Annotated in this window: 107 protein-coding genes, 1 tRNA gene and 2 pseudogenes (1 of these 110 cut by a window edge); 75 read left to right on the forward strand and 35 right to left on the reverse strand. The window is 59.9% G+C overall.

Annotated elements, in window-relative coordinates; translation table 11 throughout:
* From M5G20_RS15920 to M5G20_RS15965, 10 genes and pseudogenes are all read left to right on the forward strand, one after another.
* Window positions 1-516, forward strand: partial view of a hypothetical protein gene (locus tag M5G20_RS15920; protein WP_273919853.1) — the end only. The gene continues 585 nt to the left of window position 1, outside the view; 516 of the gene's 1,101 nt are visible here — the last part of the coding sequence; its start codon lies off the left edge, out of view; it ends in the stop codon at window positions 514-516.
* A gap of 42 nt (window positions 517-558) precedes the next feature.
* On the forward strand, window positions 559-1,839 hold the full coding sequence (locus M5G20_RS15925; RefSeq protein WP_273919854.1) for an ATP-grasp domain-containing protein: 1,281 nt from the start codon (window positions 559-561) through the stop codon (window positions 1,837-1,839).
* Between the two features lie 61 nt (window positions 1,840-1,900).
* Entirely contained in the window at window positions 1,901-2,395 is a 495-nt protein-coding gene (locus M5G20_RS15930; protein WP_273919855.1) for a RidA family protein, read from the forward strand.
* 82 nt (window positions 2,396-2,477) lie between these two features.
* Window positions 2,478-2,963, forward strand: a complete 486-nt coding sequence (locus M5G20_RS15935; protein ID WP_273919856.1) for a cupin domain-containing protein — start codon at window positions 2,478-2,480, stop codon at window positions 2,961-2,963.
* A gap of 210 nt (window positions 2,964-3,173) precedes the next feature.
* A pseudogene (yfcF, locus tag M5G20_RS15940) lies at window positions 3,174-3,818 on the forward strand (glutathione transferase).
* 32 nt (window positions 3,819-3,850) lie between these two features.
* Entirely contained in the window at window positions 3,851-5,191 is a 1,341-nt protein-coding gene (locus M5G20_RS15945) for a KamA family radical SAM protein (RefSeq protein WP_273919857.1), read from the forward strand.
* Between the two features lie 23 nt (window positions 5,192-5,214).
* Window positions 5,215-6,087 (forward strand): branched-chain amino acid aminotransferase, encoded by an 873-nt coding sequence (locus M5G20_RS15950; protein ID WP_273919858.1) that lies wholly within the window; start codon window positions 5,215-5,217, stop codon window positions 6,085-6,087.
* A 21-nt stretch (window positions 6,088-6,108) separates the two neighbouring features.
* A complete protein-coding gene (locus M5G20_RS15955) occupies window positions 6,109-6,867 on the forward strand; it encodes a TauD/TfdA family dioxygenase (protein WP_273919859.1) in 759 nt (252 codons plus the stop codon).
* A 66-nt stretch (window positions 6,868-6,933) separates the two neighbouring features.
* A complete protein-coding gene (locus M5G20_RS15960; protein WP_273919860.1) occupies window positions 6,934-7,893 on the forward strand; it encodes a diiron oxygenase in 960 nt (319 codons plus the stop codon).
* A gap of 14 nt (window positions 7,894-7,907) precedes the next feature.
* Window positions 7,908-8,708 carry an N-acyl homoserine lactonase family protein gene (locus M5G20_RS15965; RefSeq protein ID WP_212625749.1) on the forward strand — a complete coding sequence of 267 codons (801 nt, stop codon included), beginning with the start codon at window positions 7,908-7,910 and terminating at the stop codon, window positions 8,706-8,708.
* Between the two features lie 39 nt (window positions 8,709-8,747).
* Here M5G20_RS15965 and M5G20_RS15970 read toward each other — a convergent pair whose 3' ends face one another.
* The 4 genes from M5G20_RS15970 to M5G20_RS15985 form a co-directional block, all read right to left on the reverse strand.
* A complete protein-coding gene (locus M5G20_RS15970; protein ID WP_273919862.1) occupies window positions 8,748-10,193 on the reverse strand; it encodes an aminotransferase-like domain-containing protein in 1,446 nt (481 codons plus the stop codon).
* 338 nt (window positions 10,194-10,531) lie between these two features.
* Window positions 10,532-11,236 (reverse strand): hypothetical protein, encoded by a 705-nt coding sequence (locus tag M5G20_RS15975; protein WP_273919863.1) that lies wholly within the window; start codon window positions 11,234-11,236, stop codon window positions 10,532-10,534.
* 222 nt (window positions 11,237-11,458) lie between these two features.
* A complete protein-coding gene (locus tag M5G20_RS15980; RefSeq protein ID WP_273919864.1) occupies window positions 11,459-12,979 on the reverse strand; it encodes a sensor histidine kinase in 1,521 nt (506 codons plus the stop codon).
* Window positions 12,976-13,695 carry a response regulator transcription factor gene (locus M5G20_RS15985; protein WP_273919865.1) on the reverse strand — a complete coding sequence of 240 codons (720 nt, stop codon included), beginning with the start codon at window positions 13,693-13,695 and terminating at the stop codon, window positions 12,976-12,978. Before M5G20_RS15985 ends, M5G20_RS15980 begins: the two co-directional genes overlap by 4 nt.
* A 267-nt stretch (window positions 13,696-13,962) precedes the next feature.
* Between M5G20_RS15985 and msrB the strand changes: the two genes are divergently transcribed.
* Together msrB and msrA are read left to right on the forward strand one after the other, a co-directional pair.
* Complete coding sequence (gene msrB, locus M5G20_RS15990; protein ID WP_273919866.1) at window positions 13,963-14,481, forward strand: peptide-methionine (R)-S-oxide reductase MsrB; 519 nt, start codon at window positions 13,963-13,965, stop codon at window positions 14,479-14,481.
* Between the two features lie 34 nt (window positions 14,482-14,515).
* Entirely contained in the window at window positions 14,516-15,223 is a 708-nt protein-coding gene (gene msrA / locus M5G20_RS15995) for a peptide-methionine (S)-S-oxide reductase MsrA (protein ID WP_273919868.1), read from the forward strand.
* Between the two features lie 4 nt (window positions 15,224-15,227).
* Here the strand turns inward: msrA and M5G20_RS16000 are convergent, their stop codons facing one another.
* Entirely contained in the window at window positions 15,228-16,241 is a 1,014-nt protein-coding gene (locus M5G20_RS16000) for a sensor domain-containing diguanylate cyclase (RefSeq protein WP_273919869.1), read from the reverse strand.
* A gap of 61 nt (window positions 16,242-16,302) precedes the next feature.
* Window positions 16,303-17,208 (reverse strand): LysR family transcriptional regulator, encoded by a 906-nt coding sequence (locus M5G20_RS16005; protein WP_273919871.1) that lies wholly within the window; start codon window positions 17,206-17,208, stop codon window positions 16,303-16,305.
* Window positions 17,209-17,310: 102 nt separating this feature from the next.
* Between M5G20_RS16005 and M5G20_RS16010 the strand changes: the two genes are divergently transcribed.
* The gene (locus M5G20_RS16010; RefSeq protein WP_273919872.1) at window positions 17,311-18,486 is read left to right on the forward strand and encodes an aspartate aminotransferase family protein; all 1,176 of its coding nucleotides are present in this window, start codon (window positions 17,311-17,313) and stop codon (window positions 18,484-18,486) included.
* A gap of 212 nt (window positions 18,487-18,698) precedes the next feature.
* Here M5G20_RS16010 and M5G20_RS16015 read toward each other — a convergent pair whose 3' ends face one another.
* Window positions 18,699-20,615, reverse strand: a complete 1,917-nt coding sequence (locus M5G20_RS16015) for an alkaline phosphatase D family protein (protein WP_273919873.1) — start codon at window positions 20,613-20,615, stop codon at window positions 18,699-18,701.
* A 117-nt stretch (window positions 20,616-20,732) separates the two neighbouring features.
* Here M5G20_RS16015 and M5G20_RS16020 point away from each other — a divergent pair, with 117 nt between their 5' ends.
* The 8 genes from M5G20_RS16020 (at window position 20,733) to M5G20_RS16055 (ending at window position 27,483) form a co-directional block, all read left to right on the forward strand.
* The gene (locus tag M5G20_RS16020; protein ID WP_273919874.1) at window positions 20,733-20,996 is read left to right on the forward strand and encodes a hypothetical protein; all 264 of its coding nucleotides are present in this window, start codon (window positions 20,733-20,735) and stop codon (window positions 20,994-20,996) included.
* 107 nt (window positions 20,997-21,103) lie between these two features.
* Window positions 21,104-22,084, forward strand: a complete 981-nt coding sequence (locus M5G20_RS16025) for a quinone oxidoreductase family protein (RefSeq protein ID WP_212625739.1) — start codon at window positions 21,104-21,106, stop codon at window positions 22,082-22,084.
* 13 nt (window positions 22,085-22,097) lie between these two features.
* Window positions 22,098-22,946 carry a TauD/TfdA dioxygenase family protein gene (locus tag M5G20_RS16030; RefSeq protein ID WP_075946564.1) on the forward strand — a complete coding sequence of 283 codons (849 nt, stop codon included), beginning with the start codon at window positions 22,098-22,100 and terminating at the stop codon, window positions 22,944-22,946.
* An 87-nt stretch (window positions 22,947-23,033) separates the two neighbouring features.
* Complete coding sequence (locus M5G20_RS16035) at window positions 23,034-24,086, forward strand: 3-keto-5-aminohexanoate cleavage protein (RefSeq protein WP_273919875.1); 1,053 nt, start codon at window positions 23,034-23,036, stop codon at window positions 24,084-24,086.
* 91 nt (window positions 24,087-24,177) lie between these two features.
* Window positions 24,178-25,494: an MFS transporter gene (locus M5G20_RS16040; protein ID WP_273919876.1), complete on the forward strand. Its 1,317-nt coding sequence runs from the start codon at window positions 24,178-24,180 to the stop codon at window positions 25,492-25,494.
* Window positions 25,491-26,153 carry a DsbA family oxidoreductase gene (locus M5G20_RS16045; RefSeq protein WP_273919877.1) on the forward strand — a complete coding sequence of 221 codons (663 nt, stop codon included), beginning with the start codon at window positions 25,491-25,493 and terminating at the stop codon, window positions 26,151-26,153. Before M5G20_RS16040 ends, M5G20_RS16045 begins: the two co-directional genes overlap by 4 nt.
* Complete coding sequence (locus M5G20_RS16050) at window positions 26,150-26,476, forward strand: Rieske (2Fe-2S) protein (protein WP_150731920.1); 327 nt, start codon at window positions 26,150-26,152, stop codon at window positions 26,474-26,476. The genes M5G20_RS16045 and M5G20_RS16050 overlap by 4 nt, the downstream gene beginning before the upstream one ends.
* Window positions 26,473-27,483: a YeiH family protein gene (locus M5G20_RS16055; protein ID WP_273919878.1), complete on the forward strand. Its 1,011-nt coding sequence runs from the start codon at window positions 26,473-26,475 to the stop codon at window positions 27,481-27,483. The genes M5G20_RS16050 and M5G20_RS16055 overlap by 4 nt, the downstream gene beginning before the upstream one ends.
* A 173-nt stretch (window positions 27,484-27,656) precedes the next feature.
* Here M5G20_RS16055 and M5G20_RS16060 read toward each other — a convergent pair whose 3' ends face one another.
* Entirely contained in the window at window positions 27,657-28,664 is a 1,008-nt protein-coding gene (locus M5G20_RS16060) for an AraC family transcriptional regulator (RefSeq protein WP_273919880.1), read from the reverse strand.
* A 355-nt stretch (window positions 28,665-29,019) separates the two neighbouring features.
* Between M5G20_RS16060 and M5G20_RS16065 the strand changes: the two genes are divergently transcribed.
* The 7 genes from M5G20_RS16065 to M5G20_RS16095 all read left to right on the forward strand — a co-directional run bounded on the left by M5G20_RS16065 (window position 29,020) and on the right by M5G20_RS16095 (window position 40,349).
* Window positions 29,020-29,586: an RBBP9/YdeN family alpha/beta hydrolase gene (locus tag M5G20_RS16065; protein ID WP_273919881.1), complete on the forward strand. Its 567-nt coding sequence runs from the start codon at window positions 29,020-29,022 to the stop codon at window positions 29,584-29,586.
* Window positions 29,587-29,708: 122 nt separating this feature from the next.
* Window positions 29,709-31,712, forward strand: a complete 2,004-nt coding sequence (locus M5G20_RS16070) for a DUF1302 domain-containing protein (RefSeq protein ID WP_273919882.1) — start codon at window positions 29,709-29,711, stop codon at window positions 31,710-31,712.
* Between the two features lie 41 nt (window positions 31,713-31,753).
* A complete protein-coding gene (locus tag M5G20_RS16075; RefSeq protein WP_212625733.1) occupies window positions 31,754-33,112 on the forward strand; it encodes a DUF1329 domain-containing protein in 1,359 nt (452 codons plus the stop codon).
* 175 nt (window positions 33,113-33,287) lie between these two features.
* Window positions 33,288-34,364: a WD40/YVTN/BNR-like repeat-containing protein gene (locus M5G20_RS16080; RefSeq protein ID WP_273919883.1), complete on the forward strand. Its 1,077-nt coding sequence runs from the start codon at window positions 33,288-33,290 to the stop codon at window positions 34,362-34,364.
* A 16-nt stretch (window positions 34,365-34,380) separates the two neighbouring features.
* Window positions 34,381-36,900 (forward strand): efflux RND transporter permease subunit, encoded by a 2,520-nt coding sequence (locus M5G20_RS16085; RefSeq protein ID WP_273919884.1) that lies wholly within the window; start codon window positions 34,381-34,383, stop codon window positions 36,898-36,900.
* A gap of 7 nt (window positions 36,901-36,907) precedes the next feature.
* Window positions 36,908-38,686 (forward strand): acyl-CoA dehydrogenase C-terminal domain-containing protein, encoded by a 1,779-nt coding sequence (locus tag M5G20_RS16090; RefSeq protein WP_273919886.1) that lies wholly within the window; start codon window positions 36,908-36,910, stop codon window positions 38,684-38,686.
* Window positions 38,687-38,705: 19 nt separating this feature from the next.
* Entirely contained in the window at window positions 38,706-40,349 is a 1,644-nt protein-coding gene (locus tag M5G20_RS16095; protein ID WP_273919887.1) for a fatty acid--CoA ligase, read from the forward strand.
* Between the two features lie 3 nt (window positions 40,350-40,352).
* On the opposite strand, the gene M5G20_RS16100 is transcribed toward M5G20_RS16095, so the two are convergent.
* Window positions 40,353-40,529: a hypothetical protein gene (locus M5G20_RS16100; RefSeq protein ID WP_273919888.1), complete on the reverse strand. Its 177-nt coding sequence runs from the start codon at window positions 40,527-40,529 to the stop codon at window positions 40,353-40,355.
* A 143-nt stretch (window positions 40,530-40,672) separates the two neighbouring features.
* On the opposite strand from M5G20_RS16100, the gene M5G20_RS16105 reads away from it, so the two are divergent.
* A complete protein-coding gene (locus tag M5G20_RS16105; protein WP_150731929.1) occupies window positions 40,673-41,014 on the forward strand; it encodes a potassium channel family protein in 342 nt (113 codons plus the stop codon).
* Between the two features lie 61 nt (window positions 41,015-41,075).
* On the forward strand, window positions 41,076-41,444 hold the full coding sequence (locus tag M5G20_RS16110; RefSeq protein ID WP_075946578.1) for a PH domain-containing protein: 369 nt from the start codon (window positions 41,076-41,078) through the stop codon (window positions 41,442-41,444).
* A 129-nt stretch (window positions 41,445-41,573) separates the two neighbouring features.
* Here M5G20_RS16110 and M5G20_RS16115 read toward each other — a convergent pair whose 3' ends face one another.
* Genes M5G20_RS16115 through M5G20_RS16130 form a run of 4 tightly spaced genes read right to left on the reverse strand, consistent with a single transcriptional unit; the run spans window position 41,574 to window position 46,700 of the window.
* Window positions 41,574-41,789, reverse strand: coding sequence for a formate dehydrogenase subunit delta (locus M5G20_RS16115; protein ID WP_150731930.1), 216 nt, complete (start codon window positions 41,787-41,789; stop codon window positions 41,574-41,576).
* Complete coding sequence (fdhF, locus tag M5G20_RS16120; RefSeq protein ID WP_273919889.1) at window positions 41,786-44,668, reverse strand: formate dehydrogenase subunit alpha; 2,883 nt, start codon at window positions 44,666-44,668, stop codon at window positions 41,786-41,788. The genes M5G20_RS16115 and fdhF overlap by 4 nt, the downstream gene beginning before the upstream one ends.
* Window positions 44,665-46,224, reverse strand: a complete 1,560-nt coding sequence (locus tag M5G20_RS16125; RefSeq protein WP_273919890.1) for a formate dehydrogenase beta subunit — start codon at window positions 46,222-46,224, stop codon at window positions 44,665-44,667. Before M5G20_RS16125 ends, fdhF begins: the two co-directional genes overlap by 4 nt.
* Window positions 46,224-46,700 carry a formate dehydrogenase subunit gamma gene (locus M5G20_RS16130; RefSeq protein ID WP_273919891.1) on the reverse strand — a complete coding sequence of 159 codons (477 nt, stop codon included), beginning with the start codon at window positions 46,698-46,700 and terminating at the stop codon, window positions 46,224-46,226. The genes M5G20_RS16125 and M5G20_RS16130 overlap by 1 nt, the downstream gene beginning before the upstream one ends.
* Before the next feature lie 631 nt (window positions 46,701-47,331).
* Between M5G20_RS16130 and M5G20_RS16135 the strand changes: the two genes are divergently transcribed.
* From M5G20_RS16135 to M5G20_RS16165, 7 genes are all read left to right on the forward strand, one after another.
* Window positions 47,332-47,592 carry a DUF6429 family protein gene (locus tag M5G20_RS16135; RefSeq protein ID WP_273919892.1) on the forward strand — a complete coding sequence of 87 codons (261 nt, stop codon included), beginning with the start codon at window positions 47,332-47,334 and terminating at the stop codon, window positions 47,590-47,592.
* Window positions 47,593-47,982: 390 nt separating this feature from the next.
* Window positions 47,983-48,471 carry an Hcp family type VI secretion system effector gene (locus tag M5G20_RS16140; RefSeq protein WP_150731934.1) on the forward strand — a complete coding sequence of 163 codons (489 nt, stop codon included), beginning with the start codon at window positions 47,983-47,985 and terminating at the stop codon, window positions 48,469-48,471.
* An 11-nt stretch (window positions 48,472-48,482) separates the two neighbouring features.
* Entirely contained in the window at window positions 48,483-49,454 is a 972-nt protein-coding gene (locus tag M5G20_RS16145) for a hypothetical protein (RefSeq protein ID WP_273919893.1), read from the forward strand.
* The gene (locus M5G20_RS16150) at window positions 49,451-49,822 is read left to right on the forward strand and encodes a hypothetical protein (RefSeq protein WP_273919894.1); all 372 of its coding nucleotides are present in this window, start codon (window positions 49,451-49,453) and stop codon (window positions 49,820-49,822) included. The genes M5G20_RS16145 and M5G20_RS16150 overlap by 4 nt, the downstream gene beginning before the upstream one ends.
* Window positions 49,823-50,158: 336 nt before the next feature.
* Window positions 50,159-50,572 (forward strand): hypothetical protein, encoded by a 414-nt coding sequence (locus M5G20_RS16155; protein WP_273919896.1) that lies wholly within the window; start codon window positions 50,159-50,161, stop codon window positions 50,570-50,572.
* A complete protein-coding gene (locus M5G20_RS16160; RefSeq protein ID WP_075946848.1) occupies window positions 50,569-50,943 on the forward strand; it encodes a hypothetical protein in 375 nt (124 codons plus the stop codon). Before M5G20_RS16155 ends, M5G20_RS16160 begins: the two co-directional genes overlap by 4 nt.
* A 481-nt stretch (window positions 50,944-51,424) precedes the next feature.
* Complete coding sequence (locus M5G20_RS16165) at window positions 51,425-52,171, forward strand: hypothetical protein (protein ID WP_273919898.1); 747 nt, start codon at window positions 51,425-51,427, stop codon at window positions 52,169-52,171.
* Between the two features lie 197 nt (window positions 52,172-52,368).
* Here the strand turns inward: M5G20_RS16165 and M5G20_RS16170 are convergent, their stop codons facing one another.
* Window positions 52,369-52,680, reverse strand: a complete 312-nt coding sequence (locus M5G20_RS16170) for a DUF3077 domain-containing protein (RefSeq protein ID WP_273919899.1) — start codon at window positions 52,678-52,680, stop codon at window positions 52,369-52,371.
* A gap of 479 nt (window positions 52,681-53,159) precedes the next feature.
* Between M5G20_RS16170 and M5G20_RS16175 the strand changes: the two genes are divergently transcribed.
* The gene (locus tag M5G20_RS16175) at window positions 53,160-53,630 is read left to right on the forward strand and encodes a hypothetical protein (protein ID WP_273919900.1); all 471 of its coding nucleotides are present in this window, start codon (window positions 53,160-53,162) and stop codon (window positions 53,628-53,630) included.
* Window positions 53,631-53,868: 238 nt separating this feature from the next.
* Here the strand turns inward: M5G20_RS16175 and M5G20_RS16180 are convergent, their stop codons facing one another.
* The 6 genes and pseudogenes from M5G20_RS16180 to M5G20_RS16210 form a co-directional block, all read right to left on the reverse strand.
* Window positions 53,869-54,321, reverse strand: coding sequence for a hypothetical protein (locus tag M5G20_RS16180; protein ID WP_273919901.1), 453 nt, complete (start codon window positions 54,319-54,321; stop codon window positions 53,869-53,871).
* 393 nt (window positions 54,322-54,714) lie between these two features.
* On the reverse strand, window positions 54,715-55,758 hold the full coding sequence (locus tag M5G20_RS16185; RefSeq protein WP_273919902.1) for a GlxA family transcriptional regulator: 1,044 nt from the start codon (window positions 55,756-55,758) through the stop codon (window positions 54,715-54,717).
* Window positions 55,755-56,342 carry an isochorismatase family protein gene (locus M5G20_RS16190; protein WP_273919903.1) on the reverse strand — a complete coding sequence of 196 codons (588 nt, stop codon included), beginning with the start codon at window positions 56,340-56,342 and terminating at the stop codon, window positions 55,755-55,757. The genes M5G20_RS16185 and M5G20_RS16190 overlap by 4 nt, the downstream gene beginning before the upstream one ends.
* 605 nt (window positions 56,343-56,947) lie before the next feature.
* Window positions 56,948-57,205 (reverse strand): annotated as a pseudogene (locus M5G20_RS16200) (histone-like nucleoid-structuring protein, MvaT/MvaU family); the annotation flags it as partial.
* Between the two features lie 92 nt (window positions 57,206-57,297).
* The gene (locus M5G20_RS16205) at window positions 57,298-57,627 is read right to left on the reverse strand and encodes a hypothetical protein (protein WP_273919904.1); all 330 of its coding nucleotides are present in this window, start codon (window positions 57,625-57,627) and stop codon (window positions 57,298-57,300) included.
* Between the two features lie 159 nt (window positions 57,628-57,786).
* Window positions 57,787-57,871: transfer RNA gene (locus tag M5G20_RS16210), tRNA-Leu, on the reverse strand.
* Between the two features lie 107 nt (window positions 57,872-57,978).
* Here M5G20_RS16210 and queA point away from each other — a divergent pair.
* The 6 genes from queA (at window position 57,979) to M5G20_RS16240 (ending at window position 64,080) form a co-directional block, all read left to right on the forward strand.
* Complete coding sequence (queA, locus tag M5G20_RS16215) at window positions 57,979-59,043, forward strand: tRNA preQ1(34) S-adenosylmethionine ribosyltransferase-isomerase QueA (RefSeq protein WP_150731971.1); 1,065 nt, start codon at window positions 57,979-57,981, stop codon at window positions 59,041-59,043.
* Between the two features lie 14 nt (window positions 59,044-59,057).
* Window positions 59,058-60,173 carry a tRNA guanosine(34) transglycosylase Tgt gene (tgt, locus tag M5G20_RS16220; RefSeq protein ID WP_162130301.1) on the forward strand — a complete coding sequence of 372 codons (1,116 nt, stop codon included), beginning with the start codon at window positions 59,058-59,060 and terminating at the stop codon, window positions 60,171-60,173.
* Between the two features lie 43 nt (window positions 60,174-60,216).
* A complete protein-coding gene (gene yajC / locus M5G20_RS16225; RefSeq protein WP_016773317.1) occupies window positions 60,217-60,555 on the forward strand; it encodes a preprotein translocase subunit YajC in 339 nt (112 codons plus the stop codon).
* Between the two features lie 64 nt (window positions 60,556-60,619).
* Entirely contained in the window at window positions 60,620-62,485 is a 1,866-nt protein-coding gene (gene secD / locus M5G20_RS16230; protein WP_273919907.1) for a protein translocase subunit SecD, read from the forward strand.
* A 9-nt stretch (window positions 62,486-62,494) separates the two neighbouring features.
* Window positions 62,495-63,409 carry a protein translocase subunit SecF gene (gene secF / locus M5G20_RS16235; protein ID WP_273919908.1) on the forward strand — a complete coding sequence of 305 codons (915 nt, stop codon included), beginning with the start codon at window positions 62,495-62,497 and terminating at the stop codon, window positions 63,407-63,409.
* Between the two features lie 119 nt (window positions 63,410-63,528).
* Window positions 63,529-64,080 (forward strand): glycine zipper 2TM domain-containing protein, encoded by a 552-nt coding sequence (locus tag M5G20_RS16240; RefSeq protein WP_034150846.1) that lies wholly within the window; start codon window positions 63,529-63,531, stop codon window positions 64,078-64,080.
* Between the two features lie 247 nt (window positions 64,081-64,327).
* Here the strand turns inward: M5G20_RS16240 and suhB are convergent, their stop codons facing one another.
* Complete coding sequence (gene suhB, locus M5G20_RS16245; RefSeq protein WP_034150845.1) at window positions 64,328-65,146, reverse strand: type III secretion system regulator SuhB; 819 nt, start codon at window positions 65,144-65,146, stop codon at window positions 64,328-64,330.
* Window positions 65,147-65,292: 146 nt separating this feature from the next.
* On the opposite strand from suhB, the gene trmJ reads away from it, so the two are divergent.
* The 21 genes from trmJ (at window position 65,293) to M5G20_RS16350 (ending at window position 84,172) form a co-directional block, all read left to right on the forward strand.
* Window positions 65,293-66,063, forward strand: coding sequence for a tRNA (cytosine(32)/uridine(32)-2'-O)-methyltransferase TrmJ (gene trmJ, locus M5G20_RS16250; protein WP_273919909.1), 771 nt, complete (start codon window positions 65,293-65,295; stop codon window positions 66,061-66,063).
* Window positions 66,064-66,065: 2 nt separating this feature from the next.
* Window positions 66,066-66,842 carry a serine O-acetyltransferase gene (gene cysE / locus M5G20_RS16255; protein WP_034150843.1) on the forward strand — a complete coding sequence of 259 codons (777 nt, stop codon included), beginning with the start codon at window positions 66,066-66,068 and terminating at the stop codon, window positions 66,840-66,842.
* Window positions 66,843-67,073: 231 nt separating this feature from the next.
* Complete coding sequence (gene iscR / locus M5G20_RS16260; protein ID WP_003227911.1) at window positions 67,074-67,565, forward strand: Fe-S cluster assembly transcriptional regulator IscR; 492 nt, start codon at window positions 67,074-67,076, stop codon at window positions 67,563-67,565.
* A 51-nt stretch (window positions 67,566-67,616) separates the two neighbouring features.
* Window positions 67,617-68,831 (forward strand): IscS subfamily cysteine desulfurase, encoded by a 1,215-nt coding sequence (locus M5G20_RS16265; RefSeq protein WP_008057730.1) that lies wholly within the window; start codon window positions 67,617-67,619, stop codon window positions 68,829-68,831.
* An 83-nt stretch (window positions 68,832-68,914) separates the two neighbouring features.
* Window positions 68,915-69,301 carry a Fe-S cluster assembly scaffold IscU gene (gene iscU / locus M5G20_RS16270; RefSeq protein WP_056721266.1) on the forward strand — a complete coding sequence of 129 codons (387 nt, stop codon included), beginning with the start codon at window positions 68,915-68,917 and terminating at the stop codon, window positions 69,299-69,301.
* Window positions 69,302-69,335: 34 nt separating this feature from the next.
* Window positions 69,336-69,659, forward strand: a complete 324-nt coding sequence (iscA, locus tag M5G20_RS16275; RefSeq protein ID WP_034150841.1) for an iron-sulfur cluster assembly protein IscA — start codon at window positions 69,336-69,338, stop codon at window positions 69,657-69,659.
* Window positions 69,660-69,667: 8 nt separating this feature from the next.
* The gene (hscB, locus tag M5G20_RS16280; RefSeq protein WP_273919910.1) at window positions 69,668-70,189 is read left to right on the forward strand and encodes a co-chaperone HscB; all 522 of its coding nucleotides are present in this window, start codon (window positions 69,668-69,670) and stop codon (window positions 70,187-70,189) included.
* Window positions 70,190-70,240: 51 nt separating this feature from the next.
* Entirely contained in the window at window positions 70,241-72,103 is a 1,863-nt protein-coding gene (hscA, locus tag M5G20_RS16285) for a Fe-S protein assembly chaperone HscA (RefSeq protein ID WP_273919911.1), read from the forward strand.
* Window positions 72,104-72,105: 2 nt separating this feature from the next.
* Entirely contained in the window at window positions 72,106-72,447 is a 342-nt protein-coding gene (fdx, locus tag M5G20_RS16290; protein WP_020795601.1) for an ISC system 2Fe-2S type ferredoxin, read from the forward strand.
* A 14-nt stretch (window positions 72,448-72,461) separates the two neighbouring features.
* Complete coding sequence (iscX, locus tag M5G20_RS16295; RefSeq protein ID WP_017123703.1) at window positions 72,462-72,662, forward strand: Fe-S cluster assembly protein IscX; 201 nt, start codon at window positions 72,462-72,464, stop codon at window positions 72,660-72,662.
* Window positions 72,663-72,750: 88 nt separating this feature from the next.
* Window positions 72,751-73,176 carry a nucleoside-diphosphate kinase gene (ndk, locus tag M5G20_RS16300; protein ID WP_024014216.1) on the forward strand — a complete coding sequence of 142 codons (426 nt, stop codon included), beginning with the start codon at window positions 72,751-72,753 and terminating at the stop codon, window positions 73,174-73,176.
* A 28-nt stretch (window positions 73,177-73,204) separates the two neighbouring features.
* Window positions 73,205-74,347 (forward strand): 23S rRNA (adenine(2503)-C(2))-methyltransferase RlmN, encoded by a 1,143-nt coding sequence (gene rlmN, locus M5G20_RS16305; RefSeq protein WP_273919912.1) that lies wholly within the window; start codon window positions 73,205-73,207, stop codon window positions 74,345-74,347.
* Window positions 74,348-74,363: 16 nt separating this feature from the next.
* Complete coding sequence (gene pilW, locus M5G20_RS16310; protein ID WP_273919913.1) at window positions 74,364-75,122, forward strand: type IV pilus biogenesis/stability protein PilW; 759 nt, start codon at window positions 74,364-74,366, stop codon at window positions 75,120-75,122.
* Window positions 75,122-76,159, forward strand: a complete 1,038-nt coding sequence (locus M5G20_RS16315) for a RodZ domain-containing protein (protein ID WP_273919914.1) — start codon at window positions 75,122-75,124, stop codon at window positions 76,157-76,159. Before pilW ends, M5G20_RS16315 begins: the two co-directional genes overlap by 1 nt.
* Before the next feature lie 3 nt (window positions 76,160-76,162).
* On the forward strand, window positions 76,163-77,272 hold the full coding sequence (ispG, locus tag M5G20_RS16320) for a flavodoxin-dependent (E)-4-hydroxy-3-methylbut-2-enyl-diphosphate synthase (protein ID WP_003185136.1): 1,110 nt from the start codon (window positions 76,163-76,165) through the stop codon (window positions 77,270-77,272).
* Window positions 77,273-77,309: 37 nt separating this feature from the next.
* The gene (gene hisS / locus M5G20_RS16325; protein ID WP_273919915.1) at window positions 77,310-78,599 is read left to right on the forward strand and encodes a histidine--tRNA ligase; all 1,290 of its coding nucleotides are present in this window, start codon (window positions 77,310-77,312) and stop codon (window positions 78,597-78,599) included.
* A 41-nt stretch (window positions 78,600-78,640) separates the two neighbouring features.
* Window positions 78,641-79,282, forward strand: a complete 642-nt coding sequence (locus M5G20_RS16330) for a tetratricopeptide repeat protein (protein ID WP_273919916.1) — start codon at window positions 78,641-78,643, stop codon at window positions 79,280-79,282.
* Window positions 79,275-80,426 (forward strand): outer membrane protein assembly factor BamB, encoded by a 1,152-nt coding sequence (gene bamB, locus M5G20_RS16335; protein ID WP_273919917.1) that lies wholly within the window; start codon window positions 79,275-79,277, stop codon window positions 80,424-80,426. Before M5G20_RS16330 ends, bamB begins: the two co-directional genes overlap by 8 nt.
* A 139-nt stretch (window positions 80,427-80,565) precedes the next feature.
* Window positions 80,566-82,035, forward strand: coding sequence for a ribosome biogenesis GTPase Der (der, locus tag M5G20_RS16340; RefSeq protein ID WP_150731982.1), 1,470 nt, complete (start codon window positions 80,566-80,568; stop codon window positions 82,033-82,035).
* Window positions 82,036-82,244: 209 nt separating this feature from the next.
* A complete protein-coding gene (locus tag M5G20_RS16345; protein WP_273919918.1) occupies window positions 82,245-83,393 on the forward strand; it encodes a pyridoxal phosphate-dependent aminotransferase in 1,149 nt (382 codons plus the stop codon).
* Window positions 83,381-84,172, forward strand: coding sequence for an amidohydrolase (locus M5G20_RS16350; protein WP_273919919.1), 792 nt, complete (start codon window positions 83,381-83,383; stop codon window positions 84,170-84,172). Before M5G20_RS16345 ends, M5G20_RS16350 begins: the two co-directional genes overlap by 13 nt.
* A 204-nt stretch (window positions 84,173-84,376) precedes the next feature.
* Here the strand turns inward: M5G20_RS16350 and leuA are convergent, their stop codons facing one another.
* From leuA to M5G20_RS16380, 6 genes are all read right to left on the reverse strand, one after another.
* The gene (gene leuA, locus M5G20_RS16355) at window positions 84,377-86,056 is read right to left on the reverse strand and encodes a 2-isopropylmalate synthase (protein WP_273919920.1); all 1,680 of its coding nucleotides are present in this window, start codon (window positions 86,054-86,056) and stop codon (window positions 84,377-84,379) included.
* Between the two features lie 450 nt (window positions 86,057-86,506).
* Window positions 86,507-87,328 carry a peptidoglycan DD-metalloendopeptidase family protein gene (locus M5G20_RS16360; RefSeq protein ID WP_273919921.1) on the reverse strand — a complete coding sequence of 274 codons (822 nt, stop codon included), beginning with the start codon at window positions 87,326-87,328 and terminating at the stop codon, window positions 86,507-86,509.
* A gap of 3 nt (window positions 87,329-87,331) precedes the next feature.
* The gene (gene xseA / locus M5G20_RS16365; protein WP_273919922.1) at window positions 87,332-88,711 is read right to left on the reverse strand and encodes an exodeoxyribonuclease VII large subunit; all 1,380 of its coding nucleotides are present in this window, start codon (window positions 88,709-88,711) and stop codon (window positions 87,332-87,334) included.
* Between the two features lie 177 nt (window positions 88,712-88,888).
* A complete protein-coding gene (locus tag M5G20_RS16370) occupies window positions 88,889-89,281 on the reverse strand; it encodes a DNA polymerase III subunit chi (RefSeq protein WP_273919923.1) in 393 nt (130 codons plus the stop codon).
* A gap of 8 nt (window positions 89,282-89,289) precedes the next feature.
* Entirely contained in the window at window positions 89,290-89,718 is a 429-nt protein-coding gene (locus tag M5G20_RS16375; RefSeq protein WP_273919924.1) for a DNA polymerase III subunit chi, read from the reverse strand.
* A gap of 59 nt (window positions 89,719-89,777) precedes the next feature.
* Window positions 89,778-91,268 carry a leucyl aminopeptidase gene (locus tag M5G20_RS16380; protein WP_273919925.1) on the reverse strand — a complete coding sequence of 497 codons (1,491 nt, stop codon included), beginning with the start codon at window positions 91,266-91,268 and terminating at the stop codon, window positions 89,778-89,780.
* A gap of 310 nt (window positions 91,269-91,578) precedes the next feature.
* Between M5G20_RS16380 and lptF the strand changes: the two genes are divergently transcribed.
* The 8 genes from lptF (at window position 91,579) to pdxJ (ending at window position 100,005) form a co-directional block, all read left to right on the forward strand.
* Window positions 91,579-92,697 (forward strand): LPS export ABC transporter permease LptF, encoded by a 1,119-nt coding sequence (gene lptF, locus M5G20_RS16385; protein WP_273919926.1) that lies wholly within the window; start codon window positions 91,579-91,581, stop codon window positions 92,695-92,697.
* The gene (gene lptG / locus M5G20_RS16390) at window positions 92,690-93,751 is read left to right on the forward strand and encodes an LPS export ABC transporter permease LptG (RefSeq protein WP_273919927.1); all 1,062 of its coding nucleotides are present in this window, start codon (window positions 92,690-92,692) and stop codon (window positions 93,749-93,751) included. Before lptF ends, lptG begins: the two co-directional genes overlap by 8 nt.
* Before the next feature lie 168 nt (window positions 93,752-93,919).
* Entirely contained in the window at window positions 93,920-95,719 is a 1,800-nt protein-coding gene (gene lepA, locus M5G20_RS16395) for a translation elongation factor 4 (RefSeq protein ID WP_034150820.1), read from the forward strand.
* A 5-nt stretch (window positions 95,720-95,724) separates the two neighbouring features.
* Window positions 95,725-96,579, forward strand: a complete 855-nt coding sequence (gene lepB, locus M5G20_RS16400) for a signal peptidase I (RefSeq protein WP_273919928.1) — start codon at window positions 95,725-95,727, stop codon at window positions 96,577-96,579.
* Window positions 96,580-96,763: 184 nt separating this feature from the next.
* A complete protein-coding gene (rnc, locus tag M5G20_RS16405) occupies window positions 96,764-97,453 on the forward strand; it encodes a ribonuclease III (protein ID WP_018927089.1) in 690 nt (229 codons plus the stop codon).
* Entirely contained in the window at window positions 97,446-98,348 is a 903-nt protein-coding gene (gene era / locus M5G20_RS16410) for a GTPase Era (protein ID WP_273919929.1), read from the forward strand. The genes rnc and era overlap by 8 nt, the downstream gene beginning before the upstream one ends.
* A 173-nt stretch (window positions 98,349-98,521) precedes the next feature.
* Entirely contained in the window at window positions 98,522-99,205 is a 684-nt protein-coding gene (gene recO / locus M5G20_RS16415; RefSeq protein WP_273919930.1) for a DNA repair protein RecO, read from the forward strand.
* 53 nt (window positions 99,206-99,258) lie between these two features.
* Window positions 99,259-100,005: a pyridoxine 5'-phosphate synthase gene (gene pdxJ, locus M5G20_RS16420; RefSeq protein ID WP_273919931.1), complete on the forward strand. Its 747-nt coding sequence runs from the start codon at window positions 99,259-99,261 to the stop codon at window positions 100,003-100,005.
* Window positions 100,006-100,105: 100 nt separating this feature from the next.
* On the opposite strand, the gene mltF is transcribed toward pdxJ, so the two are convergent.
* Window positions 100,106-101,566 carry a membrane-bound lytic murein transglycosylase MltF gene (gene mltF / locus M5G20_RS16425; RefSeq protein ID WP_273919932.1) on the reverse strand — a complete coding sequence of 487 codons (1,461 nt, stop codon included), beginning with the start codon at window positions 101,564-101,566 and terminating at the stop codon, window positions 100,106-100,108.
* A gap of 285 nt (window positions 101,567-101,851) precedes the next feature.
* Between mltF and purL the strand changes: the two genes are divergently transcribed.
* Window positions 101,852-105,748 carry a phosphoribosylformylglycinamidine synthase gene (purL, locus tag M5G20_RS16430; RefSeq protein WP_273919933.1) on the forward strand — a complete coding sequence of 1,299 codons (3,897 nt, stop codon included), beginning with the start codon at window positions 101,852-101,854 and terminating at the stop codon, window positions 105,746-105,748.
* 7 nt (window positions 105,749-105,755) lie between these two features.
* A complete protein-coding gene (locus M5G20_RS16435; protein ID WP_214378479.1) occupies window positions 105,756-106,067 on the forward strand; it encodes a Nif3-like dinuclear metal center hexameric protein in 312 nt (103 codons plus the stop codon).
* Window positions 106,068-106,270: 203 nt separating this feature from the next.
* Here the strand turns inward: M5G20_RS16435 and nagE are convergent, their stop codons facing one another.
* The 7 genes from nagE to M5G20_RS16470 form a co-directional block, all read right to left on the reverse strand.
* Window positions 106,271-107,986 carry an N-acetylglucosamine-specific PTS transporter subunit IIBC gene (gene nagE / locus M5G20_RS16440; protein WP_273919935.1) on the reverse strand — a complete coding sequence of 572 codons (1,716 nt, stop codon included), beginning with the start codon at window positions 107,984-107,986 and terminating at the stop codon, window positions 106,271-106,273.
* Window positions 107,987-108,019: 33 nt separating this feature from the next.
* Window positions 108,020-110,536 (reverse strand): phosphoenolpyruvate--protein phosphotransferase, encoded by a 2,517-nt coding sequence (ptsP, locus tag M5G20_RS16445; RefSeq protein WP_273919936.1) that lies wholly within the window; start codon window positions 110,534-110,536, stop codon window positions 108,020-108,022.
* Window positions 110,537-110,594: 58 nt separating this feature from the next.
* Window positions 110,595-111,617 carry an SIS domain-containing protein gene (locus M5G20_RS16450; RefSeq protein ID WP_273919937.1) on the reverse strand — a complete coding sequence of 341 codons (1,023 nt, stop codon included), beginning with the start codon at window positions 111,615-111,617 and terminating at the stop codon, window positions 110,595-110,597.
* Entirely contained in the window at window positions 111,598-112,704 is a 1,107-nt protein-coding gene (gene nagA / locus M5G20_RS16455; RefSeq protein WP_273919938.1) for an N-acetylglucosamine-6-phosphate deacetylase, read from the reverse strand. Before nagA ends, M5G20_RS16450 begins: the two co-directional genes overlap by 20 nt.
* 34 nt (window positions 112,705-112,738) lie before the next feature.
* The gene (locus M5G20_RS16460) at window positions 112,739-113,470 is read right to left on the reverse strand and encodes a GntR family transcriptional regulator (RefSeq protein WP_056855192.1); all 732 of its coding nucleotides are present in this window, start codon (window positions 113,468-113,470) and stop codon (window positions 112,739-112,741) included.
* A 336-nt stretch (window positions 113,471-113,806) separates the two neighbouring features.
* Window positions 113,807-114,310 (reverse strand): L,D-transpeptidase family protein, encoded by a 504-nt coding sequence (locus tag M5G20_RS16465; protein WP_273919939.1) that lies wholly within the window; start codon window positions 114,308-114,310, stop codon window positions 113,807-113,809.
* A gap of 108 nt (window positions 114,311-114,418) precedes the next feature.
* Window positions 114,419-114,970: an NUDIX hydrolase gene (locus tag M5G20_RS16470; protein WP_273919940.1), complete on the reverse strand. Its 552-nt coding sequence runs from the start codon at window positions 114,968-114,970 to the stop codon at window positions 114,419-114,421.
* Window positions 114,971-114,997: the final 27 nt, after the last annotated feature.

A 114,997-nucleotide genomic window follows, 5' to 3' on the forward strand; every position in this document is an offset into this window, starting at 1 on the left:
ATCGCCGGCATCATCATGGGCATCAAGCTGTTCGGTGTGTTCTCGATCCTGCCGCAAGCGATCCTGCTCAAGACCGGCGAACTCCCTGCCTGGTACGGCCTGATGCTGATCCTCAACAGCGCCGTGGTGGTGTTCGCGCAAGTGCCGGTCATGAAGCTGATCGAAAGCACCGGGCGCTTCAAGGTGCTGACTGTGATCGCGATCATCGTCGGCGGTTTTGCCGTGCTGTCTTCGCCTGCGGCATTCCACGTCGAAACCCTGGCCGGCGCACTGGTCTGGGTGGCGCTGCTGTCGATCGCCGAATGCGCGTTCAGTCACCTCGATTACTTCTCGGTCAAGCAGAACAACATGTTCGTCAAGGAAGTGTCCCTGGGCGTCGGCGCGGGTTTGACCGTGTTGATCATGCGGGTCATGCCGCCGCCCTATAACGCCCTGGTGCTGGCTGCCATCGGCGCTGCCGGGATCCTGGTCTGGTACTGGCTCAACCGCAAATCCATTGCGTCGTTGCATGACTGAGTCATCGCCGTTTCGGTTTTCACTTTGCAAGTCGGGGACATTATGAATACGACTTCATGCGTAGTAGTGGTGGGGTACAACGGCAGTCGGGTCCACGATATCCCGAAGTTGCGTGAACTGTGCAAGTCGCTCTACAACGCTCGTTTGATCCTGCTGGTCGAGCAGATCCAGCCGTTCGACGAACAGGTTGCCGATCACGTTTGCAGCACTTCGCTGGCGGAAAAAGACGTCGCGGCTTCGCTGGAGCTGGTGGTCGGTTGCCTGAATGCCGATCGCTGGAAGCTGATCGGCGTGCTGCCGTTTTCCGATCGCGGTGTACTGCTCGGGGCGGCGCTGGCCAGCCATTTCGGCGTGCCCGGCATTACCCCGGCCGAGGCGCGGGCGGGCTTGGACAAACAGATTTTCCGCCAGCTCGAAGCATCCGCCACGGTCGCCCCCGAGGATTACCGGCCGATCGTTTCGACACGCATCGAGAGCCTGCCAGAACTGCGTCAGCGCGTGATCGAACTGGGCGGCAAGGCGTTCATCAAGCCGGCCTGCGAAGGTGCCAGCCGAGGCTGCCGGGTGATCCGTCACCCGTCCGAGTGCGACGAAGCGTGGCTGGCCCTGAAGCCTTATCGCGAGGGCGGCATTGTGCTCGAAGAGCTGATCCAGAACGCTCGGGAATACAGCTGGGATTATGTGGCCGGTAGCACCTGGATCACCGAAAAAACCACCACCGACGGCGCCTACCGCGCCGAGATCCAGCAAGTGGTGCCTGCGCCGTTACCGGCAGATGCCCAGGCCCGGCTGATGGCTGCCGGCCGTCACATGGCGGGGTTGGTTTCGCAGGACAACGGCGCCTGGCACAACGAAGTTTTCCACAGGGCCAATCACCGTACCTCGGCCGTGGAAACCAACATGCGTCCCGGTGGCATGCACATCTGGGACCTTGCGCGTAAGGCGTTCATCGACTTCGACCCGTGGGAGCGCTGGGTTCGCTGGGCGGTGGAAGGTCACGTCGCCAGCGATGATCCCGTGCCGCGCGGCTACTGCGGCATACGCCTGTTGCGGGCGAACAGCGGCGGCATCCTGCGCGATGTTCCGGACATTCAGGCGCTGGCTCGCTCGCTGAACATCGAACTGGTGGAAGCGGTGCTGACCAAGCGCATTGGTGATTCGGTCAGCGCTTTGGTGAAGGACAACTTCTCGTTCATCGGCCACATCGTCTTGTTCAACGAGCAGTACGAGCGCCTCAGCCTTGACCTGTCGCGTCTGGCCGAAGCCATTGAATCAAGGGTCGGGATCACCAGCCTGGCAACACCGGCCAGGGCGGTGGGCTGAGTGGCGGATCAAGCAGTAGCGATCGATGTTTTTTGCAGTATTGATCAAGAGGGTTCGGTAAATGATTGAGCACATGACCTGTGATGAGCGCTTCATCGCTCTGGCGCGGGAATTCGACTATGACATCTACGGCGAGAACACCGCTGGCGGTCATTACGCGCCGTTGATCCGCCATCACGACGAGTTGTACATCAGCGGTCTGGTGCCGCGCATGAACGGCAAAATCCACTACCCGGGTCGGGTCGGGCGTGATCTCGACATGGGGGATGCGCAAGCCGCTGCCAGCATCAGTGCGATGCGCGGCCTGGCGCTGATCGTCGATGCCATTGGTTCGCTGGACAAGATCAAGTCGCTGATTCGGGTAACGGTGTATGTGCGGTGCACGGAAGATTTTGTCGACCTCAGCGAAGTCGCCAACGGTGCGTCAGATGTGTTCAGTCATGTATTGGGCGATGCCGGAAAACATACACGCACCACTGTCGGTGTTTATCAATTGCCGAAAAATGCGGCCATTGAAGTTGATATGATTGTGGCGTTACGACCGTCGGCTTTATAAGTGAAGTTGTTCGGCTTTACACTGTTGAAGCGTTGGCCTAAGGTCTGACAACTAAATTCGGCAGAATAAGTTGGAACGAAAAATGAAGGACGTTCAGGGTGCGTTTTTTTCATATAAAGACTTTCGCCAGAGTCTGAATCGGCAGCCGATAAAACCCCGGGTGTGGAAAGCTGCCGAACTTGGCGACATGCGCCAGACACTTGAGGCCAGCGACATCGATATTGTTGCGCTGGCCCACGAAAATCATCTCGAGGGTTGCCAATTAACACCTGGCATGGCGGTGTCCATGCAGTGGCTGGTGCCGGGCTCCACGCTTGAGGGCCATGCCCACGCCTGGTGGCATCTGTTCATCATCCAGTCCGGCAGCGGCGCATTGTCACTGGGGGAGGCCGATGAAGTCAGTGTCGGCCCCGGCGATGTATTGCTGGTGCCCGCCTGGACCCGCCACGGCTTCGTCAACACCTGCAGCAGCGAGCCGCTGGTCATGCTCAACATCAGCAACATGCCGCAGATGGCGTTGCTGGCCAACCACGTCGACAACGTTGGCCTGATCCCTCGACCGCTGTAATTTCCCGTCTGCTGCACGCCAGGGAGTCCGCTTTTACGGACTCCCTTTTTCGTTTTTGTGCGCCTGCAAAAATGCCGGCTCATCAGTGACGCCTCCCGGATTTCTGTATCGATAGAAACAGGTAATTTCTGTATCTGTTCAGCCGATGAACAAGTTAATACGATCGCTTCGACTGCAACGGATTAATGTGCTTAGTGCAAGGGAGCGTTCATGGAAAGTACAAAGTTAAAACTGTATCTCGGTGCTGACTATGTCAGTGCCTTTGCCATGTCGGCTTATGTCGCATTAAAGGAAAAACAACTTTCCTTTAAACTTGTGACGGTGGATTTGAAAGCGCGTTAAAACTATCTGGACAGTTATCGCGATCTTTCGTTGACCTGCAAAATTCCGGTACTGGTTCACGAAGGTTTTGCGCTCTCGGAATCTTCGGCCATCGCCGAATACCTGGAAGAACTCGCACCCGGTGCAAAAAGCATTTACCCCAAAGACATCCAGCAGCGTGCCCGTGCCCGTCAACTGCAGGCCTGGCTGCGCAGTGATCTGCTGGTGGTGCGCAAGGAGCGTCCGTTTGATCTGGTGTATTTCGGCAAGAAGGACACGCCGCTGTCCGACGAAGCCCGGGCCGCCGCCGAACGCCTGGTGTTCGTGGCCGACCGTTTGCTGGGGGAGGGCGCCGAGCACCTGTTCGGTGACTGGAGCATTGCCGACACCGACCTGGCGATCATGCTCAACCGCCTGGTGGCCAATGGTGACCCGGTGCCTGCGCGATTGGCGGCGTATGTCCGTCGTCAGTGGGATCGCGACAGCGTCCGGGCCTGGATGGACATAGAGCGCACAGCGCCAGCCATCGTGTAGCAACCGTCAGGGCAAACACCAGGAGCGCTGCCATGCAAGGAATGTCGGAGCAGGAAAGATACAAACCCTATAACGCACGCACCATTCGCGACACACCCTACTGGGACAAATTGACCCCGGCATTGCAGGAAGCCATGACCGTCGTGGCCCGGGTCATGCCGTTTCGCACCAACGACTATGTGTTGGGCACGCTGATCGACTGGAACAACATTCCCGACGATCCGATTTTCCGTATGACGTTTCCCCACAAGGACATGTTGCTGGCGGAGGAATACGCCTCGCTCAAGCACCTGATCGAGCTGGACGATTCAGCCGCGATCAAGCGGCGTATCGAAGCCATCTGGTTACGCATGAATCCGCACCCGGCCGGGCAACTGACGCACAACAGCGCGACGCTCGACGGCAAAGTTCTCGCCGGCATTCAGCACAAGTACCGCGAGACGGTGCTGTTTTTCCCCGGGGCCGGCCAGACCTGTCACGCGTACTGCACCTTCTGTTTTCGCTGGGCGCAGTTCATCGGCGAGGAAGAACTCAAGTTCAATGCCCGTGAATCCCAGGAGCTGGTGAACTACCTGCGGGTGCACAGCGAAGTCACCGATGTACTGATCACCGGGGGCGACCCGATGATCATGAACACCCGTTCGCTGGCGGGGTACATCGAGCCGCTGCTGGATTTGCCGCAGCTGAAGAGCATCCGCATCGGCACCAAATCCGTAGCGTACTGGCCGCAGCGCTTTGTCAGCGACAAGGACTCCCCTGAATTGCTGCAACTGTTCCGGCGCATCGTGGCGGCGGGGAAAAACCTGTCGATCATGGGGCACTACAACCACCCGGTGGAGCTCCGCCAGGACATCGCGCGCCAAGCCGTCGAACGCATTCGCGCCACCGGTGCAACGCTGCGCATGCAGGCGCCGGTGATCCGCCACATCAACGAAAACCCGGCCGATTGGGCGGACCTCTGGACCGAAGGTGTGCGGCTCGGGGCGGTGCCGTATTACATGTTCGTCGAACGCGACACCGGCCCCAGCCATTACTTCGCGATGCCGCTGGCCCGGGCGTTCGAAATCTTCCAGGCGGCGTACCGCACGGTGTCCGGGCTGGCGCGCACGGTGCGCGGGCCGTCCATGAGCACCTTCTACGGCAAGGTGTTGATCAACGGTATCGAGACGGTCGCCGGAGAAAAAGTCTTCGTGCTGCAGTTCCTGCAGGCGCGCGATCCGCAGTGGGTGTTGCGCACGTTTTACGCGCGCTTCGATCCCCACGTGACCTGGTTCGATGACCTGCGCCCGGCGTTTGGTGAACGGGCGTTTTTCTTTCAGAGCGAACCCCAGGCAACCCCCGAATTGATACCGGTCCTGCTGCAAACGGCGTAGGACGATTTACAGGAGAGAGGGACATGAGCGGTATCTCGTTTGATCAGCGCGACGGATTGATCTGGCTCGACGGCGAGTTCGTCGAGTGGTCCCAGGCGCGCCTGCATGTACTGACCCACGGCCTGCATTACGCGAGCACGGTGTATGAAGGGGAGCGCGTGTACAACGGCAAGATCTTCAAACTGCGCGAGCACACCGAGCGGCTGTATCGCTCGGCGCAACTGATGGATTTCGCCCTCCCGTTTGAACCCGCCGAACTGGAAGCGGCCAGCCACGAACTGCTGCGGCGCAACGGCGTGGTCGAGGGTTATTTGCGACCCGTAGCGTGGCGCGGCAGCGAGATGATTTCCACCTCGGCGCGTTTCAACCGCGTGCATGTGGCCATCGCTTGCTGGCAATGGCCGAGCTATTTCGACCCGGCGGCACGCATGGCCGGCATTCGCCTGAAAACCGCGACGTGGCGCCGCCCGCCACCCAGCAGCAGCCCCTTCGAAGCCAAGGCTTCCGGGCACTACCAGATCGCCACGCTGAGCAAGCACGATGCCGAGAACACCGGTTACCACGATGCGCTGATGCTCGACTGGCGCGGTCACGTCGCCGAAGCCACCAGTGCCAATGTGTTCTTCGTCAAAGACCGGACGTTGCACACGCCGGTGGCGGATTGTTTCCTCAACGGCATCACCCGCCAGACCGTGATCGAACTGGCGAAGGCGCTGGATTATCAAGTGATCGAACGCACGATTTTGCCGACGGAACTGGGCGATTTCGATGAGTGTTTTCTCACCGGAACCGCCGCCGAAATCACCCCGGTGCAACGCATCGATGAGCAGCTCTACCGACCGGGCCATGCCTGTCGCGATTTGATCGCCGCTTACACCTCAACCGTCAACGCCTGATAAACAGCCAGGAACCTCGCCATGCCAAACCAAGGGATTGTTGCGTCTACACCTTATGTTTCACTGGACCATCGTCATGAACAATTGTCGGCGCAGGGCTGGACGGTGCTTACCCCCGGGGAATTTGCCCACGATGTTGTAGGAACCCTGCAAGCGTTCGGTCCGGTCATTCCGCAGTTCAACGGCCAGGTCGCCTTCGCCATCACCCGCAAGCCAGGGTATGAGGACTTGCCTTACTCCCAGAGCATGAACGGCATTGGCCCGCACACCGAAGCGCCGGTGTATGGTCCGCCACCCCGTTATCTGGCGTTGCATTGCCATAAACAGGCCGCGTGTGGTGGTGGGCACACGGGGCTGGTGGACGGTTATGAATTTTTGAAGTCGCTGGAGCGATCCGAACCGGAACTGCGCGAATGGCTCGACGACACGCCCGTGGAGTTCGTCGCCACCGCCAAGCCAGGCGAGCCGGCGCAGACCCGGGTCAAGGAATACATCCTGACGCCGACCGAAGAAGGCGACATTTTTCGCTTCAGCTACAACCAGTTTCACTATGGTGACGTGAACCCTTCGAAGGACGCGTTGCAGCAATCACAAGTGACCAACAGCACCTCGCCACTGGCCCGGTTTGCGGCGCTGGGTGAAGCCTACTTTATCGAGCACAACACACCGGTGCTGATTCCCGACGGGTGCCTGCTGATTTGGGATAACTGGCGGATGATTCACGCCCGCAGCCGATACACTGACCCGGCGCGCAACCTGACCCGCTACTGGCTGGCCTGATTTTTCCGTCGCCCTTCATTCTTCAGGCGTACCCCTCGCGGGTACGCGTCCTACAGGTATTGCGTCATGCAAACAGCAATCGAGATTGCCGAGGCCGATCATCAACTGATCGTGCGGCTCAACCAGGCCTGGACCAAACGCGCCACGGTGTGTTCGCCGGACAAAGGCCAGATCAACGAAGCGTTCGACCCGGCGCGCCCGGATTACCCGGAGTGCATGGTGCCGTTTTTCCATCACCCGGCATTCCAGGCCTTGAGCGAAGAACTCAAAAGCCGCGTGGTGACCTGGGGCTGGATCGGCTACAACCTGCGTACCGTGACCGCCGAGGAACACGTGGTGAACCCGGCGCTGAGCGTCATCGCCAACCAGTATCTGGGCAAGGACGACTGGCATTTTCGCGAGGCCATGCAACAGACGCTGATCGACGAGCATTACCACACGCTGATGCACCTGCGGGCCATCGAGCGGACCAGGCTTGATCGCGCGCTGGATCAGGATCTGGATTTGCCGCCATCCGTCACTTACCTGCGCCTCAAGGCCCTGCGTGAAGCGTTGCCCGAGCAATGGCAGCGGGATCTGGCGGCAATTACCTTCGCGGTGGTGGCCGAGATCAGCGTCAATGCTTATCTCGATTTGCTGGCGGATGATCAGACCATCCAGCCGCAAAATCGCCGCGTGGCCGAGCTGCACAACCGTGACGAGTATGCCCACAGCAAAGTGCTGGCCGAGGTGGCCAAGGTGATGTACGCCAACATGCAGCCGGTTCAGCGGGAATTTTTCGCACGCAACCTGTCGGTGGCGCTGAGTGCTTTTATCGCCCAGGACTACTCGATGTGGGAGGCGATTCTGACTCAGCTGGGGGTCGAGGATGCGGCGTTGATCATTGCCGACACCCGCGAGAGCAACAAGAACGCGACGATCATGCGCGACTACAGCGGCCTGCATAAACTGGCGAACGACCTGGGCATCAGCGAGCTGATCGACTTCGATTTTCGTCCGACCCTCAAAGCCACTGTGGCGGCCTGAATCCGGAGGTGTGCATGTCCGTTCCTGTGTACGAAGTATTCGCCATCCGCGTCGGCGCCAATGCCCAACGCACCGCCCGGGAGAATTTTCTCTACGACGCCTGCTGTGGTGATCCGAATGCGCCGATGCCGCTGGATTACTATTTCTGGGTCATTCGCAACGCGCAGCAGGTGATCGTGGTCGACACCTGTTTTCAACCGGCCACGGCGGATCGGCGCAATCGCCAGATGTATCGCCTGCCGGAAGAATCCCTGCGGCAACTGGACATCGATCCGGCGCAGGTCGAGCACCTGATCCTTACGCATTTGCACTGGGATCATGCCGGCAATCTGGGGCTGTTTCCCAAGGCCACGGTGCATCTGCAGGAGGCGGAACTGCGCTTCTGCACCGGGCCGAAAATGGCTCATCACACGGTCAACAAAACCTACGAAGTCGAGGACGTGATGTCGGCGCTGCCGCCACTGTTCGAAGGGCGGATGCGTTTGCACAACGGCACGGTGCAAGTGATGCCTGGCGTCACCCTGCATGCGGTGGGCGGTCACACGCCGGGCAGTCAGGTGGTGCGGGTCAACACCGCGCGCGGCTGGATTGTTCTGGCGTCGGACGCCGCGCATTTGTGGGTCAACATTCGCGAACGCAGCCCGTTTCCGATCATCGATGACCTGGCGCAAAGCCTTGAGGCGTTCAGCGAAATCGATCGCCTGGCCGATAGCGAAGACCACGTCATCCCCGGCCACGACCCACTGATCGCCGAGCGTTTCCCGCACTGGAACGACGACCCGCACATCATCAGCCTGCACCAGCCCCCAATCTGAAGATCACCGCAAAACCTGTAAGAGCTGGCAAGCCAGCTCTTACAAGGGTTGAGTTAACCCTGGTTTTTTTAGCAGGCGTCCCAACGTCTGCAATGCTTCATCGATCCTCGGCGAATACGGTGTTCCACAGCCAATGCGCACAAAGTTCTTGAAGCGCTTGGCGTTGGAAAAGATATCCCCAGGTGAAATCTGGATGCCGACGTTCAACGCTTCCTGAAAAAGCGCCATGGATGAATGCTGCACGGGCAATTCCACCCACAGCAACGTGCCGCCTCGCGGGTTGGTCACCCGGGGGCCTTCGGGAAAGTAGCGCAGGATTGCCGCGCTCATGTGCTGGCGCTGTTGGGTCAGGGTTTTCTTCAGGCGCCGCAGGTAGCGCTCGTACGATGGCGTGCCCATGAACGCACTGACCGCCAGTTGCGACAGCTTCTCGCAGCCTCGGGTCTGGGTGTGCTTGAGCATTTCCACGCGGTCGTGCCACTTCCCGGCGCTGATCCAGCCCAGGCGCAGGCCCGGGGCCAGGGTTTTGTTCAGCGAAGCGCAATAGATCACGTTGTCGGTGCGGTCCCAGTGCTTGAGGGTGGACAGCGGTTGCTCGGTGTCCACCAGGTCACCGTAGGTATCGTCCTCGATCAGCACCGTGTCGTGCTCGGCACAGAGCTTCACCAGTCGCGCCTTGTGGGTGTCGGGCATGATGCTGCCCAGCGGATTGTGCAGATTGGGCATGACGATCAGCGCCTTGATCCGCTCCGGCCCTTGCAGCAGGTGTTCCAGGGCCGTCAGGTGAATCCCCGCGTGGGCCGAGGCCGGGACTTCCAGCACCCGCAGGTTCAGGCTGTCGAGAATTTGCAGCAGGCCGTAGAAGGTCGGCGACTCCACGGCCACGGTATCGCCGGGTTGGGTCACGGCACGCAGGGCCAGGTTGATCGCTTCGGTGGCGCCATGGGTGATCACAATGCGATCGGCCGTCAGGTGGGTCTTGGCGGTCAGCATCCGGCGGGCAAGGACGTTGCGTAGCGCACTGTTGCCGCAAGTCGAGCCCGTGGTGTCGTACAGGTGCTGATCCTGGCGCAAGGCCTTGAGCATGTTGTCCTGCAAGACCTTCAACGGATAGAGCGCAGGGGCGCAGTAGGCGCTGGCCAGGTTGACCTTGATCGTCGCCTGCTGACTGGCTTTGAGCACCGCTGACACGTGCTCGTGTATGCCGACATAGACGCCCGTATCCAGCGGTGGCGGCAGGGTGAGCGCAACGGGGCTGGTCGGCGTGTCGGGCTGACGAATGTAATTGCCCGAGCGCGGTCGGGCTTCCAGCACGCCACAGTCTTCAAGCTCGCGGCATACCTGCACGGCGGTCGACAGGCTGACGGCGTGTTTTTCCATCATCAGCCGTATCGAGGGCAGGCGTTCGCCGGTTTTCAGGGTGCCGCTGCGGATTGCGTCCAGGTAATGATTGGCCAGCTGACGGTAGAGCGGGAGCGTGTTCATGATGACCTCGGCAGTCGCACCACTGAGGTCCCTGGCTGGAAAGTGAATTGACGCTCCACGACCGTTTCAGGACCGGCGGACCCGTGGTGCTGATGGGTGAAGGGAAGAGTTGTTCTGCTGTCGATACTGGAAGACTAATCATGGTTTTGCTCGAATCGCGGGCAATAAAAAGCCCCGCACGGTGGCGGGGCTCTAAGTGAGTGCCTGAGGCACCTGTGGCGAGGGGGCTTGTTCGCGCCTGAGTGCGAAGCACTCACAAAAATCGGCAGGTAATGTCAGATGTTTGGGGCCGCTTTACAGCCCAGCGCGAGCAAGCTCGCTCGCCACAACGGGATCGGTTACTGCGCGGCGATGCTGTAGCCGTCGAACGCCGTCTGCTGTTGCAGCGCGGTGATGATGTTCTTGCGGTTGACCGCTTGTTCGGCCCCGGCATTGTCCAGGAACGTCTCGCTTTCCAGCTCCGCGTCGTCGCCTTCGCCAACGAAGGTGAAACCGAGGAACTCCAGGGCTTCACGGTCGACGCTCAGGCGCGAGCGCGGGGTGCGCAGGGGCAGGGTGACGCTGATGCCGTCCTTGCTGATGGTGAACACTTCGACTTCTTTCTTGGCCTTGGCGGCTTTGCTCTTGCCGCCGCTCGGGTTGCTGATGGCCTGGTGGGTCTGGTTCAGCACTTTCAGGGCCAGGCCGTAGACGATCTCCTGGAACGCCGGGTCGTCCTTGAAGCTGGACAGGATGCGGCTGATCGGGAATTTGCTGCTCAGGTCTTCGAGGGCGGCGATGTCGGCGGCCTCGGCGTCCTTGAGCTGCTTGAGCTGGCCCATCAGTTCGTAGGCTTTGTCATCGTCGAAGCTGTCGTGGGCCTGACGGATAGCGGCACGCAGTTCGCGGATCTGGTCGCTTTCGCGGGTCGACTGGAAAGCGTCCAGCACCATCTCGCTGATGGTTTTCGCCTGAGGCACGTGTTGTGAAAGATTGATGGAGTTTTCGTATTCCGCTTTGGACGACAAGGTGACTACGGATTCAGCGGTATTGGAATCGGACATTGAAATTTCACTACTTTTTTCAGCTTGAATTGGGGCGAGAAAGCTTGGGGGCTTTTTCAGGTCGCCTAATCTATTGGACCGGGGCGGCGTTGTCACGACCCAACAGGCCAACGGACAAAATCAAGCGCATCGCTGCCGGCTCCCACAGTGATTCAGGTTGTCCGCCCATCTTGCGTACACTCGCTAACCCTGTGGGAGCTGGCCTGTCAGGCACCACAGTTCTCAAGCCTGCCGCGGTGTATTGAGGTTCATCGACCGCACCGCCAATGCCGTTGCCGTTTCCTCATCAATCGGCAATGAAAACCGAAACGTCGCCCCGCGTCCCGGCATGTCGATCAACTGAATCTCGCGCCCATGCAATTGCAGGATGCGATGCACAATCCGCAGTCCCAACCCGCCATCACGCCGTGCGCCGCCGATATTGAACGGCCGCAGGAACAACCCCTCACGCAGTTGCGGCGCGATGCCCGGCCCACTGTCGCTCACTGTGACTTCGATATACGCACCCTGGGGGCGCAGGCTCAACTCAACCTCGCCACCCGCCGGGGTATGGCGCAACGCGTTATCGAACAGATTGGTCAGCACCCGCTCGATCAGCCCCAGGTCGGCGCAGGCCGCTGAAACGTTCGGCGCGAACGTGGCCTTCAGTTCGATTTGACGCGCTTCGGCAGTGAGCTCGAACTTCTGGAAGATGTCCTGGGCCAGATCGGTCAGGGAAAACCGCTCCAGCACCGGTTGCACAAAACCGTGTTCCAGGCGCACCAGTTCCAGCAACGACTGCGCCAGCCCACCCACTTTGCGGCTTTGATCCAGGGCGATGCCCAAATAGCGACGGCGGTCGGCGGGGGACAGCGTGGCGTCCTTGAGCGACAGGGTTTCCAGATAACCGTGCAGCGAGGCCAGCGGCGTGCGCAGGTCGTGGGAGATGTTCGCCACCAGTTCCCGGCGCTCCTGATCCTGGCGGGTCAACGAGCGCCACTGCTCACCGAGGCGCGCCTGCATCTGCCGGAACGTGGCGTCGAGGATCGCGATTTCATCGTGGCTGGCGGTTTTTTCCACGGTGACGGGCAGGGCGGGGGTGACCGGGACGCCATCAATGTCGAACTGACTGACGGTGTCAGTCAAACGACGCAATGGCCGGGTGATCAAGGCAAACGCGGTGAGACCGGCAATCAGGCACAGCATCGCCACCAGGCCAATCGACAGCAGGGCGGTATTGAGTGCGGCGCTGGTGGCACCGCGTTCGGCCAGTCGATCGTGGTCTTCACCGAGCAGCACCACGTAGAGATAACCGGCTGGTTTGCCATTGACCTTCAGCGGCGCGGCGCTGAACACTTTGCGCGCATCGACACTGCGCGGGTCGTCGCCGAGAATCGGCAGGGCATCGCCACGCAGCAGGCGCTGGACCGGTGCCAGGTCGAGCCGCTCACGGCGGATCCGCCCCTCGGGCGCGGCGCTGCCGACAATTTTGCCCTCGGTGTCCAGCAGGTACACCTCGACGCTCGGGTTGACCTGCATCAGCTTGCTGAACAGGTCGCGCACGGCATTGGGCATCAGGCCCTGGGTGTCCATCAGCACGGTGTCATTGGCGATGTGTTGCGCCAGATCCCGGGACAAGCCTTGCACCACTTCCTGTTCATGCAACTGGTTGGAGCGCACCTGCATCCACGCCGACGTGCCGCAGCACACCAGCAGCAGCACGGCGAACACCAGTGACAGGCGCTGCGTGAGGGTCAGCCTCATGGCTGGAGTTCCTCCCCGGTGGCGAATTTGTAGCCTCGGCCCCACACCGTGAGGATACGCACCGGTTGCGCCGGGTCGGCTTCGATCTTGGCGCGCAGGCGATTGATGTGGGTGTTGACCGTGTGTTCGTAGCCTTCGTGGCTGTAGCCCCACACGGCGTTGAGCAGGTCCATGCGCGAAAACACCTTGCCGGGCTGACGGGCGAAGAAATACAGCAAGTCGAATTCCCGGGGCGTGAGGTCCAGGCGCCGGCCGTCGAGGGCCACCTCGCGGGTGATCGGGTCGATGGTCAGGCCGTCGATGTCCAGGCTGCCGGCGTCCATCTTCAGGTTGCGCGCCATGGCATCGACCCGGCGCAACAGGGCTTTGACCCGCGCCACCAGTTCCAGCATGGAAAACGGCTTGGCCAGGTAATCATCGGCACCCAGTTCGAGGCCGAGAATGCGGTGCACTTCGCTGGAGCGTGCACTGGTGATGATGATCGGCGTGTAGCGGGCCATGGCCCGGGCTCGGCGACAGATCTCCAGACCATCGACGCCGGGCAGCATCAGGTCGAGGACCAGCGCATCCCAGTTGCCTTGTTGCAGCAGGCGCATGCCTTCAGTGCCATCGGCGCTGTGCACCACCTCGAACTGCTCATCTCGCAGGTGCAGGCAGATCAGGTCGGCGATGTGCTGATCGTCCTCGACCACGAGGACGCGTTTGGTCTGTTCCATCCAGCTCAATCCTTCGGCGCAATGAGCGCATTGTGCGAAAACCACGCTGTAGGAGCCGGCTTGCTGGCGATGGAGTATCAGTCGACACCTGGGTACCTGACACAGCATCGCCAGCAAGCCGGCTCCTACATTGAATTGCCCAGTCATTGTGCGGGTTTTTCAGCGCCCGAGTTATCACGAATTGTTTAACTTCCCGTGAGGATTTGGCGATCACCCAAAGCCTAGGCTGTGTTCCATGAAACACCCCTGGTTTTTTGGGAGACGCGCATGTTTTCACGACGGCATTTTCTTGTAGCGAGCGGCGGGCTCGGGGTGGCAGCCCTGGCGATTGGCCTGTTGCCAAAGTTTTCCACAGGCGCGGCATTGATCAGCGAAGCCAGCGCAGCCGAGGCGTTCGAAGTCACCCACAGCGACAGCGAATGGCACGCGATCCTCAGTGACGAGCAATACGAAATCCTGCGCGAAGAAGGTACCGAACGCGCCTACAGCAGCCCGCTGAACAACGAACACCGTGACGGCACGTTCGTCTGCGCCGGTTGCGATCTGCCGCTGTTTTCCTCGGCCACCAAGTTCGACAGCCACACCGGTTGGCCGAGCTTCTGGGCACCGCTGGACAAGGCTGTGGCCACCCGACAGGACCGTGCCTTCGGCATGGTCCGCGAAGAGGTGCACTGCCGACGTTGCGGCGGGCACTTGGGCCATGTCTTCGATGACGGCCCGAAACCCACCGGCCTGCGCTACTGCATGAACGGTCTGGCGATGAAGTTCGAGCCCCGCGCCGTCTGATTTTTATCCCTTGGATTATTCAGGAGTGCCCTGCATGAAAACCCTGTTCACCTGGCGCCGTACGCTGTTGGCAATCGCCACGGTCGGCGTGATTGGCCAATGCTCTGCGTTCTCTTTTGGGGGGGCCGAAGAGGCGGTGATCATTCCGCCGCCGACCCTTGATCAAACCACTCAGGCCCACAGCGAAACGGCGGTGTTTGCCGGCGGTTGTTTCTGGGGCGTGCAAGGGGTGTTTCAGCACGTCAAAGGCGTGAAAGACGCCGTGTCCGGTTACGCCGGTGGTGCCGCCAATACCGCGCAATACGAGCGTGTCAGCAACGGCAATACCGGGCATGCGGAGGCTGTCGAAGTGACGTTCGATCCGACCCAGGTCAGTTACGGCACCTTGCTGCAAATCTACTTCTCGGTGGCGCACAACCCGACCGAACTCAACCGCCAGGGGCCGGATACTGGCACGCAATATCGCTCGGCGATTTTCACCAAAAGCGCTGAGCAGCAAAAAGTCGCCGAGGCCTACATCGCCCAACTCGATGCGGCCAAATCGTTCAGCAAACCAATCGTGACCAAACTGGAAAGCTACAACGGTTTCTATCCGGCGGAGGAAGAGCATCAGGACTTTCTGACCGAGCACCCGACCTATCCGTACATCGTGATCAACGACCTGCCGAAGGTGAAGCAGCTCAAGCAGCTGTTCCCGGATCGCTATCAGGAAAAACCGGTGCTGGTGAAGGACGGGATTTAAGGTTTTATCCCGAGATCACATTCTTGCCGGCGATTTTCGAGCGGTACAGCGCCTGATCGGCGCGCGCCATCAGGCCAGTCTGTTGCTCTTCGTCAAAACGCTGGACTACGCCGAAACTCATGGTCACGTGGAAGTCGCCCACGGGCAGCAATTCCGAGAGGCCATGGCGGATTTTTTCGGCGAGGGTCCGGGCTTCGGCCAATGAGGTGTTGGGCAGCGTCATGATGAATTCGTCGCCGCCCCAGCGAGCCAGCAGGTCACCTTCGCGCACGAAGCGTTTGACGTTCTCGACCACGTGCACCAACGCGGCATCGCCCAAGGCATGGCCGTAGTGATCGTTGATGGTCTTGAAATCGTCGATGTCCATGGCGATGAGCGACAGCGGTTCGCGAAAGCGTTGGGCACGCTCGCAGGCTTGGGGCAGGTGTTGTTCCAGGCAATACCGATTGGCAATGGCGGTCAGCGTGTCGGTTTGCGCCAGTTTGCGGTTTTCTTCCAGTTGCAGCTGCAGCTGTTGATTGACCCGTGACAGTTCGCGGGTGCGTTCTTCAATCAGGGCTTCGAGGGAGTGATTGCGCCGTTCGAGTTCTTCGAACAGGCGGCGCTTGTCTTCGATGCTGCGGTGCGCACCGATCATCCGGGCCACCGAACCGTCGGCATTGCGTGCCAGGATGTGGCCGCGATCTTCGATCCACAGGTAATTGCCATCCTGCATGCGGCAGCGGTATTCAGCCTGGTAGCCGGGGGCGCGCTGGCTCAGGTAATCGTCGAACAGGGCCATGACCCGCGGGTAATCGTCGGGGTGAATGACGTTCTCCCAGGTCAGCACATTGTTGTCCAGGGAGTGCGGCGTGTAGCCGAGCATCTCGTACCAGCGCGCCGTGCGATAGACGAAACCGGTGTTGGCGTTCCAGTCCCAGATGCCATCGCTGACCAGTTCCAGGATGGTGTGCAGCATGTCGTCATTCATGTCTGCCGCGTTGAACTTCAACGGCTCGATATTCGATGCCTCGCCCATCTGCGCTCTCCCTGTCAGTGATCCGTCAGCGCGCAGATTAGTGCATGGCGCATTCGGCCTGCTAGTGCTTGCCCCACTTCTGCACCGCGAATTCGACGAAACGCCGCAATTTCGGCAACCGGTGACGATCCTGTGCGTAGACCAGGTGCATTGGCCGACTCGGCGGGCAGTAATCCGGCATCAGCGCTTGCAGTTTGCCTTCCCGCAGATCCTGTTCGACCAGCGCGTCGGGCATCATCACGATCCCCATGCCAGTCAACGCCGCCTGATGCAGCCCGGCCGAGCTGTTGATCAGCATCGGCCCGCTGACCCCCACGCTGACTTCGCCGTCAGGCCCGGCCAGACGCCACTCCTTTTGCACCGATTGCCAGTCATCCCCGGCCGGATAGGCAAAGGACAGGCAGTCGTGCTGGCGCAGGTCTTCAGGTGTTTGCGGCGTACCGCGACGGGCCAGATACGCCGGTGAGGCGCACATGGTCAGGGTGTAGTCGATCAGCGGCCGGGCGATCAGGTTGGAGGGCTCCAGCGCACCGAGTCGAAACGCCACATCCAGACCGTTTTCCAGCAGATCCGGGCGGCGGTTGGTCAGCACCACATCGAGTTTCACTCGCGGGTTTTGCAGGCTGAACTCACTCAGTGCCGGCGCCAGGCGCTCGGTGCCGAAGGTCAAGGGGGCGGTGATGCGCAAGTTGCCGCTCGGCTCGTCGAGGGCCTGCTCGGCCAGACGTTCGGAATCCGCCACCAGTCCCAGCACTTCGAGGCAACGCTGGTAATAGGCGCTGCCGAACTCCGTCAGACGCTGGCGCCGCGTCGTGCGGTGGAGCAGGCGCACACCCAGGCGCTGCTCCAGTGCCTTGAGGTGATTGCCGACCATGGTCGTGGACATTTCGCACTGAAAAGCGGCGGCCGTCATGCTGCCGGTCTCCACCACTTTGACGTAGACGCTCATTGCCTGAAACAGATCCATTATCAAGCCCGGTTTTTAAATGATTGAAGTTTTTAAGCGTTTATCCAGCTCTGGTGGCTAACCATACTGCAAAAACACCGACCCTTGCTGGAGCTTGATGTCATGACCGCCGCCTGCCTGATGAGCACTTATCAACCCTTGGCCCTGAGTTTCAACAAAGGGCTGGGCACTCGCTTGTGGGATCAGGCCGGCCGCGAATACCTGGACGCGGTGGCCGGCGTGGCGGTGACCAACGTCGGCCATTCCCACCCGAAAATCGTCGCGGCCATTACCGAACAGGCCGGGTTGCTGCTGCACACGTCCAACCTCTACAGCATCGACTGGCAACAGCAATTGGCGCAGAAACTGACGCGGCTGGCGGGCATGGACCGGGCGTTCTTCAACAATTCCGGGGCAGAGGCCAACGAAACGGCGCTGAAAATCGCTCGATTGTACGGCTGGCGCAAGGGGATTGAAGAGCCGCTGGTGGTGGTCATGGAGAACGCTTTCCACGGTCGGACCCTTGGCACCTTGTCCGCCAGCGACGGCCCGGCCGTGCGCCTGGGCTTCAACAAACTGCCGGGGGATTTCGTCAAAGTCCCGTTCGGAGATCTCAAGGCACTGGAGAAACTGCAACAGGCCCATGGCGCTCGGATCGTGGCGATCCTGATGGAGCCGATCCAGGGCGAAAGCGGCGTACAACTGGCGCCGCCTGGTTATCTCAAGGCGCTGCGCGAACTGTGCAACCGGCGTTCGTGGCTGCTGATGCTCGACGAGATCCAGACCGGCATCGGTCGCACCGGCCAGTGGTTTGCGTTCCAGCACGAAGGCATCGTCCCGGACGTCATGACCCTGGCCAAAGGCCTGGGCAACGGCGTGCCCATCGGCGCCTGCCTGGCCCGTGGCAAAGCCGCCGAACTCTTCACCCCGGGCAGCCACGGCAGCACCTTCGGCGGTAATCCGCTGGCTTGCCGGGTCGGTTGCACCGTGCTGGATATCGTTGAAGAGCAGGGCCTGCTGGAAAACGCCCGGCTTCAGGGCGAACGGCTGCTGGACAGATTGCGCATGGAGTTGGCCGACAATCCCAATGTGCTGGCGATCCGCGGTCAGGGCCTGATGATCGGCATCGAACTAAAGCAACCCATCCGCGACCTGAGCCTGATCGCCGCCCGGGATCACGCCTTGCTGATCAACGTGACCCGGGGCCAGACCATTCGGCTGCTACCACCGCTGACGATTGATGAGCGGGAGGTGGAGATGATTGTCAGGGGAGTGAGTCGGGCGATTGTTCAGTGGTGATATCTGAGCAGGTTGATTCGTTTGAGCCCGGCCTTATCGTTTTGCTGAAACCAGATGATCTGAGACTCGTCGAATCCACTTCGGGATGTTTCCATGAGCGACACCGATCAAGTGTGGGAGTGAGCCTGCTCGTGAAGGCGGTGTGACAGTTACCACTTAGGTGACTGATAGATTGCTATCGCGAGCAAGCCCGCTCCCACAGGTTTTAGCGGTCATTCGTCGATTTCGGGAGCCACCATCCGCGTCTTTGGTGCCCCATTCGAGTTGAGCTGGAAAATCTCCTGCGGCTGTCCTTTCTCATTAAAGAACACCTGCCCGATCCCCGCCGAATTCCACAGCCGTTCGCCGGCCTCGGCGTGTTCCGGAACGTGCGGCACGATGCGCATGCGCCGACGTTTGGTCAGCCAGTTGAGTGGCGAACGCGGCGAGTACAGCCAGCGGTTGAGGCGGTCGAACCATTCCAGCAGCGCGGGCGGAAATTCGTTCTTGATGCCGCTGCTGGTGATCTGCCAGATGCGTGGCCCGGCCTTGCGGTGGCGGATCAGCACTTCGTAGACGAAGGAGTAATGCACGTCGCCGGACAACACCACGTAATTACCCGGTGTGCGCGAGTGGCGGAAAATGTTCAGGATCACCTGGGCCGCGCCGCGATGGGCCATCCAGTTTTCCGCGTCCACCAGCAGCGGATAACCGAACCAGCTGAACACCCGTTGCACCGTTTCGATCAGTTTCACCCCGAACACCGGCGCCGGTGAAACGATGATGGCGCTGGGGTGATCCAGCAATTCCTGTTGCAGTTCGCTGAGGGCCTCCCAGTCGAGCAGGCCCGAAGGCTGTTTGAGGTTCATCTCGCTGCGCCAGCGCCGCGTGCGGGTGTCGAGCACCACCATGGCCGGCGTGGTGGGCAGCACGTAATGCCAATGCTGGAAACGCAAAAGTTCGTCGATCAAACCGTCCTGGACGTCGCTGTCCAGATAGCGGTCATGCCCGGTGTCGCTGAAGGCGCGGGCCGCTGCCACGACATCGACAAAAGCATCCGGGTTATTGCCCCAGCCCTGGCACAGCATGTAAGCGATCAACGCATTGCCGATGATGCGTCTGGAGAATGGATGGCCGTAAGCCGTTTCCTCCCATTGCGCGGAAAGATTCCAGTCGTCGGTGATGTCGTGGTCGTCGAAAATCATCAGTGTCGGCACATGCGCCAGCGCTCGCGCGACGTTGCCCAGGCCAGCCTTGAAGCCGTCGATGCGCGTCTGTTCCAGCGCATACCGCTCACGTCGTTCCTTGATCAGTTTTGGCGGCTTTGGGTTTATCAACGTCCAGGGTGTCGGCGACCAGACGAGCAGGTACATGGCCATGACTTCAGCGAAAGTCACCAGATGATTGTCGGCACTGCTGCTGGTGAAAATCGGCTTGCGCGCACCGCCGAAGAAACGATCACGCAGGGTTTCGTTGCTCTTGAGGGCCGGCAGCAAATCGGCGCGGTGGTAGTAGCAGGCAGCGTGGCCGTACAGCGCGGCGCTGTCGCTGACCACGGCACCTTCGAGGTGCTCGCCGAACAGCCCCAACCGCTCGATCAATTCATGAATCGCCCGCAACATCGGCCCGGCAACGTCGTCGGCGTACACCTGATCGCCGCTCATCATCAACAGCGCGGGGCGATCCCCGGCTTGGTGTTCTTGCGCCAGCAAGTTATCGACGCACAGCAAACCGTCGGTCGCCGGGTGATGCGGCTTGCGGCAGGAACCGTGCAACAACTGATCGATGCGCGAACGCAGGACAAAGTCCGGGCAACCGGCCTCGCCGTACAGCAGGTGAGGCGCCCAATCGGCGATGCCTTTCCCGTCTTCCAGTAGCAGGTCGTATGCGATGCGTTCGTCGCAGGGCAGGGCGGCGTCCAGCGACACATCGATCAAATGCACAAAGGCGTGCGTACCCACGGCAATCACCGTGCATTGCCCGTCGTCGAGACGGATATCGGCGACGCCCTGCAGACGCAACGTCAGCTCCAGCGCACGCGACCCCACCAGCCACATCACCAGTCGCGACGGCTCCAGTCGGCGCAACAGCGGGCCGGCGAGTACGGGAGGCAGGGAATGATCATCAGGCAGGGGCAGCGTTGCGGACATCCGGGTTCTAAACTCTTGGGGCGTAGAGGCGGGGATGATAGCGCAGGTGACGACGGGGCAGGCTAAAGTGAGCCAACGATGCGGCTTCATTCCTATGTCGATCGAAGAGAGGAACCCATGAACAAATTCATCTTGCCAGCACTGGCGATTTTGCTGCTGGCCCAATCCCCGGCCCATGCCATCAACGATAAGTACCGCAAGCAACTTGAGAAGTCCGGCTGCACCCAGATGAGTGAGTTGCAGGGCTGTGATATTCACAAGACCAAGGCCGAAAACGCCAAGGCCGGGTTTACCAACCCGGCAGCCCCTGCCGCCGGCGAAAAAACCAGGGAACAGACCCCGGACACCCAGGAGGGAGCCGCCTCGCCTGTCACCAAATGAAAAGCCATTGTCGTCTGATGAGAAGCGTCTCAACAGGCCTCGTCCTACAGTCCAATCAGCGCAATTCGATGCAACACGCCCATATTGCAGATTGGAGAATAAGAAAAATGGCTAAAGCCGTACGCTTTTACGAAACCGGTGGTCCTGAAGTCCTGCGTTATGAGGACGTTGAAGTCGGCGAACCCGGTCCGGGCCAGGTGCGTCTGCGTCATGTGGCGGTCGGCCTTAACTATGCCGACACCTACTTCCGCAATGGCACTTACCCGATCCCGATGCCCAACGGCATGGGCGTCGAGGCGTCCGGCGTGGTCCAGGCTGTCGGCGAAGGGGTGACCAACGTCCAGGTGGGGGATCGCGTCACGTACACCGGTTTCCTCAACACCCTCGGCGCCTACAGCACCGAGCGCCTGATCCCGGCCGCGCCGCTGATCAAGCTGCCGGAAACCATCAGTTTCGAAACCGCCGCCGCCATGACCATGCGCGGCCTGACCTCGTCGTACCTGATGCGCCGCATCTACGACTTCAAGGAAGGCGACACGATTCTGCTGCATGCCGCCGCCGGTGGTGTCGGGCTGATCGTTTCGCAGTGGGCCAAGCTGCTCGGCCTGAACGTGATCGGCACCGTGTCCACCGAGCAGAAGGCTGAGATCGCCAAGGCTCACGGTTGCGACCATACGATCAATTACAGCCACGAAGACGTCGCCGCCCGCGTTCGCGAATTGACCGATGGCGTGGGCGTCAACGTGGTGTTCGACAGCGTTGGCAAGAACACCTTCATGGGTTCGCTGGATTCGTTGAAGCCTCGTGGACTGATGGTCTGCGTGGGTACTGCGTCCGGGCCGATCCCGGCGTTCGACCCGGTGATGCTGGCGATGAAAGGTTCGCTTTACCTGACCCGTCCGGCGCTGGCCAACTACATCAGCGACCCGGCGGAAAAAGCCGAGCTGGCTGGCGAGTTGTTTGACCACGTTGGCAGCGGCCGCATCAAGATCGAGATCAACCAGCACTACGCCTTGCAGGATGCGGTGCAGGCGCACCGGGATCTTGAGTCGCGCAAGACCACTGGCTCGTCGATTTTCGTCATTTAAGGAGCGGCCAGCCATGAAAGTCGAACAATTGACCTGCAGCATTGGCGCCGAACTGATCGGCGTCAACCTGGCCGATGCGGTGCATGACGACGGTCTGTTTGCCGAGATCCGTGCCCAGTTGCTCAAGCACCGCGTGGTGTTCCTGCGCGATCAGGACATCACCCGCGCCGAGCACGTGGCCTTCGCCCGTCGTTTCGGTGAACTGGAAGATCATCCGGTGGCCGGCAGCGATCCGGAACATCCGGGGTTGGTGCAGATCTACAAGCGTCCGGACCAGCCGATGGACCGCTACGAAAACGCCTGGCACACCGACGCCACCTGGCGCGAGGCCCCACCGATGGGCTGCGTGCTGCGCTGCGTCGAGTGCCCGCCGGTGGGCGGCGACACCATGTGGGCCAACATGGTCCTGGCGTACGAGAATTTGCCGGAAGACGTGAAGCTGAAGATCGCCAATCTGCGCGCCCGTCACAGCATCGAGGCCAGCTTCGGTGCGGCCATGCCGATCGAGAAGCGCCTGGGCCTCAAAGCGATGTACCCGGACGCCGAGCACCCGGTGGTGCGCACTCATCCGGATACCGGCGAGAAGGTGCTGTTCGTCAATGCCTTCACCACCCACTTCAGCAACTACCACACCCCTGACCGGGTACGTTTCGGCCAGGACGCCAACCCAGGCGCGAGCGAACTGCTGCGCTACCTGATCAGCCAGGCGTACATCCCCGAGTATCAAGTGCGCTGGCGCTGGAAGCCCAACAGCATCGCCATCTGGGACAACCGCAGTACCCAGCATTACGCGGTCATGGATTACCCGCCGTGCCATCGCAAGATGGAGCGCGCCGGGATCATCGGCGACAAGACTTACTGATCCACCGTTTCTGCATTCGCTCTCGTAAACACGCCTGCCCGGCGCGACCCCGGGTGGGCGGGACAATCATAAGAACTGGAGTAACTCATGCAATTTTTTGACGATTCCCTGCACCCGGAAACGATGGAAAAGGTAGTCATTACCGTGGCCCCGTACGGCCCGGAATGGATGCCGGAAGATTTCCCGGAAGACATCCCGCTGACCATGGATGAGCAGGTCCAGAAGGCAGTCGACTGCTATGAAGCCGGTGCCACCGTGTTGCACTTGCACGTGCGTGAACTGGACGGCAAGGGCTCCAAGCGCCTGTCGAAATTCAACGAGCTGATCGCCGGCGTGCGTGAAGCCGTGCCGGACATGATCATCCAGGTTGGCGGCTCGATTTCCTTCGCTCCGGAAAGCGACGGTGAGGCGGCCAAGTGGCTGTCCGACGACACCCGTCACATGCTGGCCGAACTGACCCCTAAGCCGGATCAGGTCACCGTGGCGATCAACACCACCCAGATGAACATCATGGAGCTGTTGTATCCCGAATACTTGGAAGGCACCTCCCTGGCCAACCCGTTGTACCAGGCTGCCTATAGCGAAATGACCGTGCCGGCAGGCCCGGCCTGGGTGGCCGAGCACCTCAAGCGCCTGATGGACAACGGCATTCAGCCGCACTTCCAGCTGACCGGCATGCACGCCTTGGAAAGCCTGGAGCGCCTGGTACGTCGCGGCGTTTACAAAGGCCCGCTGAACCTGACCTGGATCGGCATCGGTGGCGGTTTCGACGGCCCGAATCCGTTCAACTTCTTCAACTTCATCCACCGCGCGCCGGACGGTTGCACCCTGACTTCCGAGTCGCTGCTCAAGAACGTGATGCCGTTCAACACCATGTCGATGGCCATGGGGCTGCACCCGCGTGTGGGCAATGAAGACACTATCATTGATCACAAGGGTGATCGCTTCGGCTCGGTGGCGCAGATCCAGCAAACCGTGCGCATCGCCCACGAACTGGGTCGCGAAATCGCCACGGGCAAAGAGGCCCGCGAGATTTATCGCATCGGTGTGAAGTACGACAGCATCGAAGAAACCCTGTTGGCCAACGGCATGGCCCCCAACCGCAAGGCTGGACAGAAAGGTGTGCCGCAACGCGGCTGACCGACACGGCGAAGGAGCGGCCGTGACCGCTCGTTCGCCGAACAGCTACACGCTTGATAACAACAATAAAACGAAGCTTTGAGGAGGCTGCATGGCCTTTCACCCAATCGCCGACAACGATGACTCCGGTGGAGTTGTGGTTGCGCGCCAATATGCCTGGATCGTCTTCGCCCTGACGTTTGGCCTGTTGATTTCCGATTACATGTCGCGCCAGGTGTTGAACGCGGTGTTCCCGCTGCTGAAAAGCGAGTGGGCACTGAGCGATGGCCAGCTCGGCCTGCTCAGCGGCATCGTGGCGCTGATGGTCGGGTTGCTGACCTTTCCGCTGTCGCTGATGGCCGACCGCTTCGGCCGGGTCAAGAGCCTGGCGCTGATGGCGATGCTCTGGAGCCTGGCGACCCTTGGCTGCGCACTGGCCCAGGATTACCAGCAGATGTTCATCGCGCGGTTCATGGTTGGCGTGGGTGAGGCGGCCTATGGCAGCGTCGGCATCGCCGTGGTGATTTCGGTGTTTCCGAAACACATGCGCGCCACCCTGGCCAGTGCCTTCATGGCCGGCGGCATGTTCGGTTCGGTGTTGGGCATGGCCTTGGGCGGTGCCATTGCCGCGAAGCTGGGCTGGCGCTGGTCGTTCGCCGGCATGGCGCTGTTCGGCCTGGTGCTGGCGATGCTCTATCCGCTGATCGTCAAGGAAGCACGCATTGCCCCGCAACGCGCCGCCAAGGCGGCCGCAGCGGTCAAGCGACCGCTGCGCACGTTGTGGTCGAGCCGTTCGGTGGTAGCCACCTACGTCGCCAGCGGTTTGCAATTGTTCGTCGGCGGCACGGTGATGGTGTGGATTCCCAGCTACCTCAACCGCTACTACGACATGCCGACAGACAAGGCGGGCGGCATGGCGGCGATCATCGTGTTGTGCAGCGGCGCGGGGATGATCCTGTGCGGCATGCTCAGCGATCGCCTGTGCCGGCACTCGCCGGAGCGCAAAGTCAGTCTGGCCATCGGCTTCTGCCTGGGCAGTTGCCTGCTGCTGTCGGCCGCTTTTGCCTTGCAGGCAGGGCCGTTGCAACTGGCGCTGATCTGCCTGGGCATGTTGATCGCCACCGGCACCACCGGCCCTTGCGGGGCGATGGTCGCCAACCTGACGCATTACTCGGTGCACGGCACGGCGTTCGCCACGCTGACCCTGGCCAACAACATGCTGGGGCTGGCACCGGGGCCGTTCATCACCGGTCGGGTGTCCGATCTCATCGGCTTGCATGCCGCGTTTCAACTGGTGCCACTGGTCAGCCTCGCGGCAGCCGCGGTGTTCTTTTATGCCAAGTGTCACTACCACAAAGATATTGCCCGTCTTCAGGGTCAGAGCGTGCCTGGCCCCGTCCATGAAGCCGGGATAGAGGTGAAGTTGTGAGTCGTCGTTTACGTATTGATGTGTTTTTCGATTTTATCTGCCCGTGGTGCCTGATCGGCAAACGTCAACTTGAGCATGCGCAGGTGCAGTTTCGCAGTCGTCATCCGGACGTGCAGATCACCACGGTGTGGCATGGCGTGCAGTTGCTGCCGCAGTTGCCGGTAGAAGGTGAACCCTTCGCCGATTTCTACCGCAAGCGCCTGGGCAACGCCGACGCCATGACCATGCGTCAGGCCCAGGTGCAGGAGGCGGCCCGTGCGGTTGGACTGACGATTGACCTGAGCCGCATCGCCACAATGCCCAACACCGCTGATGCCCATCGTTTGTTCGAACGTGCCAGCGAGCGGGGCAATGGGGCGCAGCGCGAAATGTTGCTCGAACGACTGTTCGCCGCGTACTTCCAAAGACGCGAAGACCTCGGTTGCCGTGAGACCTTGCTCACCATTGCCCGCTCCTGCGGCATTGCCCCGGACGCGGTGGCCGACTGCCTGAAGGGCGATGCCACGCCCTTTGCCGGAGCCCCCGGCGCCACCAGCGGCGTGCCGAGTTTCCAGTTCGACAACCGCATGACCGTGATCGGTGCGCAGCCTGCCCAGGCGCTGCTCGGGGCCATGCACGAAGCCCTCAAGGAAAGCGAGCGCGAGCGGCAGCCGGCATGACCCGGCGCATTCCCGTACCTGCCGGCAAATACCCGCAGGCCGGAGGTCGTGCGCTGTTCGAATTCGAAGACAAAAGCCTGGCGTTGTTCAACGTCGACGGGCAGCTGTTTGCCATCGATGACAGTTGCCCGCACCAAGGTGCCTCGCTGTGTGGCGGGCGTCTTGAAGGGCGGGTGATTCAGTGCTGCGCCCATGGCCTGCGTTTCGATTTACGCAGCGGTTATCTGCTCAATTCCACGCTGGTCAAAGTCACGAGCTACCCGGTCGAGATCATCGACGACCAGGCGTTCATCGTTATCACTTGCGAGGAGTCCGCGCCATGAGCGCCATCGCTCTCACCCGTATCCACAGTCGCACGCGCGAACTGGCGCCGGGGTTTATCGTCAGCCTGATCGTGGCGGCCGCTGCGTCGTTTTTGTCCGAGCATTACGGTGCGCCGGTCATGCTGTTCGCCTTGCTGCTGGGCATGGCCCTGAATTTTCTCGCCGATGACGGCCCGTGCAAGGCCGGCGTCGAATTCACCGCGCGCACGGTGCTGCGCATCGGCGTGGCGCTGCTGGGGATGCGCATCACCCTGGAGCAGATGGCGGCGCTGGGCTGGAAGCCGATTGCGCTGGTGGTGATTCTGGTGGTGGTGACCATTGGCGTTTCTGTGATCGCGGCCAAGGCCCTGGGATTTCAGCGACTGTTCGGCATGCTGACGGGCGGCGCGACGGCGATTTGTGGTGCTTCGGCGGCGTTGGCGCTGGCGGCGGCGCTGCCGAATCATCCGCAGAAAGAGCGAGCGACGTTGTTCACCGTGATTGGCGTGTCGGCGCTGTCGACCCTGGCGATGATTGTTTATCCAATGATCGCCAACTGGCTGGAGTTGTCGCCGCAGGTGGCAGGCGTGTTCCTCGGCGCGACCATTCACGATGTCGCCCAAGTGGTTGGCGCCGGCTACAGCATGTCCACCGAGACGGGCGACACGGCCACGGTGGTCAAGCTGATGCGTGTCGCCATGCTGCTGCCGGTGATCGTCACCGCCGCGATGATCACCCGCCTGCAGGGCGCCGATCCGACCGGCAAGCGGCCGCCGTTGTTGCCGTGGTTTGCGGTGGGTTTCCTGATACTGGCGTGCATCAACAGCACCGGTTGGGTGGCCCCGGCGGTGCAGGGCTCGGTCAACGAACTGTCGCGCTGGTGCCTGGTGATTTCGATCAGTGCGCTGGGCATGAAAACCCGTTTGAAGGAGCTGGCAGCGGTCGGGATCAAGCCGATTTTGCTGATGGTGGGGGAGACGGTATTCCTCGTCGTGCTGGTGCTGCTCTTGCTGCGCTGGGGGCTCTAGCCATCACACAAAACCTGTGGGAGCTGGCTTGCCAGCGATAGCGGCCTGACATTTGGCATTGATGTCGGCTGACACTCCGTCATCGCGAGCAGGCTCACTCCTACAGGGGGGGCATTACCATTTCGCTCTTTGCGGCGACTGTGCCAGCGGTCGCCGTTTTTTTTGCCGGGCTATCAGGACGGCTTCTGCTTCTGCGCCCGCCACGTCGCCGGTGGCATGCCGAACTGGCTGATAAACCACCGGGTAAACGAACTCGCCATCGAGTAGCCCAGCATGTCGGCGATCCGGCTCAGCGGATAATTCGGGTTATCCAGATATCGCAGCACCAGATCGCGGCGCACGTCGTTGATCACGTCATTGAACGCACAGCCATCGTCTTTCAGGCGACGTTGCAGCGTGCGCACGTTCATGCCCTGGCTCTGGGCGACTTGTTCGATGGTGGCGCGGCCCATGGGCAGCAGCAGGTAGATGGCCTTGCGCACTTCGAACAGCATCGAGGTGCCTTGATTACTCTGCAGCGAGTCGAGGTAACTTTGCGCGTAGCGGGCCATGGCCGGGTCGGCGTTGGGGTTGGTCATGTCGAGGCTGGCGTCGGAGCAGACGATGCCGTTGAACTCGCTGCCGAACTCCAGGGTGCAGCCGAACAGCCGTCGATGCAGATGCAGATTGTCCGGCGCCTGGTGCATGAAGTTGACGCTGTAGGGATGCCAATGCGAGCCGAGCAGCGCCGAGCACAGGCGAAACATCACGCCGATGGCCAGCTCGGTGGCCTGGCGGCTGGGCATCGGCGTTTCGGTGACCACCTCTTCGCGAATGATCACCATCTTGCCGGCCTCTTCGATGAAGATCGCCAGCGAGTCGTTCATCAAATGCCGGTAATGCACCACCACCTGCAAGGCATCGCGCAGGGTGCGCTGATGGCTGAGCAACAGGCTGACCACGCCGAAGTCCGAGAGCTGGCGCGACTCGGCCATGCTCAGGCCGAAAGTCTGACAACCGCTGGCGGCGGCCGAGTCCTCCAGCAACCGCACAGCGGAATCGATGGGAATGCGATGTTCGGGGGCCAGTAATTGAGCCCTGCTCAGGCCAACGGCGGCCAATGCATCGCGCGGGTTGAAGCCCAGATACTGGGTGACCTCCAGGTAGTTGGTCAGTACAGCGGCGCGAACAAGCTTGGGCATGCGTGGGTCTTCCCTGGGCCGATGGCGAATGGCATGAGCGTGGCGACTATATCCAGCGCATCGACTGTTGAACAGTTGTCTTGTCGTCGATGGATTTCACGCTGAGCGCCGTCGAATCAGCGCAGCTGGCGGGAGTAATCCAGCCTCATCCGTTGATTACAGTGACCCTGCGCCAACCTGCGAGGTTTTTCGACCAGCGGTCGAAGCGATAAAGTGTCGGACAATTTGTCATCAAAAGAAAAGTGCCTGACGTCCAATGTAAAGCGCCTCGAGTGGGCGCTCTTTAATGTCGACCCTACAAAAAGCCCCTGGCGAAACAGCCAGTCGAGATATCGAGAAAGCGAAGGTGTTGACCGTGGACAAATTGCAAACTGCCGCCACCGTTCTGATCGTACCGGGCCTGCGCGAGCACGTTGCCGAGCATTGGCAAACGCTGCTGCAAGCGAAGCTCGCCAAGGTGCGCAGCGTCCCGCCGCTGGAGACCGACAAGCTCGACTGCGGTGCCCGCGTACGCGCTATCCAGCATGAACTGGAGCAGATCGACGGGCCGGTGATTCTGGTTGCCCACAGCGCTGGCGTATTGATGGTCGCGCATTGGGCGGCGCAGTTCAGCCGTCCGATCAAGGGCGCGTTGCTGGCCGCACCACCGGACCTCGATGCGGTCTGGCCGGCCAACTATCCGTCTTCCGAAACCCTCAGCAGCCAGGGCTGGAACCCACTGCCACAAGGCCCACTGCCGTTCCGCAGCATCGTGGCCGGCAGCACCAACGATCACCTGGCCAGTTTTTCCGCCGTGTCACGCATGGCTGAAAACTGGGGCGCCGAATTGCTCGATCTGGGCGAAGTCGGCCATCTCAATCCGGCCGCAGGATTTGGCCACTGGGCGCAAGCCGAGGCGCTGATCCTGCAGCTGGATCGCTAATACAGGAACCGGCAGGCATCACGCCAGCCGGCATTTGCCCTCACTCCTGAAACGTTGGCCCGAAGAGGTCCGCGAGAGGGCGGCTGCGCTTAAAACAAATACAAAAAGGCGGAGACAACGCAATGCACAACAACAAGAGTCACGGGTTCACCCCTTCACGCTACAGCTTGCTGGCCTCGGCCATTCTCGCGGCAACGGTGCCGATGGCCCATGCGGCCGAGATCGAGACAGGAAACCCGGACTGGACCGTTCGCCTGGACAACACCGTCAAGTACAACTACGGCGTGCGCACCGAAAGCGCCGACAAACGCCTGTTGGCCACCCCGAACAACAACGACGGCGATTACAACTTCCGCAAGGCCGGCACCAACATCACCAACCGCGTCGACCTGTTGACCGAGATGGACGTGGTCTACCAGAACCGCATGGGCTTTCGCGTCAGCGCCGCCAGCTGGTACGACAAGGCCTACGAGAACGCCGGCTCCAACTCCAACCCGTTCGTCAACGGCAACGGTTCGACCTCGGGCCTGATCGCCAACGACCCGCGTCTGGCAGGCGTCACCAATGACAACGTCGGTACCGGCAGCCCGCACCTGAGCAACTACGCCCAGCGCTACTACACCGGCCCGTCGGGTGAAATCCTCGACGCCTTCGTGTTCTACAGCACCGAAGTCGGTGAGCAATCGCTGCTGAGCGTCAAGGCCGGCCAGCACAACGTGTTCTGGGGCGAGACCCTGCTCAACCCGGTGCACTCGGTCAGCTACGGTCAGTCGGGCCTTGACCTGGCCAAACTCGCCGCATCGCCGGGCACTGAGGCCAAGGAACTGTTCGTCCCGCGCAACCAGCTGTCGATGTCGTTCACCGTCAACCCGGAATTGACCGTCGGCGCCCAGTACTTCCTCGATTGGGACGAAGCGCGACTGCCGGAAGCGGGCACCTATTACGGCGGTTCCGACCTGGTCGGTTTCGGCGCGCAGTCGTTCCTGCTCGGCAACACCAACGCGGTGGTTCCGGGCAGCCCGCTCGGTTGTGGCCTGGCGCCGTGCAATGGCTTGACCAACGTCCGTCGCGGCCATGACCTGACGCCGGACAAGCGCGGCGACTGGGGCGTCATGGCCAAGTGGTCGCCGGCCTGGCTGGATGGCACCCTCGGCGTTTACTACCGCGAGACTTCGGAAATCCTGCCGCAAGCCTGGCTCGATGCCCGTGGCGTGTCCTCGGCCAATGCCAACGGCACCCGCCCGGCCGGGCAAGTGCCTGCGGTGGTCAACACCCTCAACTCGCTGAACACCGCGACCTATCAACTGGCCTACGCCGACAACATCAAGATTGTAGGCCTGAGCTTGTCCAAGGACGTCGGCGGGGTGAGCGTGGGTTCGGACCTGAACATCCGCCACAACATGCCGCTGGCGAGTATTCCGGCGATTGTCAGCACCAACAGCCCGTTGGGCCTGGGCCAGGGTCTTGGCCTGCTGCCGGCGCGTACCGCCGCCACTGGCGTGGTGTACGACACCCCGGAAAAAGGCGACAGCATGGCCGCCACCGGCGACACCCTGCACTGGACGCTCAATGGCCTGATGACCATTGCCGATACGCCGCTGTTCGATTCCGCGACCCTGCTCGGCGAGTTGTACTACAGCAACCTGCTCAAGCTCGATAGCAAGAACGAGGCGCTCTACAAAGGCAAGGACAGCTATCGCGGTATCGACGCGCCGACCCGGGACAACTGGGGCATCGCGGTCAACTTCACACCGACCTGGTACCAGGTGTTCCCCGGCGTCGATCTCAACGCGCCGATGTCGGTCAACCTCGGTCTCGATGGCGTGTCGCCGGTCTCCGGTGGCGGTGCCAAAGACACCGGCAACTACGCCATCGGCCTCGGGGCCGTTGTGTACAACAAATACTTCGTCGACCTGAAGTACGTGGATTCCTTCGGCAAAACCGACAAGTGCAACGTCAGCGGCACCAGCACCGGCCCGACCGGTGGCGACGGCTCCACGCCGAACGCCTTCAGCGGCAACGAAAACTACGCCTGTTACGCCGGTGGCTACTCGGCCTTCTCCGGTGGTGGTGCAACGACTGAGGACCGTGGCGCCGTTTACCTGACGATGAAAACCACTTTTTGATTCACCACTGATTTGCTCAATGCAAGCAGGAGAATAACAACATGAAATTCGCACAAACCGTGTTGGCCGTTTCACTGGCCATGGTCCTTGCCGCCCAGGCACAGGCCGCTGTTTCAACCCAGGAAGCTGCCAAGCTGGGCACCAGTCTGACCTTGGTGGGCGCTGAAAAAGCCGGGAACGCTGATGGTTCCATTCCGGCCTACAACGGTGGCCTGACCACGCCGCCCGCCAGTTTCAAATCCGGCGACAGCATGCGCCCGGACCCGTTTGCCAATGAAAAGCCGTTGCTGGTGATCGACGGCAAAAACGTCGATCAGTACAAAAACATGCTCAGCGCCACCACCGTCGAATTGGCCAAGCGCTTCCCGACGTTCCGGGTCGATGTGTTCCCGACTCACCGTACCGTCTCGCTGCCCCAGGCCATTCTGGATAACGGCGTGAAGAACGCCAGCGGTGCCAAGTCCCTGGAAAACGGGTTGGCCATCGACAACGTGCTGCCGGGCGTACCGTTCCCGATTCCACAGTCGGGCAACGAAGCGATGTGGAACTTCCTGCTGCGTTATCAGGGCGTGAGCATCAACTCCAAGTACGACTCCTGGAACGTTGACTCCGCAGGCGTGCCGAGCCTGGCGACCACCGGGCAGGCGTTCATTTCCTATCCGATCTACGAAAACCTGTCGCAGCCGATCAGCAGCGCCGACGTGTACTACCAGATGAAGCTGTCGTACACCGGCCCTGCGCGCCGGGCCGGCGAAGCGGTCATGCTCAAAGACGCCGCCAACCCGTTGCAGCAACCGCGTCGCGCCTGGCAATACCTGCCGGGGCAGCGTCGGGTCAAACTCGCACCGAACCTGGCCTACGACACGCCTAACCCGGGGACCGCCGGTGCGGGCACCTACGACGACGTGTTCGTGTTCAACGGTGCGCTGGATCGCTACGACTGGAAGTTGGTGGGCAAGCAGGAAATGATCGTGCCCTACAACACCTACAAGCTGACCTACGCCCAGGATCCGAAGTCGCTGACCAGCGCCAACCACCTCGCGCCGGACTTCGTGCGCTGGGAAAAACACCGCGTGTGGGTCGTCGAAGGCACCCTCAAGGCCGGTGCCCGTCATATCTACGCCAAGCGCCGCTTCTACCTCGACGAAGACAGCTGGACCGCTCTGGCCTCGGATCAATATGACGCCCGTGGTCAGCTCTATCGCGGTTCCTTCGCCTTCCTCAGCCAGAGCTACGACAAGCAGGTGCCGGACTCGACGCCTTTCATGATCTACGACCTGGTGGGCGGTTCCTACAACATCAACGGTGTCGTCGGCCCGTATGGCGGCATCAAGTACATCGATCCGCTCTCCAAGGCGCAATGGTCGTCGGAATCCCTGGCCGGCGCCGGCATTCGCTAAGCCACGATCCACTGGGGGAGCGAGCCTGCTCGCGATGGACCCGAGGGCGACGCGGGCATTCAGACAGCACGCGTCATCGTTCACGACCATCGCGAGCAAGCTCGCGCCTGCAGACGGCATGAACGCCAGGCACACGAAAGTGTGTCCCGGCGAGTTTTTCCGAAGAGGACGCGGTATGTGTTCGTATAAAAACTATCTGCAGCTGGCGTTTGGCGTCGTGCTCTGCCTGTCGCAGGGCATCAGCCACGCGGCCGATTACGTCGACGTGCTGGACCTGCCCGCCAGAGTCAGTGCCTTGGCCATCAACAGCCCGTTGTCCGGCATGGCCCGCGCCGGTGAGCGCGTGATCGCCGTCGGCCAGCGCGGCCATATTGTGTTTTCCGACGACGCCGGCAAGCATTGGCAACAGGCCACCGTGCCGGTCAGTGCCGATCTCACGGCCGTGAATTTTCCGACCGCCACCCAGGGTTGGGCGGTGGGCAATGACGGCGTGGTGCTGCACAGCAGCGACGCCGGCGCGACCTGGCATAAACAGCTCGACGGTCTGCAGATCGGCGCTTTGCTGGTCGAACACTATTCGGCATTGGCCAGTGCCGAACCGGGCAACGAGCAATGGCCGTTGCTGGTCGCCGAGGGCCAACGGTTGACTGAGCAGGGTGCGGACAAACCGCTGCTCGATGTCTGGTTCGCCAACGACAAAACCGGCTACGTGGTCGGCGTGTTCAATCTGATCCTGCGCACCGACGACGGCGGCCAGAGCTGGGCGCCATTCCAGGATCGCACCGACAACCCGCAAGGTTTCCATCTCAACGCCATCGCCTCCACCGGCGACGCGCTCTACATCGCCGGCGAACAAGGCCTGTTGCTCAAATGGGATGGCAACGCCCAACGCTTCGCCGCTGTACCGACGCCTTACCAGGGCAGTTTCTTCGGCGTGCTCGGCAAACCGGGCGAAGTGCTCGTCTATGGCCTGCGCGGCAACGTCCTGCGCAGCACCGATGGCGGCCTGAACTGGACCGCACTCGAGACCGGACTGCACGTCAGCATCACCGCTGGCCTGATCGATGCGCATGGCAATTACCGCCTGTTCACCCAGGGCGGGCAGATGCTGGTCAGCCAAGGCACGGGCGCGCAAATGCGCCTGCTGCGCCAACCGGTGTCGACGCCGGTCGCCGGTGCCACCCAGTCCGCCGCTGGTGCGTTGGTGGTCGCGGGCAGCCGTGGCGCCCAGACGCTAGCCCTCGAACCCTAAGAGCGAGAACCCAGACATGGGCAATATCAAACAAGACGCCATGCCGGTGATCCGCGAACTGCGGGATTTCGACCAGCACTCCGGCAACCTCCTCGAACGGTGGGTGTTCAACTATCGGCCGTTGTTCATGCTGCTGATGGCGCTGGCCACCGTGGTGTTGGGTTTCATGGCGGTAACGCGCCTTGAGCTGCGCCCCAGCTTCGAAAAAATGATTCCGCAGAGCCAACCCTACATCCAGAATTTCCTCGAAAACCGCCAGTCGTTGCGTGGCCTCGGCAACTCGGTGCGGGTCGTGGTCGAGAACACCCAAGGCGATATTTTCGACCCCGCGTACCTCGACGTACTCAAGCAGGTCAACGACCAGTTGTTCCTCACCGAAGGCGTCGATCGCGCGTGGATGAAATCCCTGTGGAGCCCGGCGGTGCGCTGGACCGAAGTCACCGAGGACGGTTTCCAGGGTGGCCCGGTAATGCCCGACACCTATTCCGGGCAACCTGAGCAGATCGAACAACTGCGCCAGAACATCTCCCGCGCCGGTCTGGTCGGCAGCCTGGTGGCCAGCGACTTCAAGTCGAGCATGTTGATCGTGCCGCTGCTGGACAAAGCCGCCGCCGGTGGCCAACCCATCAACTATCACGCGTTCTCGCAGATGCTCGAAGAGCAGCTGCGCGACAAGATCGAATACGCCGGCGACAGCGCTGCGCGTCAATCCGGGGAGGAGGGCAAGGGCCAGTACAAGGTCCGGGTGATCGGCTTCGCCAAACTGATGGGCGACCTGATCGACGGCCTGATCCAGGTGATGATGTTTTTCGGCCTGGCCGTGATCACGTCACTGGCAATCATCTACGCCTACACCCGTTGCGTGCGCAGCACTTTGCTGGTGATCGGCTGCTCGCTGATCGCGGTGGTCTGGCAACTGGGCATCGTCGCCTGGCTCGGCTATGCCATTGACCCGTACTCGGTGCTGGTGCCGTTCCTGATCTTCGCCATCGGCGTGTCCCACGCGGCGCAGAAGATGAACGGCATCATGCAGGACATCGCTCGTGGCACCCACAAACTGATCGCCGCGCGCTACACCTTCCGCCGTCTGTTTATCGCGGGTGTCACCGCGCTGCTGGCCGACGCCGTGGGCTTTGCGGTGCTGATGCTGATCGACATTCCGGTGATCCAGGACCTGGCGATCACCGCCAGTATCGGTGTCGCCGTGTTGATCTTCACCTCGCTGCTGCTGATGCCGGTGGCGCTGTCCTATGTCGGCGTCGGTGCCAAGGCGGCCGAACGCGCGCTGAAAATCGACACCCGCGCCGAACACCACAAAGGCTTCGGCAAACTCTGGGACTTGCTCGACCGCTTTACCACGCGCAAGTGGGCCACGGGTGCCGTATTGGTCGCGGTGCTGATGGGCATCGGCGGCTTCATGGTCAGCCTCAACCTGAAAATCGGCGACCTTGAAAGTGGCGCGCCGGAGCTGCGTGCCGACTCGCGCTACAACCGCGACAACGCCTACATCACCCAGCATTACGCGCTGTCCAGCGACCTGTTCGCGGTGATGATCAAGACCGCGCCGGAGGGCTGCCTGAACTACAAGACGTTGGTGCTTGCCGATCGTCTGGCCTGGGAACTGCAGCAGTATCCGGGCGTGCAGGCAACGACTTCGCTGGTCAACGCCGTGCGCCAGATCACGGCCGGCACTTATGAAGGCAACCCCAAGCTCAACAGCATCCAGCGCAACCAGGACGTGCTCAACTACGCCGCGCAGCAAGCCTCGGTCAACTCGCCGGAGCTGTTCAACAACAACTGCTCGCTGATGCCGGTGATCACCTTCCTCAAGGATCACAAGGCTGAAACCCTGGACGCCGTGGTGGCCATCGCTGACAAGTTCGCCAAGGACAACAGCACTGAAGATCGTCAGTTCCTGCTGGCGGCTGGCAGCGCTGGCATCGAAGCGGCGACCAACATCGTCGTGCGCGAAGCCAACCGCACCATGCTGCTGTATGTCTACGCGGCGGTGACGCTGTTCTGCCTGATCACCTTCCGCAGCTGGCGCGCCACGCTGGTGGCGCTGTTGCCACTGGTGCTGACTTCGATCCTCTGTGAAGCGCTGATGGTCGCCATGGGCATTGGCGTGAAAGTCGCGACCCTGCCGGTGATCGCCCTCGGCGTGGGGATCGGCGTCGACTACGCCTTGTACCTGCTCAGCGTGCAATTGCACTTCCAGCGCCAGGGCCTGCCGTTGTCCCAGGCCTACCGCAATGCGGTGTCGTTCACCGGCCGGGTGGTCGGGCTGGTGGGCATCACCCTCGCCGCGGGCGTGGTGTGCTGGGTCTGGTCGCCGATCAAGTTCCAGGCCGACATGGGCATTCTGCTGACCTTCATGTTCCTGTGGAACATGCTCGGCGCGCTGATCCTGATTCCGGCGCTGTCGTACTTCCTGCTGCGTGAACGGGTGCCGCAAACCGCACCCGTCACGCCCGCCGAAACCACCGAATCCACTGAACGTCCGGGCGTGCCTCATGCCCTGACCACTTCCGAGTAAGCCCACAATGTCTGACTACAAAGCTCCTTTGCGCGACATGCGCTTCGTACTCAACGAGGTTTTCCAGGTGTCCCGGCTGTGGGCCAAATTGCCCGGCCTGGCGGACGTGATCGATGAAGAAACCGCCGCCGCGATCCTCGAAGAGGCCGGCAAGATCAGCGCTGAAGTGGTCGCGCCACTGAATCGCGCCAGCGACGAACAGGGCTGCACCTGGAACAACGGCGCGGTCAGCGCCGCGGAGGGTTTCATCGCCGCGTATCAAGCGTTTGCCGAAGGTGGCTGGGTCGGCGTCGGCGGTGATCCGCAGTTCGGCGGCATGGGCATGCCCAAGGCAATTTCGGCGCAGGTTGAAGAGATGGTCAACTCGGCCAGCCTGTCGTTCGGCCTGTACCCGATGCTCACGGCGGGCGCCTGCCTGTCGATCAACGCCCACGCCAGCGAAGAGTTGAAATCCAAGTACCTGCCAAATATGTACGCCGGCACCTGGACCGGCTCGATGTGCCTGACCGAAGCCCATGCCGGCACTGACCTGGGCATGATCCGCACCCGCGCAGAGCCGCAGGCGGACGGCAGCTACAAGGTCAGCGGCAGCAAGATATTCATCACGGGCGGCGAGCACGACCTGACCGAAAACATCATCCACCTGGTGCTGGCGCGTCTTCCCGATGCACCGGCAGGCCCGAAAGGTATCTCACTGTTTTTGGTGCCCAAGGTGCTGGTCAACGACGACGGCTCACTGGGCGAACACAATGCGCTGTCCTGTGGCTCCATCGAACACAAAATGGGCATCAAGGCGTCCGCTACGTGCGTGATGAACTTCGACGGCGCGACGGGCTGGATCATCGACGCCCCGAACAGAGGCCTGGCGGCAATGTTCACCATGATGAATTACGAGCGCCTGGGCGTGGGCATTCAAGGTCTGGCGCAGGGCGAGCGTTCGTATCAGAACGCCGTCGAATATGCCCGTGATCGCCTGCAAAGCCGCGCGCCCACCGGTGCGCAGTTCAAGGAAAAAGCCGCCGACCCGATCATCGTCCACCCCGATGTGCGTCGCATGCTGCTGACCATGAAAGCCCTGAACGAAGGCGGTCGCGCGTTTTCCAGCTACGTGGCCCTGCAACTGGACACCGCCAAGTACAGCGAAGATGAAGTCCGTCGCCACCGCGCCCAGGAGTTGGTAGCGCTGCTGACCCCGGTGGCCAAGGCTTTCCTCACCGACATGGGCCTGGAAACCACCCTGCACGGCCAGATGATTTTCGGTGGCCACGGCTACATCCGCGAGTGGGGCCAGGAGCAACTGGTACGTGACGTGCGCATCACCCAGATCTACGAAGGCACCAACGGCATCCAGTCCCTGGACCTGGTCGGGCGCAAGATCGTCGGCAGCGACGGAGCGCTTTACCGCTTGTTCGCCTCGGAGATCCGCAACTTCACCGCCAATGCCTGCGCTGACCTCGGCGAGTTCACCAGGCCGTTGAACGCCGCCGTCGACACCCTCGACGAACTGACTTCGTGGCTGCTGGACCGCGCCCAAAGCAACCCGAATGAAATCGGCGCGGCTTCGGTCGAGTACCTGCACGTGTTCGGCTACACCGCCTACGCCTACCTGTGGGCACGCATGGCCAAGGCGGCCATGAGCACCCATTCCACGGACGACTTCTACGCCAGCAAACTGGCCACCGCGCGCTTCTACTTCGCCCGCTTGCTGCCGCGTATCCACTCGCTGAGCGCATCGGCCAAGGCGGGCAGCGAATGCCTGTTCGCCCTGCAAGCCGAGCAGTTCTGACCGGACAAGGAACCCCATCATGATGGCGACAAAAATAATTCCACCCGCCGACGGCGCCTATGCCTACCCGCTGCTGATCAAGCAATTGCTGCTGTCCGGCGTGCGCTACGAGCCGGGACGGGAAATCGTCTACGCCGACAAGCTGCGCTACAGCTACCAGACGCTCAACAAACGCATCCGCCGCCTGGCCAACGCGCTGACGGCAGCCGGGGTCAAGGCCGGCGATACCGTGGCCTTGCTCGACTGGGACAGCCACCGCTACCTGGAATGCTTCTTCGCCGTACCGATGATCGGCGCGGTGCTGCACACGGTGAACATTCGCCTGTCGCCGGAGCAGGTGCTCTACACCATGAACCACGCCGAGGATGATCTGGTGCTGGTGCATGATGATTTCCTGCCGCTGGTGGAGCAGATTCACGGGCGGCTGACCACGGTGAAAGGCTTCCTCCAGCTGAGCGACGACACGTCTGCCGCTACGTCTTTGCCGGTGCTGGGCGAGTATGAAAACCTGCTGTCCGAGGCGTCCGACCAGTACGACTTCCCCGACTTTGACGAGCACTCGGTGGCGACCCTGTTCTACACCACCGGCACCACCGGCGACCCCAAAGGCGTGTACTTCACCCATCGCCAATTGGTCCTGCACACCCTGAATGCCGTCGGTACCTTGGGCGTCTATCAAGGCCAGCCGCTGCTGCGTTCCGACGACGTGTACATGCCCATCACGCCGATGTTCCACGTGCATGCGTGGGGCGTGCCGTATGTCGCGACCCTCATGGGCATCAAGCAGGTCTATCCTGGCCGCTACGAACCCAACAGCCTGGTGCGTTTGTATCGCGAAGAGAAGGTCACGTTCTCACACTGCGTGCCGACCATCCTGCAAATGATCCTCAACTGTGAGGAAGGCAAACAGGCGCGTTTCGACGGCTGGAAAATGCTCCTTGGCGGCAGCGCCCTGACGCTCGGCATCGCCAGCGAAGCCAGCGCCAAAGGCATGCTGGTGCACGCCGGTTACGGCATGTCGGAAACCTGCCCGTTGCTGTGCCTGACCTACCTGCGCGACGAAGACCTCGCGCTGCCCCGCGAAGCCCAATTGCCGATCCGCATCAAAACCGGCACGACGGTGCCGATGGTCGACCTGAAAATCATCGACGCCAACGGGGACGACGTCGCCCACGATGGTGAGTCCCTCGGCGAAATCGTGGTGCGCGCACCGTGGCTGACCCAAGGTTATTTGAAAGACAAGGAGAAGGGCGCCGAACTCTGGCACAACGGCTGGCTGCACACCGGCGACATGGCTTCCATCGACGCGCTCGGTGGCGTGGAAATCAAGGACCGCATCAAGGACGTGATCAAGACCGGCGGCGAGTGGATCAGCTCCCTGGAACTGGAGAGCCTGATCAGCGAACACCCGGCGGTGATGTCGGTCGCGGTGGTGGGCATCGTCGACGAACAGTGGGGCGAACGCCCGATGGCGATGGTCGTCAGTGAGCCAGGTCAATTCCTCGATCGCAAGATTCTGGAGACCCACCTGCAAGCCTTCGTCGACGGCGGGCGCATCAACAAATGGGCGATCCCCAAGCAGTTCAAGTTCGTCGCCGAAATCCCCAAGACCAGCGTCGGCAAGATCAACAAAAAACTGATCCGCGAAAGCGAAGCGAACTAGGCGCTACATCCTCGGTCGCGGCAGGGTCGAGGGCATGCGTTGTTGCGGCGGGATGATCCTGCCGCTGTCACTGTTCATGGGCGGCCTCGCCTGGTCGTCCTGGCTGGAATCATGGCAGGACGATCCGCCGAGGGCCACGGCCACGGCGAGCAGGAGCGGCGCGAGCAAGTGCTTGGACATGGGGGATTCTCCGGTGCTTGGTCATTGCAGCTTAATCGCTGTTGCGCCGATGCCACGGTCCGTTGGTCCGGCCATCGTTTTCCAATTCTTGTGCCAAGCTGATGGGATACCTATTCGCCTGCCGCCCACAGGAAACCCATGAAATGAAACTCATCAGAACGTCGCACATCCGTCGTGAATTCTACAAAGCCGTCGGCTACTACCTGGGAGTCGTCTGGCCGATCCTGTCCACCATGCTGGTGGTCATCGTCACCTTCGGCCTGATCATCAGTTACCTGGAAGGCTGGCAGCCTTTCGACGGCATCTACTTCGGCTTCGTTACGGGCCTGACCATCGGCTATGGCGAACTCGTACCAAAGCAGGGGCTGTCGCGATTACTGGCGATATTGCTCGGGTTCAACGGCGTGCTGTTGACCGCGATCTTCGCGGCGATCAGCGTGCGGGCGATCGAGACTGCCGTGCGGGTAACAGGCGCAGACAAGTAAGGCAGGCCGAATGCCACGAAGTCGTGGTTAGATGCGGGTTTTGACCCATAGGGAATGACCCATGATCGACTTCAACAACAAGGGATTTTTCAAGCTCAAGCAAAACGACGAATACGCCGAACGCGTGACCGCCCTATTGCTGGACGGTGAGCACGTCATCGATTCCTACAAATCCATGCGCGACGGTGTGGTGTTCACCAACAAACGCATCATCGCGGTGAACGTGCAGGGCCTCACCGGCAGCAAGAAAGACTTCACCTCGTTGCCCTACAAAAACATCGTGGCGTACTCGGTGGAAACCTCGGGCACGTTCGATCTGGATTCCGAACTGGAAATCTACTTTTCATCGCTGGGCAAAGTGAAATTCGAATTCACCGGCAAGACCTCGATGGTCGAAGTCTCGAAGCTGATCTCTCAACACCTGCTCTGAACCGAACAGGAAACACCCAACCTGTAGGAGCCGGCTTGCTGGCGATAGCGGACACAAGGCCCACACAGATATCGCCTGACAAACCGCCATCGCCAGCAAGCCGGCTCCTACAGTTGTGGTTTTTTGTCGCTACCAACCCGCCCCACTCACCGCCGCCTGCACCAACGGATGCAAATCCGCCCCTTTGTGCTCCACCTGCCACGCCAGCAATTCCTTGCGCATGCTCGGTGCCCAGAACATCTGCAGGTGATTGCGCACGCTGAGCACGGCCTGTTCCTGGTCCGGTTGGGTGGCGAAGTACTGGGCGATCTGGTTGGCCATCTTGATCAGGTTGTCCGTGCTCATCGGCGTACCTCCGCTTTATCGCCACGGGCGTGGCGGCGATCCTTGAGCAAACGGTCCTGTTCGTCGCTGAACGCCTGGAAGCGCTTCTGCCATTCCGAAGGGTGATACACGCGGCTGACTTCCACGGCCGTGACCTTGTACTCCGGACAGTTGGTCGCCCAGTCGGAGTTGTCAGTAGTAATCACATTGGCCCCCGATTCCGGGAAGTGGAACGTGGTGTACACCACGCCTGGTGCGACCCGCTCGGTGATCCGCGCCCGCAGCACAGTCTGTCCGGCGCGGCTGCCGATGCCGACCCAATCACCTTCATTGATGCCACGGCTTTCGGCGTCGGTCGGATGGATTTCCAGCCGGTCTTCATCATGCCAGGCAACGTTCTCGGTGCGCCGTGTCTGCGCCCCCACGTTGTACTGGCTGAGGATGCGCCCAGTGGTCAGCAACAGCGGATAACGACTGTTGACCTTCTCCTCGGTAGGCACATACCCGGTCAGCATGAAACGCCCCTTGCCGCGCACGAACTCCTCGATGTGCATGGTCGGCGTGCCGTCCGGCGCCGCCGCGTTGCACGGCCATTGCAGGCTGCCGTGGCGCTCCAGTTCGGCGTAGCTGACATTGGTGAAGGTCGGCGTCAGGCTGGCGATTTCATCCATGATTTCTGACGGATGCTTGTAGTGCATCGTATAGCCCAGAGCATTGGCCAGCGCCACCGTGCCTTCCCAGTCGGCCTTGCCGCCCAGCGGGTCCATGACCTTGCGCACCCGGGAGATCCGTCGCTCGGCGTTGGTAAACGTCCCGTCCTTCTCCAAAAACGAACTGCCCGGCAAAAACACATGGGCGAACTTGGCGGTTTCGTTGAGGAAAATATCCTGCACCACGATGCATTCCATGGCCGACAGGGCCGCGGTGACGTGCTGGGTATTCGGATCACTCTGGGCGATGTCCTCGCCCTGGCAGTACAGGCCTTTGAAACTGCCGCCCAACGCCGCTTCGAACATGTTGGGAATGCGCAGGCCCGGCTCGGATTGCAGGGTGACGTTCCACGCCTGTTCAAATTGAGTCCGCACCACTTCGTTGGAAATATGCCGGTAGCCAGGCAACTCATGGGGGAAGGAGCCCATGTCACAGGAGCCCTGCACGTTGTTCTGCCCCCGCAGCGGGTTCACGCCCACGCCTTCGCGGCCGATGTTGCCGGTGGCCATGGCCAGGTTGGCAATGCCCATGACGGCGGTGCTGCCCTGACTGTGCTCAGTCACCCCGAGCCCGTAATAAATCGCCGCATTACCGCCAGTGGCATACAAACGCGCAGCGGCACGAATGTCGGCAGCGGGCACGCCGCAGATCGCGCCCAGCACTTCTGGCGAGTTTTCCGGCCGGCTGACGAACTCGCGCCAATTGGCGAAATCACTGCCCTCGCAACGGGCGTCGATAAAGGCCTGATTGAGCAAGCCTTCGGTGACGATCACATGCGCCAAGGCGTTGAGCATGGCGACGTTGGTACCGGGGCGCAGGGCCAGGTGATATTCCGCGCGGGCGTGCACCGAATCCACCAGATCAATGCGTCGCGGATCGATCACAATCAGCCGCGCCCCTTCACGCAGACGGCGCTTGAGCTGAGAGGCAAATACCGGGTGCGCATCGCTGGGGTTGGCGCCCATCACCAGAATCACGTCGGCCTGCATCACCGAATCGAAACTCTGAGTGCCGGCGGATTCGCCCAACGTCTGCTTCAAACCATAACCTGTCGGCGAGTGGCAAACCCGCGCACACGTGTCGACGTTGTTGTTGCCGAACGCCGCGCGCACCAGTTTCTGCACCAGGTAGGTTTCTTCGTTGGTGCAGCGGCTGGAGGTGATCCCGCCAATCGAATCGCGGCCATATTTCTGCTGCAACCGACGGAATTCGCTGGCGGCGTAGGTCACCGCTTCATCCCAGCTGACTTCCTGCCAAGGGTCGTTGATGTGCTTGCGGATCATCGGTTTGGTGATGCGATCCGGGTGCGTGGCGTAGCCCCAGGCGAAGCGGCCTTTGACGCAAGAGTGGCCGTGGTTGGCCTGGCCGTTTTTGTCCGGCACCATGCGCACCAGTTGGTCGCCTTTCATCTCGGCCCGGAACGAGCAGCCCACGCCGCAATAGGCGCACGTGGTGATCACGCTGCGCTCGGGCTGGCCCAGTTCGACCACGCTTTTTTCCATCAGGGTCGCAGTAGGGCAGGCCTGCACACAGGCGCCGCAGGACACGCATTCCGAGTCGAGGAAGTTATCCCCACCGGCCGCCGCCACCCGGGATTCAAAACCGCGCCCGGTGATGGTCAGGGCAAAGGTGCCCTGGGTTTCTTCGCAGGCACGTACGCAGCGGTTGCAGACGATGCACTTGCTCGGGTCGTAGTCGAAATACGGGTTGGAAGTGTCCTTCACATCGGCCAGATGATTGTCGCCTTCATAGCCGTAACGCACCTCCCGCAGGCCGACCTGGCCGGCCACGGTTTGCAGTTCGCAGTTGCCGTTGGCCGAACAGGTCAGGCAGTCCAGCGGGTGGTCGGAGATGTACAACTCCATGACATTGCGCCGCAGGGTCGCGAGCTTCGGTGTCTGGGTGTGCACGGTCATGCCTTCGGTGACCGGCGTGGTGCAGGACGCCGGATAACCGCGCATGCCGTCGATCTCCACCAGGCACATGCGGCAGGAGCCGAAGGCTTCCAGGCTGTCGGTGGCACAGAGTTTGGGAATGGTGGTGCCCAGCAACGCAGCAGCGCGCATCACCGAGGTGCCTTCGGGCACGCTGATGCTGCGGCCATCGATGCTCAGGGTGACTTGCACGTCGCTGTCGCGGGCTGGCGTACCGAGGTCGATATCGGTTTTCGGGTCGAAGAGAGTAATCATTGCTCGGCCTCCGAGGCTTGCAGACCGAAGTCAGCAGGGAAGTACTTGAGGGCGCTGACCACCGGGAAGGGGGCCATGCCGCCCAGCGCGCACAGCGAACCGTATTGCATCGTGTCGCACAGGTCCTTGAGGATGAGCACCTGTTCATCGCGACCACTCTGGTCCGGCGCGGCCAGCATTCGGTCGATCACCTCCACGCCCCGGGTCGAACCGATGCGGCACGGCGTGCACTTGCCACAGGATTCCTCGGCGCAGAACTGCAAGGCGAAGCGCGCCATTTGAGCCATGTCCAGCGTGTCGTCCGCCACCACCACACCACCGTGACCGAGCATCGCGCCAATGCCGGCGAAGGCTTCGTAATCCAGCGGTGTATCGAATTGCGACGGCGGCACCCAGGCGCCGAGCGGGCCACCCACTTGCGCGGCCTTCAGCGGCCGGCCACTGGCGGTCCCGCCGCCGTAGTCTTCCACCAGTTCCCGCAGCGTCAGGCCAAAGGCCCGTTCCACCAGCCCGCCGTGACGAATATTGCCCGCCAACTGGAAAGGCATGGTGCCCAGGGAACGGCCCATGCCGTAGTCGCGATAGAACTGCGCGCCCTTGGCCAGAATCAGCGGCACCGAGGCCAGCGTCAGCACGTTGTGCACAAGCGTTGGCTGACCAAACAAACCCTTCAAGGCAGGAATCGGCGGCTTGGCGCGGACCACCCCGCGCTTGCCTTCCAGCGAATCCAGCAACGCGGTTTCCTCACCGCAGATGTACGCACCGGCACCGACCCGCACTTCCATATCGAAGGCCAGGCCGCTGCCGCCGACGTTGGCGCCGAGGTAACCGTTCGACCGGGCAATCTCTAGCGCGTTGCGCAGGATGACCACGGCATCCGGATATTCCGAGCGCACATAGATGTAGCCGTAAGTGGCGCCGACGGTAATGCCCGCGATGGCCATGCCTTCGATCAGCAGGAAAGGGTCGCCCTCCATCAACATGCGATCGGCGAAAGTGCCGGAGTCGCCTTCGTCGGCGTTGCACACGATGTACTTTTGCGCGGCTTCGGTCGCGCGCACCGTGCGCCATTTGATCCCGGCGGGGAAGGCCGCGCCGCCACGGCCACGCAGGCCCGAATCGAACACCTCAGTCGCAGTCTGTTCGCCACCGATAGCGATGGCTCTTTTCAAACCCTCGAAACCGCCATGATCCTGGTAATCGTCGATGTACAGCGGCTGTGTGATGCCGGCGCGGGCGAACAACAGGCGCTGCTGAGTTTTCAGATAGGGCAACTCTTCCACCAGGCCCAAGGCCAGTGGATGAGAAGACGGGTCGCCTTTGAGCGCTTCGAGCACAGACGGCACATCAGCATCTGTCAGCGGACCGAAGCCGAAACGGCCTTGCGGCGTGTCCACTTCCAGCAGTGGTTCCAGCCAGTAAAGGCCCCGCGAGCTGGTGCGTTTTATCTCCAGCGGCACAACGCGTCCCCGGGCATGGGTGATAAGGGCTACCACAACTTCTTCTGCACCCACGGCACGGGCGACCGAATCACCAGACACATAGAAAGCGGGCATCACGCGTCCTCCCGGCAAGCATCAAGCATCGCATCCAGCCGCTCGGCACTGAGCCGCGCATGCACCCGACCATCCAGCTCCAGCGCTGGCGAACAGGCGCACGCCCCCAGGCAATACACCGGACGCAAACTGATGCTGCCATCGGCGCTGCTGCCGTGATCATCCAGTTGCAGACGCTCGCGCAACTGCGCCGCCAACTGCTCGGCACCACGGCTCTTGCACGACTCAGCCCGGCACAGCCGCAGGATATGCCGCGCGGGCGGTGCGGTACGGAAGTCATGGTAAAAACTGATCACCCCACGAATCTCGGCCTGACTCTGATTGAGGGCGTGGGCAATCTCGGGGACGGCGGTATCGGGGATGTACCCGATGCGCTCCTGAATATCATGAAGAATGGGCAACAGCGCACCCGCAGAGCCTTTGTGGCGCTCCAGCAGGCTGTTGACCACAGACAGGTGCAAACTCTCATCAGGCATTCAGCAATCCTCACGGTCACGGACAAACCAGAAGGTCGTCGGTCGTCCGAAAGTGTCGGCTGCGGCATTCACACCACGTCACGGTATCGTGGCATTGTCAGGCCGATGGCCAGGGCACCCTTGGCGGGCATCTTGTTGTGCCCGACGCGGTCTTCGCCGCGCCTCTACCGGGCATAAAGGGCAGCTTGCCACGCCGCTATTGATCGAACTGCACCAAAACGACGTGTTCGGTTCTGCCTACGACTCTCCATTCAGTCTAGATGAGTGCCGCGTGGGGCGTTCATTCACTGGCCGAATGCCCGGTGGGCGTGTCGAGGGGGATGTATAGCAAGCATTACTGGTGTGAAGAAGCATCAGAACCATGGGCATTCTACGGAGCAGATGCGATGAGGCATTCCCTGTGGGAGCAGCCTGCTCGCGAATGCGCCAGCCCAGACACCATCAGTGCTGAGTCAGTTACCGGGTGATACCGGCTCAGTTGAATAGTTGGCTATAAGCCGTGGGGGGGGACGACTCATCTGCGCCACCAGGTTGAACGCACTATTCTTGTGTTTTGATGAGTGTCAGAGGGGGAATGGAACGCCCATCACAGACCCGACGACAGCTATTGAATATGAGCGGAGCAATGATCATGGAATACGACGACAAACTCATTGAAGACGCCGTGCTTGCCCTTTTGACAACCTTCAGTTTCGACGGCGGCAATGCCTGGAAAGGTTTCGACTTCGAAGTCATGAACCGATTGCATGAACATGGTTTCATCAGTGATCCGGTGAACAGGAACAAGTCAATTTGGTTAACGGAGGAAGGGTTAGAGCGCGGTCGGCGGATTGCCGATCAGTTGTTCGGCGTGAGAACTGAAGTGGAGCATGCATCCAACGCTGATACCTGACGTCAGACTGCGACCACGATGGTTGGATTGATCTCGAAAATAAAACCGTCCCACTCAGTCGGAGTGAAGAAGCATCAGAACCGTGGGCAATTCTACAGAGCAGATCCGCTGATTCATTGCGCCGTAGCCCGAAAGCCCACCGCAGTTCCCTGTGGGAGCTGGCTTGCCAGCGATAGCGTCAGCCCAGCCACCACCCATACTGAAACTGCCCCCCAAACCCAATCCAATGGTTAGTGGGCGGAAACGTCCTACATCCAACTGCCAAAACAGAGTCGGAAACATCTGATTCTGTTTTTTGGCGATGTCTGAATGAGTCAACGCTGATCCCGAATGGCGTAGATTTCCTGCTCCTTTAAAAAGACAAACAACCCACTGCCAAGGAGCGGTTTTATGGCGTTTGACGCTTTTATCAAAATTGAAGGTATTCCGGGCGAAGCGCTGGACGAACAACATAAGGATTGGATAGAAATCACTGGATATAACTTCGGCACTCATCAAAGCGCTTCAGCTACAGCCAGTTCAGCAGGTGGCGCCTCATCGGGGCGCACGACTGTTAGTGACTTCACGTTCACCAAGAATCTGGACAAATCCAGCTGTAAGCTCATAGAGATCAGCTGCGCAGGTGATCATCTCAAGGAAGTTGTATTGACACTGCATCGCGCCGGAGGCGAGAAGCAGAAGTATTTCGAGATCACATTGGAAGAAGTCATCATTTCAAGTTATTCACAACATGCAAATGATGGCGTGCCCATTGAAAGCCTCAGCTTGAACTACGGGCGCATTAAAACAATTTACACCCAGCAAAAACGAACGGATGGTGCCGGCGGAGGTAACGTCGCGGGCGGTTGGGATCGTATCAGCAATAAAAAATACTCCTGAGGTCGCCACTAATGTCAGCGATCTTTATAAATCCAAGAGTGCAGCCTTATTCATATTTGAAATCGATGTTGCAGCTTGGCAAAAACTCAATGTCAAAATTTGATGTATTGAATACGCATGTTATCAATACGGTGGTGCTGCCAGGCGAGCTAATCATTGTAGGTGATAATTCGACGCCGTCCTGTACGGCCGAAGAAGCGTTCTACATGAAGAAAGCCTCTGAAATTCACTCGGCGCTGGTGGTCAATGGAATGCAGGGTGATGGGTTTTTAGTGGAGAATCATGAACTCATAACAAGAGCGCTTGGGTATTCATCTATTGGCGTAGGTAGCGTTGGCGGTGCTTGGAGTAGGCACCTTGATGGTATCAAACAAACTCTCGAAGAAATTGAAGCAACTCATCGTTATCACATCAGAAGCGGGACGGCTCAGGCTCGAAATGATTTCTTAATGAAGCGCGAGTTGTTGTTTAAACAGCTCGATGATCAGCTGAGCGGCTTTGCCAAATATGGCTCAGGCTTACGCAATCAAGGCTCGATAAGAAATATGATTGAGATGTCCAAGCAAAGCTATTTGCATTCAGGGGTAATAGCCGGTTACGCAGAAACTATCAGCGGCGTGGCGAAAGTTTCGAATATCCTGAAAAAAGGTACGTACTTAGGTGTCGGTTTGAGTGTAACTGCTGCTGGGACCTCTATCTACGCTGCATGTACGACTGGGCGCGAAACGCAATGCAGGAAGGCAAAATATGTTGAGGGTGGTAAGTTGTCTGGAAATATTATTCTTGGGTCCTTCGGAGGAACTTTAGCGAGCGGTGCGGCTTCGATGGGGTGTGTTGCTGTACTTGGCTTCGCCACCGGAGGCCCTGGCGCCTTAGCTTGTGCAATTATTGGGGGCGGGTTAGGTGGATGGGGTGGGGGGGAATTTGGTGGTATCGCTGGAGAGCGAATTGGTGAAATATTATATGAGGGCGCTTTACTATGACTGAGGTTGTATTGGCCTACACTGCGTTAGTTGCAATGATATGCTTATTCTTTACGTTATGCTGGATATTTATGTTCTCTTACCTATATACCGGGTTAATTGAAAAATATCTTAGTAAAAGTAAGTTTGTTGCGATTAATCGAGAAGGTTTGTCAGGCTTAGGATTGCTAGGAATAGTTATTAGAAATTGTTCAATTGCTTTAATGTTTTTGATGCCTAAGTTTTGCGAGAGACGAGGTCTTATCGAAGAGAATGAGTTGGAGAATTTACCGCTTGATCTCAAGAGGAAGTTGTTAGCGCCGTGGATCACTGGTGGCGTATTATTTTTTGCGATCTTCCTTTATTCACTTTATGTCATTTGGTCCTAAAGCGTGTTGTTCAAAAAAATTTCCTCTGACTGGTTTTGCTTGGATTATAACAGCAGCAATGGATTTAATGACGAGTCATACATAACGAAGGGCTTGGACGGATGGCTCGTGGAAAATTTAAGTCAAAAGCAAGAAAATGCAGATGCTGTGGCGCACTAAATGAAGCAGGAACAAGAGGAATTAAGATTGGTGTCTGTTATGGATGTAGGAAATCCAGGCATCAATCAAAAGAAAAAACTGTATCGCGGGTGCATAAAAATCGATTAACGATCGTGCTCGGTTTTATTTCCTTTATGTTTTTTGCAATCGCCAAAAAAAGGGGACGGATTTATTTGCTTGAAAATAAATCTGTCCCCATTTTTTCATGCGCAGAAGGTCAGTGGCGTGGCCAGGGCGGCGAAGTTGATCAAGCGGGGAGTCTACATCGGTACGGCGTTGGAGGTTACCTCTGCGGATCTGAAGATCAAACAGGCATGTGCGTTGGGGCGGGAGGATGAGTGTACGAGGGCGAAGTATGTTGAGGGTTCTTCTTTGGCGGTAAGCCTTGTTGGTGGAGCCGTTGGAGGAAACCTTGGGGGGCATGCAACCACTTTTGCGTGCGTATTAGTGTTGGGTATTGCAAGTAGCGGGCCTGGCGCACTCGCGTGCGGCGTAGTTGGCGGTGTATGGGGTGGGGTCGAAGGAGGGAAGATAGGCGAAATGGCAGGTGAGAATATTGGTGAATATCTCTATGGAAAAATAGAGCAATGAATGACGTTCACATCGGTTTGATATTTTTAATAATACTGAGTCCACTTTTGCTTTTGATGGTGTGGTTGATTTATGTTGTGCAAGTTCACACCGAAAAAGCGGAAGCGTTTTTGTGTAATAGTCATTTTGTGAGCGTTAACAAAGCCGCATTTTCTAATATGGGGATTTTTGGGAAGTTTATGCGTAGTGGGGTTCTCACTATGGTTTTGATTATGCCGGGGATTTCCGTGAGGCGAGGTATCGTCAATGCTGCTGAAGTCGAACGATTTCCGAAAGCTTTAAAAAGGATGCTAGTGATCTCGTGGGGGGGGTTCTGGCTATTAAGTATTGCTTTTATTGTGTTTGGGGTCTTTGTGAAGTGTGTTAAGTAGGTTGGGTGGGTGCAAATAGACTACTGGCTAGAAATGACTGAGGATAAAATCCTCTAATGATTATTAATCTCTGTCGTGTCGTATGCAAGGTCGTCGAATAAAATAATTTCTGAAAAAAGGGGAGAAAAAAGGGGACAGAAAAAAGGGGGCGGATTTATTTGCTTGAAAATAAATCTGTCCCCATTTTTTTAGTTGGTACGTTATCTGGTGCTGTAGTCAATCACTATCGTTCTTCTTGCAAACAGCTATTTAGGGACGTAATGAAAGTCAGTCTGTGGGCTGGATTTATTTTGTATTTTGTATCTATTTTCTTTGGCAAAGAACTGCGCTATAGGCTGTTTGATTAGAGTTGGTAATGTTCTGCACCAAACCCCAACCCTTGTACGCAGGAATGGGGCCTGCCCCTTGGGCTGCCAGTGGACAGCAAATTGGCAAAATAGTAGCGTCGCGCCACTGCCTTCAACTCTGTAACGGACTACACATGCTCACTGTCGCTCCAGCCTCGCGTCTGTTCTGCGCAATCACTTTCGCCGTCGTGATGACCCCAGCGTTCGCCGACTGGGAAGAATCCTCGGAGTACGCCTGGAAAACCTACCTCTCCGATTGCCAGCAATTACAGCGGGATGTGACCGATGTACAGAACGGGCGCAAGATGGCCATGGATGTCTTGCCCAACATCCAGGGCTTTCTGCGGACCATTACGGTACACCGCAAGAACCTGGCCCAGCCAAGCCTCAGCTCCCCCGATTACGCCCGTTGTGAAAGCATCGTCTCCCAAGCCAAAGACACAGTGGCCAAGGGCAGTGCTGAAAACGACGAGGCGATGGATCAGCATTTCCGCCAAGCCCAGACCGAGCACCTGAACTCCCCGGAATACAAACGTGCTCGCTCTCTGGGCTTCACCGACGTCGGCGAAATCGGCGAGCTCGACCAGCACGCCGAACTGGATGGCGAAGCAAATCTGAAGACCTTGATGATCACAGTCGATTTTGGCTGCGGTCGCCATTTCCGCGCCGCGCATTACGTCAAACCCTACGTGGTGTACACCGTCCATCGTTCGGACGGCAGCTGCGGCGTCTACAAGCACGTCGCCGTGCTGGGCGGTGAAAAAGTGGAGCGAGGCGACTTTATTGATGAAGAAGGGATTTTTCAGTACGTGGGATGGAAGAAGTTGGCCGGTGCGGATGGCTTTCCCATCGACGTTCGAGTCGTAAAAGCGCTGAAGTAACCCGCTAGTTTTCTCTGGCGCTTGATGGCTGGCGATAACGCCAGCCCAACCACCCACAATGGCGAAAATGCACTGAAAACTCGCTGCCCACCGCAATACCCTGTAGGAGCTGGCTTGCCAGCGATAGCGCCCACTCAGCCAACACAAATACCGAATCAGCCACCACCCTCACAAACCACCCCCACAGGCCTCAACCACTAACCCTCAGCCTTAGCCCCCGCCCGCTTGGACACCGGCACAAAAGCCCGATCCCGCGTCAGCACCTTCACCGCATCATCCACCAACGCCTTACTCATCGAAGTCAGATAATGCGCAGCCCAGGCGTGACGATCAGTGTCCCTGGCATAAGCAGCATCTTCAGTGAGCGTCTTGGCCAGGAATAGAAAATCGGAGGCCATGGACAACGCATCACCAAGAGGAACCCCGCGAGTGACATGAAACAGCGCTTGATCCGCGCAGTAGATCGCAGGCGTCAGGCCAATGGTTTTGAGTTCAATTTGGTCGGTCATTGGCCACCTCCGAGGAGGGAGAGGCAATGGGGGAGGGCGCTGCGTGATTGGGAATGGCGTAGAGGGGAAAGCCAAATTTCAAACGGATTTGTCTTGGTCATGGTCAACATCCTTGATTTGAGGAGCTGCCACGAGCCTTCTCACAGGCTTGGGTGGCAGCCGTGCGCGGGGTGAGAAACCGGCAATCAAGGCAACCGGTAGACCCGAAGGTCTCCCACGCACAGCCGCCATAAAGCCTTATCGCAGACGAAAAAAAACGCCACGACAGGTTTTGGGGCGCTTTGCGCCTTGATTGTTTCGGGCTCTCACACCCGGTCGCTGAATTGGCAGCGACGCGGCGAGATTAACGCGCAGGCCTTGCTACTGCAACCCTTGAAAGCTTCAACTGTAGTCCTGGCCTAGGTTATTGTTTAGGTAAGGTGGGCGCTAGCTACGCGTCTTTTTTTCAGATTATTTTGTGAAAATTGAAAGAGGTCGGAATGGAAGCGGCAATTAGTGTTTATGAGCAATATTGTGAGCAAGTTCGACACCATCAAGATGAGCGCCGCGCAATTGCGAACACACTAACTGTAGTTGTTGGCGCTTTGGTTGCCGTTGCAGCCATAGATCAACGGTTGGATAAACAGGATTTCCCCATAATTTTGGCATTTATTGTCATTGGACTATTTGGTGCGATGTGCATGGTTAAATGCCATGGTCTCATCAGGTTTTACAAACAAATGGCATCGACAATGGCTTTGCATATTGGAGGGGGAGGGGGAAGTAGTTTTGATGTTGTACAGCTTGAAGAGAGTGTGAGAATCAGCGAGCCCGCTTTTTGGAGGCGGATCGATAAAGTAAGGCTTTGGTATCTGTGGTCGTTGTTTTTTGTGTTTGTCATGTTGGTGGGAGTAATGCTCCTATTTGCTCTTCCAACGGACGGTTGGATTTTGTTAAATAGATATAAATGAAATTGAAGTATTTTATTTGATCTTTTTTTCTATTGCGTTCTAGAGTTTTTTTGGTTGTTTTTATTTTCAATGGGTTCGATGATTTATTGCTCTTTCGAAAATAAATCTGTCCCCTTTTCGTGCAACTCATCCTCGAGCTGCGTCGCTGCAGGCTTCCCGCACGCAGTGGCTAGTCTGTGGGTACCAGAGCAGGGAAGTCTGCAGTCCCACGCGTAGCGTGGGAGAGGTCAACCCTCAATCAAAACTGCTTTGATGCGCTGGAGATGCGCTGGTACTTACGCAGCTGCCGGTTAACGTTGCGGATATCCAGAAAGAATATCTCTGCGCTGCGCCAGATCAGCATCCACGCGGTGACGGTAACAACTCCCACGGGGATGGTGCCCTCAATGCCCAGAGCCGTGCCTGCCAGCACCAAGGCTAGTGCCAAGCCCAGGAGCGTCAGTGCTACCAGCCGCAGGGTGCGAATATCCCCTCTGAGTTGTTCGCTCTTTTCCGCAAAGGTATTGCTGATGGCTTGCTGAAGGCGTTCTCGCTCACCTTCCGGGCAGCGGATCTGCAGGCTCAGCTCGGGGTGGTACCAGGCGCTATCTGACAGATAGTCCACCAGTGCGGGGCTTAGCTTGGGGTTGTCCGGCGAGGCAAACGGGTTGAGGTAATCGTGGCTGATCGTCAGATCGATTTTTTTAGTCATAACGAACCTTTAGCTGGTTGAGTTGTAAACGGAGGCTTTAGTGTTCGTGGTAAAGCTAGTTGCAAGACAGCTGCTTTGCTTAAACGGCAGTCGCACGAGCTTTTTGTAGGAGCGGAATCACCCGCGATGCGTTGGATGAATGTGTGCCGCGACCATTTCTATAAGCGCTGATCGTTATCAAGCTCCGCGTGGTGGACAGCAGGCAGCTGGCGGCGCATGCGCAGATAAGGGTTAGAGGCAGCTATTGGCCGGTTTCTGCCTCTCGCGACAGGCAGAGATCGGCCAAAAGCAGCCGCCGACGTTCTTAAAGTCGCGCTTTGCAATATCTCGCATTAGCTATCGATTGGTGCGCCACCATTTGATAAATAGGGGCTGCACGCCAGGGAGTCTTGTTTAGCCCCCAAGAGTAACAACCTCGCGCATGTGGCTTGGCGGGACGTTATAAAAACGAGCCCACGCTCGACGCAACTGACGCGCCGATGCGAACCCAGCGCGCTCGGCGACCGTTTCGATATCAAGCCGCGAGCCGGTTAGCAACTCTCGCGCCAAGGCTATGCGCATGCGATTGATGTACTCCGCAACACTCATGCCCGTGTGCAGATTGAATAGCCGTGAAAGATTGCGTGGGCTCGAACCCGTTACGTGCGCTAGTGTCTCGACCGACCAGTCTCGCGTTGGCTCTTGGACGACAGCATCTTGTGCACGGTGTATGGCTGGATGAATATGACTACGCCCCTCGAGCCAAGGTGATAGCTGCGGATCAGCGCCGGCACGGCGCAGATAGACCACTAGGTATCGGGCCACCGCAAGCGCAACGGCATGACTGGTGTGCTGAGTCACGATGTGCAGCATCAGATCAATACCGGCCGTAATGCCAGCGCTCGTCAGCCGCTCGCCATCTTCCACATACAAACGATTTTCCTTCACCCGAGCAAGCGGCGCGGCGCTGGAGAGTTCTGCGATGCAGGCATGATGGGTCGTGCAGTCGTGGCCGTCCAAAAACCCGGCCCGGGCAGCCACGAGGGCGCCAGAACAGATCGATACCAATCGAATTCCGGGCCTGATTATCCGCCTGAGCCACTCGGCGATCGTGGATTCATGCATTGACGAAGCCACGTCTTCTTCTGAACCGACACAGTCGTCGCCTGGAAGTGAGGAGGCGCTGTCCAGTATGTGATCTGATGTCCCGGGCAGTACCACTAGAGCTCCACCCGGTATTAGGTCGGGCAACGATTCGATACCGTTGATACCCAACCCGATAGAACTTCTCACCGAAGGCACCGTGCCAACGTAGCGCACGCGATAATGCACGGCATCCTGCTCAACATTAGCCTTGAGTAGCACCTCGATAGGTCCGGCCACATCCAGAAGCAGGACGCGCGGCGGTACTACAACAATGACGTCAATCACAATCGGATGCCGCGCACAGGTAATCATGCGACTGCTGTTCCCCCTGGGCTAGGCAGTGCCTCTGCGGCCCCCGCTAGCGCCTCTTCGACAGTGGCAACCCGAACGAAGCGTCCACCCAGTACCAGTTTGGTTCGGGCATGCAGTTCATCAGCACTCCATTCGCGGCCAGCCTCGTCGGTCATTGGAAAGGTGAGCGTCGCTTCGCTGACGAAATCGACGTTGTAGCCCAAGTCATACGCGTGTCTAGCGGTGGTCTCACAGCACTGCTCGGTGCGTATACCCGAAATGATGACGCGGCGGACGCCATGCGTGTTCAGCCATACATCAAGGCCGGACCCCACCAGTGCACTGTGGCGCGGTTTCTTAAAGATAGCGTCGGGCTCAATGTTGAGCGGCGCCATGGTCGTGACAAGGCCAGACGCCTCCGAAAACGGACCTGTACCTTCCGCATGAAAAACTTGAAGCACTGGTATGCCGGCGGCTTTCGCGCCATCTATCAGCGGTTGCAGGTGAGAAAGAAAGGTCGGCAAGCTATTTTCGTTCCAGTAAGGAGCAGCGCGAAACGACTCTTGTACATCGATGACAATCAGTGCAGTTTTCTGAGCGGACATTATGGCATTCCTCAGCGGGTTAGTAGGGAACAAGGTTAGCCATGCTGTACAACGCCCGAAATGCCTGAGGTGGACCAAATCAGGACATTTCACGCCAATCAAAGTGGGATGCTATCAATGCCGGTGGGGATGAATCTGATCACGACGCAACAGTAGGCTAACAAGGGGAATCATTTTTTCTCGGTAAGTATCTATCGATTGGCTGCTCTTGGCCGATAGAAGACGTTCGTGTAGGGCAGTTATCAGCCGAACTGTGCTCCGGGTCGACCTCCAGGTTATGCCAGTCACGCGGAGGGCGTCGCTAACGCTGCAACCGTTGTGAAATGCGGAGGCTGGATTGGCGCAGCCTTAGGAGGGGGCACATCCTATAAGAAGGTTCGCGAAGTCTGTGCAGCAGGCAACATAGAAGCCTGTGAAAAGATCAAATACACCAAGGGCGGTAGCTTCATTAGGGGAGTGGCCGGTGGTGGTGCGACAGGTGTGGTGATGCAGTGGAGCGCCATAGCGCTGCTTTCCAGCACGAACGTGCTCGATGTTGTGGGTAAATCAGGAATACTAAAATGGCAAAAAGGGCCCGTCTGGACCCTTTCTCAGATGCGATGACCCTATTTTTTCAACCAGCTTTCAACCTCATCGGAACCGTGCTTGGTTTTCCACTCCTTTAGCGTATTGTGATTGCCGCCTTTGGTTTCGACCACTTCGCCAGTGTGAGGATTCTTGTATGTCTTCAGCTCGCGAGGTTTGCGTTTGCCAGTTGTTTGAACGGGGACTTGGCTGCGTGCGCTGCTTTGTGGGTCTAATAGGTTGACGATGTGTTTGAGGCTGAAACCGTACTGGGCGAGCAACTCACGGAGCTTGGTTTCGGAAAAGGGGACAAATTTATTATCGGATGAACAGGACAACCAATGTCGGCCCTGCTACGGGCGTTCCCGCTTTTTTTGGTCACTCCGTCATATCACTGGATATCTTTCAGATAATCCTTAAGCGCAACAATCGGCGCACCAATCAGCTCCATCGTCCGAACCCCGGCCACTTCCCCCGCCAACCTCCCCAACTCCCGCCCCAACGGCTTATCCACACCCCCAACAGCCTCCAGCGCCAACCCCACACACTCACCCACCTTCACCTGAATCCCCTCAACATCCCCCCGCCGCACCAGCAACTCAAACACATCCCGCTGGTAATCACCCATGACCAGATCATCCCGCAAAATCGGGCTCGAACCTTCCGTTTCATAAGCCAGTTTGAGGGAGAAGAGGGCGACGGTTTCCAGGTGTAATTCCATGGGGGAATCCTTGTGAAATGTTCCGGCGGTGCGGGTGGTGTGGAAGGGCAAGGGGCGAAAGCATCGCCAGCAAGCTGGCTCCCACAGGGTGGGTGGGGTGTCAGCCACTTTATCGCGGGCGAAAAAAAAGGCCTTGCTAAGCAAGACCTTTCTTAATGTTGGTGCCCCGAGGGAGACTCGAACTCCCACTCCTTTCGAAAACGGATTTTGAATCCGCCGCGTCTACCAATTCCGCCATCAGGGCTCAATGGCGGCGAAGTATAGAGATGAGATTACCGTCGGTCAATCAGGTACATAGAGAATTTTCACTATTTCGGCTAGACTTCCGGCCCCTGCTAGACGAACCCCATCATGCGCGTTGCTGACTTTACTTTCGAACTCCCAGATTCGCTGATTGCCCGCCATCCTTTGGCCGAGCGTCGCAATAGTCGCCTGTTGACCCTGGATGGGGTCAGCGGCGCTTTGGCACACCGTCAATTCACTGATTTGCTGGAGCATTTGCGCCCCGGCGATTTGATGGTGTTCAACAATACCCGGGTGATTCCGGCGCGACTGTTTGGCCAGAAGGCTTCCGGCGGCAAGCTGGAAATCCTGGTGGAGCGGGTGCTGGACAGTCATCGCGTGCTGGCCCATGTGCGCTCCAGCAAGTCGCCCAAGCCGGGGTCGAAGATCCTCATCGACGGCGGTGGCGAGGCCGAGATGCTGGCGCGGCACGATGCGTTGTTCGAACTGGGCTTTGCCGAAGAGGTGTTGCCGCTGCTCGACCGCGTCGGGCACATGCCGCTGCCTCCTTATATAGATCGCCCGGATGAAGGCTCGGACCGCGAGCGTTATCAGACCGTGTACGCCCAGCGCCTGGGCGCGGTGGCGGCGCCGACGGCGGGGCTGCATTTCGATCAGCCGTTGCTGGAGGCGATTGCCGCCAAGGGCATCGAGACGGCGTTCGTGACCCTGCACGTCGGCGCCGGCACGTTCCAGCCGGTGCGCGTGGAGAAGCTCGAAGACCACCACATGCACACTGAATGGCTGGAAGTCGGCCAGGACGTGGTCGATGCCGTGGCTGCCTGCCGCGCTCGCGGTGGTCGCGTGGTGGCGGTGGGGACCACCAGCGTGCGTTCCCTGGAAAGCGCCGCGCGCGATGGCGTGCTCAAGCCGTTCAGCGGCGATACAGACATTTTCATTTACCCTGGCCGGCCGTTCCATGTGGTCGATGCCCTGGTCACCAACTTCCATTTGCCTGAATCCACGCTGTTGATGCTGGTTTCGGCATTCGCCGGTTATCCCGAAACCATGGCGGCCTACAAGGCTGCGGTCGACAACGGGTACCGCTTTTTCAGCTACGGTGATGCGATGTTCATCACGCGTAATCCTGCGCCGACTGCCCCTAAAGAATCGGGCCCAGAGGAAACTGTATGAGTCGCACCTGTCGTATGTCTTTCGAGCTGCTGGCCACTGATGGCAAGGCTCGTCGCGGTCGTTTGACCTTCCCGCGCGGTACCGTCGAGACCCCGGCCTTCATGCCGGTGGGCACGTACGGCACGGTCAAGGGCATGCTGCCACGGGATATCGAGGCGACCGGCGCTGAGATCATTCTGGGTAACACCTTCCACCTGTGGCTGCGCCCGGGCACGGAAGTGATCAAGAAGCACGGCGACCTGCACGATTTCATGCAGTGGAAAGGCCCGATCCTGACCGACTCCGGCGGTTTCCAGGTGTTCAGCCTGGGCGCCATGCGCAAGATCAAGGAGGAGGGCGTGACCTTCGCTTCCCCGGTCGACGGCGCCAAGGTGTTCATGGGCCCGGAAGAGTCGATGCAGGTCCAGCGTGACCTGGGCTCCGACATCGTGATGATTTTCGACGAATGCACGCCGTACCCGGCTGATGAAGACGTCGCCCGCATCTCCATGGAGTTGTCCCTGCGTTGGGCCAAGCGTTCGAAAGAAGCCCATGGCGACAACACGGCGGCGCTGTTCGGTATCGTTCAGGGCGGCATGCACCAGGACCTGCGCATGCGCTCCCTGGAAGGCCTGGACAAGATCGGCTTCGATGGCCTGGCCATCGGCGGTCTGTCGGTAGGCGAACCGAAGCACGAAATGATCAAGGTGCTGGATTATCTGCCGGGCATGATGCCGGCTGACAAACCTCGTTACCTTATGGGCGTTGGCAAACCCGAAGACTTGGTTGAGGGTGTGCGCCGCGGTGTGGACATGTTCGATTGCGTGATGCCAACCCGTAATGCCCGCAATGGGCATCTGTTCATTGATACTGGCGTGCTGAAGATCCGAAACGCGTTCCATCGCCATGATGATTCGCCGCTCGATCCGACCTGCGATTGCTATACCTGCCAGAACTTCTCACGCGCTTATCTGCATCACCTGGACAAGTGCGGCGAAATGCTGGGAAGCATGCTCAATACCATCCATAACTTGCGTCATTATCAAGTGCTTATGGCTGGTTTGCGCGAGGCTATTCAACAGGGTACATTGGCCGCCTTTGTCGATGCCTTCTACGCCAAACGCGGGTTACCTGTTCCGCCTTTGGACTGAGTTTCCTGACCCCAAGATTCAACATTTGCAACTGGAGTGCTAAATGAGCTTTTTTATCTCTAATGCCATGGCTGACGCTGCTGCACCTGCTGCTGCGAGCCCAATGGGTGGTGGTTTCGAGTGGATTTTCCTGGTCGGCTTCCTGGTCATCTTCTACCTGATGATCTGGCGTCCACAGGCCAAGCGCGCCAAAGAGCAGAAGAACCTGCTGAGCAGCCTGCAGAAAGGCGACGAAGTTGTGACCACCGGCGGCATCGCTGGCAAGATCACCAAAGTGGCTGACGATTTCGTTGTTCTGGAAGTTTCCGACACTGTCGAAATGAAATTCCAGAAAGGCGCCATCGCCGCCACGCTGCCAAAAGGCACGCTCAAAGCGATCTAAGTTTCAACTTCATATTCAATCGACGGGGCGCGCAAGGCGCCCCGCGTCATAAACGGGCGGCGTGATGCTGAACAAATATCCTCTGTGGAAATACATTCTGATCCTGGCGGTGCTGGCGGTCGGTCTGATTTATTCCGCTCCCAATCTTTATCCTGATGACCCGGCCATTCAGGTCAGCGGTGCAAGCACTGCGCTGCAGGTCAATCAGGCTGATCTGGATCGTGTGAGCGCTGCGCTCAAGGAATCCGGGATCAACGTCAAGGCTGCCACGCTGGCAGAGGGCGGCAAGGGTGGTCTGATTCGCCTGACCAAGGCTGAAGACCAGCTGCCGGCCAAAGACGTCGTGCGCAAGGCATTGGGTGATGACTACGTCGTCGCGCTGAACCTGGCACAAACCACCCCGCCATGGCTGCGCAACCTCGCTGCGCACCCGATGAAGCTGGGTCTGGACTTGTCCGGTGGTGTGCACTTCCTGCTGGAAGTGGACATGGACAAAGCCCTCGACGCACGCCTGAAAGTCTACGAAGGCGACGTCAAGAGCCTGTTGCGTAAAGAGAAACTGCGTTATCGCAGCCTGCCACAGCTCGATGGTGCCATTCAGCTGGGCTTTACTGATGAAACTGTCCGCGAACAGGCCCGCAGCCTGATCCGCAAGAATTTCAACGATTTCGACATTGTTCCGGCCGACCTCAATGGTCAACCGGTACTGCGTCTGGCGATGACCCCGGCCAAGCTGGCGGAAATCCGCGAATACTCCATCAAGCAGAACTTGACCACGGTACGTAACCGCGTCAACGAGCTGGGTGTTGCTGAACCGATCGTCCAGCGTCAGGGCGCCAACCGCATCGTGGTTGAGCTGCCGGGCGTGCAGGACACCGCCGAAGCCAAGCGTATCCTCGGTAAAACAGCCAACCTCGAGTTCCGTCTGGCTGCCGAGCCTGGTGCTTCGAAAGCCACTTCCGAAACCTTCGAATTCCGCGAGGGCAATCGTTCGGCGCAGATCGAGCGTGGCCTGATCATCACCGGCGACCAGGTAACCGACGCCAAGGCTGGCTTCGACGAGCACGGCAGGCCGGAAGTGAACATTCGTCTGGATGGCCACGGCGGTGAGCTGATGAGCCGTGCGACCCGCTCGAACGTTGGTCGCAGCATGGCGGTGATCTTCATCGAGCAGCGTCCGGTGACCACTTACACCAAGCAAGTGGTCAACGGCGTCGAGAAAGATGTGCCGGTTCAGACCTTCAAGGAAGAGAAGAAGATCATCAGCCTGGCGACCATTCAGTCGCCGCTGGGTGCTCAGTTCCGCATCACCGGCCTGAACGGCCAGGGCGAATCGTCCGAACTGGCGCTGCTGCTGCGTGCCGGTGGTCTGGCTGCACCGATGTACTTCGCTGAAGAGCGCACCATCGGCCCGAGCCTGGGTGCGGACAACATCACCAAAGGTATCGATGCATCGCTGTGGGGCATGCTGTTCGTCTCGCTGTTCATCATCGCCATCTATCGCTTCTTCGGCATCATCGCCACCGTCGCACTGGCGGTGAACATGGTGCTGCTGCTGGCCCTGATGTCGCTGCTGGGTGCAACGCTGACCCTGCCGGGTATCGCCGGTATCGTATTGACCATGGGTATGGCGGTCGACGCCAACGTGCTGATCTTCTCGCGGATTCGTGAAGAAATCGCTGCGGGCATGACTGTGCAGCGGGCAATCAACGAAGGCTTCGGCCGGGCATTCACCGCGATTCTCGACGCCAACCTGACAACCTTGTTGGTCGGCGGGATTCTCTTTGCCATGGGCACCGGCCCGGTCAAAGGCTTCGCAGTGACCATGTCCCTCGGGATCTTTACCTCGATGTTCACGGCCATCATGGTGACCCGCGCGATGGTCAACCTGATCTTCGGCGGTCGTGACTTCAAGAAGTTGTGGATTTAAGGGGCTGCCATGTTACGTACAATCAACTTCATGGGCGTTCGCAACGTTGCGTTCGGCGTCACATTGTTCCTTACGGTGCTGGCCTTGTTCAGCGTCGCCACCAAGGGCATGAACTGGGGCCTGGACTTCACCGGCGGTACGCTCATCGAGCTGACCTACGAGCGTCCTGCTGACGTCTCCAAGGTGCGTGAGCAACTGGTGAGCGCCGGTTATAACGATGCCGTCGTGCAGAACTTCGGTGCGACCACCGATTTGCTGGTGCGCATGCCAGGCGAAGACCCGCAACTGGGTCATCAGGTGGCCGAGGCCTTGCAGAAGGTTGGCGGCGAGAACCCGGCGACGGTCAAGCGCGTTGAGTTCGTGGGCCCGCAGGTGGGTGAGGAGCTGCGCGACCAGGGCGGCCTCGGCATGCTGATGGCGCTGGGCGGCATCCTGATCTACCTGGCTTTCCGCTTTCAGTGGAAGTTTGCAGTCGGTGCCATCGTCTCCCTGATCCACGACGTGATCGTGACCATCGGTATCCTGTCGTTCTTCCAGATCACCTTCGACCTGACGGTGCTGGCGGCGGTACTGGCGATCATCGGTTACTCGCTCAACGACACCATCGTGGTATTCGACCGGGTTCGTGAGAACTTCCGTGTGCTGCGCAAGGCCAGCCTGATCGAGAATATCAACATCTCGACCACGCAAACCCTGCTGCGGACCATGGCGACGTCGATCTCCACTTTGCTGGCGATCGGGGCGCTTTTGTTCTTTGGTGGCGACAACCTGTTCGGCTTCTCTATCGCCCTGTTCATCGGTGTTCTGGCGGGTACTTACTCGTCGATCTACATCGCGAACGTGGTGCTGATCTGGCTGAACCTGAGCACTGAAGACCTGATTCCTCCGGCGAATACCGAGAAGGAAGTCGACGACCGTCCTTGAAGGAAGTTTCCTTAAGCGATGTAGTCCAAAAAGGCGCGAGTTGAACTCGCGCCTTTTTTTATGCTCCAAGGCTGGGAGAAGCGCGGACATGTTCCGCGGGTGATGGTCAGGAGGTTCATGTGAACAAGTCGATGCTGGTTGGTGCGGTATTGGGTGCTGTCGGTGTGACTGCCGGGGGTGCTGTGGCCACCTACAGCCTGGTTAAAGATAACGGTCCCGAGTACGCGCAAGTGCTCGCCGTTGAGCCGGTCAAGACACAAATCAAGACTCCACGTGAAGTGTGCAAGGATGTAACTGTCACTCGGCAGGCGCCGGTGAAGGATCAACATCAAATCGCCGGTACAGTGGTAGGTGCGCTGGCAGGCGGCTTGCTGGGCAACCAGATCGGCGGCGGCACCGGCAAGAAGATTGCCACGGTTGCGGGCGCGGTCGGCGGTGGTTATGCCGGTAACAAGGTTCAGGAAGGCATGCAGGAGCGTGACACCTACACCACGACTCAGACCCGCTGTAACACGGTGAATGACATCAGTGACAAGGTCGTGGGTTACGACGTTCGGTACTCGCTGGATGGCAAGGAAGGCAAAGTGCGGATGGATCGCGATCCGGGTAACCAGATTCCGGTCGACAAGGAAGGCAAGTTGATCCTGTCGCAGAACGAACCGGCTCAGTAATGAGCACTGCTTAAAAAGAAGCACCCTTCGGGGTGCTTTTTTGTGCCTGAAATGGCGATTTGTAAGCGCCGCTGAAACCTGTGGGAGCGGGCTTGCCCGCGATGACGGTATCACTTGCGCCATATGCGGCGACTGATCCACCGCTATCGCGGGCAAGCCCGCTCCCACAGGGATTTATTGTGTTTTCAAGGTTGAATTCCAGGCATAAAAAAAGCACCCCGAAGGGTGCTCTTTTGTCGCTGGAAGCTTAGCGCTTCAGCGAGGCCGGCAGGTGCGGCTGGATCGCCGTCAGGACTGCCTTGAAGCACTTGGTGTTACCGGCAACGACGTGGCCTTTTTCAAGGAAGTCGTGACCACCGGTAAAGTCGCTCACCAGGCCGCCTGCTTCTTGAATCAGCAGGGCGCCTGCCGCCATGTCCCACTCGGACAGGCCCGACTCCCAGAATGCGTCGAAACGGCCGGCAGCCACGTAGGCCAGGTCCAGGCTCGCGGAGCCAGCGCGGCGGATGCCGGCAGTCTGGCCAACCAGGGCGCGGAACATGCCCAGGTAGTTGTCGAGGTTGTCCATTTGGTCGTCACGGAACGGGAAGCCGGTACCCAGAAGGGCGCCGTCGAGGCTGGTGCGGCCGCTGACGCGCAGGCGACGACCGTTCAGTTGAGCGCCGCGACCACGGCTGGCGGTGAATTCTTCCTGGCGAACCGGGTCCAGAACAACGGCGTGCTCAAGACGACCGCGGTATTTGCAGGCGATGCTGACAGCGAAGTGAGGAATGCCGCGCAGGAAGTTGGTGGTGCCGTCCAGTGGGTCGATGATCCACAGGTACTCTTCGCCTTCGATGCCGGAACCGGCGTGCAGGCCAGTCTCTTCACCCAGGATCGAGTGGTTCGGGTAAGCCTTGCGCAGGGCGTCGATGATTTTCTGTTCAGCGGCGCGATCCACCTCGGATACGTAATCCTTGGCGTCTTTTTCGTCGACCTTGATGGTATCCAGGCGCTCGATGGAGCGGAAGATCAATTCACTGGCGCTGCGGGCGGCGCGCAGCGCGATATTCAGCATGGGCTGCATGGATGTGTCACCTAAGGTTGTTAAAGAAAGCCGGGCATTCTATCAGAAAGTTTCTACAGGAGAAGGACGACGTTCGCTTTCATGGCTTAACGGTAGCTCTCGCTGTAAGATTCCGCTCCCGATTATTGTGTTCGAGAGCGCCTCCCTTGCTGCAAAACATTCGTGTCGTCCTGGTCAATACCAGCCATCCGGGCAATATCGGCGGGGCTGCGCGTGCCATGAAGAACATGGGGCTGTCGCGACTGGTGCTGGTCGAGCCTCGTGTGTTCCCGCATCACGAAGCCGATGCCCGTGCTTCCGGTGCGGGTGACATCCTTGAAAACGCGCAAGTCGTCGCCACTTTGGAAGATGCTTTGGTCGGCTGCAATCTGGTGCTCGGCACCAGCGCCCGCGACCGGCGGATTCCCTGGCCGTTGCTCGATCCCCGCGAATGCGGAACGAAAGTGGTCGAAGAAGCCGGGCAGGGCGCCCAGATCGCCCTGGTGTTCGGTCGTGAAGATTCCGGCCTGACCAACGAAGAGCTGCAGCGATGTCATTATCACGTGCACATCCCGTCAGACCCTGAATTCAGCTCGCTGAATCTTGGGGCAGCGGTGCAGGTGTTGAGTTATGAAGTGCGCATGTCCTGGCTGGCGGCCCAAGGTCAGCCAAGCAGGGTCGAGAAGGAAGAAGTGGCATCGGTCAAAAGCGCTGAGCTGGCGACCATGGATGAGCTTGAGCGATTCTATGAGCACCTGGAGCAAACCCTAGTGGCCATCGAGTTCCTCGATCCGGAAAAGCCACGGCACTTGATGGCGCGCCTGCGCCGGTTGTACGGACGCAGCTCGGTCAGCCGGGCGGAAATGAATATATTGCGTGGCATCCTCACGGAAACCCAAAAAGCGGCCCGTGGTGAGCTTCTAAAGCGGAAGGATTAATGATGTTCGAGCGTTTGCGTGAAGATATCCAGAGTGTTTTCCATCGTGACCCGGCGGCGCGTAACGCTTTTGAAGTCCTGACTTGCTACCCCGGCATGCACGCCATCTGGATTCACCGTTTGTCGGCGATGCTATGGCGCGCGGACCTGAAATGGCTGGCGCGGCTGGTGTCGAACTTCGGTCGCTGGTTGACCGGGATCGAGATCCATCCGGGGGCCAAGGTGGGTCGTCGCTTCTTCATTGACCACGGCATGGGCATTGTCATCGGTGAAACGGCTGAAATCGGCGATGACGTGACCATTTATCAGGGCGTGACCCTGGGTGGCACCAGCTGGAATAAAGGCAAGCGCCACCCGACCTTGGGTGATGGTGTTGTGGTGGGTGCCGGCGCCAAGGTGCTTGGCCCGTTCACGGTGGGGGCGGGTGCCAAGGTCGGCTCCAACGCCGTGGTGACCAAGGAAGTGCCACCGGGCGCCACGGTGGTGGGTATTCCGGGGCGGATCATCGTCAAGCCTGACGAGGAGCAGGACGCCAAGCGCAAGGCCATGGCCGAGAAAATCGGTTTTGATGCCTACGGCGTGACTGAGGATATGCCGGACCCGGTGGCTCGAGCCATCAATCAGTTGCTTGACCATTTGCAAGCGGTCGACGGGCGGCTGGAAGGGATGTGCGGGGCGTTGAAGGACCTGGGTAGCAATTACTGTGCGAAAGATCTGCCTGAGCTGCGCGAAGAAGACTTCGCCTGTGTGAAGGACAAGGATCAGAGTCAGGCCGGCTAAACCGAGTCGATCCCTTCGTGAGCAGGCTCGCACATTGAAATGCATTTCAAATGTGGCGAGCCTGCTCACGAAGAACGATAACGCGGTACTGCTGGCTGTACATGTCCAGCCTTTGCTATGATGCGCCCGCTCTTTTGCGGGTAAACCTGACTAAAGTACTAGGTCTTATAGTTGACTTAAATACTCGGGAATTGCATACTCGCCCCATTCCGAACTCCGTGGTAATTGTCCATGCGACTGACTACAAAAGGCCGATACGCCGTGACCGCCATGCTCGACCTGGCGTTGCACGCGCAGCACGGGCCCGTGTCCCTGGCCGATATCTCCGAGCGCCAAGGCATCTCCCTGTCCTACCTCGAACAGCTTTTTGCCAAATTGCGCCGCAGCAATCTGGTGTCCAGCGTCCGCGGTCCGGGCGGTGGTTACCAATTGTCCCGCGACATGCAGGGCATCCAGGTCGCCCAGGTGATCGATGCGGTGAACGAATCGGTCGATGCAACCAAATGCCAGGGCCAGGGCGATTGCCATTCCGGTGACACGTGCCTGACTCACCACTTGTGGTGCGACCTGAGCCTGCAGATCCACGAATTTCTCAGCGGTATCAGCTTGGCTGACCTTGTAACTCGCCGTGAGGTGCAAGAAGTAGCCCAGCGTCAGGACCAACGCCGTTGCAACAGCAAGGCGCCACGCCTGGACAAGATTGAAGCGTCCGCCGTCGAATGACAGCCACAGAGCTAAGCGGCACGCCAGCCAGCCTGATTTAGGAGATAGTCCATGAAATTGCCGATTTACCTTGATTACTCTGCGACTACCCCGGTTGATCCGCGTGTCGCGCAAAAGATGAGTGAATGCCTGCTGGTCGACGGAAACTTCGGTAACCCGGCGTCCCGTTCCCACGTGTTCGGCTGGAAAGCTGAAGAGTCCGTCGAAAACGCCCGTCGTCAGGTGGCCGATCTGGTCAACGCCGATCCGCGTGAGATCGTCTGGACCTCCGGCGCCACCGAGTCCGACAACCTGGCAATCAAGGGTGCGGCACATTTCTATGCCACCAAAGGCAAGCACCTGATCACCACCAAGATTGAGCACAAGGCTGTCCTCGACACCATGCGCCAACTGGAGCGTGAAGGCTTCGAAGTCACCTACATCGAGCCTCGCACCGACGGTCTGGTCACTCCAGAGATGATCGAAGCCGAGCTGCGTGACGACACCATCCTGGTTTCGGTCATGCACGTGAACAACGAAATCGGCACCATCAACGACATCGCTGCGATCGGTGAATTGCTCCGTTCCAAGGGCATCCTGTTCCACGTCGACGCAGCCCAGTCCACCGGCAAGGTCGAGATCGACCTGCAGAAGCTGAAAGTCGACATGATGTCGTTCTCCGCCCACAAGACCTACGGTCCTAAAGGCATTGGTGCCCTGTACGTAAGCCGCAAGCCGCGCGTACGTATTGAAGCGACCATGCACGGCGGCGGTCACGAGCGCGGCATGCGTTCGGGCACCTTGGCCACGCACCAGATCGTTGGCATGGGCGAAGCTTTCCGCGTAGCCAAGGAAGACATGGCTGCCGAGAACGTGCGCATCAAAGCCTTGAGCGACCGTTTCTACAAGCAGGTCGAGCACCTGGAAGAGCTGTACGTCAACGGCAGCCTGACCGCCCGCGTTCCGCACAACCTGAACCTGAGCTTCAACTACGTTGAAGGCGAGTCGTTGATCATGGCGCTCAAGGACCTGGCGGTTTCGTCCGGTTCGGCCTGCACCTCGGCGTCCCTTGAGCCTTCGTACGTACTGCGCGCCCTGGGCCGCAACGACGAACTGGCACACAGCTCGATCCGCTTCACCTTCGGCCGTTTCACCACCGAAGAAGAAATCGACTACGCCGCGCAGAAAGTCTGCGAGGCCGTTACCAAGCTGCGCGCTCTGTCGCCGCTTTGGGACATGTACAAAGACGGTGTCGACATTTCGAAAATCGAGTGGGCGGCACACTGATTTCAAGTCGCCGCGAACCGGCCCCGCGCACCTTGGTGACGGGGCTTAAAGAGCGACTCTCTGATGAGTGAGGATTAAGAATCATGGCTTACAGCGAAAAGGTCATCGACCACTACGAAAACCCGCGCAACGTCGGCAAGATGGACGCGCAAGATCCTGATGTCGGCACCGGCATGGTCGGCGCGCCGGCTTGCGGCGACGTCATGCGCCTGCAGATCAAGGTCAACGACGCTGGCATCATCGAAGATGCCAAGTTCAAGACCTACGGCTGCGGTTCGGCTATCGCTTCCAGCTCCCTCGCCACCGAGTGGATGAAGGGCAAGACCCTGGACGAAGCGGAAACCATCAAGAACACTCAGCTGGCCGAAGAACTGGCCCTGCCGCCAGTGAAAATTCACTGCTCCGTACTTGCTGAAGACGCTATCAAGGCGGCCGTTCGCGACTACAAGCAGAAGAAAGGCTTGATCTGACTTTCAAGATTTGGCGACGAGTAAGGAGTCACCGATGGCTATCAGCATGACAGAAGCGGCTGCTCGACACGTGCGGCGCTCCCTCGACGGGCGCGGCAAAGGTGAAGGGATTCGTCTGGGTGTTCGCACCACAGGCTGTTCCGGCCTTGCCTACGTGCTGGAGTTTGTCGATGAGGTGGTTGCAGACGATCAGGTGTTCGAAAGTCACGGCGAAAAAGTGATTATCGACCCGAAAAGCCTGGCCTACCTGGACGGCACCGAGCTCGATTTCGTCAAGGAAGGGTTGAACGAAGGCTTCAAGTTCAACAATCCCAACGTACGCGGTGAATGTGGCTGCGGCGAAAGCTTCAACATCTGAGGCTTGTCGTGGGTACTCCTTGTCATTTCGCTTTATTTGAGCTGCAACCGAGTTTCGATCTGGACCTCGATCAGCTGGCTACGCGCTACCGTGAGTTGGCGCGCAGTGTTCATCCGGACCGCTTCGCTGACGCTTCCGAGCGTGAGCAGCGGCTGGCGCTAGAGCAATCCGCGAGCCTCAACGAGGCCTACCAGACGCTCAAGAACCCACCCAGACGCGCGCGTTACCTGCTCGCCTTGAATGGTGGTGAGCTACCGCTGGAGGTCACGGTGCATGATCCGGAGTTTCTTCTGCAACAGATGGAGTTGCGCGAAGAGCTCGAAGACCTGCAGGACAGCGCCGACCTCAATGGCGTTGCCGTCTTCAAGCGTCGCCTGAAGGCTGCCCAGGATGAACTGAACCAAAGCTTCGCAGCTTGCTGGAACGATGCCGCGCAACGCGAACAGGCCGAACGCCTGATGCGGCGCATGCAGTTCCTCGACAAGCTCACCTACGAAGTGCGCCAGTTAGAAGAGCGCCTCGACGATTAACCCAGTGCCGCTCCGGTCGCACGCCTGATATACAGATAAGTCCTGATAACGATGGCCCTACTGCAGATCGCCGAACCCGGCCAAAGTCCTCAACCGCACCAGCGTCGTCTGGCTGTGGGGATTGACTTGGGCACTACCAATTCGCTGGTCGCTGCGTTGCGCAGTGGTCTTTCCGAGCCTTTGGCTGACGCAGAAGGGCGGGTCATCCTGCCGTCTGCCGTGCGCTACCACGCCGATCGCGTCGAGGTTGGCGAATCCGCCAAACTGGCTGCCGCCACCGATCCCTTGAACACCGTGCTGTCGGTCAAGCGCTTGATGGGTCGTGGTCTGTCCGACGTCAAGCAATTGGGCGAGCAACTGCCGTACCGCTTTGTCGGTGGCGAGTCGCACATGCCGTTCATCGACACGATCCAGGGCCCGAAAAGTCCGGTGGAAGTGTCCGCCGATATCCTCAAGGTTCTGCGTCAGCGTGCTGAAGCGACGTTGGGCGGCGAACTGGTGGGCGCGGTGATCACCGTTCCGGCCTATTTCGATGATGCGCAGCGTCAAGCCACCAAGGATGCGGCCAAGCTGGCCGGTCTCAACGTGCTGCGTTTGCTCAATGAGCCGACGGCTGCCGCTGTGGCTTATGGTCTGGATCAGCATGCCGAAGGCCTGGTCGCGATTTATGACCTGGGTGGCGGCACTTTCGATATTTCGATTCTGCGCCTGACCGGCGGTGTCTTCGAAGTGCTGGCCACCGGAGGCGACAGCGCCCTGGGCGGCGATGACTTCGATCACGCCATTGCTGGCTGGATTATCGAGAGCGCCGGTCTGTCCGCCGATCTCGATCCGGGTGCGCAGCGTCAACTGCTGCAAACGGCCTGCGCGGCCAAAGAAGCGCTGACCAATGCCCCGTCGGTCGAAGTGGCCCACGGCAACTGGAAAGCCGAGCTGACCCGCGAAGCCTTCGATGCGTTGATCGAGCCAATGGTCGCGCGCAGCCTCAAAGCCTGTCGTCGTGCGGTACGTGATTCGGGCATCGAACTCGAAGACGTGCATGCCGTGGTCATGGTCGGCGGTTCGACTCGCGTACCTCGGGTTCGCGAAGCTGTCGCCGAAGCCTTCGGTCGCCAGCCGCTGACTGAAATCGACCCGGATCAAGTGGTGGCAATCGGTGCCGCGATCCAGGCTGATACGTTGGCCGGCAACAAGCGTGACGGCGGCGAACTGCTGCTGCTTGACGTGATTCCGTTGTCCCTGGGGCTGGAAACCATGGGCGGCCTGATGGAGAAGGTGATTCCGCGTAATACCACCATCCCCGTTGCCCGCGCCCAGGACTTCACCACTTATAAAGACGGCCAGTCGGCCATGGCGATCCATGTATTGCAGGGTGAGCGCGAGCTGATCAGCGACTGCCGTTCCCTGGCGCGCTTCGAGTTGCGCGGCATTCCAGCGATGGTGGCCGGTGCGGCGAAGATTCGCGTGACCTTCCAGGTCGATGCCGACGGTCTGCTCAGTGTCTCGGCCCGCGAGTTGGGTTCGGGTGTTGAGGCCAGCATCCAGGTCAAACCGTCCTACGGTCTGACCGACGGTGAAATCGCCAAGATGCTCAAGGATTCGTTCCAGCACGCCAATGACGACAAGGTTGCCCGCGTATTGCGCGAGCAGCAGGTCGACGCCCAGCGCCTGATCGAAGCGGTGCAGGCAGCTCTGGAGGCTGATGGCGAGCGCTTGCTGGATGCCGAAGAGCGCGTGGTCATCGATGCGCAGGTGCAGGAACTGACCGAACTGATGAAAGGTACTGATGGTTACGCCATCGAGCAGCAGACCAAGCGTCTGTCGCAAGTGACCGATGCCTTTGCTGCCCGCCGCCTGGACTCGACGGTCAAAGCCGCGCTGGCGGGGCGCAACCTGAATGAGATTGAGGAATAACGATGCCGCAGGTCATTTTTCTGCCACACGAGAAGTTCTGCCCGGAAGGCATGGTTGTGGAGGCTGAGCCTGGCATATCCATTCTCGAGCTGGCCCACGAACACCATATCGAGATGGAAAGCGCCTGTGGCGGCGTCTGCGCCTGTACCACCTGCCACTGCATCATCCGCGAGGGTTTCGACTCGCTGGAAGAGGCTGACGAGCTGGAAGAAGACTACCTTGATAAGGCTTGGGGTCTTGAGCGCGAGTCCCGTCTGGGGTGCCAGGCCAAGGTCGGTACCGAAGACCTGACCGTCGAAATTCCGAAATACTCGCTCAACCACGCAGCCGAAGCGCCGCACTGATTCAAGGAATTGTCATGAGTCTCAAGTGGACTGATGTGCTGGAAATCGCAATCCAGCTGGCTGAAAGCAAGCCCGACGTGGACCCTATGTCGGTCAACTTCGTCGATCTGCGCAAATGGGTGATGGAACTGCCCGAGTTCGACGACAAGCCTGAGCATTGTGGCGAGAAGATCCTGGAGGCCATTCAGGCCCACTGGATCGAAGAACGCGACTGAGCCACGCTGCAGGTTAGGCAATACCCAAGAACCCGCGTATAATTCGCGGGTTTAATTTTTCGCAAATTACCGTTTCTGGAGTTACACCATGGCTGTTCAACGTACTTTCTCCATCATCAAGCCTGACGCCGTTGCTAAAAACGTGATCGGCAAGATCACCACTCGCTTCGAAGACGCTGGCCTGCGCGTTGTAGCTTCGAAACTGAAGCAACTGTCCAAAGCTGAAGCCGAAGGCTTCTACGCTGAGCACAGCGAGCGCGGTTTCTTCGGTGACCTGGTTGCCTTCATGACTTCCGGTCCGGTTGTCGTTCAGGTTCTGGAAGGCGAAAACGCTATCGCACGCAACCGTGAGCTGATGGGCGCTACCAACCCTAAAGAAGCTGCTGCCGGTACCATCCGTGCTGACTTCGCTGAATCGATCGACGCCAACGCCGTTCACGGTTCGGACTCCGAAGCCGCTGCTGCTCGCGAAATCGCTTACTTTTTCGCTGCTACTGAAGTAACCACTCGCTAAGCATTGGCTTAAGAGTGAAGGTGAATCCATGACTACATCGACTGTAAAAACCAACCTGCTGGGGCTGACTCAACAGGAAATGGAAAAATTCTTCGACTCAATCGGGGAGAAGCGTTTCCGTGCCGGTCAGGTAATGAAATGGATTCACCACTTTGGCGTCGATGATTTCGACGCCATGACGAACGTCAGCAAGGCCTTGCGTGAAAAGCTCAAGGCTGTTGCTGAGGTCCGTGGTCCGGAAGTGGTCAGCGAGGACATCTCCAGCGACGGCACCCGTAAGTGGGTGGTGCGCGTGGCGTCCGGCAGCTGCGTCGAGACCGTGTACATTCCCCAGGGCAAACGCGGCACCTTGTGCGTTTCGTCCCAGGCAGGCTGTGCCCTGGATTGCAGTTTCTGCTCCACCGGCAAGCAAGGCTTCAACAGCAACCTCACCGCCGCCGAAGTGATTGGCCAGGTGTGGATTGCCAACAAATCCTTTGGCAGCGTCCCGGCAACCGTCGACCGTGCCATCACCAACGTGGTGATGATGGGCATGGGTGAGCCGCTGCTGAACTTCGACAACGTCGTTGCGGCCATGCATTTGATGATGGACGACCTGGGCTACGGCATTTCCAAGCGCCGTGTGACCCTGTCGACCTCCGGCGTGGTGCCGATGATCGATGAGCTGTCCAAGCACATCGACGTTTCCCTGGCGTTGTCCCTGCATGCACCGAATGACGCATTGCGTAACCAATTGGTGCCGATCAACAAGAAGTATCCGCTTAAGATGCTGCTCGAGTCGTGCCAGCGCTACATGTCGTCCCTGGGCGAAAAGCGCGTGCTGACCATCGAGTACACCTTGCTCAAGGACGTGAACGACAAAGTCGAGCACGCCGTGGAAATGATCGAGCTGCTCAAGAACATCCCGTGCAAGATCAACCTGATTCCGTTCAACCCGTTCCCGCATTCCGGTTACGAGCGGCCGAGCAACAACGCCATTCGCCGGTTCCAGGATCAGCTTCATCATGCCGGTTTCAACGTCACTGTCCGCACCACCCGTGGTGAAGACATCGACGCGGCGTGTGGTCAACTGGTAGGGCAGGTGCTGGATCGCACCCGTCGCAGCGAACGTTATATCGCCGTGCGTGAACTCAACGCCGACAACGATATGGCGCAGAACGCCGCGAAATAACCAAGAGAGGATCTCTATGTCCCTGCGCTTTGCGCTGCTTTTGCTATTGGCCAGCCTGTGTGCTGGCTGCGTGCTCTCGGGTGATTACAACCCGATGAAGACCAGCAAGGGCCGTGATGAAGCGCGCGAGGCCTATGTACAGCTTGGTATTGGTTATCTGCAGCAAGGCATGACCGAGCGCGCCAAAGTCCCATTGAAAAAAGCGCTGGAGCTCGATGGCTCCGACCCTGATGCCAATGCGGCGCTGGGGTTGGTGTTCCAGGCTGAAATGGAGCCTGAGCTGGCCGACGAGCATTTTCGCAAGGCGCTGTCTTCCCGTCCCACCGACGCAAGAATTCTCAACAATTACGGCAGTTTTCTGTTCGAGCAAAAGCGTTACAAGGAAGCCTACGAGCGCTTCGAACAGGCCACCGCCGATACCTTGTATCCTGAGCGTTCGCGCGTGTTCGAGAATCTCGGCATGACCGCTTCAATGCTCGGTCAACGTGAGTTGGCCCAGCAGCAACTGGAAAAAGCCCTGCGTTTGAATCGGCAACAACCACGCGCATTGCTGGAAATGGCTGAGTTGTCTTACGAAGACAGGCATTATGTGCCCGCGCGTGACTATTACGACCGTTTTAGCCTGCTCGCCGAGCAAAATGCACGTAGTCTATTGCTTGGCGTTCGGCTGGCCAAAGTGTTTGAAGATCGCGACAAGGCGGCCAGTTTTGGCCTGCAATTAAAACGACTCTATCCCGGTACACCGGAATATCAGCAATACCTGTCGGAGCAATGATGAAAGCGGCGCATCCTGAAGTTGTAGCAGCGAATCGCGTAAATCCCGGTGAGACCTTGCGCCAGGCCCGCGAAACCAATGGCTGGTCGCTGGCCGAAGTGGCCCTCAAGCTCAACCTCACCGTCAATTCCCTGAGTAATCTGGAAGCCGGTGCATTCGACAAGCTGCCAGGGCACACCTTCGCCCGTGGCTATATTCGCGCCTATGCCAAATTGCTCGGCATGGACCAGGCCGTTCTGGTTCAGCAATTCGACCAATCCACCGGTACCGACTCCCAAGGCAGCTCCGTGCATAGCCTGGGCCGTATCGAAGAGCCGGTGCGGGTTTCCCACACTATTTTGCGCATCGTCAGCCTGCTGTTGCTGGTGGCGGTGATTGGTGGTGGTTTTGTCTGGTGGCAGGATCAAACCGCACTGCGCACCAAGGACCTGATTGGCCTCACCCCGGAACACGTTGAAGTCGAAGGCGCCGATGGCACTACCCAGATTCATCCGCTGGACGAGCCGGAAGACCAGGCTGTCGTGGAAGGTCAGGCTGAAGGCGAGACTGCACTGGCGTTGCCGCAGGCCGAGACTTCGGCAGAGGCGCCGGCTGAAACTTCGATAACCGCACCGGCTGCGCCGACTGCAACAGCGCCTGCCGCGCCTGTTCAAAACGCCGCTCCGGTTGCCACCACCCCGGCAGCACCAGCCACTCCGGCCCCTGCTGTTCCGGCCGCACCCGCTCCAGTTGTGACGGCTCCTGTTGTACCGAGCACGCCCGCGCCAGCCCCGGTGACTACTGCACCTGTTGCCGGTCAAGGCCAGGTACAGATTCAATTCACGGCCGATTGCTGGACGCAAGTGACCGACGGTAGCGGCAAAGTGCTGTTCAGCGGTCTCAAGCGTAAAGGCGACAATGTTTCCGTCAGCGGCAAACCGCCGTTCGCTGTACGTCTGGGTTATGCCCGTGGCGCACAGCTCAGTTACAACGGTCAGGCGGTTGATGTTGCTCCGTTCACCAGTGGCGAGACTGCTCGCCTGAAGTTGGGTCAATAAGTCATGCACGGCGAATCTCCAATCAAACGTCGCGAATCGCGCAAGATCTGGGTCGGTAACGTGCCTGTTGGCGGCGATGCGCCCATCGCTGTGCAGAGCATGACCAACAGCGATACCAATGATGTCGCGGCCACCGTTGCCCAGATCAATCGTCTGGAAGCGGCGGGTGTCGATATCGTGCGGGTTTCCGTCCCGGACATGGACGCTGCCGAAGCGTTCGGCAAGATCAAGCAACTGGTCAAGGTGCCCTTGGTTGCCGACATCCACTTCGATTACCGCATCGCATTGCGCGTCGCCGAACTCGGTGTCGACTGCCTGCGGATCAACCCGGGCAACATCGGTCGTGAAGACCGCGTGCGCGCGGTGGTCGATGCTGCCCGTGATCGCGGCATTCCGATCCGTATCGGCGTCAACGCCGGTTCCCTGGAAAAAGACCTGCAAAAGAAATACGGCGAGCCGACCCCGGCTGCGCTGGTCGAATCGGCCCTGCGCCACGTCGAACACCTTGAACGCCTGAATTTCCAGGACTTCAAGGTCAGCGTGAAAGCCTCCGACGTGTTCATGGCCGTCGAAGCCTACCGCCTGCTGGCGAAAGAAATCGTTCAGCCGCTGCACCTGGGGATCACCGAAGCCGGTGGTTTGCGTTCCGGCACAGTGAAATCTGCCGTGGGCCTCGGTATGCTGCTTGCCGAAGGGATTGGCGATACTATCCGCATCTCGTTGGCGGCCGACCCGGTCGAGGAAGTGAAAGTCGGCTACGACATTCTCAAATCCCTGCACCTGCGCTCCCGTGGCATCAACTTCATCGCCTGCCCGAGCTGCTCGCGGCAGAACTTCGATGTGGTCAAGACCATGAACGAGCTGGAAGGGCGCCTCGAAGACCTGCTGGTGCCGCTGGATGTCGCGGTGATCGGTTGCGTGGTCAACGGCCCGGGTGAAGCCAAGGAAGCCCATATCGGCTTGACCGGCGGCACGCCAAACCTGATTTACATCGACGGCAAGCCGTCGCAGAAACTGACGAACGACAATCTGGTGGATGAGCTTGAACGCTTGATCCGCCAGAAAGCGGCCGAAAAGGTCGAAGCTGACGCTGCCGTTATTGCGCGCGGCTGACCCTGACCGAAGAGCCGAACGAATTTAAGGATTTAAAGTGAGCAAGTCTCTGCAAGCCATTCGTGGCATGAACGACATCCTGCCCGAACAGACTCCCCTGTGGCGTCATTTCGAGGGCACCGTTTCGCGTTTGCTGGATAACTACGGTTACAAGCAGATCCGCATGCCGATCGTCGAGTTCACCGAGCTGTTCAAGCGCTCCATCGGTGAAGTGACCGACATCGTCGAAAAAGAGATGTACACCTTCGACGACCGTAACGGCGATTCCCTGACCCTGCGTCCTGAAGGCACGGCGGCGTGCGTGCGTGCGGTGCTCGAGCACGGCATCACCGGCGGTGGCCAGGTCCAGAAGCTGTGGTACATCGGCCCGATGTTCCGCCACGAGCGTCCGCAGAAAGGCCGTTATCGCCAGTTCCACCAGATCGGTGTCGAAGTGTTCAACCTCGACGGTCCGGACATCGACGCCGAGCTGATCGTGCTCACCTGGCGGCTGTGGGGCGAGCTGGGTATCCGTGACGCGGTCAAGCTCGAACTCAACAGCCTGGGCACCAGCGAATCCCGTGGTCGTTATCGCGAAGCACTGGTCGAGTTCCTGTCCGGTCACCTGGACAAACTGGACGAAGACAGCCAGCGCCGCCTGAAGACCAACCCGCTGCGGGTCCTGGACACCAAGAACGCCGATACCCAGGCGATTCTGGTCGATGCGCCGAAAATGGCCGACTACCTCGACGACGAATCCCGCGTGCACTTCGAGGGCCTCAAGGCTCGCCTGGACGCTGCCGGCATTCCTTACGTGATCAACCCTAAGCTGGTTCGCGGGCTCGATTACTACAGCAAGACCGTATTCGAATGGGTCACCGACAAGCTTGGCGCCCAGGGCACCGTGTGTGCCGGTGGTCGTTACGACGGCCTGGTCGAGCAGATGGGCGGCAAGCCGACTGCCGGCGTTGGTTTCGCCATGGGCATCGAGCGTCTGGTGCTGTTGCTGGAAACCCTGGAGCAGATCCCTGAAGAGATCTCCCGTCAGGTCGACGTCTACCTGTGCGCCTTCGGTGAAGAAGCCGAGCTGGCCGGTCTGGCCCTGGCCGAGCGTGTACGTGATCAATTACCCAACCTGCGCCTGCAAGTGAATGCCGGCGCCGGGAGCTTCAAAAGCCAGTTCAAGAAAGCCGACAAGAGCGGTGCGCTGTATGCATTGATCCTCGGTGACGACGAGATGGCCCAGCAAGTGGTAGGTTTCAAACCCCTGCGTGGCCAGGGCGAACAACAAAGCATTGCCTGGGATGCGCTTGCCGCTCACCTGGCCACCTGCGTCGTGCAGGGTTGAAGCTGTCTAAACAGCCGATTTAGCGATTAAGGAGTATTGGGGTGTCGAGTACCGAAGACGAACAGCTGGCGGATTTGAAGGATTGGTGGTCACGCAACGGCAAGCCCCTGGTCACTGGTGGCCTGTTGGCGCTGGTCATCGTGTTCGGCTGGCAGGCGTTCCAGAAGTATCAGAGCAACCAGTCGCAAGGCGCCTCGATGCTCTATCAGCAATTGCTGGAAACCACGCTGACGCCTGATGGCAAGCCTGATGCGGCCCGTGTTTCCGATCTGGCCGGCAAGCTCAACAGCGAGTTCGGCGGCAGCGCCTACGCGCAGTACGGTAGCCTGTTCGTGGCGAAAGTCGCTGTCGACAGCGGCAAGCTCGATGACGCAGCCAGCGAGCTGAACGCCATTGTTGCCAAGCCAGCCAACCCGGCGCTGGGCGAAATCGCCCGTCAACGCCTGGCGCAAGTGCTGGCCGCGCAGAACAAGGCCGATGAAGCCCTGAAACTGCTCGAAGGCGATGCCGACAAGGCGTTCCTGGCTACTCGTGAAGAACTCAAGGGCGACCTGCTGGTGCAGTTGGGTCGTACCGATGAAGCACACGCGGCGTATCAAAAAGCCAAGGCGGCACTGTCGGATGAAGCGGCGGTGGGTGGCCTACAAATCAAGCTGGACGATCTGGCCAAAGGGGATGCGTGACGTGATCCGTTGGAAACATGCAGCATTGCTGGCTCTGGCCATTCTGGCCGCGGGTTGCAGCAGCAACAGCAAGAAAGAATTGCCACCGGCCGAGTTGACCGACTTCAAAGAAGAAGTGGTCTTGCAGAAACAGTGGAGTCGTTCGATCGGTGACGGTCAGGGCGAAACCTACAACATGCTGGTCCCTGCGGTCGATGGCGATACCATCTATGCCGCCGACGTGACCGGGGTGGTGATGGCACTGGATCGCAGCAACGGCGACGTCAAGTGGAAGAAAGATCTCGAACTGCCTGTTTCCGGCGCCGTTGGCGTGGGTTACGGGCTGCTGACGATCGGTACGATCAAGGGTGAAATCGTTGCCCTGGACGCCATCAACGGCGAAGAGAAATGGCGCGCTCGCGTGTCCAGCGAAGTCCTCGCGCCACCGGCCAACAACGGTGACGTGGTGGTGGTTCAGACCCAGGACGATCGTTTGATCGGTCTGGATGCCGCGACCGGCAACCAGCGCTGGTTGTACGACAGCACCCCGGCGGTACTGACCCTGCGTGGCACCAGTGCGCCGATCGTCACCAACCGCCTCGCGGTGGCTGGTCTGTCGACCGGTAAAGTGGTCGCTCTGGACATTTCCAACGGCGTGCCGGTGTGGGAACAGCGTGTAGCGGTCCCGCAAGGTCGTTCGGAGCTGGAACGTGTTGTCGACATCGACGGCGGCTTGCTGCTGTCCGGCGGTACTTTGTATGTCGCCAGCTACCAGGGTCGCGTTGCGGCACTGGACCTGGAAAGCGGTCGTCAGCTCTGGCAGCGTGATGCTTCCAGCTATGCCGGTGTCGCCCAGGGTTTCGGTACCGTTTATGTGAGCCTGTCTTCGGGCACCGTTGAAGGCATCGACGAGCGTTCCACCAGCGCATTGTGGAGCAACGACTCGCTGGCCCGCCGTCAACTGTCGGCTCCGGAAGTGTTCTCCAGCTACGTTGCAGTCGGTGACCTGGAAGGTTACCTGCACTTGCTGAGTCAGGTGGACGGTCGTTTCGTCGGCCGCGAACGCATCGACAGCGACGGCCTGCGTGCCCGTCCGCTGGTGGTGGGTGACACGATTTATGTCTATGGCAACAGCGGCAAACTGGAAGCCCTGACCATTAAGTAAAGGTTTGACTATGCTTGGGGTTAATCCCCAAGCGGCCCCGTTCCGTGGGGCTCGCAGCGCTTACAGGCGCTGCCCCGAGCACCAGCCGCTGCCTCGCAGCGGCTTTTGTATTTTCTGAAATAACGAAGTGGAGAGCCGCATGGTTCCCGTAATCGCCCTGGTGGGCCGACCGAACGTCGGCAAGTCCACCTTGTTCAACCGCCTGACCAGGACTCGCGACGCCATCGTTGGCGACTTGTCCGGTTTGACCCGTGATCGCCAATACGGTGAGGCCAAGTGGCAAGGGCGTTCCTACATTCTGGTCGACACCGGCGGTATCTCCGGTGACGAGCACGGTATGGACGAAAAAATGGCCGAGCAGTCGCTGCTGGCCATTGAAGAAGCGGATGTTGTTCTGTTCCTGGTAGATGCCAAGGCCGGTTTTACCGCCGCCGACCAGATGATCGCCGAGCACTTGCGCAAACGTAACAAGCGTTCCTACGTGGTTGCCAACAAGGTCGACAACATCGACCCTGAAATGGCTCGCGCCGAATTCGCTCCGTTGGGCATGGGCCACGCGATTCCAATCGCCGGTGCGCACGGCCGTGGCATCACCCAGATGCTGGAAATCGCCTTGAGCGACTTCCCGAAAGACGAAGAAGAGCCGGAAGACGGCGAGGAAGAGATCGTTGCCGAAGGCGAGGAAGCCAAGCGCATTCCTGGCCCTAGCGAAAAAGACGGGATCAAGATCGCCATCATCGGTCGTCCGAACGTTGGCAAATCGACCCTGGTCAACCGTATGCTCGGTGAAGACCGGGTTATCGTCTATGACCAACCCGGCACTACGCGCGACAGTATCTACATCCCGTTCGAACGGAATGAAGAGAAGTACACGCTGATCGACACCGCCGGTGTGCGCAAGCGCGGCAAGATTCACGAAGAAGTCGAAAAATTCTCCGTGGTCAAAACCCTGCAGGCGATCAAAGACGCCAACGTGGTGATCTTCGTGATGGACGCCCGCGAAGGCGTTGTGGATCACGACCTCAACCTGTTGGGCTTTGCCATCGAGTCGGGTCGTGCGCTGGTTATCGCGATCAACAAGTGGGACGGCATGACGCCGAGCGAGCGCGACTTCGTGAAGGTCGAGTTGCAGCGTCGTCTGTTCTTCGTTGACTACGCCGACATCCACTTCATCTCGGCACTGCACGGCACCGGCGTGGGCAACCTGTACGCATCCGTTCAGAACTCGTTCAAGTCCGCGGTTACCCGCTGGCCAACCAACCGCCTGACCCAGATCCTGGAAGATGCAGTTGGCGAGCACGCGCCGCCGATGGTCAACAACCGCCGGATCAAGCTGCGCTATGCCCACCTGGGTGGCGCGAACCCGCCGATCATCGTGATTCACGGTAACCAGATCGAGAAAGTGCCGAAGTCGTACGTGCGCTATCTGGAAAACACTTACCGTCGTGTCTTGAAGCTGGTCGGCACGCCGATCCGCATCGAGTTCAAGGGCGGCGAGAACCCGTACGAAGGCAACAAGAACTCGCTCACCGACCGTCAGGTCAACAAGAAGCGTCGCTTGATGTCGCACAACAAGAAGGCCGACAAGAAGCGCCGCGACAAGCGCTGACATTTCTGCAGGAGCCGGCTTGCTGGCGATGGCGTCACCGCGGTTCATCTGAATTACCGCAGTGACAGGGTCGCCAGCAAGCCGGCTCCTACAGGCCTCGGTCATAAGGAGGGCGCTCACTGGAGCGCCCTTTTTCATGCCTGTCGTTTGGGCTATCCTCGGGCTCTCCCGCGCCGACGTAGAGCCGGGTGTAGAGCAGGGAATCACCGATGATCACCAGTAAGCTGCCGAATGTCGGCATCACTATCTTCACTCAGATGTCTCAGCTCGCGGCGCAAACCGGGGCGATCAACCTGTCCCAGGGCTTTCCGGATTTCAATGCCCCCCAGGCCCTGTGCGATGCGGTCGGGCGTCACGTTGCCAATGGCCACAACCAGTATTCACCGATGACCGGGCTGCCGGCGCTGCGTCAGCAAGTGGTGGCGAAGATCGCCCGCAGCTACGGCATCCATGTCGATGCCGACAACGAAGTGACCATCACGCCTGGCGCCACCCAAGGGATCTTCTGCGCGATTCAGGCCGTTATCCACAGCGGCGACGAAGTCATCGTTTTCGATCCGTGCTACGACAGTTACGAACCGGCCACGGAACTGGCTGGCGGGCGTTGCGTGCATGTGCAGCTCGGGCTGGACGATTTTTCCATCGATTTCCAGAAGCTCGCTGAGGCGATCACGCCACGCACGCGGATGATTGTTCTCAATACGCCGCACAACCCGAGCGGGGCGCTGATCAGTCGTGCCGAACTGGATCAGTTGGCGGATCTGATTCGTGGCCGCGACATTTACATTCTCAGCGACGAAGTCTACGAACACCTGGTGTTTGACAGCGTGTCCCACGTCAGCGTGTTGAATCATGAAGAGCTGTATCAGCGTGCCTTTGTGGTCAGTTCGTTCGGCAAGACCTACCACGTTACAGGCTGGAAAACCGGCTACGTGGTCGCGCCACCGGCGCTGACGTCGGAGCTGCGCAAGGTTCACCAATACGTGAGCTTCTGTGGTGTGACGCCACTGCAATACGCGTTGGCCGATTTCATGGCCGAACACCCGCAGCACGTTGAAGAGCTTCCCGCGTTCTATCAGGCCAAGCGTGATCTGTTCTGCGATCTGCTGGCGCCGTCGCGTTTCAGTTTCACCCGGGTGACTGGTACCTATTTCCAGTTGGTCGATTACTCGCAGATCCGCCCTGACCTCAATGACGTCGAAATGGCGCTGTGGATGACCCGCGAACACGGTGTGGCGAGCATCCCGATTTCGGTGTTCTACCAGACACCACCTGAAGGCCAGCGCCTGGTGCGGCTGTGCTTTGCCAAACGTGAGGAGACCCTGCGTGAAGCAGCGGAAAAACTATGCGTGATCTGACTGCACTGCCGAACCTGACCGTTGCGTTGATTCAGACTTCGTTGGCGTGGCATGACCGCCAGGCCAACCTTGAGCATTTCGAGCTGTTGCTGGAGCAGGCTCGCGGCGCTGACTTGATTATCCTGCCGGAAATGTTCACCACCGGCTTCTCCATGGAATCGCAAACCCTTGCCGAGCCGGAAAACGGTCCGACCAGCAAATGGCTGCGGGCACACGCTTCGAGGCTTGATGCGGTGATCACCGGTAGCGTGATCGTTCAGGCCGCTGACGGCAGCCATCGCAATCGCCTGCTGTGGGCGCGGCCGGACGGTGAGGTGTTGCATTATGACAAGCGCCATCTGTTCCGCATGGCCGGTGAGCATAACCACTTCACGCCCGGCGAACGCCAGGTGCAGTTCGAGCTCAAAGGCTGGCGCGTGCGGCCGCTGATTTGCTACGACTTGCGCTTCCCGGTGTGGAGTCGTGATGCTCAGGACACCGACCTGCTGCTGTACACCGCCAACTGGCCGGGTGCGCGGCGCCAGCACTGGAACCGCTTGCTGCCGGCGCGGGCGATTGAAAACCTGTGCTATGTGGCGGCGGTGAATCGTATCGGCACTGACGGTAAAGGCTTTGCCTATACCGGTGACAGTCAGGTGCTGGATTTCCAGGGCGAGACGTTGCTCGGTGCGGGGGAGGCGGATGGTGTGTTCACGGTGGTGCTGAATGCGGCGGAACTGGCGGCGTATCGCAGCAGATTTCCGGCGAATCTGGATGCCGACACCTTCGAGTTCACCTGAGTTCGTCGTCGCCTGACCTGGCCTCTTCGCGGGCAAGCCCGCTCCCACAGGGTATGTGGGTGTACATAAAATTTGTGTTCACAACGGTCAACTGTGGGAGCGGGCTTGCCCGCGATGGGGCCTGAACAGGCAACGCATAACCCGCAGACAAACAAAAAGGCCCCGGGATTCGCACCCCGGGGCCTTTTGCATTTCTGCGAAGGCTTACGCCGCTTTCGCTTCCGGCTGGCTCAGCGAGCGGTTCAGCGCACTGAACAGTGCCTTGAAGCTGGCCGTGGTGATGTTTTCATCGATGCCCACGCCGTGCACCGCACGTTCACCGTTAACACGCAGTTCAATGTAGGCCGCTGCCTTGGCATTGGTGCCCGCGCCAATGGCGTGTTCGTTGTAGTCCATGATTTCCACCGGGATCGGCAGGCCGGCCACCAGGGCCTCCAGCGCACCGTTGCCCTTGCCGCGCCAGTGCAGGTTGGTTTCGCCCTGACCTTTGCTCGCCACTTCCACTTCGACGGCGCTGTTGCCGTTTTCTTCCTGCAGGCGATGGCTGACCAGCGCGTAAGGGGTGTTGGCTTGCAGGTACTCGCTGTGGAGCAGCGCGTGGATCTGCTGGGCAGTCATTTCCAGGCCCAGGCGATCGGTTTCACGCTGCACGACCTGGCTGAACTCGATCTGCATGCGGCGCGGCAGGCTGATGCCGTATTCCTGCTCCAGCAAGTAGGCGATGCCACCTTTGCCCGACTGGCTGTTGACGCGAATCACCGCCTCATAGCTGCGGCCAATGTCGGCCGGGTCGATCGGCAGGTATGGCACTTCCCACAACGCATCGGATTTCTGCTGGGCAAAGCCCTTGCGGATCGCATCCTGGTGGGAGCCGGAGAACGCGGTGTGCACCAGGTCGCCAACGTACGGGTGACGTGGGTGCACCTGGATCTGGTTGCACTCTTCGACGACTTTGCGCACGCCGTCGATGTCGGAGAAGTCCAGTTGAGGGTCAAGGCCCTGGGTGTACATGTTCAGGGCCACGGTCACCAGGTCGACGTTACCGGTACGCTCGCCGTTGCCGAACAGGCAGCCTTCGACACGGTCGGCACCGGCCATCAAGCCCAGCTCGGTAGCGGCAACACCTGTGCCACGGTCGTTGTGGGTGTGCAGGCTGATGATCACGCTGTCACGACGGTTGATGTGACGGCCGAACCATTCGATCTGGTCGGCATAGATGTTCGGAGTCGCGCATTCGACGGTGGCTGGCAGGTTGAGGATCATCTTGTGCTCAGGCGTCGGGTTCCAGACCTCGATCACCGCGTCACAGACTTCCTTGGCGAATTCCAGCTCGGTAGCGCTGAAGGTTTCCGGCGAGTACTCGAAGGTCCACTCGGTTTCAGGTTGCTGGGCGGCGTACTTGACGAACAGCTTGGCCGCGCTGACGGCGATTTCCTTGATCCCGTCCTTGTCCTGGTTGAAGACAATGCGGCGGAAAGAAGGGGAGGTCGCGTTGTACAGGTGAACGATGGCTTTCTTCGCCCCGCGCAGGGATTCGAACGTGCGCTGGATCAGGTCTTCACGGCCCTGGGTCAGCACCTGAATGGTGGTGTCGTCCGGAATGTGGCCGCCTTCGATCAAGGTGCGGACGAAGTCGAAGTCGGTTTGCGAAGCCGCCGGGAACGACGCTTCGATTTCCTTCACGCCGACCTGCACCAGGGTTTTCCAGAAGCGCAGCTTCTTGACGGTGTCCATCGGCTCGATCAGCGACTGGTTACCGTCACGCAGGTCGGAGCTGCACCAGATCGGCGCGGTGGTGATGGTTTTCGAGGGCCAGGTACGGTCCGGGATATCGATGGTCGGGAACGCGCGGTATTTCGAAGACGGGTCTTTGAGCATGCTCATCGGGAAATCCTTATTGTGTGGGCCGAAAAAAGGCGGCCTGCCGGTGGATCAAAATGTTCTGGGGTGGAGCGTAAGACGAGGCGCCGCGATTCAGCCCGGCAGTCGTGCGCTGACTAGGCACAAACTGCGGTGCTGGCGAAGCTGAATGAGGGTGTGAGAGGTTTTCATGCCTTCAACCCTAACCGCGGGGGTGAAGGTTGGCAAGCAGTCGAAAAAAATTGAGAGGAATACTCGTCGGGAGATCTTTGGCGCGATTTTATTGCTGCGATTAGTCTTGATCTTTGGGTTGTTTGCGCAAGGTTTGAACGATGCGCAATTGAAGAGGTAATGCTTCTGGACTGCCTTCTGTGTCTGTGAAATGGTCATCGCGAGCAACTCGCTGCCACAGGTTCGCGCAATCCCCGTGGGAGCGGGCTTGCCCGCAAAGAGGCCATCAGCCTCGGCGAGGATTCAAGGCTGAAACGCACCAATGAAGATGGCCGGATCCACCCGCGCATCATTCAGGCTGACGTTCCAGTGCATATGCGGCCCGGTCGCCCGGCCAGTCGCACCGACCTTGCCCACCACGCCACCGCGCGCCAGTTGCTGGCCGACCTTCACATCGATTTTCGACATGTGGCAAAACATGCTGATGAAGCCCTGTCCGTGATCGACAAACACCGTGTTGCCATTGAAGAAGTAATTGCCGATCAAAATCACCTTGCCGGCCGCCGGGGTCTTGATCGGTGTTCCAGCGCCCACGGCGAAATCCAGGCCGGAGTGAGGATTGCGCTCTTCACCGTTGAAGAAACGGCGCACGCCGAACTTGCTCGACAGCGGACCGTTGACCGGTTTATCCAGCAGCAGGTTGCTAGGGATGTTCGGGCTGAAGGTGCGATAGGCGGCAATCTGCTCGGCCAGTTCATGCTCGATGCGCTTGAGGTTGTCCGGGTTCGGATTGACCTGCTGGGTATTCTTCAGGGTGATGCGTTGTTCCGGGTATTTCTTGGCGCCGACCGTGAAGCTCAGGTGGCGTCCGCCGCTGCTGATGGACTGCGCGCCCGGCTTGACCGTCAGCGGTACGCCGACAATCGCCAGCCAGTTGTTCTGTTCCTTGACCACCAACACCGGTTTGCCCTGATAACTGGCTTTCGGCGCTTGCGCGGAGGCGCCCAGGTCGACGACGGCTACGCCGCCCGGCACCGGTTTATTCAACAGGCGGGTGATGTAGCTGTCGGCATGGGCGTTGAAGGTCAGGCACAGCAACAGCAGCGAAGCAAAAAAGCGAGGCATGGATCAGTCCAGTAAAGAAAGGGTGACGGGCGTCAGGTGATTGTCTTCGACCCGCACTTGCAGCTCGCCTTCACCCAGCTTGGCCTTCAGGCGCTGGCCGGTGTGGGTTTGGCCGGCGTTGCGGATCGCGTTGCCGCGCTCGTCGAGCAAAATGCTGTAGCCACGCCCGAGGGTCGCCAGCGGGCTGACCACGTGCAGCGTCTGCATCTGGCTTTGCAGTTGCAAGCGGCGGCTTTTCAAGCCCTCGCGGATGGCCCGGGGCAGGCGCTCGGCGAGGCTGTCGAGGCGTTGGCGCAGCATCGCCAGTTGCCGACCGGGATGTTGCCCGGCGAGGCGGGTTTCGAGGCGGATCAGCCGCTCGCGACGGGTATTGAGACTGCGTTCGAAGGCGCGGCGCATGCGCATGTCCAGATCGTCCAGGCGTTGCGCTTGCTGGCGCAGGCGTTCGCCGGGATGACGCAGGCGGCGCGAGATGCCTTCCAGGCGCAACCGGTCGCGCATCAGGCGATCACGCATGCGCATCACCAGCCGGCGATGCAGGCTTTCGACCCGGCGCACCAGATCACTGGAGTCCGGTGCCAGCAGTTCGGCGGCGGCGGAGGGCGTTGGCGCGCGCACGTCAGCGACGAAGTCACTGATCGAGACATCGGTTTCATGGCCGACAGCGCTGACAATCGGTGTTACGCAAGCGTCTACGGCACGGGCAACGGCTTCTTCGTTGAAGCACCAGAGATCTTCCAGCGAACCGCCGCCCCGGGCCAGGATCAACGCGTCGAAACCACGGGCATCCGCCAGTTTCAACGCGCGAACGATCTGCGCGGTGGCTTCGCGGCCCTGCACGGCGGTGGGGATCAGCGTCAGTTGAATCTGCGGCGCGCGGCGGCGAAATACGCTGATGATGTCGCGGATCACGGCGCCGGTGGGCGAGCTGATAATGCCGATCCGCTGCGGATGCGCTGGCAGCGGCACTTTGCGTTCGGCACTGAACAGGCCTTCGGCGCTGAGCTTTTCTTTCAGCGCATCGAAAGCCAGGCGCAACGCGCCATCGCCAGCGGGCTCGACCGTGTCGAGGATCAACTGGTAGTCGCCGCGTCCCTCGAACAACGAGACCTTGCCGCGAACCTTGACCGCCAGGCCATCCTTCAACGCCTGACGCACGCGCGCGGCGTTCTGCCGGAACAGTGCGCAACGCACCTGGGCGCCGCTGTCCTTGAGGGTGAAATACACGTGGCCGGACGCCGGACGGGCCAGGTTGGAGATTTCACCTTCGACCCAGATGTTGCTGAACACGTCTTCGAGCAGCACCCGCGCGCGCCCGTTGAGCTGGCTGACAGTCAGGACTTCGCGGTCGAGGCCGAGTCTTGCAAAGGGATCTTTAATCATGGGGCACAGTTTAAAGGCATTTGGTGATCAATCTCCAAGATCCGCCATCAATCCCTTGAGGGAGCGAGCTGGCTCGCGATGGCGGTCTGTATGGCGAATCCGTTATGAATGTGCCGGGCTCAACGCGAGCCAGCTCGCTCACACAAAAATACCTCGCCACAAATGAGCGCAAATCACTCAGTCGTTGTACTGATTCAACAACCGCTCAAGCCGTGCACTCAGGCGCCGTTTGATTTCGGTTTCGATGTGCGGTGCGAAGTCGTCGATCACGTCTTGCATGATCAATTGCGCGGCGGCACGCAGTTCGCTGTCGAGGTACAGCAGCGCATCGGCGTTTTTCTCGGCGCTCGGCGCCGGTTGAGCGGCGGGCTTGGCGGGAGGTGTCGGTGCGACGGTCGCAGCGGGTTCGCTGACGGTGTCGAACAACATCGGAATCTGTTCCTGGTCACCGTCCTCGACCGTGTCGGTCAGCAGGGGCGGTTGCAGGTTGTCATCGCCGAGCAATTGGCGGATCGACTCGAGGTCGTCCAGCAGGTGCGCGGACTGTTGCAGCGGTTTTGGAGTGTCCATCGGAATGCTCAGAGTCGCTGTAAACGGTGATCTTGCAGAGGATAGCCCTGTTCGCGGTAGAAACGGAAACTCTCCCGCGCGGCCTGGCGTATCGCCGGATCTTCAACCACCACTTCCGCCACGCGGGCGAAGCGTTGGGCGAAGGCCGGGACTTTCAGGTCGAGATTGACCAGCAAATCCTGATGTTGACCGCAATCATCGCCAAGTCCCAATACGATCAGGCTGTCCGGCTCGCTTTCAGCAGGGCCATGGGGCACGAAGCTTTCGCCCTTGAAGGTCCACAGGCGCGCATCGAGATCATCGCGCTGGGCGGCGTCGCTGCAATGCAGGTAGACGCGGTGGCCCATGCGCCAGGCTTTTTCGGTGAGCTTGCAGGCGAAGTCCAGGCGTGCCGAAGGATCGGCGCTGGGCAGGATATAGAAGTCGACTTTGGTCATTGCGGTTCCTGAGCCGGGGCGACGTCACTGGTGAGCAACGCCGCCCGGGATCATCGGTTTCAGGCCTTTGCGCGGTCCAGCAGGTATTGGGTCAGCAAGGGAACCGGACGGCCAGTGGCGCCCTTGTCCTTGCCGCCGCTGGTCCAGGCCGTGCCGGCGATGTCCAGGTGCGCCCAGTTCAGGTTCTTGGTGAAGCGCGACAGGAAGCAGGCAGCCGTGATGGTGCCGGCTTTCGGGCCGCCGATGTTGGCGATGTCGGCGAACGGGCTGTCCAGTTGCTCTTGGTACTCATCGAACAGCGGCAGTTGCCAGGCGCGGTCGTCGGCAGCCTTGCCGGCGCTGAGCAGTTGGCCGATCAGCTCGTCGTTGTTGCCCAGCAGGCCCGAGGTGTGGGAACCCAGCGCAACGATGCATGCACCGGTCAGGGTGGCGATGTCGATCACCGCTTGCGGCTTGAAGCGCTCGGAGTAGGTCAGGGCGTCGCACAGCACCAGACGGCCTTCGGCGTCGGTGTTGAGGATTTCCACAGTCTGGCCGCTCATGGTGGTGACGATGTCGCCCGGACGCGAAGCGTTGCCGCTCGGCATGTTCTCGGCGCAAGCCAGGATGCACACCAGGTTGATCGGCAGCTTCAGTTCGAGCACCGCGCGCAGGGTGCCGAACACGCTGGCGGCGCCGCCCATGTCGTACTTCATTTCATCCATGCCGGCGCCCGGTTTCAGGCTGATGCCGCCGGTGTCGAAGGTGATGCCTTTGCCGACCAGTGCGTACGGCTTCTCGGATTTCTTGCCACCGTTGTATTGCATGACGATCAGGCGCGGCGGCTGGGCGCTGCCCTGGCCGACGGCATAGAACGAGCCCATGCCCAATGCCTTGATCTTTTTCTCGTCGAGGACTTCGACTTTCAGGTCCTTGAATTCTTTGCCGAGGTCTTTGGCTTGCTCACCGAGGAAAGTCGGGTGGCAGATGTTCGGCGGCAGGTTGCCCAGGTTACGGGTGAAAGCCATGCCGTTGGCGATCGCGGTGGCGTGGGTCACGGCGCGCTGTACTTCAGCCTGTGCAGCCTTGATGGTCAGCAGGGTGATTTTCTTCAGGGCGCGGGGTTCGGCTTTCTGGCTTTTGAACTGATCGAACTGGTACTCGCCGTCCACCAGGGTTTCGGCCAGCAGACGGGTCTTGCCGTAGCTGTCGCGGCCCTTGACCACAACTTCGTCCAGCGCCAGCACGGCGTCGCTGCCGCCCAGGCCTTTGAGGGTGTTGAGGATGCCAGCGATGGTTTTACGGAACGGACGGTCGCCCAGTTCTTCATCCTTGCCCACGCCCACCAGCAGCACGCGTTCGGCTTTGAGGTTCGGCAGGCTGTGCAGCAACAGGCTCTGGCCGACTTTGCCGGTCAGGTCGCCGCGCTTCAGGACGGTGCTGATGGCGCCACCGCTCAGTTCGTCGAGTTGTTTGGCGACGGCGCCGAGCTTGCGGCCTTCGCTGACGGCGACCACCAGCGTGGCGGTCTTCAACGTTTCCGGGTTAACGCTTTTTACAACCAGTTCCATGTCCGGGTCCCTGAATTTGATGGTCAACACGCAAGCGCTCGACAATGTTGGGATGTCGCTCGCTTATAAATAGAAAGGCGCCGGTCGCGACCGGCGACGAAGGCCGCAGTTTGAACCTCGCTACCGGCGCCTGACAACCCTCGGTTGTATGATCTTCAGCGCTTTGACAGCCTGCGCAAGCGGTGCGAAGTGACAGGCGCGTTCAATCACAGGATAATGCGCCATCTTTTTTCGGCGGCTCTGCATTGCGGGCCGTCTGATATGTTTGCTTGTTTGGCCGCCTTAGCCTGACAACCCTGGAGTGTCTGGTTTGATCGTCTTCCGTTATCTATCCCGCGAAGTCCTGTTGACCCTGAGCGCCGTCAGCGCCGTGCTGCTGGTCATCATCATGAGTGGACGTTTCATCAAGTACCTCGCCCAGGCCGCTTCGGGCCAACTGGATCCGGGGTCGTTGTTCCTGATCATGGGCTTTCGCCTGCCGGGATTCCTCCAGCTGATCCTGCCGCTGGGCCTGTTTCTCGGGATTCTGCTCTCTTACGGTCGGCTGTACCTCGAGAGTGAAATGACCGTGCTGTCGGCCACCGGCATGAGCCAGCAGCGCCTGTTCCGCATGACCCTCTTCCCGGCCACGCTGGTGGCACTGGTCGTGGCATGGTTGAGCCTGAGCCTGGCGCCACAAGGGGCCAATCAGTTCCAGCTGTTGCTGAACAAACAGGACGCCCTGACCGAGTTCGATACCCTCGAGCCAGGTCGTTTCCAGGCACTGCGTGACGGAACCCGGGTGACCTACACCGAACAGTTGTCGGATGACCGCATCAATCTGGGCGGCGTGTTCATTTCGCAGAAAAACATCAATTCCGAGAAAAAGGATCGCGGGATTTCCGTGCTGGTCGCTGAAAAAGGCCGCCAGGAAATCCGCCCCGACGGTAACCGTTACCTGATTCTCGACAATGGCTACCGCTACGACGGTAACCCGGGGCAGGCTGATTACCGGGCGATCAAGTACGACGAATATGGCGTGCTGCTGCCCAAGCCGGATGTCAGTGACGAAGTGACCGACCGTGATGCGATGACCACGGCGTCCTTGCTTGGCAGTGATGACATCCGTTCCCGTACCGAATTGCAGTGGCGCCTGTCCCTGCCATTGCTGGTGTTTATCGTGACCTTGATGGCGGTGCCGCTGTCGCGGGTCAATCCGCGCCAGGGCCGCTTCCTCAAGTTGTTGCCGGCGATTCTCTTGTATATGGCTTACCTGACCATCCTGATTGCCGCTCGCGGCGCCCTCGAAAAGGGCAAGATTCCTCCGGCCCTGGGCTTGTGGTGGGTGCACGGGATATTCCTGCTGATTGGCCTGGGCCTGCTTTATTGGGAGCCTTTGCGCTTGAAGATGGCGAGTCGCCGCAGCGCGCTGGAGGTGGCCCGTGGTTAAGCTCGATCGCTACATTGGTAGCAGCGTGTTCATGGCGATCCTCGCGGTATTGGGGATCATCCTTGGCCTGGCGACCCTGTTTGCGTTCATCGACGAGATGGGCGATGTCAGCGATACCTACACCCTGCTCGACGTGCTGAGCTATGTACTGCTGACCGCGCCGCGGCGTCTGTACGACATGTTGCCGATGGCTGCACTGATCGGCTGCCTGATCGGCCTCGGCGGCCTGGCCAGCAACAGTGAACTGACCATCATGCGCGCAGCGGGCGTATCGATCGGGCGGATTGTCTGGGCGGTCATGAAGCCGATGCTGGTGCTGATGGTGGTGGGGCTGTTGATTGGCGAATACGTCGCCCCGGCCACCGAAAGCACCGCTCAGGCCAACCGTTCGCTGGCCCAGGGCAGCGGCGATGCGCAAAGTGCCAAGCATGGTCTGTGGCACCGCCAGGGCGACGAGTTCATTCACGTCAACTCTGTGCAGCCCAACGGCATTCTGTATGGCGTCACCCGTTATCGTTTCGACAAAGAGCGCCACATGTTGTCGGCGAGCTTTGCCAAGCGTGCGGAGTTCGACAAGGATCACTGGCAGTTGACTGAAGTCAACACCACTGTATTCCACGACAAGAGCACCGAAGTGGTGTCTGCGCCGGTCGAGCGTTGGGATGTGGCGCTGAGCCCGCAATTGCTGAGTACCGTCGTGATGTCGCCAGACTCGCTGTCGATCACCGGGCTTTGGGGGTACATCCATTACCTGGCTGACCAAGGTTTGAGCAATGGCCGCTACTGGCTGGCATTTTGGGTCAAGGTGTTGCAACCGCTGGTCACTGCCGCCCTGGTGTTGATGGCCATCTCCTTCATCTTCGGTCCATTGCGTTCGGTGACCCTCGGCCAGCGCGTGTTTACCGGTGTGCTGGTGGGGTTCACCTTCCGTATCGCCCAGGATTTGCTGGGGCCTTCGAGCCTGGTTTTCGGTTTCTCGCCGCTGTTTGCCGTGCTGGTGCCAGCCAGTGTCTGTGCCCTCGCCGGGTTCTGGTTGTTGCGTCGCGCCGGTTGATGGCCGCTTCTTGGACCCGCGGCTGATAAAAAACGCCTCTGTCGCAAGACCGGGGCGTTTTTGTACAAGCCGTCTGGCCTGCAAACGTGACGCTAGCACCGGGGATCAGGTACAATTCCCGGCTATTTTTCGGCGGGCTATGCCTGCAGCCTTTTTGAGTGTTGATCCGTGAGTGATTTGAGTCATATCCGCAATTTCTCCATCATCGCCCACATTGACCATGGCAAGTCGACGCTGGCCGATCGCTTCATCCAGATGTGCGGCGGCCTGGCCGAGCGTGAAATGGAAGCCCAGGTACTGGATTCCATGGATCTTGAGCGTGAGCGCGGGATCACCATCAAGGCGCACAGCGTTACGCTGTATTACAAGGCTCGCGATGGCGTCACCTACCAACTGAACTTCATTGATACTCCCGGTCACGTTGACTTCACCTATGAAGTGAGCCGTTCGCTGGCCGCCTGTGAAGGCGCGCTGCTGGTGGTCGATGCCGGTCAAGGCGTTGAAGCCCAGTCGGTTGCCAACTGCTACACCGCGATCGAGCAAGGTCTGGAAGTGATGCCGGTACTGAACAAGATCGACCTGCCACAGGCTGATCCGGACCGCGTCAAAGAAGAAATCGAAAAAATCATCGGCATCGATGCCACCGACGCGGTCACGTGCAGCGCCAAGACCGGTCTGGGCGTCGATGAAGTGCTCGAGCGCCTGGTGACCACCATTCCTGCGCCGACCGGCAACATCGAAGATCCGCTGCAAGCGTTGATCATCGACTCCTGGTTCGACAACTACCTGGGCGTTGTGTCCCTGGTTCGCGTGCGCCACGGCCGCGTGAAGAAGGGCGACAAGATCCTGGTCAAGTCCACGGGCAAGATCCACCTGGTGGACAGCGTCGGTGTCTTCAACCCGAAACACACCGCTACCGTTGACCTGAAGGCCGGTGAAGTAGGCTTCATCATTGCCGGTATCAAGGACATTCACGGTGCGCCAGTGGGTGACACCCTGACCTTGAGCTCCACGCCCGACGTCGACGTGCTGCCTGGTTTCAAACGCATCCAGCCGCAGGTCTACGCCGGTCTGTTCCCGGTCAGCTCCGACGACTTCGAAGATTTCCGCGAAGCGCTGCAGAAGCTGACCCTGAACGACTCGTCGCTGCAATACACCCCGGAAAGCTCTGACGCCCTGGGCTTCGGCTTCCGTTGCGGCTTCCTCGGCATGCTGCACATGGAAATCATCCAGGAGCGCCTGGAGCGCGAGTACGACCTGGACCTGATCACCACCGCGCCGACGGTAATCTTCGAGCTGCTGCTCAAGACCGGTGAGACGATCTACGTCGATAACCCGTCGAAGTTGCCGGATCTGTCTTCGATCGAAGACATGCGTGAGCCGATCGTGCGCGCGAACATTCTTGTGCCGCAGGAGCACCTGGGTAACGTCATTACCCTGTGCATCGAAAAACGCGGCGTGCAGGTCGACATGCTGTTCCTCGGGACCCAGGTCCAGGTGACCTACGACCTGCCGATGAACGAAGTGGTACTGGACTTCTTCGATCGCCTGAAATCCACCAGCCGCGGCTATGCTTCGCTGGATTACCATTTCGATCGTTACCAATCGGCTAGTCTGGTGAAACTGGACGTGCTGATCAACGGCGACAAGGTCGACGCCCTGGCGTTGATCGTGCACCGTGACAATGCGCACTACAAAGGTCGCCAGTTGACCGAGAAGATGAAAGAACTGATTCCGCGGCAGATGTTCGACGTGGCAATCCAGGCCGCCATTGGCGGGCAGATTGTGGCGCGGACAACCGTCAAGGCGCTCAGAAAGAACGTATTGGCCAAATGCTACGGTGGTGACGTCAGCCGTAAGAAGAAACTGCTGGAAAAGCAAAAGGCCGGTAAAAAACGCATGAAGCAGGTCGGCAACGTGGAAATTCCACAAGAAGCCTTCCTTGCCGTGCTCAGGTTGGATAGTTAGGTCCTATGTCACTAAATTTCCCGCTGTTGCTGGTCATCGCCGTGTTCGTCTGCGGCCTGTTGGCGTTGCTTGATCTGTTGATCCTGGCGCCGCGTCGTCGTGCCGCCATCGCTTCCTATCAGGGCAGCGTCAGCCAGCCGGATATGGTGGTGGTCGAGAAACTGAACAAAGAGCCGCTGCTGGTTGAATACGGCAAGTCGTTCTTCCCGGTGTTGTTCATCGTGCTGGTGCTGCGTTCGTTCCTGGTGGAACCGTTCCAGATTCCTTCCGGCTCGATGAAACCGACCCTGGACGTTGGCGACTTCATTCTGGTGAGCAAGTTTTCTTACGGGATCCGCCTGCCGGTGATCGACAAGAAAATCATCGAAGTTGGCGAGCCGCAGCGCGGTGATGTGATGGTGTTCCGCTACCCAAGCGATCCGAACGTCAACTACATCAAGCGTGTGGTGGGTTTGCCGGGCGACACGGTTCGCTACACCGCCGACAAGCGTCTGTTCGTCAACGGTGAGTCGATTGCCGAGAAACTGATCGGCTCCGAGCCGGGCACGCTGGGCAGTGCCGAGCTCTACAAGGAAAAACTCGGCGCCGCCGAGCACCTGATCCGCAAGGAAATGAGCCGCTACCGCGCAGCGCCGGACCATTCGTGGACCGTACCTGCCGGGCACTACTTCATGATGGGCGACAACCGCGACAACTCGAACGACAGTCGCTACTGGGATGATCCGAACATTCCCAAGGATCTGCTGGGCATGGTTCCCGACAAGAATATCGTCGGCAAGGCCTTTGCAGTCTGGATGAGCTGGCCGGAACCCAAACTCAGTCACCTGCCGAATTTCTCGCGGGTTGGCCTGATCAAGTAATCACACACGGCGCTGTTGAACACAGCGCCGAATGCATTTCTGGAACCGGCACAATCGGCACCCGATGCATGCAGCCAATGATATTCAGGACGTTATTTTTGAACACAGCGTTAATTGTCCCAGGCCTGCGCCAAATCCCGGCGGTGGCGGTGGAATCCAACCACGAACTCAGCGTGGGTAAACCGTGAGCGTCTCCTTAAGCCGTCTCGAGCGTCAGCTCGGCTACACCTTCAAGGATCAGGAACTGATGGTCCTGGCCCTGACCCACCGCAGTTTTGCCGGGCGCAACAATGAGCGCCTGGAATTCCTCGGTGATGCCATCCTCAACTTCGTCGCTGGCGAGGCGTTGTTCGATCGCTTCCCGCTGGCCCGCGAAGGCCAATTGTCGCGTTTGCGCGCACGTTTGGTGAAAGGTGAGACCCTGGCCGTACTGGCCCGTGGTTTCGATCTGGGCGAGTACCTGCGCCTGGGCTCGGGCGAGTTGAAAAGCGGTGGATTCCGTCGCGAATCGATTCTGGCCGATGCCCTCGAAGCGCTGATTGGTGCGATCTATCTGGATGCCGGCATGGAAGTGGCGCGCGAGCGCGTGCTGGCCTGGCTGGCCGGAGAGTTCGAGGGCCTGACGCTGGTCGACACCAACAAAGATCCGAAAACCCGCCTGCAGGAGTTCCTGCAGTCCCGTGGTTGCGAACTGCCGCGTTACGAAGTGGTGGATATCCAGGGTGAGCCGCATTGCCGGACGTTCTTCGTCGAATGCGAAATCATCTTACTGAATGAAAAAAGCCGAGGTCAGGGTGTGAGTCGTCGTATTGCCGAACAGGTAGCGGCCGCCGCAGCACTGATTGCCCTGGGTGTGGAGAATGGCAATGACTGATACAAACGCAACTCGCTGTGGCTATGTTGCCATCGTCGGCCGTCCCAACGTGGGCAAGTCCACGCTGCTGAACCATATCCTGGGTCAGAAGCTGGCGATCACCTCGCGCAAACCGCAAACCACCCGCCACAACATGCTCGGCATCAAGACCGAGGGTGATGTGCAAGCGATCTACGTCGACACCCCCGGCATGCACAAGGGTGGCGAGAAGGCGTTGAACCGCTACATGAACAAGACCGCTTCGGCGGCGTTGAAAGACGTCGACGTGGTGATTTTCGTGGTCGACCGCACCAAGTGGACCGACGAAGACCAGATGGTCCTTGAGCGCGTGCAGTACGTGACCGGCCCGTTGATCGTGGCTCTGAACAAGACCGACCGCATCGAAGACAAGGGCGAGCTGATGCCGCACCTGTCCTGGTTGCAGGAACAGCTGCCGAACGCACAGATCATCCCGATTTCCGCGCAGCACGGGCATAACCTCGATGCTCTGGAGCGCGTGATCGCCGATCACCTGCCGGAAAACGATCACTTCTTCCCGGAAGACCAGATCACCGACCGCAGCAGCCGTTTCCTCGCCGCCGAACTGGTACGCGAGAAAATCATGCGCCAGATGGGCGCCGAGCTGCCGTACCAGATCACCGTCGAGATCGAAGAGTTCAAGCAGCAGGGCAAGACCCTGCACATCCATGCCTTGATTCTCGTCGAGCGTGACGGCCAGAAGAAAATCATCATTGGCGACAAGGGCGAGCGTATCAAGCGTATCGGCACCGAGGCGCGCAAGGACATGGAGCTGCTGTTCGACTCCAAGATCATGCTCAACCTGTGGGTCAAGGTTAAGGGTGGCTGGTCCGATGACGAGCGTGCGTTGCGTTCGTTGGGCTATGGCGACCTGTAACACGTTCTCCGGATCAACAATGATCCCCTGTGGGAGCGAGCCTGCTCGCGATAGCGGTCTGTCAGTCAACGACTCTGTTGAATGTTAGGCCCCCATCGCGAGCAGGCTCGCTCCCACAGTGGTTTTGGGGTTGTCAGTCATGCCGTGCTCACTCATTGAGATCTGCGATTTCCATGTCCCAACCCATCCCTCAACCCGCCTATGTCCTGCACTCCCGCGCCTACCGCGAAAACAGCGCTCTGGTGGACTTCCTCACGCCGCAAGGTCGGCTGCGGGCGGTGTTGCGCAGTGCGCGGGGCAAGGCCGGGACGCTGGCGCGGCCGTTCGTGCCGCTGGAAGTCGAGTTCCGGGGCAAGGGCGAGCTGAAAAATGTCGGGCGCATGGAGAGTGCCGGCGTCTCCACCTGGCTCAATGGTGAAGCACTGTTCAGTGGTCTTTATCTCAATGAGTTGCTGATTCGTTTGCTGCCCGCCGAAGATCCTCATCCCGGTGTGTTCGATCACTATGCCGCGACCTTGTTGGCACTGGCCGAAGGCCGTCCGCTGGAGCCGTTGCTGCGATCGTTCGAATGGCGATTGCTTGATGATCTCGGTTACGGTTTTGCCCTGACCGCTGACATCCACGGCGAGCCCATCGCCTCGGACGGTCTCTATCGTTTGCAAGTGGATGCCGGGCTGGAGCGCGTCTACTTGCTGCAACCAGGGCTGTTTAACGGCACTGAATTGTTGGCCATGGCCGAAGCTGACTGGAGTGCGCCGGGTGCTTTGTCGGCAGCCAAACGCCTGATGCGCCAGGCGCTGGCGGTGCATCTGGGCGGTCGACCGCTGGTTTCCCGCGAGTTGTTTCGAAAGCCGTAAATTCCCCGTGTATGCTGTGCACCGAACTTTCTCTTCTTTCTGGAGCGCTTTCCGTGACCACCAGCACCCGCATTCTTCTTGGCGTGAACATCGACCACGTTGCCACCTTGCGTCAGGCCCGGGGCACTCGCTACCCGGATCCGGTCAAGGCTGCGCTGGATGCGGAAGAGGCGGGCGCCGATGGCATCACCGTGCACCTGCGTGAAGACCGCCGGCACATCCAGGAGCGCGACGTGCTGCTGCTCAAGGACGTGCTGCAAACCCGCATGAATTTCGAGATGGGCGTCACTGAAGAGATGATGCAGTTCGCCGAACGCATCCGCCCGGCGCACATTTGCCTGGTGCCGGAAACCCGTCAGGAGCTGACCACCGAAGGCGGTCTTGACGTGGCGGGGCAGGAAGCGCGGATCAAAGCTGCCGTGGAACGCCTGTCGAAACTCGGCTCTGAAGTGTCGCTGTTCATCGATGCCGATGAGCGGCAGATCGAGGCGTCGCGTCGTGTTGGTGCTCCGGCCATTGAACTGCACACCGGCCGTTATGCGGATGCCGAGACGCCGACTGAAGTGGCGCAAGAGCTCAAGCGCGTGGCTGATGGTGTGGCGTTTGGCTTGACCCAGGGCCTGATCGTCAATGCCGGCCATGGTTTGCATTACCACAACGTCGAAGCTGTGGCGGCGATCAAGGGCATCAACGAGCTGAACATCGGCCATGCGCTGGTAGCCCATGCGCTGTTCGTGGGCTTCAAGTCGGCGGTTTCGGAGATGAAGGCGCTGATTCTGGGGGCGGCGCTCAAAGGCTGACATCGGCGGCGCTACCATCGCTGGCAAGCCAGCTCCTAATCATGCGGGACCCTGTAGGAGCTGGCTTGCCAGCGACGGCGTTTTCAAAGGCAGCAACGCTTTAAAGTGGTGCTGGCTCTTGAGCCGGTTTGGACTTGTCGATCCCCGGTACGTGCAGGTTGCCCTCGGCGACCTGGTCGCCTTCAAGCTGCGGCTGCGTGACCCAGGTCAGGATGTCGTAGTAGCGACGGATGTTCGCCACGAAATGCACCGGTTCGCCGCCACGGGCGTAGCCGTAACGGGTTTTGCTGTACCACTTCTTCTCGGACAGGCGCGGCAGGATTTTTTTCACGTCCAGCCATTTATCCGGGTTCAACCCTTCCTTGGCCGCCAGTTTGCGCGCGTCGTCGAGGTGACCGCTGCCCACGTTGTAGGCAGCGAGGGCAAACCAGGTGCGATCCGGCTCCTGGATCGAATCGTCCAGTTGTTCCTTCACATAAGCCAGATACTTGGCCCCGCCCATGATGCTCTGCTTGGGATCGAGGCGGTTGGATACGCCCATGGCTTGCGCGGTGTTCTGGGTCAGCATCATCAGGCCGCGTACGCCGGTCTTGGACGTGACGGCCGGTTGCCACAGGGATTCCTGATAACCGACCGCCGCCAGCAGGCGCCAATCGACTTTCTCTATTTTGGCGTAGGCCTTGAAGTGCTTTTCGTACTTGGGCAGGCGTTGCTGCAAGTGTTGGGCGAAGGTGGTGGCGCCCATGTAGCCAAGCACGTCGACGTGTCCGTAGTAACGGTCTTTGAGCCGCTGCAGGGTGCCGTTTTTCTTGACCTTGTCGAGATAGTCATTGATCTCGTTGAGCAGGCTGTTGTCTTCGCCTGCCGCCACGGCCCAGCTCTGGTCGCTGGCGTCACCCAGGTCAAAGGCCACCCGAATGTTGGTGAAATACACCTGGTTCATCGCGACTTCGTTGGAGTCGACCAGGGTCAGGTCGATCTGGCCTTCGTCGACCATACGCAGCAGATCGACCACTTCAACCTGGTCGGACTCTTCGTATTCGATGCCGGGAAATTTCTTCTTCAGTTCCGCCAGTTGCCCGGAGTGGGTGCTGCCCTTGAGCACCATGATTTTCTTGCCTGCCAGATCCTTCGCGTCGGTCGGCCGCGACTGACCGTTGCGGTAGATGATCTGCGGGGTGACTTCCAGGTAGGAGTGGGAGAAGCGCACCTGCTTCTTGCGCTCTTCACTGCTGACCAGCCCGGCAGCCGCCAGCACCGGGCCATTGGGCTTGCCTACCTGGTTGAAAATGTCGTCGAGGTTGTCGGCGGTCTCGATCTTCAGCTCGACCCCCAGATCGTCGGCAAAGCGTTTCACCAGCTCGTATTCGAAGCCGGTTTCACCGTTGCGATCCTGAAAGTAAGTGGCGGGGCTGTTTCGGGTAATCACCCGCAGCACACCATCCTCCTTTACGCGCTCAAGCGTGTTGGGTTTATCAACACAGCCACCGAGCATCAGGAAGAGTCCGGTTGCGATCAGCCATTTGGCGTACCGCGGACGCAAAGCCGTTGGGGAAAACATCTGCGCAGTATACGCAAAGGACCACGAGCGCCATATCTCGACAGCGAAGGGCTTGTCTGCTAGAGATCACAAAACCGACCGAAACCCCGCAGGAATGGGGCTTGTCTGCAATTTGTTACAGTAAAAATAAGCTGTCTTCACCTCTCCGGTTAACCTGACTCCGGAGGCAGAAACACAGATTGATACCCGAGTGCAACCGTGCGTAGCGTTTCGGGTGATGTCGCGGGCTGTTTAGGCTAGAATGCACGGCCTCAAAGCACACCCCTTCCCGAGGCTGTCCCGAAGATGTTGATCCTGCGCGGCGCTCCTGCCCTTTCTGCCTTTCGCCACAGCAAGCTCCTTGAGCAACTGAGCCAGAAGGTTCCGGCTGTCAGCGGCCTGTATGCTGAATTCGCTCACTTCGCCGAAGTTACCGGCGTCCTGACCGGCGACGAACAGCAGGTGCTCGCGCGCCTTCTGAAGTACGGTCCAAGCGTTCCGGTCCAGGAGCCGACCGGTCGTCTGTTCCTGGTGCTGCCACGTTTCGGCACCATCTCGCCATGGTCGAGCAAGGCCAGCGACATCGCTCGCAACTGCGGCCTGACCAAGATCCAGCGCCTGGAGCGCGGCATTGCGTTCTACGTGGCCGGCCAGTTCAGCGACGCTGAAGCGCAACTGATCGCCGATGCGCTGCACGACCGCATGACCCAGATCGTCCTGGGCAACCTCGAACAGGCCGCCGGCCTGTTCAGCCACGCCGAGCCAAAACCGCTGACCGCGATCGACGTGCTGGGTGGCGGCCGCGCCGCGCTGGAAACAGCCAACACCGAGCTGGGCCTGGCCCTGGCGGAAGACGAGATCGATTACCTGGTCAACGCCTTCGTCGGCTTGAAGCGCAACCCGCACGACATCGAACTGATGATGTTCGCCCAGGCGAACTCCGAGCACTGCCGTCACAAGATCTTCAACGCCAGTTGGGACATCGACGGCGAGAGCCAGGAAAAAAGCCTGTTCGGCATGATCAAGAACACCTACGTGATGCACAGCGAAGGCGTTCTGTCGGCTTATAAGGACAACGCTTCGGTGATCGTCGGCTCCGTGGCCGGTCGTTTCTTCCCGGACCCTGAAACCCGCCAGTACGGCGCGGTGCAGGAGCCGGTGCACATCCTGATGAAAGTCGAGACTCACAACCACCCGACCGCGATTGCCCCGTTCCCGGGCGCATCCACCGGTTCCGGCGGCGAGATCCGCGACGAAGGCGCAACCGGCCGTGGTGCCAAGCCAAAGGCTGGCCTGACCGGTTTCACCGTGTCCAACCTGCAAATCCCTGGTTTCGAACAGCCGTGGGAAGTGCCGTACGGCAAGCCTGAGCGCATCGTTACCGCGCTGGACATCATGATCGAAGGCCCGCTGGGCGGCGCCGCGTTCAACAACGAATTCGGTCGTCCGGCCCTGACTGGCTACTTCCGTACCTTCGAACAATCGATCACCACGCCGCACGGTGACGAAGTTCGCGGTTACCACAAGCCAATCATGCTGGCGGGCGGCATGGGCAACATCCGTGAAGAGCACGTCAAGAAAGGCGAGATCGTCGTCGGCTCCAAGCTGATCGTGCTCGGCGGCCCGGCGATGCTGATCGGCCTGGGTGGCGGCGCCGCTTCCTCCATGGCTACCGGCACCAGCTCGGCTGACCTGGACTTCGCTTCCGTACAGCGCGAAAACCCTGAGATGGAACGTCGCTGCCAGGAAGTCATCGACCGTTGCTGGCAGCTGGGCGACAAGAACCCGATCAGCTTCATCCACGACGTGGGTGCCGGTGGTCTGTCCAACGCCTTCCCGGAACTGGTCAACGACGGCGACCGCGGTGGCCGTTTCGAACTGCGCAACATTCCAAACGACGAGCCGGGCATGGCCCCGCACGAAATCTGGTCCAACGAATCCCAGGAACGTTACGTTCTGGCGGTCGGCCCGGCTGACTTCGAGCGCTTCAAGGCGATCTGCGAACGCGAGCGTTGCCCGTTTGCCGTCGTCGGTGAAGCCACTGCCGAGCCGCAACTGACCGTGACCGACAGCCACTTCGGCAACAGCCCGGTGGACATGCCTCTGGAAGTGTTGCTGGGCAAAGCCCCGCGCATGCACCGTTCGGTGGTCCGTGAAAACGAGCTGGGCGACGATTTCGATCCGTCGACCCTCGACATCGCCAACTGCGTCGAGCGCGTCCTGCATCACCCGGCCGTGGCGAGCAAGAGCTTCCTGATCACCATCGGCGACCGCACCATCACCGGCCTCGTGGCCCGTGACCAAATGGTCGGCCCGTGGCAGGTTCCGGTGGCCGACGTTGCCGTCACCGCCACCAGCTTCGATGTCTACACCGGCGAAGCCATGGCCATGGGCGAGCGTACTCCGTTGGCGCTGCTGGACGCTCCGGCGTCGGGCCGCATGGCTATCGGCGAAACCCTGACCAACATCGCGGCCTCGCGCATCGGCAAGATCTCCGACATCAAACTGTCGGCGAACTGGATGTCGGCGGCCGGTCACCCGGGTGAAGACGCACGTCTGTACGACACCGTGAAAGCGGTCGGCATGGAGCTGTGCCCTGAGCTGGGCATCACCATTCCGGTGGGCAAGGACTCGATGTCCATGGCCACTCGCTGGAACGATGAAGGCGTGGACAAAGCCGTCACTTCGCCCATGTCGCTGATCGTCACCGGTTTCGCGCCAGTGACTGACATCCGTCAGACCCTGACCCCGCAACTGCGCATGGACAAGGGCACCACTGACCTGATCCTGATCGACCTCGGTCGTGGCCAGAATCGCATGGGCGCGTCGATCCTCGCGCAGGTTCACGGCAAGCTCGGCAGTCAGGCTCCGGACGTCGATGACGCCGAAGACCTGAAAGCCTTCTTTGCCGTGATCCAGGGCCTCAATGCCGACGGTCACCTGCTGGCTTACCACGACCGTTCCGACGGTGGTCTGCTGACCAGCGCCGTGGAAATGGCTTTCGCCGGTCACTGCGGCCTGAGCCTGAACCTCGACGGTCTGGCGGAAAGCTCCGCCGACATCGCCGCGATCCTGTTCAACGAAGAGCTGGGTGCCGTGATCCAGGTTCGCCAGGACGCCACCCCGGACATCCTCGCGCAGTTCAGCGCTGCCGGTCTGGGCGAGTGCGTGTCGGTGATCGGTCAGCCGATCAACAACGGCCAGATCAACATCACCTTCAACGGTGACACCGTGTTCGAAGGCCAGCGTCGTCTGATGCAGCGCCAGTGGGCCGAGACCAGCTACCAGATCCAGCGTCTGCGTGACAACGCCGACTGCGCCGATCAGGAGTTCGACGTGCTGCTGGAAGAAGACAACCCGGGCCTGAGCGTCAAGCTCAGCTACGACGTCAACCAGGACATCGCCGCGCCTTACATCAAGAAAGGCATCCGCCCACAGGTTGCCGTGCTGCGTGAGCAGGGCGTCAACGGTCAGGTGGAAATGGCGGCGGCGTTCGACCGTGCCGGTTTCAACGCGATCGACGTGCACATGAGCGACATTCTGGCCGGCCGTGTCGACCTGAACGAGTTCAAGGGTCTGGTCGCTTGCGGCGGCTTCTCCTACGGCGACGTGCTGGGTGCCGGTGAAGGCTGGGCAAAATCCGCGCTGTTCAACAGCCGTGCCCGCGATGCGTTCCAGGGTTTCTTCGAGCGTAACGACAGTTTCACCCTCGGCGTGTGCAATGGTTGCCAGATGATGTCCAACCTGCACGAGCTGATCCCGGGCAGCGAGTTCTGGCCGCACTTCGTGCGTAACCGTTCCGAGCAGTTCGAAGCGCGTGTGGCGATGGTGCAGATCCAGGAGTCGAACTCGATCTTCCTGCAAGGCATGGCCGGTTCGCGTATGCCGATCGCCATCGCTCACGGCGAAGGGCATGCGGAATTCTCCAGCGAAGAAGCACTGCTGGAAGCCGATCTGTCCGGTTGCGTGGCGATGCGTTTCGTCGACAACCACGGCAAGGTCACCGAAACCTACCCGGCCAACCCGAACGGTTCGCCACGCGGGATCACAGGTTTGACCAGCCGCGACGGTCGCGTAACGATCATGATGCCGCACCCGGAGCGTGTGTTCCGCGCCGTGCAGAACTCGTGGCGCTCGGAAGACTGGAACGAAGACGCACCGTGGATGCGCATGTTCCGTAATGCTCGCGTGTGGGTGAACTAAGAGCGCCATGTACAAGCTCAGCTTTTTTGTTCCCGACAGCCATGTCGAAGTGGTCAAAAGCGCCGTATTCGCTGCCGGTGGCGGTCGAATCGGTGCTTACGATCACTGCGCATGGCAGGTGTTGGGCCAGGGCCAGTTTCGTCCACTGGACGGCAGTCAGCCGTTCATTGGCGAAGCGGGGCAGGTCGAACAGGTCGAGGAATGGAAGGTTGAGCTGGTCGTGGCCGATGAGTTGATTCGCTCGGTGGTGGCGGCTCTGAAACAGAGCCATCCCTACGAGACACCGGCGTATGAGGTGTGGCGGTTGGAGGATTTCTGATTCTCTGGCTGCTGAAATGAGAAACCCGCTGAGAGTGATTTCAGCGGGTTTTTTATGGCCTGTTATTTTGTGGTGAAGGTCCGGGCCTCATCGCTGGCAAGCCAGCTCCCACAGGTTTTGTGGCGATCACATGATCTGTGAGCAACCCTGAACACTGTGGGCGTTGGCTTGCCAGCGATGGCGGCCTGTCAGGCACCGAGGATCTAGACCTTGGCACTCACCTCACTGCGATTCACCAACGCTTCCAGCGCATCACTCAAGCTCGGCGCCTTGTCGCCGATCAGCAGGTGCCAGATTCCGCCCTCCAACTGACTCACACCCTGGCAACCCAGCGCCTTCAAATCACATTCCGACAATGCGTTGCCATCCGCCAGTTGCAGGCGGATGCGGGTCATGGCCACGCAATCCAGTTGCAATACGTTGCCACCACCGCCCACAGCGTTCAGCCATTGCCGGGCTTCAGCGCTCGCCACCGTGGCAGCGGATGGTGCGTCGACTGCGACCGCCGGGGTGGAGATCAGCGCCCGACCCAGCGCCGGCATCGCCAGGCGAATTTCATCGGCAATGCTGTCTGCCATCGGCCCGACCACCACCTGCAAACTGCCGCCCTTGCCCGGTCGCACCACGGCCATGGCCCCCAGCGCTTTCAAGTCCGCGTCCGAGGCCTTGTTGCGATCGACCATGTCCAGGCGCAACCGTGTGGTGCAGGCGCCCACGGTGATCAGGTTTTCGGCGCCGCCCAAGGCTTTGATGTAAGCACCGGCCCGCTCGTTGTCGGCCACCGCGACTTTTTCGGCGATCGCGACATCTTCACGGCCCGGGGTTTTCAGGTCGAAGCGACGGATGCAGAAATCAAACACCACGTAATAGATGACGGCATAAGCCAGGCCCACCGGGAACACCATCCAGCCGTTGGTGGACTTGCCCCAGCCGAGGATCATGTCGATGAAACCACCGGAGAAGGTGAACCCCAAGTGGATGTTCAGCGCATTGGTGACGGCCATCGACAAACCGGTCAACAAGGCATGCAGCAGAAACAGCAGCGGCGCGAGGAACATGAAGGCGAATTCGATCGGCTCGGTCACGCCGGTCAGGAACGCGGTCAGGGCCATCGACAGGAAGATCCCGCCCATGACTTTGCGCCGTTCCGGCAAAGCATTGCGGTACATCGCCAGGCACGCGGCGGGCAGGCCGAAAATCATCATCGGGAACATGCCGGTCATGAACTGGCCGCCCTTCGGGTCACCGGCAAAGTAGCGTGACAAGTCGCCGGTCACCAGCGCGCCGGTGGTCGGGTCGGTGAAGTTGCCGAACACGAACCACGCCATGTTGTTGAGGATGTGGTGCAGGCCCGTGACGATCAGCAGGCGGTTGAACACGCCGAAGATGAACGCACCGAAGCTGCCGCTTTCCATCATTAATGCGCCGAAACTGTTGATGCCTTGCTGGATCGGCGGCCAGATGTAGCCGAAGACCACGCCCAAGCCGACGGCGGCGAACCCGGTGACAATCGGCACGAAGCGTCGACCGCCAAAGAACGCCAGGTACTCCGGCAGCTTGATGTCCTTGAAACGGTTGTACAGCGCGCCGGCCATCAAGCCGCTGACGATCCCGGCGAGCATGCCCATGTTGATGCTCGCATCCAGCACCTTGAGCGTGGAGATCATGACCAGGTAGCCAATGACGCCGGCGAGGCCCGCCGTGCCGTTATTGTCCTTGGCGAAACCGACCGCGATGCCGATGGCGAAGATCATCGCCAGGTTGGCGAAAATCACCTGCCCGGCGTCATGGATGATCGCGATGTTCAGCAGATCGGTGTCGCCCAGACGCAGCAACAAACCGGCAATCGGCAGGATCGCGATCGGCAGCATCAGCGCGCGGCCGAGGCGTTGCAGGCCTTCGATGAAGAGTTGGTACATGGCGGTTCTCCCTGGATTCTTGTTGTTGAGAGCTCAGCTCAAAGGCCAATGCTGATGACAGGCGTGACGCACCGCGCTGGCGCTGCTCAACTTCAGCAGGTCCTGGCTGAGGCGCCGGCATTCGCTGGCGTCGAGGTGACGCACGCGGTCCTTGATTTCGCCGATCTGCACCGGGCTCACCGACAGTTCGCTGACGCCCAGCCCGATCAGCACCGGCGTCGCCAGCGGGTCGGACGCCAGTGCGCCGCACACGCCGACCCAACGCTTGTGCTGCGCAGCACCGGCGCAGGTCTGGGCAATCAGGCGCAGCAACGCCGGGTGCAGCGCGTCGACTCGCGAGGCGAGGCCGGCGTGGTCGCGGTCCATGGCCAGGGTGTATTGCGACAGGTCGTTGGTGCCGATGGACAGGAAGTCCGCGTGTTCGGCCAATTGCTCGGCCAGCAGCGCGGCGGCCGGGACTTCGATCATCACGCCCAGCTCCGGACGCTGGCTCAGGCCCAGTTCGTGACACAAGGCTTCGAGGCGCTGGCGGATGTGCAGCAGTTCATCGACCTCGGTGACCATCGGCAGGAGGATTCGGCAACGTGCCAGCGGCGTGACGTGCAGCAGCGCGCGCAATTGTTGGTCGAGGATTTCTGGACGGGCCTGGGCCAGGCGAATGCCGCGCAGGCCGAGCACCGGGTTGGCTTCGGCGGGCAGTGGCAGGTAGTCGAGTTGCTTGTCGCCGCCGACGTCGATGGTGCGGATGATCACGGATTTGTCGCCCATGGCATCGAGCACCGCTTGATAGGCGTGATGTTGCTCGCGTTCGTCCGGTGCGGTCTGGCGATCGACGAACAGGAACTCGGTACGCAGCAAACCAACGCCGTCGGCGCCATTGGCCATGGCGTTCGCCGCTTCTTCGCTGGAGGCGACATTGGCCGCGACTTCGATGTGCAGGCCATCAACGGTTTGCGCGGGTCTGTGGGCCTGAGCCTGTTGTTCGGCGCGACGTTGTCGGCGATCCAGTTGCGCTTGCCCCACCTGAGCCAGACGCTCAACGCTGGGCATCAGTTCGAGGCGTCCACCCTCGGCGTCCAGCACCACCGCTTGACCCTGTTGCTGGTCGAGCAGCGACGCGCCGAGTGCGACCATGCACGGCAAGCCTTTGCCCCGCGCAAGAATCGCCACATGGGAGGTCGCGCCACCTTCGGCCATGCACAAGCCGGCCACGCCTTGCTGGCTCAGTTGCAGCAGATCGGACGGAGTCAGTTCATGGGCGGCAACAATGGCGCCGGGCGGCAGTTCGTAATGCCAGGCTTCACCGAGCAGGGCGCGCAGCACCCGCTGCTTGAGGTCGCGCAGGTCGTTGGCGCGTTCGGCCAGCAGCGAGCTGCCCAGTTGCTGGAGCACATCGCATTGCGCGTCGATCGACTGGCTCCAGGCGTGGGTCGCGGCAATGCCGAGGTCAATCGAGTGATGGGCGGCGTCGAGCAATGCCGGGTCTTCCAGCAGTGCGAGGTGAGCGGCGAAGATCGCTTCTTCGTCGTTCTGTTTGTGTTTTCTGGCCTGGCTCAGGGTGGCGGTGATTTCGCTGTGCACCTGGTTCAGCGCGGTGTCGAGGGTTTGTCGTTGCTGTGCCGGATCATTGTGCCCGGTATCCGCCGGCAGGCTGATCGCGTTCAAGCGAAACAGCGGTCCGCCGACCAGGCCGGGAGCTGCGCAGACGCCGTGCAACACGCCCGCTTCAGCCACCCGGTTGCGCTGGACCATCGGTGTCGGCGCGGCGGCGTGATGCTCTTCAGCCAACGCCGTGGACAAGGCCGTGAGCAAGGCTTGCAACGCGGCTTCAGCGTCCGGCCCCCGGCAGCTGACCTGAACGTCGTCCTGCTCGCCGATGGCCAAGCCCATCAGGCCGATCAGGCTGTCGCAGGTTGCCGATTTACCGCCAAAGTGCAGTTTCGATTTGCTCTTGAAGCCCTGCGCGGTCTGACGAATCAGCGCGGCTGGCCGAGCGTGCAAACCGCCGCGGTGGGCGATGCGGATGTGGCCGACGATCTCTTCGCCGACAAGCTCCGCTTCAGCCTGCGCACCTGCAACCTGGCGGCGGATAATGTGCAGCAATGGTTCACCGACCCTCACCGGTTTGAGCGTGACGGGACGAGCCTGGAAATCCTGGCTGTTGGTGAGAATCAGCAAGCTGACCAGGCTTTTGCACTGTTGCGCGACCTTGTCCTGATCGTAGCGCAGCAGCGGCTGGCCGTTGGCGACCCGTGCGCCTTCCTGCACCAGCATGGTAAAGCCCTGGCCTTGCAACTCGACCGTGTCCAGACCCAGATGCAGCAACAGCTCGGCGCCGTTATCGGCCCGCAACGTCACGGCGTGGCCGGTGCGGGCGACGTGCACCACGACACCGGCGCACGGCGCGTGGAGGGTGTCGTTCAGCGGATCGATGGCAATCCCGTCGCCCATGGCACCGCTGGCAAACACCGCATCCGGAACTTTGGCGAGCGTGAGCACCGGGCCGCTGAGCGGGGCGCTGAGGGTCAGCTCTTTATTGTTTTTGTGCATGGCTCGGTCTCAACATAAATTCGGTTCGGATTCGCGCGCTTCCTTGTAGGAACTGCTTTTAGTGCGTGCGCGTGACTTTGCTCAGGTGCCGTGGCTGGTCCGGGTCCATGCCGCGAGCGACGGCCAGAGAGGCGGCCATCACGTAGAAACTCTGGATCGCGAGGATCGGATCGAGGGCCGGGTGCTCGGCGCGGATCAATGTCAGGTCGCGTTCAAGCACGTCATCCGGCGCGGCGAGCAACACCCGGGCGCCGCGTTGGCGCATGTCCGCCGCCAGGCTCAGCAAACCGGCCTGCTCGGCGCCCCGTGGGGCGAAAACCAGCAGCGGGTAGTTGTCGCCGATCAACGCCATCGGGCCGTGACGCACTTCGGCGCTGCTGAAGGCTTCGGCCTGAATCGCCGAGGTTTCCTTGAACTTGAGTGCCGCTTCCTGAGCGATGGCGAAACCGGCACCACGACCGATCACCATCAGGCGCTGGCAATCGCGCAGGGCTTCGATGGCCGGGCTCCAATCCTGTCGTGCGGCATCGCGCAGGCCTTCGGGCAAGGCGCGGCCGGCTTCAAGCAGTTCGGCGTCTTCTTTCCAGTGGCCGATCAACCGGGCGCTGGCGCTGAGGGTGGCGATGAAGCTCTTGGTCGCGGCCACGCTGCTTTCCGTACCGGCCAACAACGGCAGGCTGAATTCACAGGCGGCTTCCAGCGGCGAGTCTGCGGCGTTGACCAGCGACACGCTCAACGCGCCGCGCTTGCGCAACAGGCGCAGGCTGTTGACCAGATCGGGACTTTGCCCCGATTGCGAAAACGCGAATGCGACCTGGCCGCTGACCTTCAATGGCGCCTGCTGCATGGTCACCACCGACATCGGCAGCGAGGCCACCGGAAAACCCAGCAACTGCATGGTCAGGTAGGCGAAGTAGCTGGCCGCGTGATCGGAACTGCCGCGCGCCACGGTCATGACCACTTGCGGCGGCTGGCGGCGCAGGCGTCCGGCGATCTCGATCATCTGCGGGTCGAGTTGCTGCAGTTGGGCTTGCACGGCCTCGAACGAGGACAGCGCCTCTTCAAGCATTTTTGAAGTCAATGTCTTCTCCTTCGACCATGACGGCGGTCAGTTTCAGTGAGCGATCCAGCCGCACGCAGTCGGCCCAGGCACCCGGTTGCAGGCGCCCGCGTTCGGTGATGCCGAGGTAGTCGGCGGGGAATTGCGACAGGCGCTGCGAAGCTTCGGCGATCGGTAAACCGATCTTCACCAGGTTGCGCAGGGCCTGATCCATGGTCAGGGTGCTGCCGGCCAGGGTGCCGTCGGGCAGGCGCACGCCGCCCAGGCATTTGGTCACGGTGTGGCTGCCGAGCTTGTATTCACCGTCGGGCATGCCGGCGGCGGCGGTCGAGTCGGTGACGCAATACAGGCACGGGATCGAACGCAGGGCGACGCGGATGGCGCCTGGGTGCACGTGCAGCAAGTCGGGAATCAACTCGGCGTATTTGGCATGGGCCAGTGCCGCGCCGACGATTCCAGGCTCGCGGTGGTGCAACGGGCTCATGGCGTTATAGAGATGGGTGAAACTGGTGGCGCCGGCTTCCAGCGCGGCGACGCCTTCCTCGTAGCTGCCCAGCGTGTGGCCGATCTGCATGCGGATGCCACGGGCGCTGAGGGCGCGGATCAGCGCATCGTGACCGGCGATTTCCGGGGCGATGGTGATCACCCGGATCGGTGCCAGCGCCAGGTATTCTTCGACTTCGGCCATCAGCGCGGTGTGGGCGAAATTCGGTTGTGCACCCAGTTTGCCGGGGTTGATGTACGGGCCTTCGAGGTGTACGCCGAGGACCCGGGCGCTGCCTTTTGGCCGCTGCTCGCTGAACTCGCCGACGGCTTTGAGCACGCGCAGGATTTCCTCGCTCGGCGCGGTCATGGTGGTGGCCAGCAGCGACGTGGTGCCGAAGCGCACATGGGTTTTAGTGATGGTTTCGAAGGCCGGTGCGCCTTCCATGATGTCTTTGCCACCGCCGCCGTGTACGTGCAGGTCGATGAAACCCGGCAGCAGATAAGGCAGGTTGTTGTCCGCCGGATCGCAGGGGACGCCCTCGATGGAAACGATCTTGCCGTGTTCGTGAACCAGTCGGCCGCGAACCCAGCCGTGGGCGCTGAGGATATTGTCTTCGGACATGTCGGAATCTCGGTGTTTGGCGGCCGGCTATGGGTTAGCGACGCAGCTCGGCGACAAAGTCGTAGTAGTCGTTACGGCAATAGGTGTCGGTGACTTCGATGGGCGTGTTGTCTTCGAGGTAGCCGACCCGGGTCATCAGCAGCATGGCGGTGCCAGGCGCGATGCCCACCAGTGCGGCGAACTCGTCCGAGGCATTGATCGCCTGAATGTGCTGCAACGCGCGGACAATCGGTTTGCCGATGCCGTCGAGGTATTCGTAGAGGGAAGCGCCCACCGCCTGCGGCTTGGGAATGATCGAGGCGGGCAGGGTGCTCATCTCGATGGCCATGACCGTGTCGTCGGCTTTGCGCAGGCGCTTGAGGCGCGCGACCTTGTCGTTGGGCGACAGGCCGAGGCGGATCAATTCTTCGTGGGTCGGCAGGGTGATTTCCCGCTCCAGCCATTGCGAGCCGGGGACGAAGCCCTTGAGCCGGAGCATTTCGCTGAAACCCGACAGGCGCGACAGCGGTTGTTCCAGGCGTGGCGTGATGAAGGTGCCGGAACCCTGGTTGCGGCGGATCAGGCCTTGTTCGAGCAGCACTTCCAGTGCCTTGCGTGCGGTGACTCGGGAGATGCCGAGCATTTCGCTGAGATTGCGTTCCGACGGCATCGCCTGTTCGGCTTTCCACTGGCCGGCATGGATCGCCGTTTCCAGATTGCGCGCCAATTGCAGGTACAGCGGCGTCGGTTGGGTGTCGTCGGGGCGCAAGGCCTGGAGGTCGTTCATTGTTTGGCTGTCCGAAACGTATGTGGGAATTGTCGCTCGGGTGTGTCGGAAAACTAATACCACTTGAATACCATGTCAACGCCGGTACTTTGCTGCTGGCGCAGGAAATCCAGCCCTTTCCGGTGCGGTTACCGGGGCTTGGTTTTAAGTGGTATCAGAGGGGAGGATTTTGAAAGCAAAGATCGCGGCCTGCGGCAGCGTCTCCAGGTCAGAGTGGTATCACCTCTGCAGGAACTGCCGCAGGCTGCGATCTTTTGAATTTATTTTTCGAGGGCGACCAAAGGTCGTGTCAGCAATGAACATTGTGGCGAGGGAGCAAGCTCCCTCGCCACAGGGTTACGGACGAATCTCGATCATCGTGCCGTCTGGCACCAGGTTCCAGACTTCTCGCATGTCCATGTTGCGCATGGCGATGCAGCCGTCGGTCCAGTCCAGGGTATGGAACAGTTGCTCAGGATTGTCTTCGGTATCCGGTGTGCCATGGATCATGATCATGCCACCGGGATCGACGCCTTCACGCCGGGAGCGGGCGGCGTCGCTGATGTTCGGATAGGAAATGTGCATCGCCAGGTTGAATTTTTCACTGGTCTTGCGCCAGTCGAGCCAATAAAAACCTTCCGGCGTGCGTTTGTCGCCTTCCATCAGTTTCGGACCCTTGGGGCGTTTGCCCAGGGAGATGCGATAAGTCTTGAACGGCTTGCCGTCATTGATCAATTGCAATTGGTGGGCAGATTTGAGAACCAGAACTTTTTCGATGACTTTGCCGTTCAAGGTTTCCACGGCAGAAGCCTGGGACACCGAGATGAATGACAAGCAGAACAGGGCAAGCAACCAGCGCATTGAAACGATTCCCCAGAGAGGTGTCGCGACTATTTATTTATAGATGTTTTTGAAGGAGCTGCCGCTGGCTGCGATTTTTCAGCGGCTACGAATGATACCAATATGGCATCAAATAATGGCAGGCTGCGCAAGCGGCGGGATCGATTCGGACCGCACGGGGTAGGTCTCGGCCCGTCGGTCAGCGAAGAAACATTCTAAGGTACGGCCCACCGTGCGGAAAGCCAGCTCGTCCCAAGGGATGTCCGCTTCGTCGAATAATTGCACTTCCAGGCTCTCTGGACCTGCGGCAAAGTCGAGATCCGCCAGTTCGGCGCGGAAAAACACATGCACCTGGCTGATGTGTGGCACGTCGATCAGGGTGTAGATGCTCAGGTTGCGCACCCGGGCGCAGGCTTCCTCGGCGGTTTCGCGAACTGCCGCCTGCTCGATGGTTTCACCGTTTTCCATGAAGCCGGCAGGCAGCGTCCAGTAACCGCGGCGCGGCTCTATCGCGCGGCGGCAGAGCAGGACCTGGGTGCCCCAGGTCGCGACGCAGCCAGCGACAATATTGGGGTTCTGGTAGTGAATGGCCTGACAACTGTCGCAGACAAACCGCAGGCGCGAATCGCCTTCGGGAATGCGTTGGGTCACCGGGTTGCCGCACTGACTGCAAAATTTCATGCTTGGGTTCCTGAATGCTGCGCCTAT

It is taken from the genome of Pseudomonas sp. TNT2022 ID1044 (assembly GCF_028656895.1).
GTDB classification, from domain to species: domain Bacteria; phylum Pseudomonadota; class Gammaproteobacteria; order Pseudomonadales; family Pseudomonadaceae; genus Aquipseudomonas; species Aquipseudomonas reinekei.

Coding starts and splice junctions, on each gene's coding strand:
- M5G20_RS16010 (WP_273919872.1), top strand. CDS start 17,311: ATGACCGCCGCCTGCCTGATGAGCACTTATCAACCCTTGGCCCTGAGT.
- iscX (WP_017123703.1), top strand. CDS start 72,462: ATGAGTCTCAAGTGGACTGATGTGCTGGAAATCGCAATCCAGCTGGCT.
- M5G20_RS16265 (WP_008057730.1), top strand. CDS start 67,617: ATGAAATTGCCGATTTACCTTGATTACTCTGCGACTACCCCGGTTGAT.
- secD (WP_273919907.1), top strand. CDS start 60,620: ATGCTGAACAAATATCCTCTGTGGAAATACATTCTGATCCTGGCGGTG.
- cysE (WP_034150843.1), top strand. CDS start 66,066: ATGTTCGAGCGTTTGCGTGAAGATATCCAGAGTGTTTTCCATCGTGAC.
- leuA (WP_273919920.1), bottom strand. CDS start 86,056: ATGAGCATGCTCAAAGACCCGTCTTCGAAATACCGCGCGTTCCCGACC.
- M5G20_RS16345 (WP_273919918.1), top strand. CDS start 82,245: ATGATCACCAGTAAGCTGCCGAATGTCGGCATCACTATCTTCACTCAG.
- M5G20_RS16165 (WP_273919898.1), top strand. CDS start 51,425: ATGCTCACTGTCGCTCCAGCCTCGCGTCTGTTCTGCGCAATCACTTTC.
- nagA (WP_273919938.1), bottom strand. CDS start 112,704: ATGTCCGAAGACAATATCCTCAGCGCCCACGGCTGGGTTCGCGGCCGA.
- M5G20_RS16110 (WP_075946578.1), top strand. CDS start 41,076: ATGATCGACTTCAACAACAAGGGATTTTTCAAGCTCAAGCAAAACGAC.
- M5G20_RS16375 (WP_273919924.1), bottom strand. CDS start 89,718: ATGACCAAAGTCGACTTCTATATCCTGCCCAGCGCCGATCCTTCGGCA.
- msrA (WP_273919868.1), top strand. CDS start 14,516: ATGAAAACCCTGTTCACCTGGCGCCGTACGCTGTTGGCAATCGCCACG.
- M5G20_RS15955 (WP_273919859.1), top strand. CDS start 6,109: ATGCCAAACCAAGGGATTGTTGCGTCTACACCTTATGTTTCACTGGAC.
- M5G20_RS16070 (WP_273919882.1), top strand. CDS start 29,709: ATGCACAACAACAAGAGTCACGGGTTCACCCCTTCACGCTACAGCTTG.
- recO (WP_273919930.1), top strand. CDS start 98,522: ATGTCCCAACCCATCCCTCAACCCGCCTATGTCCTGCACTCCCGCGCC.
- secF (WP_273919908.1), top strand. CDS start 62,495: ATGTTACGTACAATCAACTTCATGGGCGTTCGCAACGTTGCGTTCGGC.
- M5G20_RS15945 (WP_273919857.1), top strand. CDS start 3,851: ATGCAAGGAATGTCGGAGCAGGAAAGATACAAACCCTATAACGCACGC.
- M5G20_RS15950 (WP_273919858.1), top strand. CDS start 5,215: ATGAGCGGTATCTCGTTTGATCAGCGCGACGGATTGATCTGGCTCGAC.
- M5G20_RS16025 (WP_212625739.1), top strand. CDS start 21,104: ATGGCTAAAGCCGTACGCTTTTACGAAACCGGTGGTCCTGAAGTCCTG.
- fdx (WP_020795601.1), top strand. CDS start 72,106: ATGCCGCAGGTCATTTTTCTGCCACACGAGAAGTTCTGCCCGGAAGGC.
- M5G20_RS16175 (WP_273919900.1), top strand. CDS start 53,160: ATGGAAGCGGCAATTAGTGTTTATGAGCAATATTGTGAGCAAGTTCGA.
- fdhF (WP_273919889.1), bottom strand. CDS start 44,668: ATGATTACTCTCTTCGACCCGAAAACCGATATCGACCTCGGTACGCCA.
- M5G20_RS16085 (WP_273919884.1), top strand. CDS start 34,381: ATGGGCAATATCAAACAAGACGCCATGCCGGTGATCCGCGAACTGCGG.
- M5G20_RS16115 (WP_150731930.1), bottom strand. CDS start 41,789: ATGAGCACGGACAACCTGATCAAGATGGCCAACCAGATCGCCCAGTAC.
- M5G20_RS16030 (WP_075946564.1), top strand. CDS start 22,098: ATGAAAGTCGAACAATTGACCTGCAGCATTGGCGCCGAACTGATCGGC.
- lepB (WP_273919928.1), top strand. CDS start 95,725: ATGTCACTAAATTTCCCGCTGTTGCTGGTCATCGCCGTGTTCGTCTGC.
- iscA (WP_034150841.1), top strand. CDS start 69,336: ATGGCTATCAGCATGACAGAAGCGGCTGCTCGACACGTGCGGCGCTCC.
- tgt (WP_162130301.1), top strand. CDS start 59,058: ATGTCTTTCGAGCTGCTGGCCACTGATGGCAAGGCTCGTCGCGGTCGT.
- msrB (WP_273919866.1), top strand. CDS start 13,963: ATGTTTTCACGACGGCATTTTCTTGTAGCGAGCGGCGGGCTCGGGGTG.
- M5G20_RS15930 (WP_273919855.1), top strand. CDS start 1,901: ATGATTGAGCACATGACCTGTGATGAGCGCTTCATCGCTCTGGCGCGG.
- M5G20_RS15985 (WP_273919865.1), bottom strand. CDS start 13,695: ATGGAACAGACCAAACGCGTCCTCGTGGTCGAGGACGATCAGCACATC.
- ispG (WP_003185136.1), top strand. CDS start 76,163: ATGCACGGCGAATCTCCAATCAAACGTCGCGAATCGCGCAAGATCTGG.
- M5G20_RS16080 (WP_273919883.1), top strand. CDS start 33,288: ATGTGTTCGTATAAAAACTATCTGCAGCTGGCGTTTGGCGTCGTGCTC.
- M5G20_RS16015 (WP_273919873.1), bottom strand. CDS start 20,615: ATGTCCGCAACGCTGCCCCTGCCTGATGATCATTCCCTGCCTCCCGTA.
- M5G20_RS16040 (WP_273919876.1), top strand. CDS start 24,178: ATGGCCTTTCACCCAATCGCCGACAACGATGACTCCGGTGGAGTTGTG.
- M5G20_RS16000 (WP_273919869.1), bottom strand. CDS start 16,241: ATGGGCGAGGCATCGAATATCGAGCCGTTGAAGTTCAACGCGGCAGAC.
- M5G20_RS16105 (WP_150731929.1), top strand. CDS start 40,673: ATGAAACTCATCAGAACGTCGCACATCCGTCGTGAATTCTACAAAGCC.
- M5G20_RS15970 (WP_273919862.1), bottom strand. CDS start 10,193: ATGAACACGCTCCCGCTCTACCGTCAGCTGGCCAATCATTACCTGGAC.
- M5G20_RS16190 (WP_273919903.1), bottom strand. CDS start 56,342: ATGTCCGCTCAGAAAACTGCACTGATTGTCATCGATGTACAAGAGTCG.
- hscA (WP_273919911.1), top strand. CDS start 70,241: ATGGCCCTACTGCAGATCGCCGAACCCGGCCAAAGTCCTCAACCGCAC.
- M5G20_RS16050 (WP_150731920.1), top strand. CDS start 26,150: ATGACCCGGCGCATTCCCGTACCTGCCGGCAAATACCCGCAGGCCGGA.
- M5G20_RS16380 (WP_273919925.1), bottom strand. CDS start 91,268: ATGGAACTGGTTGTAAAAAGCGTTAACCCGGAAACGTTGAAGACCGCC.
- M5G20_RS15980 (WP_273919864.1), bottom strand. CDS start 12,979: ATGAGGCTGACCCTCACGCAGCGCCTGTCACTGGTGTTCGCCGTGCTG.
- M5G20_RS16075 (WP_212625733.1), top strand. CDS start 31,754: ATGAAATTCGCACAAACCGTGTTGGCCGTTTCACTGGCCATGGTCCTT.
- yajC (WP_016773317.1), top strand. CDS start 60,217: ATGAGCTTTTTTATCTCTAATGCCATGGCTGACGCTGCTGCACCTGCT.
- M5G20_RS16360 (WP_273919921.1), bottom strand. CDS start 87,328: ATGCCTCGCTTTTTTGCTTCGCTGCTGTTGCTGTGCCTGACCTTCAAC.
- purL (WP_273919933.1), top strand. CDS start 101,852: ATGTTGATCCTGCGCGGCGCTCCTGCCCTTTCTGCCTTTCGCCACAGC.
- M5G20_RS16205 (WP_273919904.1), bottom strand. CDS start 57,627: ATGGAATTACACCTGGAAACCGTCGCCCTCTTCTCCCTCAAACTGGCT.
- M5G20_RS16465 (WP_273919939.1), bottom strand. CDS start 114,310: ATGCGCTGGTTGCTTGCCCTGTTCTGCTTGTCATTCATCTCGGTGTCC.
- M5G20_RS16470 (WP_273919940.1), bottom strand. CDS start 114,970: ATGAAATTTTGCAGTCAGTGCGGCAACCCGGTGACCCAACGCATTCCC.
- M5G20_RS15975 (WP_273919863.1), bottom strand. CDS start 11,236: ATGTCCGATTCCAATACCGCTGAATCCGTAGTCACCTTGTCGTCCAAA.
- M5G20_RS16130 (WP_273919891.1), bottom strand. CDS start 46,700: ATGCCTGATGAGAGTTTGCACCTGTCTGTGGTCAACAGCCTGCTGGAG.
- M5G20_RS16095 (WP_273919887.1), top strand. CDS start 38,706: ATGATGGCGACAAAAATAATTCCACCCGCCGACGGCGCCTATGCCTAC.
- M5G20_RS16020 (WP_273919874.1), top strand. CDS start 20,733: ATGAACAAATTCATCTTGCCAGCACTGGCGATTTTGCTGCTGGCCCAA.
- bamB (WP_273919917.1), top strand. CDS start 79,275: ATGCGTGACGTGATCCGTTGGAAACATGCAGCATTGCTGGCTCTGGCC.
- M5G20_RS15965 (WP_212625749.1), top strand. CDS start 7,908: ATGTCCGTTCCTGTGTACGAAGTATTCGCCATCCGCGTCGGCGCCAAT.
- der (WP_150731982.1), top strand. CDS start 80,566: ATGGTTCCCGTAATCGCCCTGGTGGGCCGACCGAACGTCGGCAAGTCC.
- M5G20_RS16060 (WP_273919880.1), bottom strand. CDS start 28,664: ATGCCCAAGCTTGTTCGCGCCGCTGTACTGACCAACTACCTGGAGGTC.
- M5G20_RS16350 (WP_273919919.1), top strand. CDS start 83,381: ATGCGTGATCTGACTGCACTGCCGAACCTGACCGTTGCGTTGATTCAG.
- ptsP (WP_273919936.1), bottom strand. CDS start 110,536: ATGCACAAAAACAATAAAGAGCTGACCCTCAGCGCCCCGCTCAGCGGC.
- M5G20_RS16160 (WP_075946848.1), top strand. CDS start 50,569: ATGAATGACGTTCACATCGGTTTGATATTTTTAATAATACTGAGTCCA.
- M5G20_RS15925 (WP_273919854.1), top strand. CDS start 559: ATGAATACGACTTCATGCGTAGTAGTGGTGGGGTACAACGGCAGTCGG.
- suhB (WP_034150845.1), bottom strand. CDS start 65,146: ATGCAGCCCATGCTGAATATCGCGCTGCGCGCCGCCCGCAGCGCCAGT.
- M5G20_RS16370 (WP_273919923.1), bottom strand. CDS start 89,281: ATGGACACTCCAAAACCGCTGCAACAGTCCGCGCACCTGCTGGACGAC.
- M5G20_RS16145 (WP_273919893.1), top strand. CDS start 48,483: ATGTCAGCGATCTTTATAAATCCAAGAGTGCAGCCTTATTCATATTTG.
- pilW (WP_273919913.1), top strand. CDS start 74,364: ATGTCCCTGCGCTTTGCGCTGCTTTTGCTATTGGCCAGCCTGTGTGCT.
- iscR (WP_003227911.1), top strand. CDS start 67,074: ATGCGACTGACTACAAAAGGCCGATACGCCGTGACCGCCATGCTCGAC.
- M5G20_RS16035 (WP_273919875.1), top strand. CDS start 23,034: ATGCAATTTTTTGACGATTCCCTGCACCCGGAAACGATGGAAAAGGTA.
- queA (WP_150731971.1), top strand. CDS start 57,979: ATGCGCGTTGCTGACTTTACTTTCGAACTCCCAGATTCGCTGATTGCC.
- M5G20_RS16180 (WP_273919901.1), bottom strand. CDS start 54,321: ATGACTAAAAAAATCGATCTGACGATCAGCCACGATTACCTCAACCCG.
- M5G20_RS15935 (WP_273919856.1), top strand. CDS start 2,478: ATGAAGGACGTTCAGGGTGCGTTTTTTTCATATAAAGACTTTCGCCAG.
- nagE (WP_273919935.1), bottom strand. CDS start 107,986: ATGTACCAACTCTTCATCGAAGGCCTGCAACGCCTCGGCCGCGCGCTG.
- M5G20_RS16315 (WP_273919914.1), top strand. CDS start 75,122: ATGAAAGCGGCGCATCCTGAAGTTGTAGCAGCGAATCGCGTAAATCCC.
- M5G20_RS16435 (WP_214378479.1), top strand. CDS start 105,756: ATGTACAAGCTCAGCTTTTTTGTTCCCGACAGCCATGTCGAAGTGGTC.
- M5G20_RS16460 (WP_056855192.1), bottom strand. CDS start 113,470: ATGAACGACCTCCAGGCCTTGCGCCCCGACGACACCCAACCGACGCCG.
- M5G20_RS16135 (WP_273919892.1), top strand. CDS start 47,332: ATGGAATACGACGACAAACTCATTGAAGACGCCGTGCTTGCCCTTTTG.
- M5G20_RS16140 (WP_150731934.1), top strand. CDS start 47,983: ATGGCGTTTGACGCTTTTATCAAAATTGAAGGTATTCCGGGCGAAGCG.
- mltF (WP_273919932.1), bottom strand. CDS start 101,566: ATGTTTTCCCCAACGGCTTTGCGTCCGCGGTACGCCAAATGGCTGATC.
- M5G20_RS16170 (WP_273919899.1), bottom strand. CDS start 52,680: ATGACCGACCAAATTGAACTCAAAACCATTGGCCTGACGCCTGCGATC.
- M5G20_RS16185 (WP_273919902.1), bottom strand. CDS start 55,758: ATGATTACCTGTGCGCGGCATCCGATTGTGATTGACGTCATTGTTGTA.
- era (WP_273919929.1), top strand. CDS start 97,446: ATGACTGATACAAACGCAACTCGCTGTGGCTATGTTGCCATCGTCGGC.
- M5G20_RS16090 (WP_273919886.1), top strand. CDS start 36,908: ATGTCTGACTACAAAGCTCCTTTGCGCGACATGCGCTTCGTACTCAAC.
- M5G20_RS16005 (WP_273919871.1), bottom strand. CDS start 17,208: ATGGATCTGTTTCAGGCAATGAGCGTCTACGTCAAAGTGGTGGAGACC.
- M5G20_RS16100 (WP_273919888.1), bottom strand. CDS start 40,529: ATGTCCAAGCACTTGCTCGCGCCGCTCCTGCTCGCCGTGGCCGTGGCC.
- M5G20_RS15960 (WP_273919860.1), top strand. CDS start 6,934: ATGCAAACAGCAATCGAGATTGCCGAGGCCGATCATCAACTGATCGTG.
- iscU (WP_056721266.1), top strand. CDS start 68,915: ATGGCTTACAGCGAAAAGGTCATCGACCACTACGAAAACCCGCGCAAC.
- M5G20_RS16150 (WP_273919894.1), top strand. CDS start 49,451: ATGACTGAGGTTGTATTGGCCTACACTGCGTTAGTTGCAATGATATGC.
- M5G20_RS16125 (WP_273919890.1), bottom strand. CDS start 46,224: ATGCCCGCTTTCTATGTGTCTGGTGATTCGGTCGCCCGTGCCGTGGGT.
- M5G20_RS16055 (WP_273919878.1), top strand. CDS start 26,473: ATGAGCGCCATCGCTCTCACCCGTATCCACAGTCGCACGCGCGAACTG.
- xseA (WP_273919922.1), bottom strand. CDS start 88,711: ATGATTAAAGATCCCTTTGCAAGACTCGGCCTCGACCGCGAAGTCCTG.
- rlmN (WP_273919912.1), top strand. CDS start 73,205: ATGACTACATCGACTGTAAAAACCAACCTGCTGGGGCTGACTCAACAG.
- ndk (WP_024014216.1), top strand. CDS start 72,751: ATGGCTGTTCAACGTACTTTCTCCATCATCAAGCCTGACGCCGTTGCT.